The sequence below is a fragment of the Candidatus Solirubrobacter pratensis genome (assembly GCF_000425945.1).
GTDB classification, from domain to species: Bacteria; Actinomycetota; Thermoleophilia; order Solirubrobacterales; family Solirubrobacteraceae; genus Solirubrobacter; species Solirubrobacter pratensis.
Genome location: NZ_AUEK01000006.1, coordinates 1 through 111,316 on the forward strand (window position 1 = coordinate 1; position 111,316 = coordinate 111,316).

Below are 111,316 nucleotides of genomic sequence, written 5' to 3' on the forward strand. Positions count from 1 at the left end.
CGATCGACTGCTGCACGCGCGAGATCACCGGCTGGGCGCTCGACGTTCGCTGCCGCGCGCCCGAAGCGATCGCTGTGATCGAGGCCGCGGCAGCCGAGCGCGGGATCGAACCCGGACGGCTGACGCTCGGCACCGACAACGGCAGCGCGTTCACCTCCCGCGCGTTCCGCGCCCGCCTGCATGCGCTGGGGATCAGGCACCGCCGCGGCGGCTACCGCGACCCCGAGAGCCAGGCCTTCATCGAGACCTGGTTCTCCAAGCTCAAGCAGCGCTGCGTCTGGCGCGAAGAGTTCGAGACGCTCGACCAGGCCCGCGCCACGATCGCCGCCTACGTCGAGCGCTACCACCACCGACCCCACTCCCGGCTGGCCTATCGCACCCCACGCGAGGTCGCCGCCACCTGGCAAGATCACGACGACCAGCTAACCCCAGCGGCCTGACCTGACAACGCCAACGGGGTCCACGCCAGTCGCCGAGTGCATCGACGAGCGCCGCGGCGGCCGCGCGCATGCTCGACGAGACGAGGTCGCGGATGAGATGCGCCGGACCGATGAACGCGAACGGCTGCAGCGTGTGCCCAGGCGGCAGCTGGTCTTGCAGCAGTCCCACGAGACGCAACTCGTACGTGGTCTTGTCTGACGGCACCTCTTGCTCGAGCGAGCGGCAGAGCGCCTCGACCGCCTCGATCAGGTGCGAGAGCTGTCCCGGGAACAGCACAAGCCGCAGTGCGTCGCAGACCCCGAGTCCGCGCACGTTGCCCGACAACGCCGACGCTTCGGCGATACGTTCCGACTGCATAGGAGCTAATCCCTCCTCTGCCGGCCCCGGGGCGTTGGCGCGCCGCCGGGGCACTTCTTCGATTGACGTTGCGACGGTAGCGCTCGAACCGGCGAACCGCCGCAGAATGCGCAGACTCGTTACAAAGCGCGGCGGCCGTGATCTACGGTGCCGGCATGCCGATGCCGGCGGCCGTCCGAGACGACGCGGTCCGTCACGTCTCGCTGTTCTGCGAGAATCGCGTCCCCGAGCACGCTCGCGACGAGATCCGCCTGGAGCACTCGACCCGCGCAACAGCATCACGATCATCGAGCGGCGACCGCCCTGGAGTGAACTGGTCGGGCCCGGCTGGTCGAGCATGAAGATCGCCCAGCTGCGGTACGACGAGCGGTCGCGGACGTGGTCGCTCTATGCCGCCGATCGCAACGAGCGCTGGTTCCTCTACGACAACGTCCGCCCGGCGCCCGACGTCGGACCGCTGCTGGCCGAGATCGGCGAGGACCCCACCGGCATCTTCTGGGGCTGAGCCGACGCCCACCGAGTTTCCGCTTCCAGCACTTTCCCGTCGATCACGGAAATAGCGCCATCCTGGAGAACACCGCGTGGCGCACAACCCGGCATCTACTGGAGCGCAGATCGCATCGAGGTCGACCTCATGGTCCGCGAGACGCTCGGCGGCGCCGGCCGGCGCGGCGCCCGTCTCGGGCCGCATGGCAGTCGCGCCGCCCGCAAGGCCCGTGGCCTCGAGGCCGCGCTCGTCGATCATCGGAACTTCACGCTCGGAGCGCTCGCGCCCGACGACGATCGAACCGTCGAGGTACGCGTGGCCGCGTTGCTCGTGGCCAAGGCGCACAAGCTGGGCGAGCGAATGGAGCTCGCCCCGAGGCGAATGAAACCCAAAGACACTCTTGACATGCTCCGGCTGCTTCGAGCAAGTGAGACCGATGTGCTCGCCGAGACGTTTCCGGGAGTTGCTGGCCGACGCTCGCGCCGGCGGTGTGACGCGCGAGGCCCTGGACTACTTCCGCGCGCTCTACACGGGGGCCGACGCGCTCGGGGTGGCACTCGTGCGCGAGGCGTTCGTCGGGCTCGAGAATCCGGGGATCATCGGCGCATCGACGCGGACGCTGGCCGAGGAGTTGCTGACAGCGGTGGGGAGCCGTTGACGCTCAGGAGCCCGTGTGCCGGCAACGCTTGAGGCGGTGTCACTTCGGCGCGCCCTCGCGCGCATGGACCGCGACGCGGCGATCGATGCCGAAGGCGCGCTCGGCTGGTTCGGCTGGGATGGCGAGGGACCGCTGCGGCTGCGCCGGTATGACCTCCAGCTCTATCTCTGGTACCAGCTGCCGACCAAGTACCTGGCGCCGCTTGACGCCAAGCGCGCGGCCGCCGCGGCGCTCGGACGGCTGCTCGCCCTGCTCGGCGTGCCCTACGCCGCGCTGTGCGACGCGCCCGAGACCGGCCGCATGCTCGAGCTGTGGGAGCGCGACGATCCGGCCGCACCGCGCGAGCTTCACAAGCTGCTCGAAGCCTCAGGACTTGAGCCGCCGGACACCGCGCAGCTCACGTGGGGCTCGGTGATGGGGCTCGAGGAGGCGCAGGTACGCGACGACGTCGCATCGGCGCTCGAGGTCGCGCTCGAGGACGGCGCCCTTCGCCCTGGGACGCCGGGCTTCCGCCGGCGCCAGGAGGCGGTGGTCGCCGCCGCGCTCGCGGCCGACGGGCGGCTGGACTCGATCCACGCCGAGCGGCTCCAGCGCTGGCGCTCGCGCCGACCGATCCTCGAGCGCGTGGCCGACGAAATCGCGGCCCCAGCACCGCCGGTCGACGACGATGCGGCCGCCTCGGCGCTCGCGCCCGCGATCTGGCTGCTGGAGCGCGCGGGAGACGGGTTGGCGCTCACGCAGACGGGCGCGCTCAGCCGCGCGCTCGTGCGCGAGGCGGTCGAGCGCTGGCCCGACTGGTGGGACGCGGAGCTGTTCGGTCCGCCCAACCAGGAAGCCGAGATCCTGCCGCTGCTCCACCTGCACCACCTGCTGCGGCGCATGCGCCTGCTGCGCCGCACCGGCCGCCGGGTCGTCGCCACGTCGCGCGCGGGCAAGCTCACGCCGGCGGCGCTGCTCGAAGCATGCGCGACGGCGCTGCTCGCCGGCGACACGTTCGACGCGAGCGTCGGCGAGCTCACGGCCGCGCTCTTGCTCGCCGGCGAACCGGTCGAGATCGAGCGGCTCGCGGAGCAGATCCACCCGGTCATCCTCGCCGAGGGCTGGCATGCCGGAGCGGCGCGACCGAGCATCCACCAGACCGGCGCGGCGATCGGCCAGGCGCTCGCTCGCGCCGAGCCGCTCGGGATCGTGACCGGCCAGCGCTGGAAGGATCGCCGGCTTACGGAGGTCGGGCGGAGCGCGCTGCACACCGGCCTGCGCGCGAGAGCGCTCGGACCGGCGACGACGATCTAACGGCGACGGTTGGCGCGCCGCGCGACGAGGTGCGCCTCGCGGTCGTAATCGCGCTGCTCATGCAGCGCGTGCCAGATCTCGCCGGTCATCGCCGCGCCGAGCATGTGCAGGATCTCGTGCCGGCGGTAGCCGAGCCGGCGTAGCCGCTGCTCCGTCTCCCACACCTCCGGTGGGTCCAGGTCCACGAGCTGCTTGGCGACGATCTCGTGCAACACGAGATGGAGCCGCGGGTTCATCTGCTCCCCGCCGACGATCGCCGTCTCCACGCCGCTGTCGAGCTCGGGATGAGCCGCCGTGAGCAACAGCGAGCGATCGTCCTCGTCGGCGGGGTCGAGGCCGGCGGGCGCCTGCTCGATCGGCGGGATCGCGAACGCGAGCCGGCGAGCGCGATCGCCGTCCGGCGCCTCGTCGTCGCTGACCGGCTGACCGAACTCCGGGCACGCCTCGTTACGGCATTCCCACTCGTGCTTGGGACCCTCAAGTGCCTTGCTGGCGTACTGGCCGCAGGCCGGGCAGCGGTGGTTCCATCGACCCGATGCTACGCGGCCACGCTAAACTCATCTCCATCGTGCCGGACTGTCAGTTCGGCGAAGCAGTGCCAGCGTCCGTAGTTGTTGCTCTAGCACCTCCCGCGTTTCGCAGCACACAACCTCCCCGGGAGGAACTCATATGGCAACCGGAACCGTGAAGTGGTTCAACGACGACAAGGGCTTCGGGTTCATCACGCCCGACGACCAGAGCAAGGACCTGTTCGTGCACCACACGGGCATCGCCGGCAACGGCTTCAAGTCGCTCGCCGAGGGCGCGAAGGTCAGCTACGACGCCGAGAACGGGCCCAAGGGCCCGAACGCGACGAACGTGCAGACGCTCTAGCACCCTCCTTCGTCGCAGGTCCCGCCGGTCGGGCACATCGTGCCGCCGGCGGGAGCGCGCTGCTCGACACGCCCGCGCCCAGCCGCGAGGGCCGAGTCCGCCGCTCTCGTTGCGGCGAGCTCGGCACTCAGGCACAGTTGCGCGGTGGCCGCTGTAGACCCCGATCTCTCGCTCAGGCAAGCCGCGGTGACGCGAGCGCGAGAGCTGACACAGGCCTACGACGACCTGGTGCCCCGCGACCGTCTCCGCGAGGGCTTCATCTTCGGCGGCGAGCGCGTGAGCTTCGGCTCCTTTCAGCGCGGTATCCACCGCGCACGGATCCAGCGTGGGCCAGCCGCCCTGACGCTCTACACCTCCTTCAACGACCCATACGCCGACAGGTTCGACGAGGCGGGCACGCTGTTCACGTACGCGTATCGCGCCGGCCCGATCGACCAGCCCGACAACCGCGCGCTCCGCGCCGCCTACGAGTTGCAAACCCCGCTCGTCTACTTCCGCGGACTCGCGCCGAGCCAGTACCTCGTCATCGCCCCGATGTTCGTCACGGCCGACGACCCGGCCGCCCGAACCGTGGTCTTGGAGCCCGGATTGCCGACCCAAGACATGCAGCCTGGCGGCCTCGTATCCGGACCGGACATGCGCGCGTACACGACCGCGGAGACGCGCATCCGGCTCCACCAGCAGCGCTTCAAACTCGAGGTGATGCGCGCCTATCGCCACCGCTGCGCGATCTGCGCGCTGCGCGAGCGCTCGCTCGTCCAGGCCGCGCACATCGTTCCCGACATCGAGCCGGAGGGCATCGCCGCCGTCGTCAACGGCCTCGCGCTGTGCGCGATCCACCACCTCGCGTTCGACCGCAACGTCCTCGGCATCGACCCCAACGGCGTCGTGCACATCGCCCGCCGGCTGCTCGACGAGACCGACGGGCCGATGCTCCGCACCGGCCTGCAGGGATTCCACGGCGCGCCCATCGCCGTGCCGCGCCGACCGGAGGACAGACCCGACCCCACGCGGCTGGAGGCACGATTCGAGCGGTTCGCGCGCGCGGCGGCTTGACGGGCGTACCGCTGTATCGCGTTTCGATTACAGATTCGAACCCGAAATTGGTCTTTCGCGTCGTCGAACGATCGGCATGCTTGCTCGTCCGTGACGACGATTGTCTGCATCTCCGACCTCCACGAGCACCTGGTCGAAGTCCCCGCGTGCGACCTGCTCCTGATCGCCGGCGACGTGTCGTTCGCCTTCAAGGGCGACCTCGTCGCCAAGCAGGCCTTCCTCGCCGGCGAGTTCAAGGACTGGCTCGAGCGCGCGCCGGCGAGCGAGATCGTGCTCGTCGCCGGCAACCACGACCAGTCGATCGAGGCATGGGGCGTCCCGGAAGGGCTGCGGTGCCGCTATCTCCAGGACGCGGGCGTCGAGCTGTTCGGACTGCGAATCTGGGGCACGCCCTGGCAGCCGTGGTTCTTCGACTGGGCGTTCAACGCCCCGCGCCGCGACGGCGAGGCGTTCCTCGCGTCGAAGTTCGACGCGATCCCGGCCGGCACCGACATCGTCGTCGCGCACGGTCCGCCGCACGGCTACGGGGACCGCACCGGCCGGGAGGAACACGTCGGCTCGACCGCGATGACCGCGGCGCTCGATCGCGTTCAACCGTGCCTGATGGTCTGCGGTCACATCCACCCCGCCTACGGCCGCTATCGCCTCGGCGCGACGGAGATCATCAATGCCTCGCTCGTCGATGAGGAGTACATGCCGGTCAATCCGGTGTTCGAGATCGAGCTCTGATCCGAGAGGCCGATCACAGTCCGTCGGCCCATGGATAGCTCGCGACGACAAGATTGTCGTACGTCCCTCACGGGCCGAGGAGCGCCAAGGGGATGACCGCGATCCCCTCCTCCCTGCGGTAGGCCTGCGGGCCGGTCGTGATGATGATCTGGTCGAGCACACGGTCGCCGAGCTTGTCCTTGAGCCACCTCAGATGCCTCACATCGCCATCGGACACGGTCCGGGTCAGCTTCACCTCGACCGCCACGACGTCGCCGTCGGCGCGCTCGACGATGAGGTCCACCTCCTGCCTCCCGCGCGCCGTGCGGAGATGCTTCACGTTGGCCTCGTTGTGAGCGGCGTAGATACGTAGCGATTGCGTGGCGAGACTCTCGAACAGGGCGCCGAGCAGCGTGCCATCTCGAGCCACGGTCGGACCGGAGCTCGCGCCGGATAGGAGCGTGGAAGCCTGGACGCCCAGCAGTTGTGCCGCAAGCGCCGGGTCGGCGAGCTGGTGCTTGGGCGCCTGGCCGAGCTCGCTGAGGCGGTTGTTGCTCGGGATCCACGCCGGCACTTCATCGAGCACCCACACGCGCGCGAGTGCATCGCGATAGGCCTGCGTGGCGTTCCTGGACGGCTTGCTGTCGTGGCCCGCGCTTGCGGCGTCGCGGATCGTCTCGAACGAGGCGGTCGTTGACGAGGCTGCGGCGTACGCGGTCATCCAGCGCCGCAAGGCGGCGGGGTTGCGAATGGAGACGCCCGCGTCGTCGGGGATGTCTCGATCGACGATCCGTTGCAGATAGCCCTCGAGCTGAAGGCGCCGCGCGCGACCGGAAAGCGAGCGTAGACCGGGCAGGCCCGAGGCGAGCACCTCCTCGGTGTAATCGCTCAATCCGACGTGGGTAGTCCCCGTCACGGGCGCCCGCGTACCTGCAAGCAACTCGATGAGGCTGACACTCGATCCCCCAAGGCGCTCGCTCAGCGCAAGCGGACGCATGCGGACGCTGACGATCCGGCCGGCACCCGAATGCGTCGGCGGCGGGTCGGGAATGCCCGATCCCGTCAGAAGGAAGCTCCCCGGCGTCGCTCCGTCGTCCGCGGCGCGGCGCACCAGATCCCACACCTCTGGGAGCCGCGGCCATTCGTCGATCAGCACCGGCGGCGCACCTTCGAGCAGGCGACGTGGATCCGCCTGCGCCACCGCCAGTTCGGCCGGATCATCCAGGCGATGGACTGTGCGGGCACGCTCTAGGGCGGTGCGCGTCTTCCCCACGCCCTTTGGTCCTTCCAGCGCGATCGCGGGAAGGCTGCCGAGAAGTTGGTCGAGTTCGTCGTCGACCACACGCCGCCGGTACGGAACGACCGCGCTCATCGCGACCTACGGTACCAGAACGTCATTCTCAAAAGGCCATTTGCGGCAGCTGCCAAGGGGTAACTTCGTCAGTTTTGAAAGGGCATCTGCGGCAAGCCGGAAGCTGACTCAGCGGACGCGACGGACGCCTTCGATTCGCCGGATTCCCGGCTCGACGTTCGCGTATCGACGCGGTTCGACGTAGACGAGCTCCAGCCGGCGATGACCCACGTGTGAAGGACCCAGCGCAAAGCGATCGATATACGAGGCTTTGCCCGGAGCGAGAAGCCGCTCGGCGAGCAGGAGCCGGCCGACGGCCTCCTCGACGGCGGCCGTGAGCACGAGTCCGTCCAGCGGAGCGAGGGGGTCCGTCGTGTCGATCATGGACTCGAACCCGTGGCTGATCTGCCGCGGAAGCGACTCGCCGAGCAGCCCGACACGGAGACCGACCCCGACCTGGTCGTCAGGAGACAGTCCGTTGAAGCTCGCCTCCAGGGATCCACCCCGGCCCTCGCCCCAAGCCACGCCGGCGGTGAGCTCGACCTCGCGAACGGATGCGCTACGAATCTCGTTGACGACGCTCTCGACCGTCGCCTCGCCCGCTCGCTCCGAGGTGGCGATCGGGACGGTACTCAGACGACCCCAGGTATCGGTTCGCATTGCCTCGAGCGCGCGCGACACACCGACGTCTCGGACTTCGGCGTTGATGATCACCGAGCCCCCCTCGTCACGGAACCGCGACGCGCGCAGGCATACGTCGCCGATCTTGATCCACGGCGCTTCGTCGTCTGCGCCGATCTCGGCAAGCCGCTCGAGCAGCCGATCCGCAAGATCGTCCGCGTCTCGGTACGACCCCGTGGTATGGAACGTTTGGACCTCCTGCGCGAAGTCGGCCGCGTGCCCTTGCCGGTTCGCCGCTTCGCGATGGAGCCAGAACGAGATCCGCTTCCCGCGCTGCCGCGCCTCGAGGTACTCGGCATGCGTCGGCGATCGCCCGTTCGCGAGCATCGTGCCGTAGCGGTCGGCGAGCACCCCGACGTAGATGTCGGAGCGAGCGACGCCCTCGAGGTAGGCGCGTTCCGCGTCCTCGTCGCGGCCGCCGAGATCCTCGAACATCACACTTAAGAAGCCCGCTTGGCGGAGTCGCGCCGTGACCGTTTCGCGGAGCGCGCCGAGCTCGCGCATCTCGCTCGAGAGGAACACCGTCCGCGTCGCCGCCCAGCGTGCGAACTCCGCCGGTTCGAGACGGCGACTGGCGGACGCTGTATCGACGATCAGTGCCACCAGGCCATGATCGCTCGACGACCGGTCGGCACCGCCTGAAGGCACTTACTTCCGGTATGCGGCCCAAACGCGGCCCAGATAGCGCCAACGCGCCACCGCCTCCGGAGCCGCCCAAAGAAAAAGGTCCCGTTTCCGGGACCTTCGCAAGAGCCCTCTGCCGGACTCGAACCGGCGACCCCTTCCTTACCATGGAAGTGCTCTACCAACTGAGCTAAGAGGGCGAAAGACCTGCGAGTTCGCATCCTAGTCGCGTTGGCCGGAGAGGCGCGCGGGACTCCCGTACTGCCGTGGTGCTGCGGGCGGCAACCGAGAGGGATGCGAACAGCGGGTTCATGCGGGATGCAGTGTAGACGCGGCGGCGCTTGCGCAGGTGGCAGGTCTCCGACCGTTTCGCCGAGCGTGGCGACGCGACTCGAGACGCGGGCGGAATGTGGCACGAGGGACTCGTTAGGCTGCCATCGCGGACGCATCGGCGACAACGCCCGGACCAGCGGAGGAGCGCATGTCCACGATCACGACCACCGACGGGACGGAGATCTTCTACAAGGATTGGGGCTCGGGCCAGCCGATCGTCTTCAGCCATGGCTGGCCGCTTTCGGCTGACGATTGGGACACCCAGCTGCTGTTCTTCCTCCATCACGGCTATCGCGTCATCGCCCACGACCGGCGGGGGCACGGGCGGTCCACCCAGACCGGCGACGGGCACGACATGGACCACTATGCCGATGATCTGGCCGCGCTGACCGCCCATCTCGATCTCGAGAACGCCGTTCACGTCGGACACTCCACCGGTGGCGGCGAGGTCGTGCGTTACATCGCACGGCACGGTGAGAGCCGGGTGGCCAAAGCGGTGCTGATCAGCGCGGTTCCCCCGCTGATGGTGCAGACCGACGCCAATCCCGGCGGGCTGCCGAAGAGCGTGTTCGACGATCTCCAGGCCCAGCTGGCCGCCAATCGGTCCGAGTTCTATCGCAGCCTGGCGGCCGGTCCCTTCTACGGCTTCAACCGGTCCGGCGCGGAGCCATCGGAAGCGATCGTCGAGAACTGGTGGCGCCAGGGGATGATGGGCGGTGCGAAGGCGCACTTCGACGGCATCGTCGCCTTCTCCCAGACCGATTTCACCGAGGACCTCAAGCAGATCACGGTGCCGGTCCTAGTCATGCACGGTGATGACGACCAGATCGTCCCCTATGCCGACTCCGGGCCGCTGTCCGCCGAGCTCGTGCAGAACGGGACGCTGAAGACCTACGCGGGATTCCCGCACGGCATGCCGACGACGCAGGCCGAGACGATCAACGCCGACGTGCTGACCTTCCTGCAGTCCTGAGCGACTCGCGCCGTCGCCGGCCTCTCGGCCGAACGACGGGCCTGTCGCGCGCACTCGGCCACGTGGCGCTGGGTGTCCGGCGCGATCGCGCGATCCTCGGCGCCGACCACGGCCCAGCTCGGCGGGACCTTCACCTTCCATGCCGCGGGCCCGGACGGCATCCCGCGGGGACGCAGGTAGCGGGTTCAGGTGGCCTCTAGGCGGTCGGCGATGACTCTTGCGATCGCGAGCGAGGAGGTGGCCGCCGGCGAGGGCGCGTTGCGGACGTGCAGCACGCCCCCGCCGTCCGCGAAGGCGAAGTCGTCGAGCAGCTTGCCGTCCCGCGCCACCGCCTGGGCCCGGATGCCCGCGGGCCCGTCGGTGACGTCTGCCAGAGACAGCGACGGGACGTAGCGGGCGCAGGCCGCGACGAAGGCGCGGCGGTTGGCGGCGAGGTGGAGCTCGGTGAGCCCGGTTCGCCACCATTTGCGGGCCATTCGCCAGGTTCCCGGGTAGCGGAGCGTGTCTCCCAGATCGCGGCGGGAGATGGACGAAAGCCGATATGCGGTGCGGGACGGGGCGAGGAGCGCCGAGGGGCCGAGCCAGATCTCGCCATCCCACCGCTTGGTCAGGTGGACCCCGAGGAACGGCAGGGACGGGTCCGGGACCGGGTAGATCAGCGACCGGACGAGGTGGCGGGCGGGCTCGCGCAGCCGCAGGTAGCCGCCGCGGAACGGGATGATCCGCGGGTCCGGTGCCTCGCCTGAGGCTTCGGCCAGCCTGTCCGACCATGCGCCCGCGCAGGCGACGACGCGCGCCGCCGGGATCGCGCCGGCCGACGTCTGCACCACGGTGGTCCCGCCGGAGCGCGACAACGACCGCACCGCGACGCCCGTCTGCACGACGGCGCCCGCAGCGGTGATCTCGGACGCCATGGCCCGCGCCACCGCCCCGAAGTCCACGATCCCCGTGGCGGGAGAGTGCAGCGCGGCGATCCCCGTCGCGTACGGCTCGATCTCCCGCAGCTCCGCGGCCCCCAGGCGCCGAAGCCCCGGAACCCTGTTGGCCACGCCCCGGCGGTGCAACTCCTCCAGCCCCGGCAGCTCGGACTCGTCCAGCGCGATGATCAGCTTCCCGCAGCGCTCGTACGCGATCCCGTGCCGGTCGCAGAAGTCGTACAGCTCCCGGGCCCCGCTCACGCACAGCTGCGCCTTCAACGACCCGGGCGTGTAGTAGATCCCCGCGTGGATCACGCCGGAGTTGTGGCCGGTCTGGTGGGCGGCGATCGAGGACTCGCGTTCCAGCACGAGCAGCCGCGCCTCGGGGTTGCGCCGCAGCAGCTCGCGCGCGGTGGCGAGCCCGAGGATGCCGGCTCCGACGATGACGACGTCCCAGGGCCCGTCCATGCCGCCGCTCAATGGATCGCGGGCTCGGGGACGCCGCCGGCGCCGTGCAGGAAGTCGAAGTCGCAGCCCTCGTTGGCCTGCGTGACGTGATCGAAGAAGAGCCGCTCGTATCCGCGCATGGCGGGGCGAGGACGGCGCGTCCAGGAGGAGCGGCGAGCGTCCAGCTCGGCGTCATCCACCAGCAGGTCCAGCCGCCGACCGGAGACGTCCAGGGCGATCATGTCGCCCGAGCGGACCAGGGCCAGCGGGCCGCCGACGAAGGATTCGGGGGCGACGTGCAGGACGCACGTGCCGTAGGAGGTCCCGCTCATGCGGGCATCGGAGATACGCACCATGTCACTAACGCCGGCACGGAGCAGTTTCTTCGGGATCGGCAGCATCCCCCACTCCGGCATGCCCGGTCCCCCGAGCGGTCCGGCGTGGCGCAGCACCAGCACGGAGTCGGGCGTGACGTCCAGGTCGGGATCGTCGATGCGGGCGTTCATGTCGTCGTAGTCCTCGAAGACGACCGCCGGCCCGACGTGCGAGAGCAGCGACGCCGACGCGGCCGAGTGCTTGATCACGGCGCCGTCGGGAGCCAGCGACCCGCGCAGGATCGCGAGCCCGCCCTCGGCCAGCAGGGGATTCTCCACCCGCCGGATCACGTCGTCGTCGTACACCGAGGCGCCGCGCAGGTTCTCGGCCAGCGAGGACCCCGACACCGTCGGGACGTCGTGCAGCGGCAGCCGCGACATGAGCCCCCGCAGCCCGCCGGCCTCGAAGAAGTCCTGCATCAGGTAGGCACCGGACGGCCGCAGGTTCGCGAGCACGGGCACCGACCGCGACAGCTCGTCGAAGCGCGCGAGCGACAGCGGCACCCCCGCCCGCCCGGCCATGGCGATCAGATGGATGACCGCGTTCGTCGAGCCGCCCAGCGCGAGCACGACCGTGATCGCGTTCTCGAAGTGCTCGGCGCTCAGCTCGACGCCGTCTGAGCGGATCAGCTCGACGATCCGGCGCCCGGACTCGACCGCCATCCGCGGATGGGCCGAGTCGGCGGCCGGAATCGACGAAGCGCCCGGCAGCGAGACGCCCAGGGCCTCCGCCGCCGCCGTCATCGTCGAGGCCGTCCCCATCGTCATGCAGTGCCCCGGCGAGGAGGCGATGCGGGACTCCATCTCGTCCCACTCCTCCTGCGTGAGCCGGCCCGCCCGCAGCTCGGCCCAGTACTTCCACACGTCCGAGCCGGAACCGAGCACGCCGCCGCGGTAGGAGGCCCGCAACATCGGCCCGGCCGGCACGTACACGAACGGCAGGCCGCACGAGACCGCGCCCATGATCAGCGCCGGCGTCGTCTTGTCGCAGCCACCGAGCAGAACCGCGCCGTCGAACGGATACGACCGCAGCAGCTCCTCGGTCTCCATCGCCAGCAGGTTGCGGTAGAGCATCGTCGAGGGCTTCATGAACGGCTCGCTGAGCGAGATCGCCGGGATCTCCAGCGGGAACCCGCCCGCCTGCCAGACGCCGCGCTTGACCGACTCCGCCCGGTCGCGCAGATGCGTGTGGCACGGATTGATGTCGCTCCAGGTGTTGACGACCGCGACCACCGGCTTGCCGGCGAAGTCCTCCCGGTCGAAGCCCATCTGAAGCGTCCGCGAGCGGTGGCCGAACGACCGGAGGTCGTCGACGCCGTACCAGCGATGACTGCGCAGGTCTCCCACACCCACAATCTACGCATGCACCCCCGCACGCGAGAGCTGCTCTCCCAGGCCAGCACCGCCACGATCACGACGCAGCTGCTCGCGCGCGGCCTGCGCAACACGTTCCTGCACGGGATCAAGCCGCTCAACCCCGCCAACGCGAGACTCGTCGGCCCTGCCTTCACCCTCCGCTACATCCCCGCCCGCGAGGACATCGACGTGCTCGAGGTCTTCAAGGACTACGACCACCCGCAGCGCAAGGCGATCGAGTCGGTCCCGCCGGGACACGTGCTGGTCATGGACTGCCGCAACCAAGGGCGCGCCGCCTCCGCCGGCAACATCCTCGCGACGCGCCTGCAGGTCAAAGGCGCGGCAGGCCTGGTGACCGACGGCACGCTCCGCGACACGCCGGAGATCAGGCAACTGCAGCTCCCCACGTTCGCCCAGGGAGCGAGTCCCCTGACCAACCTCGCCCAGCACCACGCCGTCGACATGCAGGTGCCGATCGGCTGCGCGGAGGTCGCGATCTACCCGGGTGACGTGATCGTCGGCGACGAGGAGGGCGTCGTCTGCATCCCCGCGCACCTCGCGGACGAGATCGCCGAGCCCGCGGCGCGCCAGGAGGACCTGGAGCGCTTCATCCTCGGCGAGATACAGGCCGGGAGGCCGCTGCGCAATACGTATCCGCCGGACGAGGCCACGCTCGAGCGCTACCGCGCAACTACGGGACACCCCCCAAGCACGTAGAGATATCCGCACTGCAAGACGCCTGCCAGCCCTCGCGAGCGACCGGCCACGGTGCGAGAAGCTTCCCAACGTGCTCCAGCGACTCTCCTCCCCGCAAAGGCACACCGCCTCGGCCGCCAATGCGCTTATACCGGCGGCCGACGCTCGCATCCTCGGCAGCGCAGCCACCGATGCCATCCGCGCCGGCTCTGACCAGGCTGGCGCACTCATCTTGAACTAGACCCCCACGACGGAGCCGAGCCCGGGTCACCCGGGCTCGGCTCCGCCGCGTGGTGGCCATTACTCTCCCGCCGAATGGACGACGCGACCCTGCGCCGGCGTCTCTGGGAGGGGTTCGCCTCACTCCAGACGCTGCTCGGCGGCAGCTCACGCCACGGGTCGGTCATCGAGCGCCCCGGGCTGGTGGCCTCGATCGTCCCCAGCGCCCCCGATTCGCCCGCGCTCAACGCCGCCGTGGCGATCGAGCCCGACGCCGCGCCCGCCGCGCTGCGGGACCTCGCCGACGGCTACGCGCGCGCCGGCGTGCGCCGCTGGGCGATCTGGGTCGACGGCGGCGCCCGCCACGTCACCGCCGAGCTGCGCCGCAGCGGCCTGATCGTCGCCTCCGCCTCGCCCGGCATGGGCGCGGAGATCGGAGCGCTGCGCCTCGATCTGTCGCTCGCCGACCCCGAGCCGAAGGGGGATCTGCGCACCGTCGGGCGCGTCAACGACCTCGCCTACGGCAACGTCGACGCCCGGCTCGAGCGCACGTTGACCACGCTCGACGAGGGCGTCCTGCGCGCCTACCGCGCCGACCTCAACGGCGCGCCGGCGGCTGTCGCGCTCGCGCTGCACCACGGCCCGGACTGCGGCGTGAGCTTCGTCGCGACCCTCCCCCAGGCGCGCCGGCGCGGCCTCGCGACGCAGGTGATGCGCGCCGTCGTCGCCGACGCCCAGCGCCACCGCCTCACGACCATCACGCTGCAGGCGACCGAGCAGGGCGAGCGCCTGTATGCGCAGCTCGGCCTGCACCGGCTGGGCAACATGGAGCTCTGGGAGCACCGCCGATGAGCCTGAATCCCGCGCTGGAGGACATCCACCACTGCCCGCGCTGCGGCCGGGTGCCGGAGATCGACTTCCCCCGCAGCATCAACTGCCCGCACTGCGGCTACGGCGCCTACTACAACCCGAAGCCGGTCGCGTGCGCGATACCCACCGACCGGAAAGGCCATCTCTGGCTGCTGCGCCGCGGCTTTGCGCCGAACGTCGGGAAATGGTCCATGCCCGGCGGATTCGTTGACCTCGGCGAGTCCGTGGAGGACGCCGCGAGGCGCGAGGTGATGGAGGAGATGGCGATCGAGATCGAGCTGACCGGCCTGATCGGCGTCTATTCGCGGCCGCAGGATCGTACGGTGGTAGTGGTCTACGCGGCAGCGACCCGGGGCACACCGTCCCGGACGGAGGAGGCGCTGGAGGTCTGCGCCTTCGCGCCGAATGACATCCCATGGCTTCAACTGGCGTTCTGGAGCGACGAGCGGGCACTCCGCGACCACCTGAGTCGCCGTCCGCCCGCGGGCGCCGCGCCCGCGCCATCCTGATCGCCCGCCGCGCGCTCGCGCTCCTGCTCGTGATCGCCGCCACGATCGCCGGCGGCTACTTGGCGCTCGTCTCCTACACCGACACGCGCGACCTCTCGGTCGGCGAGATCCGCCTCTCGGTCTCCCCCGGGCACCGCGGCGCGATCGACGTCTACGTCCCGCTCGTGGACTGGGGCGCGCGCTTCGAGCTCATCCGGCTGCCGGTCCGCCTGCGCGTGGACCTCCAGACCGTCGACCGCACCGTGGCGGGCGCCGTCGCGCAGGGCGAGCCGCTGAACCTCGACGCGGTCCGCACGCAGGCGACCGACGCGATCGCGAGCTACCTCAAACGACTGATCGCGTTGATGGTCGCCTGCGGTGCGCTGCTCGGGCTGCTCGTCGCGTTCGCGATCCGCTCGCGCGCAGGCCCGAAGCTGCGCTACACGGGCGGCGTGGCGGCGCTGACGGCGATCGCGATGGGCGTCGCGATCGTGGCGCTGATCCCGCCCCGCGGCTCGATCAAGAGCCCGCAGTACTACGCGCACGGGCCCGACATCCCGCGGGCGCTGGAGGCGGTCGAGGCGGTCCGCCGGACGCCGGGCGCGCTCGACCAGGAGCTCGACGCCCAGCTCGTCGGCCTCGCGCGGCTGGTGGTCGACCCCGGCCGCCGGCGCTCGCTCGCCGGCCAGCCGGTGGTCACGATCGCGTCCGACCTCCACAACAACCCGTTCGGGCTGAGCGTGCTGGCGAGCGCCGCGCACGGCGGTCCCGTGTTCTTCGTCGGCGACCTGACCGACCGCGGCACGCCGCTGGAGACGCGCGTGGTGCGCCAAGCCGTCGGCCTCGGGCATCCGTTCGTGTTCGTCAGCGGCAACCACGACTCCGACTTCCTCGTGCACGAGCTCGCGACCGAGGGCGCGATCGTGCTCACGCGCAAGGGGCGGCTGATGCCCAAGGGCGGATTCGGGCCGAAGATCGTACACGTGGCGGGCCTGCGCGTGGCGGGCTACGACGACCCGTTCGAGCGCCTGAGCGTCGAGGACTTCAAGGATCGCTACGACAACACGCCGGACCCGGCTCAGCAGGACGAGTTCACGAACTGGCTGCGGCCGCTGATCGGCAAGGTGGACGTCGTGATGGTGCACGAGCCGGCCCTGATCGCCCCCGCGCTGGCGGTCCTGCGCGACCACCCGCCCCCGCGGCCGCTCGTGTTCATGGTCGGCCACACGCACATCGCGTCGCTCGGCCAGCAGCCGGGCGTGACCGTGATCAACGGCGGCAGCGTCGGCGCCGGCGGGACCGGGAACCTGACCGAGAAGACCAACATCGGCATCGCGCGCTTCACGTTCACCCTCAAGCCCGCGTTCCAGCCGCTCGCCGCCGATCTCGTCACGATCGATCCCGGCACCGGCTCGTCCTCGGCGCGACGGACGCGCCTGGATCCGAGCACCGGGTAGTCTCGGGCGGCGATGGTCGCCGCGCCGGAGGAGCTGCTCGAACTCGATCGCCGGCTCGTCTGGCACCCGTACGGGCCGATGCCCGCGACCTCGGCTCCGCTCGCGGTCGCGTCCGCCGAGGGCGTGCGGCTCAAGCTCGAGGACGGGCGCGAGCTGATCGACGGGATGGCGTCGTGGTGGTGTGCCATCCACGGCTACCGCCACCCGGTCCTGGACGCCGCGGTGCGCGACCAGCTCGAGCGCATGGCGCACGTGATGTTCGGCGGGCTGACGCACGAGGGCGCGGTGCGGCTGGCGGAGCGGCTCGCGCGCTGGACGGGGATGGACCACGTCTTCTTCGCCGACTCCGGCTCGGTCTCGGTCGAGGTCGCGATCAAGCTCGCGCTGCAGTACTGGCACGGCGAGCGGACGCGGCTGATGACCGTCCGCGGCGGCTATCACGGCGACACGTTCGGCGCGATGGCGATCTGCGATCCCGACGGCGGGATGCACTCGATGTGGAAGGGCGTACTCCCCACCCACGTCTTCGCGCCGCTGCCGGAATGGTCCGAGACGTGGGCCGCCGAGACGCGCGAGCTGGCGGCGCGCCACGCCCACGAGCTCGCGGCGATCGTGGTCGAGCCGATCGTGCAGGGCGCCGGCGGGATGCGCTTCTACGCGCCCGAGTGCCTGGCGCTGCTGCGCGAGCTGTGCGACGAGCACGGGATGCTGCTGGTCTTCGACGAGATCGCGACCGGCTTCGGGCGCACCGGCGAGCTGTTCGCCGGGACCGGCTTCGGGCCGGACATCATGTGCGTCGGCAAGGCGCTGACCGGCGGCTACATGACGCTCGCGGCGACGCTCTGCCGCGCCCACGTCGCCGAGCGCGTGGACGGGCCGCTGATGCACGGGCCCACGTTCATGGCGAACCCGCTCGCCGTCGCCTGCGCGCTCGCGTCCACGCAGCTGCTCGAGGACGGCGGCTGGCGGGACGACGTGGCGCGGATCGATCGCGGCCTGCGTGCGCGGCTCCCCCCCGATGCGCGGGTTCTGGGGGCGATCGGCGTGATCGAGCTCGACGAGCCCGTGAAGATGGAGCGCGCCACGCGCATCGCGGTCGAGCACGGCGTCTGGCTGCGCCCGTTCCGCAACCTCATCTACTGCATGCCGCCCTACATCACCAGCGACGAGGACCTGGCCCGGATCACGGAGGCGATGGTCGCATGCGCGTGATCGTCGTCACCGGCACCGACACCGGCGTGGGCAAGACGATCGTGAGCGCGGCGCTGGCGGCGCTCGCGCAGGAGGAGCGCGTCGCGTACGTCAAGCCCGCGCAGACCGGGGATGACGACGACGCCGCGGTCGTCGCGCGGCTCGCGGGCGTGCAGACGCACGTGCTGGCGCGCTACCCGGACCCGCTGGCGCCGGCGACGGCGGCGCGCCGCGCGGGGCTCGCGCCCGTCCGGCCGGCCGACGTCGCCGAGTACGTCCGGCAGCTCGACGCCGACCTCGTGCTGATCGAAGGCGCCGGCGGGCTGCTGGTGCACTTCGACGAGGAGGGCGGGACGCTCGCCGACGTGGCGCAGCTGCTCGACGCGCCGGTGATCGTCGTCGCGCGCGCCGGCCTCGGCACGCTCAATCACACGGCGCTGACGCTCGAAGCGCTGGACGCGCGGGAGCTGGAGTGCGCCGGCGTGGTGATCGGCTCGTGGCCGCGCGAGCCCGATCTGGCCGCGCGCTGCAACGTCGAGGACCTCGGGCCCGTGCTGGGGCGCATCCCCGAGGCAGCGGGAGACCTGAGCCGCGAGGCGTTCCTCGCGGCCGTACGAGAGAACATGGAGGCGTATGAGCATTCTCGAGATCGCGCGTGAGCAGGTGCTGGAGCGCGGCGAGGGCCTGACCGAGGCGCAGGTCCTCGAGGTCCTGCGCCTCCCCGACGAGGCGGTCGACGACGCCCTCGCGCTCGCCCACGAGGTGCGGATGCGCTGGTGCGGCCCCGAGGTCGAGGTCGAGGGCATCATCTCGCTCAAGACCGGCGGCTGCCCCGAGGACTGCCACTTCTGCTCGCAGTCCGGGCGCTTCGAGACGCCGGTGCGCTCGGTCCGGCTCGACGTCCCGGCGCTCGTCGAGGCCGCGCGCGAGACGGCGGCGACCGGCGCGACCGAGTTCTGCATCGTCGCCGCCGTGCGCGGCCCGGACGAGCGCCTGATGGCGCAGGTCCGCGAGGGCGTGAAGGCGATCACCGACGCGGTCGAGATCAACGTCGCCTGCTCGCTCGGCATCCTCACCCGCGAGCAGGGCGAGGAGCTCGCCGAGCTCGGCGTCCACCGCTACAACCACAACCTCGAGACCGCGCGCTCGCACTTCGGCAACGTCGTGACGACACACACGTGGGAGGAGCGCTTCCAGACGCTGCAGCTCGTGCGCGAGCTGGGCATGGAGGTCTGCTGCGGCGGCATCATCGGCATGGGCGAGACGCTCGAGCAGCGCGCCGAGCTGGCCGTGCAGTTCGCCGCGCTCGATCCCGACGAGGTGCCGCTGAACTTCCTCGACCCGCGCCCGGGCACCCCGTTCGCGGACCTCGAGCCGGTCCCCGCGACCGACGCGCTGCGCACGATCGCCGCCTTCCGCCTCGCGCTCCCGCGCACGATCCTGCGCTTCGCCGGCGGGCGCGAGCTCACGCTCGGCGACCTCGGCGCGCGCCAGGGGATGACCGGCGGGATCAACGCGATGATCGTCGGCAACTACCTCACCACGCTCGGCCGCGACCCGCAGGAGGACCTCGACCTGCTGGCGGAGCTGTCGATGCCGGTCAAGGAGCTCTCGAAGTCGCTGTGATCACGGAGGCGGAGCGGACGGCGCTGGCGCCGTACTGCAGCGGCTGCGGCAAGCCCGGCGGCGATCACGCCGGCTGCCGCAGGATCACCGACCCACCGCGCTTCTGCGTGAGCTGCGGGCGCAAGCTCGCCGTGCAGGTCCTGCCGACGGGCTACACGGCGACGTGCGTTCGCTGCGGCTAGCGCTCGACGAGCTGCGCGACGCGGGGCTGTACCGCGAGTTGCGCACCGTCGAGAGCGCGCAGGGGCCGCGCGTGCGGCTCGACGGCCGCGACGTGCTGCTGCTGTGCTCGAACGACTACCTGGGACTGGCGGGCGATCCGCGGCTCCGGGCCGCCGCGGCGGAGGCCGCCGAGCGCTGGGGCGCGGGCGCCAGCGCGTCGCGGCTGATCAGCGGCACCATGACGCCCCATCTCGAGCTGGAGCGGCGGCTCGCCGAGGTGAAGGGCACCGAGGCCGCCGTCCTGTTCGGCTCCGGCTACCTGGCCAACACGGGCGTGATCTCGGCGCTCGCCGGCCCCGGCGAGATCGTGGTCTCCCACGCGCGCAACCACGCGTCGATCATCGACGGCTGCCGGCTCGCGCGGGCCGAGACGAAGGTCTACGCCGACCTGGACGAGCTCGCCCATGCCCTCGAGGACCGGCGTCCCGCGACCGTGGTCACCGACGCCGTCTTCAGCATGGACGGCGACGTCGCGCCGTTGACGGAGATCGTCGAGCTCGCGCGCCGCCACGGCGCCCGGGTGGTCGTCGACGAGGCCCATGCGACGGGCGTGATCGGCCCCGAGGGCCGCGGGCTCGTGCACGCGCTCGGCCTTCAGCGCGAGGTGATCGCGATCGGCACGCTCGGCAAGGCGCTGGGCAGCTACGGGGCGTTCGCGGCCTGCGACGGCGACACCGCCGACTTCCTCGTGAACCGCGCGCGCACGTTCATCTACTCGACCGCGCTGCCGCCGCCGTCGGTCGGCGCCGCGCTGAAGGCGCTCGAGCTGATGGATCGCGAGCTGGTCGGCCGCCTGCACGCGAACGCGCGCGTGCTCCGCGAGGCGCTGGGCGCCGAGGCCAGCGACATGCCGATCGTGCCGTTGCTCGCCGGCGATCCCGAGATGGCGCTGGCCCGCTGCGCCGAGGCGCTCGACCGCGGCGTCTTCGTGCAGGCGATCCGGCCGCCGACCGTCGCGCCCGGCACGTCACGGCTCAGAGCCGTGGCGACCGCCGCTCACACCGAGACCGAGCTGCGCGAAGCGGCGAGGTCGATCTCCACGTGCGGCGCCGTGCACGGCTGACCCGCGGCGACGTGCAGCCGCCGCGCGGCGAGGTCCATGATCACGGAGGCGAGCGTCGCGGTCCGCTCCGCCCACGGCTCGGACTCGTCGACGTGGCGGCAGACGCCGTTCGGATGTCCTTCGTGCGAGCGCAGCGCGTCGAGCAGCGGCAGCCGCCGGATCGCGTCCAGCCGCGCCTCGGTGCTCGAGGACTCCTCCAGCCCGACGTCGCGGCCCGCCGGCGGCGGCTCGAGGAAGTGGTTGGTGTGCGCGCCGGTGCTCCCGCGCAGCACGTTCGGGCCGCCGGGCGAGAGCTCGACGGTCGCGACGTCGCCCGGCGTCGCCACGGTCACCGCCGATGACGCGCTGACGCGCGCGGAGGTGAGCAGCGCGACCGCCTCGTCCACCGACCGGCAGGCCAGCACGCGCCGCAGCAGGAGGTGGATCGGGACGCCGTCCAGGCCGCCGTCCTCGCTGGAGATGAGCAGGTTCAGGCACACGCCCAGGCCGGCGTCGTTGAGCCCGATCTTGGCGAGCATGCCGGCTTCAGTCACCGTCGCGAACCAGCGGCCGCGCTCGTGCACGACCCACACCAGCGTCGAGTCCTGCAGGTCCGGATGCCAATCCCAGTTCTGCGCCAGCAGCCCGCCGGCGCCGACCACGGAGCACTCGTCGGCGGAGGCGATCAGCTCGGTGCGCGCGTTGACCGCCAGCAGCTCGCGGCAGTCGACGCCGGCGCCCGCCGCGATCCCCGCGATCTCCTCGTGCTCGTCGTCGGACGCCCGCACGCGCCCGCCGGCCGAGAGATCGCACAGCCGCCGGTAGACCTCGATGGTGCGGCGCACGTGCTCCGCCTGCGCGCGGCCGAGCCCCTCGCCGCGGGCTCGCGGCGTGGACTCATGCGACACATGGACGTCGAGCGTCATCCCGTCACCCAGCGTTGCACGTCGGCATGCGGAGCGAACCACACGACCCCGCGCTCGCGCATCTCGGCGATCAGCCGATCCAGCAGCGCCGCGCGATGCCCGCGCCCGATCACCTCCGGATGCATCGTGAACGTGATGTGGCGGCGCTCCTCCAGCGCGCTCTCGAACTCGGCCAGCCATGTGGCGAGGAAGTCCTCCGGCGCCGTGAACGCGTCGCCGCGCCCCGGGCGCCAGTGCAGATGCGGCCAGTCGTCCAGGCTCCAGTGCACGGGCAGCTCGAGGATGCGCAGGTCCTCGTAGGCCTCCACGTACGGGCGGTCGTCGCCCATGCACGAGCTGTCATAGGCGAAGCCGTGCTCGACCAGCAGCGCGAACGTCTCCGGCGTCAGCTCCCACGAGGGTGAGCGGTAGCCCGCCGGCGTGACGCCGAGGTTGGCGTCGAGGGCCTCCAGCCCGCGCTCGATCTCCTCGCGCTGCGCCGCCGCGTCGATCTGGTCGCTCTGCAGGTGCAGGTGGCCGTGGTGGCCGATCTCGTGGCCGGCGTCGGCCACCGCGCGCAGGGCGTCGCGGTGTCGCTCGGCGGTGTCGCCCGGCACGTAGAACGTGCCCTTCACGTCCGCGCGCTCGAGGATCGCCAGGATGCGCGGTAGCCCGCGCACGACGCCGTAGCGGCCCTCGCTGAGCGTGCTCAGCTGCCGGGCGCCCTCCGGCAGCCAGCCGGACTCGGCGTCGACGTCGAACGTGAGCGAGACGGCGACGTCGGCGCCGCCCGGCCAGCCGGCCCTCATCCGAGCTGCTTCTTCGTGACCTTGCCGAGCGCGTTGCGCGGCAGCTCGTCGAGGTAGCGCACCTCGCGCGGGCGCTTGTGCGGAGCCAGCAGGCGCGCGACGTGGTCGGCGAGCTCCTGCTCGCTCGGGCGCTCGCCCTCGACCACGACCCAGGCGACGATGCGCTCGCCGAGGTCGGGGTCGGGCTCGCCCATCACCGCCGACTCGACCACCGCGGGATGCTCGTTGAGCGCGTTCTCGATCTCCCCCGCGCCGATCTTGTAGCCGCCGCTCTTGATCAGGTCGGTCGCACGGCGCCCGACGATCCGGATGTAGCCGTCCTCGGCGCGGGTGGCGACGTCGCCCGTCTTGAACCAGCCGTCCACGAACGCCTCCTCGGTCACGTCGGGGCGGTTGAGGTACTCGAGGAAGAGGTTCGGGCCGCGCACGTGGATCTCGCCGACCGTCTCGTCGTCGGAGACGTCCAGCACCGCGCCGTCGTCGTCGACGAGGCGCAGCTCGACGCCCGCCAGCGGCGGCCCGACGGTGCCGGGGCGGCGCTCGCCGTCGGCGCGGATCGCCGTGTTCATCAGCGTCTCGCTCATGCCGTAGCGCTCGGCGATCCGCAGCCCCGTGCACGCCTCGATGCGCGCGTGGTCGGCGGCCGGCAGCGCCGCCGATCCCGAGACGAGCAGCCGTGCCGAGCCGACCGCGCGCGCCAGCGCCTCGTCGCGCTCGAGGTCGGCCGCGAGCCGGTGGTACATCGTCGGCACGCCGAACAGCATCGTGGCGCGGGCGGAGAGCGCCTCTGCGGCGGCCTCGGAGGAGAAGCGCCCGAGGTGCCATGCGGCGCCGCCACGGCGCAGCGGCCCGAGCGTGCCGAGGACGAGCCCGTGAACGTGGTAGAGCGGCAGGCCGTGGGCGACGACGTCCTCGCCCGTCCACGCCCACGCGTCGGCGAGCCCGTCGAGCGTCGCGGCGAGCGCGCGCCGCGGCAGCACGACGCCCTTGGGCGGCCCCGTCGTCCCCGACGTGTAGACGATCAGCGCCGGCGTCTCGCCTCCCGGCTCGGCCGGCCAGTCGCCGCTCGCGCCGAGGTCGACGTCGTCGAGCACGAGATCCGGCGCGCTGTCGCCCATGACGTGCTCGAGCTCGCGCTCGCCGGCCTTGGGGTTGATCGGCACGATCGGCACGCCCGCGGCGAGCGCGCCGACCACGGCGACGCAGGTCTCCAGCGAGGGCGTGGCCGTGACGGCGACGCGCCGCATGCCGGCGATCCGCTCGGCGACCGCTCCGGCGGCGGCGTGCAGCCGCTCGTAGGAGAGCGCCCGGTCGCCGACGCGGACGGCTTCGCGGTCGTCGGGCCGGTCCAATCCCTCGAGCAGGTTCACGGGTCCAGTTCTACACCCCACGGCCGGGGACCATCAGCTCGCCGGGAGGCCGGCAGGGCTTAGCCCGGCGCATGGCCCGCGAGGCCGGCTTCGCCCGGCGCGTGGCGAGCGCGGGGCCGGCGAGCGCGAGCGCCCCGCCGGCGACCGACGCGGCCGAGGGCAGCTCGCCGAGCCAGACGAGCGCGACCGCGAGCAGCGGCTCGGCGCCGGCGTGGGCGACCGCGCGCGGCAGCGTGCCGCCGAGCGGCAGGATCAGCAGCGTTCCCGCCCACATCGCGTAGGTCACGCGAACATCTTCGACGTCGCGTCCGCGGCAGAATGGCGCGCGGTGCAACAACCAACGACGCCGGAGGATTTCCCGCGCTGACATCGCTCGGCCAGTTCCTGCTCAAGGATCTCGTCCTGCTGGGGGCGTCCGTGTGGACGCTGAGCGACTCATCACGCGCCGCCGAGCGCCGTCGGTGACCTCGCCGCGCCCGACGTTGCAACGAGCCGGGAGGCTGCGCGAGGCAATCCGTCGCGGAGCTGAGCTGCCGGTTGCCGCGGATGGCGTTGGGTTCGTTCGAAGGCGGCGAGGCTCGGCGCCGAGCCGGTAGTGCGGCCGAGCTTGGCGTCGGGGGCAAAGAAGGCTCACGTCGGCGCCTCGCCGAGCAGCTTGGCGGCGGTGAGAACGCCGCTATCCGCTAGTTCGCTCGCTGGCCTCGATCGCAAGCAATTCGACGTGGTCGATCGCCGCACCAAGCGCGGCTTCAAGAGCGCGCGCGTCTCGATGCGCCTGCGTGAGTAGATACCCGCCCTGCGCAGCAGCGAGCAGCGAGTAGGCGAGTGCGTCAGGGTCCGCGTCAGGACCGAGGTCGCCGCGTCGTTGCATTGCCAGCAAGCCTCGACGCAACAAGGCCTCCCAGCGCTCAAAGCCGGCTGCGAAGTCCGCTCGTAGCTCGGCGTCTGACTCCACCAGCTCGGCGGCGAGCGAGCCGAGCCGGCAGCCCCCCTGGAAATTCTGCGCGCGTTGCTGCTCGACGATCCGCTGCGCCCACGCGCGCAGCGCCGCGATGCTGTCCAGATTCCCGATGGCCGGGTCGTGGTGGTCAGCCATGACAGCGTCGGCCTGGTGAGCGATGACGGCACGGATGAGGCTCCGCTTGTCGGCGAAATAGTGCGACATCTGCGAGCCACTGGCTTTGGCCGCCTTGCGGACGTCCTCGAAGCTCGTGTTCGCGGCGCCGTTCTCGTACATCAGCCGAGCCGCCGCGTCGATAATCCGAGCGCGCGTCGCACGACCCTTCACGGTCAACCGCGAGTTCGATGACGCGGCGCGGGCCATGTGACGCAGCGTATCGACGTTCGCGGCACAGTCTGGCCCCCAAACGCCTCTGCGAGACGTCGGCCTCAGGCGGACATTTGCGCGGCCCCGCCCACCGGGGCCGCGTCTGCCTCACGCACGCTCTGGGCTCATATGGAGGGGCGTCTGTCAAGCGGCAGGGTTGACCGGCGGTCGGGCCGCTTGATCTAGCGTGAGGTGTGGAGCGCAGGGGCGGTTCCCGGAGCGGCACGAGCTGAAGGTCCGGCGTGTTCGACCGATCTGGTCAGGCTCATATGCGAGGGCTGGTTACCTCAAGGCCCTTGTTCGTCGCTGGGCTCGCATCCTAAGATCGGGCGCCGCCCGTGCCAGAGCCGGGTTGCCCATAGCCCTTGTGCGCGGGCCCGCGGATGGCGACGTGGCGGCCTTCGTTGTGTTCGTGCGCGCTCCGGCATCCGCCGGCGCGTCGGGGTTGTCGTTGGTGGTGTCAGTCCAGGGTGGCGGCCTCCCAGCAGAACGCGGCGAGCTCGCGCGCGCAGGCGATCGCGACGGTCCCGGGTCGGCTTGCCGCGGCTTGTTGCCGTGTCGTGACTTGCTCTTGGGTGTGGGCCCCTAGCCCAGGGGCGGGTTCCTCGCGACCAGCAGCCTCGCGGGGGCGGTTAGGCGCCCGGAGCGATCGCACAGGCTGCGACACAGACCCAGGTGCCCTCACGCTTCTGGTACGTGTCCGTGTACAGAGCTTCTTGCTCCACTCCATCGGCGAGCGTGGTGTATGTGCTGCGGCCGTGGATCAGAGCAACGTCACTGAGGATGCGGATGTTGACGTCGTGCACAGCGAGATCCTTGAAGGGGCGCGGCTTAGCGATGTAGTCGAGGAACTCGGCACGGTTGCGGGTGACGCCCGGAAGCTGCACGATGAAGTCTTCGGCGAGGAACTCGCTGAAGCGCTTGACATCGTTGAACTGGTCGGAGTGGATGTAGTCATTGTTGAGCCGCTCGAGGATCGCCAGATCTTCGGTGGACTGCTTGCTGTCATTCATCTTCTTGTTCCTTCTCTGTGGGGTTCGGCGCGTGATCGTACAAGAATGGGCTGCTGCTACCCACATGCTATCGCCGTTGTCCCTGCTTGGATCGCCCGAAGACATGGGCTAAGATCGGCACAGCTCGGGCAACCTTGTACGACGCCGCCGATCATTTGCTTGGGTATCGTTGGCCCAGTTGGCCGAAGGGCGAGAACTCGACACCGGGAGGTCCCGGATGAAGGCGATTGTGGTGACGGACGAGGCTGCGGGAAGGGCCGGGATGACGCTGGTGGAGCGGCCCGAGCCGCCCGCAGCGATAAACGACGTCGTCGTTCAGGTTCATGCGTCGGGATTCGTCCCGACTGAGATGGCGTGGCCCTCGACCTGGACCGATCGCCGCGACCGTGACCGGACACCGTCGATCCCTGGGCACGAGCTGGCCGGAGTGGTCACCGCCCTCGGGTACGGCACGACGGGGGTGTCGGTGGGCCAGCGGGTGCTCGGCCTCGCGGACTGGCATCGCGACGGCACCTTGGCGGAGTATGTCGCGATCGAGGCACGCAACCTCGCGCCGCTGCCGGGCGACGTCGACTTCACCGTGGGCGCGAGCCTGCCGATCTCGGGCCTGACCGCGTGGCAGGGACTGTTCGACCACGGCCGCGTCCAGGCGGGGCAGAGCGTCCTCGCGCACGGCGCGGCCGGCGCCGTCGGGACGATGGTGACGCAACTCGCACGTGAGGCCGGCGCCTACGTCATCGGCACCGGGCGCGCCGCCGACCGCCAGAAGGCGCTCGACTTCGGCGCGCAGGAGTTCGTCGACCTCGACAACGACGTCCTGGAAGACGTCGGCGGCGTCGACCTGGTGTTCGACGTCATCGGCGGAGACATCCAGAAGCGGTCCGCAAGCCTGATCCGGGCCGGAGGAACCCTGGTGACCGTCGTAGGGCCGCCCGAGGCGCGGCCCGCCGACGGCCTGGCAATCGACTTCGTCGTCGAGTCCGATCGTGGCCAACTGAATGAGATCGTCCAGCGAGTGCGGGACGGACGGCTGCGGACCAACATCGGCAACGTCGCGACCCTCGACGACGCCGTCGCGGCCCTCAACCCGACCGAGCGGATCACGGGGAAGACGATCATCCGCGTTCGCCCGTAACGACTCGGGACGGCGAGCGGTCCTGAGCTCCTCGTGGAGCGCTCCTGCCCGGGTCGACCGCCGAGCGATACCGTCCGCGCGGCGTCCGCTTCCGGCCGCTCGAACCGCCGCATCCCACGACGGAGATCGCCGTCGGCCGACGCGCCGACGCCGACAGCACGCGACGATCGCCGCGTTTCTGAGGTTTCTGCGGCCCGCTGGCCCCGCCGCCCACGCGGCCCGGCCCATCTGATCGTCGTCACCGACGCCGACGGGATGCTGCTCTGGATCAACGGCAACGCCCGCGCCGACGTCGCGGTCGGCCGGCTGCCGCCCACGATCGAGGGCCACGCCTACTTCATCATCGCCGAGTCACTCACGAACGTGTTCAAGCACGCCAACGCGAATACCGCACAGGTCCGTGCGGCGGTGGTCGGCGGCGCCCTCCGGCTCGAAATGCGCGACGACGGCATCGGCGGCGCGCGCATCGAGGGCAGCTCCGGCCTGGTCGGCCTGGACGACCGCGCTGCTTCGCTGCGCGGGCGGCTGTCCGTGAGCCGTCCGCCGGGCGGTGGCACGCAGATCTCAGCAACCCTGCCGCTGCCGACCGACAATTAGCGCCCGGCGACCCGGGCGGCGAACGCGGCGACGTCGTCCGTGTCGAGGCCGGCGACGATGCCGGCCGGCATGACGCGCTGGTCAGGCCCGGTCGCGACGCCGGCCACGCGCCGCACCCTCACGCCGCACGCGGCGGCCACCTGCGAGGTCGGCGCCACCGCCTCATCTCCCACCTGCCGGCAAACGAACCCCCACATGCAGATCCCGCAGCAGCCTGGAGCGCGACTGGATCGCGCCGCCGCCGTCGACCCCCTGCGGCGAGCTCGTGCGGCGCGGGTGCCGGGCGGCGGGCTTCGAGGCGCGGAGCGTCGCGAGACCGGCGACTTCTCCGTCGTGTGCGCGCCCGCGGCGGCCGGCGCTAGCGAACGAACTCGCGCACGAGCGCGTGGTATTCGGGGACGTCCATCAGGAACGAGTCGTGGCCCCACGGCGAGCGGACCTCGCGGCGCGTCACGTCCGCGCCGCGCTCGCGCAGCTGCTCCTGGATGTACTCGGAGTGCTCGGTGCCGAAACGCCAGTCGCTGTCGAAGGAGACGACGAGGTACTTCGTGGACGGGGTGCCGCTGTGCTCGGCGAACGGCTCGAAGTAGTCCATCGTGCGCGACAGGTACACGTACGTGTGCTTGTCGAAGCGCGCGAGGAAGATCCGCGCCTGGTAGTCGAGGTAGTGCTCGACCTCGAAGTCGGACTCCATCGTCATCGGGCCGGGCGGGGATCCCCTCCGCGCGCGGTCGAACTTCATCGCCATCGCCTCGTTCGAGAGGTACGTGATGTGGGCCATCATGCGCGCGACGTCCATCCCGTCGTGGCGCATGATCGCCTCGCGCGCGACCTTGGTGAACGCGATGTTCTGCGCCGTCAGCCGTGCGGTGGCGCAGATCAGCACAGCGCGCTCGACCTCCTCAGGGTGGTCGAGCGACCACTGCAGCGCCTGCATCCCGCCGAGCGATCCGCCCACCGCGGCGTGGACCTTGGCGATGCCGAGCTCGCGCAGCAGCGCGCGGTGCACCGCCACGAGGTCGCGGATCGTGAACAACGGGAACGTCAGCCCGTAGGGCTCGCCGGTGGCCGGATCGATCGACGACGGACCCGTCGTCCCCTTGCACCCGCCGAGCAGGTTCGCGCAGATGACGCGGAAGCGGCCGGTGTCGATCGGCCGCCCGGGGCCGACGAGCGTGTCCCACCATTCGACGGCCTCCGCGTCGCCGGTCAGCGCGTGGTGGATGAAGACGACCGGCGCGTCGCGCGGGCCGTAGTCGGCGTAGGCGACCTCGACCGGCGCGAGCGTCGCGCCGGACTCGAGTGTCACCGACTCCAGCGTCAGCGACTCAGCCACGGGTGCGCCGCGACGAGATGACGCCCGTGTCGAAGCCGGCGAGGTGGAGCCCGCCGTGGAAGCGCGCGTGCTCGATCTTCAGGCAGCGGTTGCTGACGACGTCCAGGCCGGCCGCGTGCGCGATCTCGACCGCCTCGTCGCTGTGGAGGCCGAGCTGCATCCAGAATGCCTTGGCGCCCGCCGCGACCGCCTCGCGGGCGACGCCCGGCAGCGCGTCCGGGCGGCGGAAGACGTCGACGATGTCGGGCTCGCCCGGCAGCTCCGCGAGCGACGGGTAGGCCTTGACGCCGAGGATCTCGTCCTCGCGCGGGGACACCGGCCAGACCTCGTAGTCGGCGCTCGACGACAGCAGGTACGTCAGTACGAAGTTGCTCGCGCGCGCCGGGTTCGACGACGCGCCGACGACGGCGACGGTACGCGAGCGGCGCAGGATGGCACGGCGCTCCCCCGCGCTCGGCGGCTCCCAACTCATCCCAGCGCCCGATCGAGGTCGTAGATCACGTCGTCGGGATCCTCGATGCCGACGCTGATGCGTACCAGCTCCGGCAGCACGCCGGCGTTCGCGAGCGCCTCCTCGGAGAGCTGGCGGTGGGTCGTGCTGCCAGGGTGGATGACGAGCGTCTTCGTGTCGCCGACGTTCGCGAGGTGCGAGCACAGCTCGACCGCGCCGATGAAGCGCTCGCCGGCCTCGCGGCCGCCTTCGACGCCGAACGAGAAGACCGATCCGGGCCCCTTCGGCAGGTACTTCTTCGCCAGCTCGTGGTTGGGATCTCCCGGCAGGCCGCCGTACCGGACCCAGCTGACGCGTGGATCGGCGTCGAGCCATTCGGCGATCTTCTGCGCGTTGGCGACGTGCGCCTCCATCCGCAGCGGCAGCGTCTCCATCCCCTGCAGCAGCAGGAACGCGTTGAACGGCGACAGCACGCCGCCGAGGTTGCGCAGGCCCTCGACGCGCAGCTTGGTCGCGAAGCCGTACTCGCCGAAGTTGTCCACGAAGCGCAGGTTGCCGTACGTGGCGACCGGCTCGGTCATGACGGGGAAGTTGCCGTTGTCCCACGGGAACTCGCCGGAGTCGACCACCACGCCGCCGATCGACGTGCCGTGGCCGCCGAGGAACTTCGTCGCGGAGTGGATCACGACGTCGGCGCCGAAGTCGAGCGGGCGGCACAGGTACGGGGAGGCGAGCGTGGAGTCGACCACGAGCGGGATGCCGGCGTCATGGGCCGCGGCGGCCAGCCTCTCGAGATCCGCGACGGTGCCCGCCGGGTTCGCCACGATCTCCGTGTAGAGCAGCTTCGTGCGGCCGGGGACGATCGCGTCGGCGAACGCCTGCGGGTCGTCGGGCGCGACGAACGTGGTCTCGATCCCGAGCCGCCGCAGCGTGACGTTCATGAGCGTGTAGGTGCCGCCGTAGAGCGCGCTGCTGGCGACGATGTGGTCGCCCGCGTCGCACAGCTGCGTCAGCAGGAGCGTCTCCGCCGCCTGCCCGCTGCTCGTCGCGACGGCGCCGATGCCCCCCTCGAGGCTGGCGACGCGCTCCTCGAACGCGGCCACCGTCGGATTGCCGAGCCGCGTATAGATGTTCCCGTACTTCTGCAGGGCGAACAGGTCCGCGGCGTCCTCGACGTCCTCGAACACGAACGAGGTCGTCTGATAGATCGGCACGGCTCTGGCACCGGTCGTCGGGTCGGGTCGCGCGCCGGCGTGGATCGCCCGCGTGCGCATCCCCCACCGGCGGTCCTCGGGGTCGCTCATGTCGCGTGACGATAGCCTGCGAAGGGTGGCAACCACCCAAATGTCGATCGGCGATCCGGTGCCGGCCTTCTCGCTCCCGGACACCGACGGCGCGGAGCATTCCGCGCCGCTCGACGACGCACCGGTTGCGACGGTGCTCGTCGTCACCTGCAACCACTGCCCGTACGTGATCGCGTGGAATCCGCGGCTGAAGGCCGTCGCGGAGGACTACCAGCCGCGCGGCGTGCGCTTCCTCGGCATCAACGCGAACGACGCGAGCCGCTACCCGGCGGACGGGCTGGAGCGAATGAAGCAGTTCGTGCGCGACCAGGCGTGGCCGTATCCGTACCTGCGCGACGAGACGCAGGAGGTGGCCGCCGCGCTCGGCGCCGAGGTGACGCCGCACGTGTTCGTCTTCGACGGCGAGCAGCGGCTCGCGTACCGCGGGGCGCCGGATGGCGACCACCAGGATCCGTCGCGCGACGCGGCCTGGCTGCGCGGCGCGCTGGACGCGGTGCTCGCCGGCGAGGCGGTCGCCGAGCCCGACACGCGGGCGCGCGGCTGCAGCGTCAAGTGGCGGGCATGAAGCAGCTCGCCGATGCCGCCTGGCTGGAGTCGCAGCTCGTCCGGGTCAGACGGCGCTGATGAACCGCTTCCCCGGGTCGGCCTCGCGCTTGATCCGGCGCAGGCGTTCGAGGTTGTCGCCGTAGTAGGCGCGCAGCGGGCCGGGCTGGTCGAGGTCCGGGTAGTTCTGGTACGCCTGCCCGTTTCCGTGCCCCGCGATCAGGCGGCGGGCGCGGTCGACGCGCGAGCGCGCGGTGGCGGCGCCGGTGTAGGAGAGGATCTGGACGCTGAAGCGGGCGTGCCGGTGGACGAACGCGGTGGCGTGGGCGGAGACCTCGTTGATCGCGCCGCCGTAGGCGTCGCAGATCAGCGAGGCGCCGGTGTCGGCGGCGTCGACGAACGCGCGGCGGCCGGCGGACGTGAGGCGCTTTGAGACGTAGACCGAGGCGGCGGCGAACGTGGTCGGGCTGTACCGCAGGCATGCCGGGAGGCCGCCGTCGGCGCAGCCGGCCCAGCGGCGCTGGAGGTTCAGGTACGTGTCGGTGCCGGTGGTGAGGGTCGCGTTGGCCAGCGGCGCTACGAGCCGGCGCAGCGCGGCCTCGGAGCCGAGGTACTGGCCGAACACGCTCGCCCCGCCGGTGTCGAGCGTGAGGATCGAGGTGAGCTCGCGCGGGGCGTGGAGCGACTCCCAGGCCTCGAGCGCCTCCGCGCGGCCCGCGCGCGGGTAGCTGACGCGGAACCCGCAGGCGCGCGGGACCGCGACGGTGCGCAGGCGGATCGCGGTGACGATCCCGAAGCCCGCGCCGCCGCCGCGCAGCGCCCAGAACAGGTCGTCGTCGCCCTCGACCCGCCGGCGCCGCCCGTCGGCGGTGACGACGTCGAAGCTGCGCACGCGATCGAGCGTGAGCCCGTAGGCGCGGCCCGCGAGACCCATCCCGCCGCCGAGCACGAGCCCGCCGGCCGCGACGGTCGGGCATGAGCCGCTCGGGATCGTCCGCTTGCGCGCCGCGAGCGCGGCGTACACCGCGAGGTTGCGCGCGCCGGGGCCGAGCGTCGCGGTGGTACCGGAGAGCGAGATGCGATCGAGGCCGCCGACGTCGATCACCACCGCGGTCCGGCTGGTCGAGTCGCCGGTGTACCCGTGGCCGCCGGAGCGGGCGACGAGCGGCACGCCGAAGCGCTCGGCCCAGCGGACGGCGGCCTGGACGTCCGTGGTGTCGCGGGCGCGCACGACGGCCGGCGGGCGGACGCCGTCGAAGCGGCGGTTGAAGACGCGGCGCGCGGCGTCGTAGCCGGAGGCGCCGGGGAAGAAGACCGGGCCGCGGACGGCGGCGCGCAGCGCGCGCCGCTGGGCGGCCGTGAGGCGGGTGGCGGCGAACGCGTCATCGGCCCACGCCAGCCCTGCGAGCGCGGCCGCGCCCAGCAGCTCGCGGCGGTTCACCGCCGGTCCACGACGCGCACGGCCTTGCCCTCGCTGCGCGGAACCCCGCCCGGCTCGAGCAGCTCGACGGCCATCCCCACGCCGATCCGCTCGCGCAGCGCGACGCGGACGCGCTCGCTCAAGGCCGCGCGGTCGGCGCCGCCCTCGGCCGGCTCGCAGCGCACCGTCACCTCGTCGAGCTGCTCCGGCCGCTCGACGACGAGCTGCCAGTGCGGCGCGATCCCCGCGACGGTCAGCAGCGCGTGCTCGACCTGCGACGGGTACAGGTTCACGCCGCGGACGATCAGCATGTCGTCGCGGCGCCCCTGGACGGGGCCCATCCGCGCCGTCGTCCGCCCGCACGCGCAGGGCTCGAGCGTCACCGTGCCGATATCGCCGGTCCGGTAGCGGATGAGCGGCAGCGCCTCCTTGGTGAGCGTCGTGAAGACGAGCTCGCCGGGCTCGCCGGGCGCGACCGGCCCACCGGTCTCCGGGTCGATCACCTCGATCAGGAAGTGGTCCTCCTGCACGTGCGAGCCGTCGCGGCCCTCCAGGCACTCCGCCGCGACGCCGGGCCCGACGATCTCCGACAGCCCGTAGACGTTGAGCGCCACGAGCCCGAGCTCGGCCTGCAGCCGCGCGCGCATCCCCTCGGTCCACGGCTCGGCGCCGAACAGCCCGACCTCGAGTGCGAGGTCCTCGATCCCCGCCTCGCGCACCGCCTGCGCGATGTGCAGCGCGTAGGACGGAGTGCAGCAAAGCGCCTGCGCCCGCAGGTCGCGCAGCAGGGTCGCCTGGCGCGCCGTCAGCCCGCCGGACACCGGCACGACGGTCGCGCCGAGGCGCTCCGCGCCCTGGTGGAACCCGAGGCCGCCCGTGAAGAGCCCGTACCCGTACGCGTTGTGGACCCGCGTGCCCGCGCGCACGCCGGCGCCCGCGAGCGCGCGCGCCATCACCTGCGTCCACACGTCGAGGTCGGCGCGCGTGTAGCCGACCACGGTCGCCTTGCCGCCGGTGCCGGAGGAGGCATGGATGCGCACGAGCTGCTCATGCGGCACCGTGATCAGCCCGAGCGGGTACGCCGCGCGCAGGTCGTCCTTGACGGTGAAGGGCAGGTCGCGCAGCTCGGCGCCGGGGTCGAGCCCGCGGCGGGCGGCGGTCTCCCGCAGCCGCGTGCGCTGGAGCGTCTCGAGCTCGTCGCGCGAGGCGCGCTCGATCGCGTCGAGGATCACGCCGCCCTCTCGTGCGCGCGCCAGTTCTCCTCGAGGTTGCGGATCAGCGCGGGCGAGAAGTGGCAGGCGGCCTGCTCGCGCGAGTACACCGCCATGTATTCGCGGAACACGTCGAGCGGCTCCTGCGCGACCCGGAACGCCGCGCGGTTGGCGCTGCCCGAGACGGCGCCGGCCGTGCTCAGCGCCGCCGCACGCGCTTCGATCGCCGCGTCCATCTCCTCGTGCGAGACGATCTCGTCGGCCATCGCGTGCACGTCGAGCTCCTCGCCCGAGAGGATCGCGCGGCGCGCCGCCCGGTCGCCCACGAAGCGCGGCAGGCGCAGGTTCGCCGCGCCGGGGATGATCCCCTCGTTGCGTGCCGGCAGCGTGAACCGGCAGCCCTCCTCGGCGATGATGTGATCGACGCACAGCAGCAGCTGGCAGGCGCCGCCGATGGCGTAGGTCTCGGCGGCCGCGATCCAGAGCTTGGTGCCGCGGTAGATCTTGTGCACGAAGCCGAGGTCGCGCACCGGGAAGAACAGGTAGGAGATCCTGCCGTGGTAGAGGTGCGTGAGGTTCAGGCCCGCGCCGAGGATCCGGCGGCCCGCGTAGCGCGGGTGCTGGACCACGCCGCCGCGCAGCACGCAGATCTCGATCTCGGGGTCGAGCCCCATCAGGTCCACCGCGGCTTCGGAGGCGGGCAGCGTCGTGTCGTCCTCGGCGTTGAGGTGGCGCGGGTTGCGCATCTCGAGATAGCCGACGTTCCCCCGCCGCTCGACGACCGCGGCGCCGAGGTCGACGCGGCCGGTGGAGCGCAGGTCGGCGAGCTGCTCGGCGGTGGAGATCGGGCGCAGCATCGTCTCGACGAGCTGCATGCCGGTGTCGGGCCGTGCCAGCACGTGGCCGAGGAAGACGCCCTGCGCGATCTCGAGCCCCGCCTTGTCCTTCTGCAGGTGCTCGCGCTCGGCGGCGACCTGCTCGCGAGTCGGGAGCCCCGGCACGCGATCCGCGGCCGCGTAGACCAGCTCCTCGGCGCGCAGCGGGCCGAGGTCGGCGCAGATCCCGGCGACGTGCTCGCTGAGATATGCGTCCAGATCCTCCCCGAACGGCATGGGCGGAGCCTACGGCATCGCCGCTAGCGTTTCCGCATGAGCTATCGCCGCTACGTCGCACTCGGTGACAGCACGACGGAGGGACTCGAGGATCGCTACCCGAATGGGGAGTATCGCGGCTGGGCGGACCGGCTCGCCGAGCGCCTCGCGCAGCTGGAGCCCGGCTTCCGCTACGCGAACCTCGCCGTGCGCGGCAAGCGGGCGCGCCACGTTCGCGAGGAGCAACTGGAGGCGGCGATCGCGCTGCGGCCCGATCTCGCGAGCGTGCTGGCTGGGCTCAACGACATGCTGCGCCGGACCGTCGACGTCGACGCGGTCGCGCACGAGCTGGAGACGATGGCCGTCCGGTTGCGGGGCCCCGGCGCCGACCTGCTGCTCGTGGCGCTGCCCGACCCCGTGCCGGTCAACCCGCTCGCGCGGCTCGCCGGCCCCCACGTGGTCCGCCTGAACGCCGCGATCCGCGACATCGCCGCACGCCACGGCGCATTCCTGATCGACCTCGAGTCGCATCGCGTCGCGTCCGACCCGCGCCTCTGGCACGTCGACCGCCTGCACGGCAACCCCGAGGGCCATCGCCGGATCGCCGCCGCCGCCGCCGAGCTGCTCGGCCTTCCGGGCGCCGACCACTCGTGGGCCGAGGACTTCCCGGCCGCCGTCGCGCGGCGCCGGCACGAGCGGCTGGCGGCTCACGCGGTGTGGGCGCACGTCTACTTCCGCCCGCGGCTGCTGCGCCGGCTGCGCGGGCGGTCGTCCGGCGACGGACGGGCGGCGAAGCGGCCGCAGCTGGACCCGCTGGGATAGGGCCCCGCGTCGGAAGTTCGCAGGCACCTTGCCGGCGCCTCGCCGCGCCTGGCGCCCGCCGGCGACCTCGCAAGTACGCCCGGTACGAGCCAGGTCGCCGGCGAACGCCAGCCACGACGATGCATCCCGCAATGCGCGTGCGAACTTGCGACTCGCGACCCTAGGAATGCGGCCGCCAGGAGGATCAGGAACGGGTCCAGCGGCGCGCGGAAGCGCGGCGTCTCGGCGTTGACGAGCAGCGTCACGAGCAGCAGGGCGGCGGGCGCGAGCCAGAACGCGGGGCGCCGGCGGACCACGCCCAGGCCGGCGAGCGCGAGGCCGGCGAGCGCCCAGGCGAACGGCAAGGCGGCGACCGCCCAGCCGGGGCGAATGTCCGCGGTCTGGGCCTCGAAGCGGGCGCGGCGCACGCCGGCGAGGTCGAGCCAGCGGCGCAGGTTCTCTCCGGCGACCACGAGCGGGTAGGTGGGATGCGCCGCGATGAAGCGCAGCGCCGCGCGGCGCAGGGCGCGATCCTGCGGCACCGGCGAGAGGTTGTGCTCGACCACCCGCAGATCGGGCGTATGGCGCAGCAGCACCCACGAGCCCTTCGCGAAGCGGTCGTGCATCGACGCGGCGTTGTACGTGCCGGCGAGCGTCGCGCCGGACTCGGTGCTGATCAGGACGAAGGCGTGCAGGCGCACGGCGTTGCGGGCGGTCCACGGCGCGATCACGAGCGCGCAGGCGGCGAGGACCAGCGCGCTCCGGCGGACGCCGGCGAGCGGCAGCACGCCCGCCAGCAGCACGAGGCCGTCGACGCGCGCCAGCGCCGCGAGCCCGACGGCGGCGCCGGCGCCGGCCGCCCACGAGCGCGCGCTGCGCGCGCGCAGCGCACAGCCGAGGGCGACGAGCTCGCACAGGACGAACAGCGTCTCGGACTCGAGCACGCTCGCCATGAGCGCGAGCGGCAGGTACACCGCGCCGATCGCGCCCGCCCACCACGCGGCGCGCGGGCCCAGCAGCCGCAGCGCGGCCCAGGTGAGCGCGAGCACGCCGAGCGCGCCGAGGAGCGCGTTCTCGATCCGCCCGGCGGCCAGGCGGTGCCCCGTCAGCGCATAGCCCGCGCCGAGCGTGACGGGCCACAGCGGCGGGCGGTACGCGACCCCGTAGCGGTGCCCGCGGATGCGAACCGGCGGATAGCCGTCGCCGCTCGCCATCGCCCAGGCGAGCCGGTCATAGTCACGGTCGTCGTGCCGCGGGACGTAGCCCGGAGTCGCGGCGATGACGCCCAACCTCACGACGAGCGCGACGGCGAACAGCGCGGCCAGGCTCCGGCGGCTCACGCCGCGGAACGTCTCACCCGGTCCTGAGTGGCGGCTGAAGGCGCTCTCCGGGCGCACCAGCGCGCGGTCAAGCCGCCGCAACGTTACGTTACGGCCGTGACCTACGACGAAGCTCAGGCGCTCGCGCGCTCGCGCGGCGTCTCGCGTCCCGTCTACGGGACGATCCGGTTCCTGATCCTGCCGCTCGTGAAGCTCCTGTGGCGCTTCCGCATCACCGGCTCCGAGCACATCCCGAAGGACGGGCCGTGCGTGATCGCGCCGAACCACAAGAGCTTCTACGACTCGTTCTTCGTGGGTCTCGCGACGCCGCGCCACGTGCGCTTCATGGCCAAGAAGGAGCTGTTCGAGGGCCGGTCGGCGCGGCTGCTGTCGGCGCTCGGCGCCTTCCCGGTCCGGCGCGGCGAGGCGGACCCCGACGCGCTGGAGACGGCAAGGATGGTCCTGCGCGAGGGCGGCGTGCTGGCGCTGTTCCCCGAAGGCACCCGCCACCGGGAGCCCGACGAGCTGCGCGCGCCGCGCCGCGGCGCCGGGCGGCTCGCGATCGAGGCCGGCGCGCCGATCGTCCCGTGCGCCATCTCCGGCACCGAGAAGCTCTTCGCCGGCTGGCTCCCGCGTCCGGTGCGGGTCCAGCTCGCGTTCGCGGCGCCGATCCCGGCCGGCGACCTCGAGGCCACGCCCGAGGCGGCCGCCGACCTGATCGAGAACCAGGTCTGGCCCGAGGTCGAGCGCGAGTTCCGCTCGCTGCGCGCCAAGCAGGGCCTGATCGCGGCACTGCTCGCCGCGCTCGCGGCCGGCGGCGGCGTGGCCATCCGCCAGCAGCGCAAGCCCAAGACGCGCGCGCAGAAGGTCAAGGCGAAGCTGCCGAAGCGCAAGAAGCGAATCGGCCGGCGATGACCTCGCCGCCGCGGGCCTTCAGCGCCCACGGCAACTGCGCGCGGGCGCGCTCAGCCGCCTTCGAGCTGGGCGACGAGCTTCTTCGAGGCACGGATCCGCCACGCGTCCTCGACGAGCTCCGCGAGCTGCTCGTTCCCGACCGCATCCATGTTCACGAGCACGTACGGCCAGCCGTCGTAGTGCGGGGTGGTGAAGAAGACGTCCGGCTGCCCGCGCACCAGGGCCTGCTGGTCGGGCACGTCGAGCACGCGGAAGACGAACGCGTCCGGGTCCTGCCGGACCGAGCACATGAACTTGCCCACGACCTTCAGCGCCGGCCGCCCGTAGGACGTCGTCACCTCCACGCCCGGGAAGCGCCCGCCGATCGCGATCACGTCGTCCCAGCTCGCCATGACCGGGAGCTTACGGCCCGGCGCACCGCGCGAGGGAGGTCTCGCTTGGCGTTCGTCATGACCCGATGACGCCTCGGCGGACGCGAATGTGACAGGGCGGACCGAGCGGTATGGTCGCCGGGTCATGGATCTCAAGACGGCCCGCGACCTCCTGCTCGAGCGTCGCGACGACTACGAGGGCGCGCGTGCCGCCTTCGAGTGGCCGGCGCCCGCCGAGTTCAACTGGGCGCTGGAGTGGTTCGACGCGTTCGCCCGTGGCAACGACGCTCCGGGCCTGTGGATCGTCGGCGCAGACGGCAGCGAGGACAAGCTCAGCTTCGACGACCTGCACCGCCGCTCGAATCAGGTCGCCAACTGGCTGCGCGCGCAGGGCGTCGAGCGCGGCGACCGCATCGTCCTGATGCTCGCCAACCAGGTCGAGCTGTGGGAGTGCATGCTCGCCGCGATCAAGCTCGGCGCCGTCGTCATCCCCGCGACGACGCTGCTGGCCGAGTCCGACATCCGCGACCGCGTCGAGCGCGGCGCCGCGCGCCACCTGATCGCGCGCTCCGCCGACGCGGACAAGGTCCCGGACGGCGCCTTCACGAAGATCGCCGTCGGCGAGCCGGTCGACGGCTGGCGCGAGTACGCCGGCGCCTACACGGCGGAGGCGCACTTCTCGCCCGACGGTCCCACGAGGTCGAGCGACACGCTGCTGCTCTACTTCACCTCCGGCACGACCGCGCGGCCCAAGCTCGTCGAGCACACGCACGCGTCGTACCCGATCGGCCACCTGAGCACGATGTTCTGGATCGGGCTGGAGCCGGGCGACATCCACCTCAACCTCTCCAGCCCTGGGTGGGCGAAGCACGCGTGGAGCAACCTGTTCGCGCCGTGGCTCGCCGAGGCATGCGTGGCGATCTACAACTTCGAGCGCTTCGACGCGGCGGGACTGCTCGGCGTCCTCGAGCGCATCGGCGTCACCACCTTCTGCGCGCCGCCGACGGTCTGGCGCATGCTCATCCAGGCCGACCTGAGCAGCGCGCGCACGCGGCTGCGCGAGGTCGTCGGCGCCGGCGAGCCGCTCAACCCCGAGGTGATCGAGCGCGTCAAGGAGGCGTGGGGCCTGACGCTGCGCGACGGCTACGGGCAGACCGAGACGACGCTGCAGATCGGCAACCCGCCCGGCCAGCCCGTCAAGCCGGGCTCGATGGGCCGGCCCCTGCCGGGCTACGAGGTCGCCCTGATCGACCCGCTGACCGGGCAGCCCGCCGACGAGGGCGAGATCTGCCTCGACCTGTCCAAGCGCCCGCTCGGCCTGATGGTCGGCTACCGCGACGACGACGAGCGCACCGGCGACGCGATGCGCAACGGCTACTACCACACCGGCGACGTCGCGGCGCGCGACGAGGACGGCTACATCACCTACGTCGGGCGCACCGACGACGTCTTCAAGGCCTCCGACTACCGCATCTCGCCGTTCGAGCTCGAGAGCGTGCTGATCGAGCACGAGGCCGTCGCCGAGGCCGCCGTCGTGCCGAGCCCCGACCCGCTGCGGCTCGCCGTCCCGAAGGCGTACGTCGTGCTCGCGCAGGGCTGGGAGCCCGACCGCGACACCGCGCTCGCGATCCTCCGGCACGCGCGCGAGAACCTCGCGCCGTACAAGCGGGTCCGCCGGCTCGAGTTCGCCGAGCTGCCGAAGACGATCTCCGGCAAGATCCGCCGCGTCGAGCTGCGGGCGGGGGAGGCCGACAAGCACGGTGACCCGGGGGCCGCCGTGCCGGGCGAGTTCAGCGACCGCGACTTCCCGGAGCTGAGCGGCTGAGCGGCTCGTCCGGCCAGTGGCCGTGCTCGGCGAGGTACTCGCGCGCGGCGACCTCGTCGTCGCGCTCGCGATCGCCCTTGGCGCCCATGCGGAAGAGCCAGTTGAGCAGCAGGACGGCGAGCCCCGAGCCGACGCACATCGCCCAACCGTCCCAGCGCGCCGAGCTGTCGACCGTGAAGAGGATCACGAAGCCGGCGAGCACGAGCAGTGCGGGAAGGCCGTAGCGAAGGAATCCGACCATGTTCTAAGCCTAGGCTCATCGTGCCCGGGAAGGCGTCGGGTTTACCCACGTATCGTGGCGCCTATGGCGCCGTTGCTGGACACCCTGCTCGAGAGCATCGCCGACGCGGTCTACCTCGTCGGCTCCGGCGGCGAGGTGCGCTACGTCAACCCTGCCGGGCTCGCGCTGCTCGGTTACTCCGAGGACGAGCTGCTCGGGCGCGACAGCCACGCGACGATCCACTTCAAGCACCCTGACGGCACGCCGTACCCGTCGCGAGAGTGTCCGCTGCTCGCGCCGCTGAGGACCGGGGCCGCGGTCCGCGTGGAGCGCGACTGGTTCATCCGCCGCGACGGCGCGATGGTGCCGGTCGCGTACGTGTCGGCGCCGGTCCAGACCCACGAAGGCCGCGGCGCGGTGGTCGTGTTCCGCGACATCTCCGAACGGCTGGAGACCGAGGCGGCGCTGGCCCGCGCGGCGGCGGCCCAGGCCCGCGCGGAGGAGATCGCCGAGTCGCGCGCGCGGATCGTCGCCGCCGCCGCCGACGAGCGCCGGCGCCTGGTGCGCGACCTGCACGACGGCGCGCAGCAGCGGCTCGTCTCGCTGCTGCTGCGGCTCGAGCGCGGAGAGACGGAGGAGGCGGCGGCCGACGCGCGCCGCGCGATCGCCGAGCTGCGGTCGCTCGCGGCCGGCATCCATCCCGCGGTGCTGACCGATCGCGGCCTCGCCGCGGCGCTCGAGGACCTGACCGCCGACGCGCCGCTGCCGGTGCTGCTGGACATCGAGGAGCGGCGCTACCCGCCCGACGTGGAGGCCGCCGCCTACTTCGTCGTCGCCGAGGCGCTCGCCAACGCGGCCAAGCACGCCGGCGCCACCGAGGTCCGGGTGGTCGCGCGCACCGGCGACGGCGCCCTGCGCGTGAGCGTCGCCGACGACGGCCGCGGCGGCGCCGACCCCTCCCGCGGCAGCGGTCTGCGCGGCCTGGCGGACCGCGTCGCCGCGCTCGGGGGCACGTGCGAGATCGACAAGTCCGGGCCGGGCACCACCCTGCGCGCCTCCTTGCCCTTATGACGCGCGCAGCAGCGCGAGCACGGCGAGGACGCGGCGGTGCTCGGAGCTGTCGCACCCGAGCCCGAGCTTGCTGAAGATCTTCGTCACGTGCTTCTCGATCGCCGGCTGGCCGACCTGCAGGCGCTCAGCGATGCCGCGATTGGAGATCCCCTCCCCCATCAGCGCCATGACCTCGCGCTCGCGCGGCGTGAGGGACGCCAGCGGATCGTCGGGCCGGCGCCGCCCGAGCATGCGGGCGATCACCTCAGGGTCCACCGCGGTCCCGCCGGAGGCGACGGTCCGCACCGCGAGGAGGAAGCCCTCGAGATCGGCCACGCGGTGCTTGAGCAGGTACCCGACGCCGCGCTCGTCGCCGCCGATCAGGTCCAGCGCGTAGCGCTCGGCCAGGTGTTGGGAGAGCACCAGCACGCCGACGTCCGGCAGCTCGCGCCGGATCTCCAGCGCCGCGCGCAACCCGTCGTCGGTCTGGTCCGGCGGCATCGCCACGTCGATGATCGCCACGTCGGGCCGGTGCGCGCGCACGCGCCGCACCAGATCCCGCGCATCGGCCGCGCGCGCCACGACCTCGATGTCGTGCTCCTCGAGCAACCGCGCGACGCCCTCCCGCACCAGCAACTCGTCATCGGCCACCACCGCGCGCACGGTTCGAGCATAGGCACGGCGGGCCTCGTAGTCTCTGAGCCGGGACGCCGAGAAAGGAGCTGGGACGTGTCGGTCATCGACGATCTGCTGGCGAACAACGAGGTCTACGCCGCGTCGTTCGCGCAGCAGCGGCTGCCGGTCGCGCCCGCCAAGAAGGTCGCCGTGCTGGCGTGCATGGACTCGCGCCTGGACGTCTTCGGCGCGCTCGGCCTGGGCAACGGCGAGGCGCACGTGATCCGCAACGCCGGCGGCGTCGTGACCGAGGACGCGGTCCGCTCGCTCGCGATCTCGCAGCGCATGATGGGGACCGAGGCGATCGTCCTCATCCACCACACCGAGTGCGGCATGCACGGTCTCGACGACGACGCCTTCAAGCGCTCGCTCGAGAGCGAGACCGGCGTCCGCCCGCGGTGGCCCGACGACTCGTTCTCGGATCTCGACGAGGACGTCCGCCGGTCGATCGAGCGCATCAAGGCGTCGCCGTTCATCCCACGCACGGACGACGTGCGCGGCTTCGTCTACGACATCGGCACGGGCAGGCTGCGCGAGGTCGCCTGATCAGGCGAGCTGCAGCGCGGCGTCGGTCGTCCAGTCGAGCGCGTCGCGGTAGGCGCGCGCGATGTCCAACAGGCTCACACCGCGAGTCGTGCAGCGCCCGAAGTCGCCCGACTCATAGGCGAGCACGCCCGCGAGGATGCGGCCCTCGGGGCCGTGGTGGTCGGTCAGCGCGCCTTTGGTGCGCTCGTCGAACGGGAGCTCCTCGAGCAGCTGCGGCATCGGCATCCGCAGCAGCGCGTCCACGACCGAGAAGAGCCCCACCGTGAACGCGCGCTCAGACTCCGCCTCCTCGTCGCGCAGCGCGAGCAGCTCGCACAGCCGCGCCCGCGAGAGGCCGAGCTCGAGCAGGTGGTTGGGGCGATCGGTGACGCCGGCGAGCACGAGTAGCGTGGCCCAGCGCCGGACGGCGACCGAGCCGAGCATCATCAGCGCCTGGCGGATCGAGCCGACCGGGTTGCGGCCGCCGAAGAACGCGGAGTTGGCCAGCCGGACGAGCTTGTGCGAGAGGCCCGGGTCCTCGACGATCACGCGCTCGAGCGACTCGAAGGAGCTGAGGTCGCCGCGCGCGGCGAGCATCGAGAGCGCGCGCAGGCGGTAGGTCGGGGCCGAGCTGCCCGTCAGGCGCGCCGGCTCGGAGAAGAAGCGGCCCTGGAAGCCGTCGAAGCCCAGCGCGAGGCAGTCCTCGAACTCCGCTCGCGTCTCGACGTTGGAGGCGAACAGCGCGATGCCGTGGCCGCGCAGCGCGGCGACCGTGCCGGTCAGCGTCTCGCCGTCCATGCGCGCGACGTCGATCTTGACGATGCTCGCGAGCCGCAGCAGGGCCTCCGAGTCCGGCGTGTGGCGGAAGTCGTCGAGCGCGATCCGGAAGCCGTCGGCGACGGCGTCGCGGAGGATCGCCGCGAGGATGTCGTCGCCGGCGCTCGCGTCGACCTCGAGCACGACCGCCTCGGGCGAGAGCGGGAGCGGCCGGACGGCGAGCAGGAACTCGCGCGAGACCCGCACGTACGCGGGATAGGTGCCGACGAGGCGGTCGAGCCCGACGTCGGCGAAGGACTGCACCAGGACGCTCGCGCTGGCGGCGCGCGGATCGGCGATCCGGTTGAGTGGAGACAGCAGCTCGAAGCCGATCACGTTCTCGGCCCGATCGAAGATCGGCTGGCGCGCGACGACGACCGGCTCAGCTGCCGTGCTGCTCGGGGCCCTGCCAAATCGTGCGGTCGAGGACATGGTCATCCCTATCGGTCGATCCGGCCGCGAAGATGAGGGCGGCGGCTCCTCGCGATCTCGTGAACGGCTACATCCAGCGCCACCAGGAGTGGGCGGACGTCATTCCGCCCGCGTATCGGAAGGGCTTCGCAGCCGCCGGGTCGTGACGAGCGTGAGCGCGCCGAGCGCCAGCAGGACGGCGAGCGCGGCCCACAGCAGCGGATCCGACGCCGACAGGTCCCCGAGCGCGTGCCCGAGGTACGTCGCCGCGGCGGTGATCGGCATGATCCCGATCACCCCGGTCCACACGAAGCGCCAGAGCGGCACGCCGGCCGCGCCGGCGACGTAGCCGACGAGGCTGTAGGGCACGAACGGGACGAGCCGGGCGAGCAGCAGCGCCAGCACGCCGCCGCGCTCGATCGCGCCCTCGGCCCGCGCGACCCGCTCCTCGCCCATCAGCCGCAGCGCCAACGGGCGCCCCGCGGCCGAGCCCAGCCAGTAGGCCAGCAGGCCCGAGGCCGCCCACGAGACGATCACGAGCGGGAACGCGACGGCGAAGCCGTAGACCAGCCCCGCCGTGGCGTTGACGATCTCGGCGGGGAAGAACAGCACGGCGTGGGCGAGGATCAGCGCGACCACCACGACGGCGCCGGCCGTCCCGAGGCCGCGCAGCTGCGCGCGCAGCCCGTGCACGTCGCCGTGCAGGACGTGCGTCACGGCCTCGCGCAGCGGGGGCACCGCGAGCACGAGGCCGGTGCACGCCGCCAGCACGACGAGGACGAGCAGGATGCGGCGCACCCCGCCTACGGTACTCAGGCGCTCCGCGCCCTTCGCCCCTGCCACTGGTCGAAGGCCACCGCGACGAGGATCAGCGCGCCGATGATGATCTGCAGATAGAACGAGTTGACGGCCAGCAGGTTGCCGCCGTTGTTGAGCGTGCCGACGATCAGCGCGCCGGCCGCCGCGCCGAACGCGCCGCCCTTGGCGCCGAACAGGCTGGCGCCGCCGATCACGCACGCGGCGATCGCGTTGAGCTCGTAGCCGGTGCCCGCGGTCGGGATGCCGGCGTTCAGCCGCGAGCTGAACAGCACGCCGCCGACGGCGGCGAGCAGCCCGCCGATGGCATACACGGCGATCAGCACGCGCGTCACGGGCACACCCGCCAGGCGCGCGGACTCCGGGTTGGAGCCGACCGCGTAGACGTAGCGGCCGAACACCGTCCTGCGCAGCACGAACGCGGCGACCGCGACCACCACGGCGAACATCCACAGCAGGTTCGGCAGCCCGAGGAACGAGCCGTTGCGGGCAGAACCTGGTCACGGTCGCCGCGCTGCGGGCCCTGCACGACGCCGGGCTGCAGGACGAGGTCGCGCTCGTGGGCTTCGACGGCGTGCTGCCGGCGGACGTCGTGCGGCCGGGCGTGACGGTCGTCGCGCAGGACCCGGCCGGGCTGGGTCGCCGCGCCGCCGAGCTGCTGTTCGAGCGTCTCGACGGCTACGGCGGGCCGCCGCGGCGCGCCGTGCTCGGCACGACGCTGGTCGCGCGCGGCAGCGGTGAGCTCAGCGCGCCCGGACCTTGACCGCGAACTGGCGGCGGACGGCCTCGCGCGCGAGGACGGTGGCGATCGGGAGGGACATGGGTGTCATGCCCCACAGGGTCGCGCTGAGGCGCCGCGCCGGCATCCGGCGAACGGCGCCTCGTCGGACAACCGATCCCTTAGGAGCCGCGGGCCCCGGCCTCAGCCGGCGCGCCGGCCTCCTCACGCGCGAAGCGGCCGGTCCGCGCCTCGACGCGGCCGAACTCGACGCCGCGCGCCTCGCGCCCGAGCAGCGTCAGCGCGATCACCGCGACGAGCACCGGCACGATCACGGCGAACAGCGCGAAGTGGCCGTCGTGGCTGTCGGCGAGCGAGGTCTGCAGCGGCAGGTTGACCGCGGCCAGCAGGTTGCCGAGCTGGTACGTGACGCCGGGGTAGAAGCCGCGGATCTCGTCCGGCGACTGCTCGGTCAGGTGCGCCGGGATCACGCCCCACGCGCCCTGGACGAAGAACTGCATCACGAACGCGGCGATGGCGAACATGGCAAGCGTCGACGAGAACGCGAACAGCGGCGAGACGAGCAGCGCGAAGACGGCGCACACGACGATCGTGCGCCGGCGGCCGAAGCCCTGCGAGAGCGCGCCGAAGTACGCGCCGCCCAGGATCGCGCCGATGTTGTAGACGATCGCGACCAGCACCGTCGTCGTGTGGCCCGCGCCGAACGTGTCCTCGAGGAACGTCGGGATGTAGTCCTGGGTGCCGTGGCTCATGAAGTTGAACGCGGTCATCAGCAGCACGAGGTACAGGAAGCGGCGCGCCACGACCGGGTTCAGCAGCACCTGGCGGAAGCCGACGCGCGTCTGGCGCTCGCGCTGCTTGGTCTGCTCCCACACCTCGGACTCCTCGACGCGCATGCGGATGAACAGCGCCAGCAGCGCCGGGATCGCCGCGCACACGAACAGCCCGCGCCAGCCGGCGATCGGCTCGACGACGAAGAAGGCGATCGCCGCGATCAGGTAGCCGACCGGGTAGCCCTGCTGGAGCACGCCGGAGTAGAAGCCGCGCTTGGCGGCCGGGATCTTCTCCATCGCCAGGGAGGCGCCGAGACCCCACTCGCCGCCCATGCCGATGCCGTACAGCGCGCGCAGCACGAGCAGCATGGTCAGCGAGGTGCTGAACGCGGTCAGAAGGCCGACGGTGCTGTAGAACAGCACGCACGCCAGCAGCGCGGGGCGGCGCCCGGCCTTGTCAGCCCAATAGCCGAACAGCGCCGCGCCTACCGGTCGCGCGGCGAGCGTGAGCGTGGTCGCCACCGCCACGTGCGTCTTGCTCGTGTGGAACGTGTCCGCGACGTCGGTGATGACGAAGACGAGCAGGAAGTAGTCGAACGCGTCCATCGCCCAGCCCAGCCAGGCCGCGAAGAACGCGTTGCGCTGGTCGCGGGTCAGGCCGCGCGCCTGCTCCCGCAGCATCCGCAATCCCATGAGGCGGACCCTCCCTCGTGTAGGTGACGAGGGGCGTACCCGTGGGCGCTGGGCGACAGTCCTACGGCGTCGCCGGGACGACCACCAACGGGCGACCCTCCGGGAGCCCGGCGAGGTCGAAGCTCGGCGCCTCCAGCCGTGCGGCGTGGCCGAAGCGGGCGATGAAGTCATCGGCCGGCTCGAGGAAGTTGATCCGCTCGGTGCGGTAGTGCATCGGGACGACCCAGCGCGCGTTGACCTGCCCGGCGATCTCGTGCGCGAGCGCGGGGCCGATCGTCGGGCCGTCGCCGACCGGGATGAACAGGAGGTCGACCTCGCCGAGCGCGGCGGCCTGCTCGGGCCGCAGCGCGCCCTGGCCGAAGTCGCCGAAGTGCGCGACCTTCACGCCGCCGAGCGTGAAGGCGAAGATCGTGTTCGGGCCGCGCTGGGTGCCGGCGGCGTCGTCGTGCTCGGACGCGATGCCGACGACCTCCCCGGCCGGGGACTGATGCGTGCCGGCGGTCGAGCGCACCAGCACTGGATCGCCGCCGATCACCTCGACGGCGTTGTGGTCGCCGTGCTCGTGCGTGACGAGCAGCAGGTCGGCCGTCACGCCCTCGATCGGCGGGTAGTCCCACGCGATGCCGCGCGCCGCGGCCGCGCTCATGTCGCCGAACGGATCGATGACGACGGTCGTGCCGTCCGCCTGAAGCCGGAAGGTGGACTGGCCGTACCACTCAACGTGCATGCTGCTCCTCGGGTCGTGGGATGGCGCCGCGCAGCGCGAGCTCGCCGTGCCGGTAGCGGCCGCCCCGCAGGGAGGAGGCGGCCGCGGCGATCAGGCACGCGAGGATCGCGAACGTGAACGCGGCGTGCAGGCCGTGGCGGAACGGCTCCGCGATCAGCTGCGGGAAGAACGAGTGGCCGACCAGCGCGGCGTGGTCGGCCGGAGAGAGCCCGTTCAGCGTGTGCGCGCCGACGAGGCTCTGGATCGGGTTGTAGCCCAGGAAGGCCGCGAACAGGATCGAGACCGGCGGGAGCGCCGCGACGTGCTGCGCGACGCCCGCCGGCACGCCGTGCGCCTGCAGACCGCTGCTCATCGTGTCCGACAGCGTCGACGCGAGGCCGACGACCATCAGCGTGAAGAAGATCCCGATCGACACGACCTGCGCGGAGTTCTGGAAGGTCTGGTTCATGCCGCCGCCCGCGCCGCGATCCTCGGGCGGGAGGCTGTTCATCACGGCCGCGCGATTGGGCGAGGCGAACATGCCCATGGAGAGGCCGTTGAGCGCGATGATCAGCGCGAACAGCGGATACGGGAAGTCGATCGGCAGCAGCATCAGCAGCCCGAAGCTGAGCGCCGCACCGATCATCCCGGTGGTCGCGAAGCCGCGCGCGCCGAAGCGGTCGGACAGGTAGCCGGAGGTCGGCCCGGCGATCAGCATCCCGAGCGTCAGCGGCAGCATGTAGATGCCCGCCCACAGCGGCGTCTCGGTGAACGTGTAGCCGTGCTGGGGCAGCCAGATGCCCTGTAGCCAGATGATCAGCATGAACATCAGGCCGCCGCGCGCGACCGCCGAGAGGAAGGTCGAGAGCGTGCCGAAGGTGAACGCGCGGATGCGGAACAGGCGCAGGCGGAACATCGGGTGCGGCACGCGCTTCTCGATCAGCGCGAAGGCGGCGAGGCTCAGCACGGACGCGCTCAGCAGCGCGATCACCTTGCCGCTCCCCCAGCCGGTCGCGTGGCCGCCGGCCGGGCGGATGCCGTAGGTCACGGCGACCATCGCGAGCACGAGGCCGAGCGCGAACGTGATGTTGCCCGACCAGTCGATCGGTGCCTTGCGCGGCGTGCTGCGCTCCTCGAGGCGCAGGTAGGCCCAGACGGTGCCCAGCAGGCCGATCGGCACGGAGATGAGGAACACCATGCGCCAGTCGATCGGGGCGAGCAGGCCGCCGAGCACCAGGCCGACGAACATGCCGCTGACGCCGACGATGTTGTTGATGCCGAGCGCCATCCCGCGCTGGTGCGACGGGAAGGCGTCGGTGATGATCGGCGCCGCGTTGGCGAGCAGGCAGGCGCCGCCGATGCCCTGGACGATCCGGAACACGATCAGGAACGTCGCGCCGGCGCGGCCCGTCATCCAGTCGACGGCCAGCAGCAGCGAAGCGGCCGTGTAGATCACGAAGCCGAGGTTGTAGATCCGGACGCGGCCGAGCATGTCGCCGAGCCGGCCGAGGCTGACGATCAGCACGCTCGAGACGACGAGGTAGCCGAGGATCATCCACAGCAGATAGAAGCTGTTCGCCGGCTGCAGCGGATCGAGGTGGATGCCGCGGAAGATGTCCGGCATCGCGATCAGCGTGATCGACGCGTCCAGCGTGGCGAGCAGTACGCCGAGCGTCGTGTTGGAGAGGGCGATCCACTTGTAGCGGTCTTCGGTCACTGCCCTGGATAATATACAGGCAACCTGTTCAGTTTGCCTGCTGAGTAGACTTCCGAGCACCCGAATGAGCCCCGAGAGCTACAGCGCCGCACTCGCCGCCGAGCTGCGCATCGCCGTGGGGCAGATCATCCGGCGCCTGCGCGCGGAGCACGCGTTCTCGCTCCCCCAGGGCGCGGTCCTCGGCGCGCTCGATCGTCACGGCCCGCAGAGCATCAGCGACCTCGCGTCGGGCGCGCACATGCGGCCGCAGTCGATGGCGCAGACCGTGCACGAGCTGGAGCAGCGCGGGCTGGTCGAGCGCCGGCCGGACCCCGACGACCGGCGTCGCGCCTTCGTCGAGCTCACGACCGCGGGACGCGAAGCCCTCGCGGCGGATCGCGCGCGCCGCGAGGGCTGGCTCACGCGCGCGCTGGAGACCGAGTTGTCGGAGTCCGAGCGCGCGCTGCTGGAGCAGGCGGTGCCGCTGCTGCGGCGCGTCGCCGACGCTTGAGCCTGGATCCAGCTAAGGTCGCGCGGTGAAGGCCAAGGAGCCGGTCGTGCCGACGGTCACGCCGTCGCCCGGCGCCGAGGCGTCGTCGTCGTTGCCGATCAGCGCGGTCGCGAACCCGTTCGCCGTGTCGATCCAGCTCGCGCTGTAGAGCTTGTCCGTGCCGGTCGCGTACGCGAGCTTGCCGGAGGACAGCGTGAGGCGGACGTAGCGGTTGCCGGACCCGGAGCCGATGTTGCGCCGCGCCCAGAGCAGGTGCTTGCCGCTCGTGTCGAAGCCGGGCCCGACGATGTCGGCGTCGTTGGCGCCGCCGCTGCGCGCCTGATAGACGGTCCGGGAGGTTCCCGTGAGCGTCTGCACGCGCAGCGACTCGACGCGGCGGATCGTCCCGGCGCCGGTCGCGGTCACGAACGCGAGGCGCGTGCCGGACAGCTCGGGATCGCTGATCGCCGGCGAGACATAGACGACCTTGCCCGCGCCGCGCGCGGCCGTGCGCAGGCGGAGCGAGTCGTGGCGCTTGGAGCGGGCGACGAACGCGATCCGGCCGGCCATGACGGTCGGCTGCGAGAGCGCGGCGCCGTGCACGGAGATCGCGAGCCTGCGCTCCTTGCCGGACGCGGCGTCGTACTGGTAGAGCGTGCCGGCGCGCGAGTAGACGGCGACCAGCGCGCCGCTGCGCGAGGTGCCGAGGTCGACGTCGAACGCGGACTTCGAGGGCGGCACGGCGGGCCGGGTGATCTGGCCGGCGCGGTCGAGCGTCAGCCGGTAGGCGCCCGTCGCGGCGTCATAGCTCGACCACGCGATGGCGTCCGCGTACGTCGAGACGGTGGTGGCGTGCTTCTCCACGGCGAGCGGCTGCGCCGCGGCCTTGGCGGCCGGGGCGCCCGCGAGCGCCGCGGCGGTGATCAAGAGGGCGGGGAGGCGAGACATTGCCGCAAAGGTGCCCCACCGCGGGGCGCGCGCGAAGTCCACCTAGGGCTGGAGGCGCCGCCACCTCGGCTACGGCGCGTACTCCTCGTACTGCGGCAGGTCGCCGGTGATCTCGTGCCACGGCGCCTTGGAGCCGACGTGCGGAGGGTCACCTCGCTCCCGCGGCCGCGGTGACCCAGCCCCAGGTGAACCGCTCGCTCGCCGGCCCGGCGGCGTCGCGCTCGAGCAGCCGCCACGGGCGGCGGGCGCAATCGGCGGCGAAGAGGCGGCCCAGGGTCCACGCGAGCGGGCCCGCCCCGCGCCGCCCGGTGCCCTCGGGGAAGCCGGCGTCCATGATCGCCAGACGGCGGCCGGGCCGGACGGCGGTCGCCATCGCCTCCCAGGCCCGCTCCCACTCCGTGATCACCGAGAGTCCGAGCGTGCAGACCGCGGCGTCGAACGGCTCGCCGAGGGCGAGCTCGCACACGTCGCCCTCGCGCAGGGTGACGTTGCTCCAGCCCGCGCGGGCGACCCGGGCGCGGGCCCGGCCGAGCATCTGGGGCGTGAGGTCGATGCCGACCAGGGTCCCGGAGGGCCCGATGCGCCGCTCGATCAGCGCGAAGTTCGCGCCGGTGCCGCAGGCGACGTCGAGCACGCGGGCGCCGGGACGAAGGTCGAGCAGCTCGATGGCGCGCGCCCGCGCGCGGGCGTACAGCAGGCCCTCGAGGTTCGCCCAGTCGTAGATCGAGGCGACCCAGCCGTAGCGCCGGCGGACGGCGGCGGTGTTCATCCTGGCCCCACGACGCCGGTGAGGTGCAGGGCGACCACGACGATCACGACCCCCACGATCACGGCGACGAGCCGGGCGGACGATCTCTGGCGGTTCTGCATGGCGTGCTCCCTTTTTCAGCCGACGTCGCGGCGGGTGATGAGGTACGCGCCGGCGAGCGCGGCGAGCGCGGCATAGGCGGCGAGCAGGACGGCGCCGGCGCCCGGCGCGACGAGGGTGCCGGCGAGCTGGCCCTGGATCGCCCCGGCGACGGCGCCGGCGCTCGCCTCGGGCGCGTACTTGGCGACCGACGGGACATCGCCCAGCAGCAGCGGCTCCACCAGCAGCAGCCAGACGCACAGTCCGGTGACGGCCGCGACCTGGCCGCGCACGACCGCGCCCGCGCCGGCGCCGATCGCCCCGAAGAAGGCCGCGGAGAGGGCGCCGCCGGCGAGCAGCTGCGCGTAGTCGCCGGCGCCGAGCTCGACGTGGATGCCTCGCACGGCGAGGCCGATGGCCTCGGCGGCCGCGGTGAGCGCCTCGGCGAGCAGCCCGACGGCCGCGCCGGCGAGCATGCTCGTGACGACCTTCGCCGCGACGACGCGGGTGCGCCGCGGCGTGATCAGCAACGTGGGCCGGATCGTGCCGGTGCGCAGCTCGCCGGTTATCGACAGCGCGCCGAGCAGGGCGGCGAACAGCGCGGCGAGGCTCGTTCCGAGCCCGAGGATCTTCAACTGATTGCCCTCACGCGCCAGCGCGGATGCGCTGAAGCTCAAGAGGTGCAACGCCACGATCAGCACCACGAGCCCGAGCATCCAGCCGAGCAGCGCGAGGGTGGTGCGGGTGGTGCGGAGCTTGAGCAGCTCGGAACGCAGCTGGGCGGTCATGCGGTCAGCTCCAGGTAGAGCGCCTCCAGGGCGCGAGCCGGGTCGGGCAGCTCGTCGATCCGGCGCTCGGCGATCAGGCGCCCGCGACTCAGGATCAGGACGGAGTCGACGGTCTGGGCCACCTCGGCGAGGACGTGGCTGGAGAGCAGCACGGTCCGCCCGGTCCCCGCGAACCGCTGCAGGAAGCCGCGCAGCCAGTGCACGCCGGCGGGGTCGAGGCCGTTGGCGGGCTCGTCGAGGACCAGGAGGTCGGGATCGCCGAGCAGCGCGCCGGCCAGCCCCAGGCGCCGGCGCATCCCGAGCGAGTAGGTCCGGACGGGCCGGGCGGCCGCGTCGCTCAGCTCCACGAGCGCGAGCAGCTCCTCCACGCGGTCGAAGCCGACCTTCGCGGCCAGCGCGAGTGCGCGCAGGTGATTGCGCCCGGAGCGCCCGGGATCGAAGTCGCCGGACTCGAGCACGGCGCCGACGCGACGGCACGGGTCCTCGAGCATGCGGTACGGCCGGCCGAACACGAGCGCCGTTCCGGAGGTGGGCTCGGCGAGGCCGAGCAGCAGCCGCAGCGTCGTCGTCTTGCCCGCGCCGTTGGGCCCGAGGAATCCGATGATGCTGCCCGGCTCGAGCGCGAACGTCAGACCGTCGACGGCGACGACCTCGCGGTAGCGCTTGGTGAGGTTGGTGGCGGTCAGCGTCGGCACGCCGGAGATCTTCAGCGGCCGCGACCCGGATCGCATGCGCCGGGCGAAGCGATCGATCTACTCCCGCAGGAGTATCCGGGCGGCTCGCGGCGCCGATACATTCGCGTCACGGTGCGCTCCCGCGTCCCATCACTCGCCGACGCCGTCGTGCCGCTGCTGGTCGCCGCGGTGATCGTCGCCGCCGGCGTCGTCCACAGCGGCGACGCGCGGGCGCTGCCGCTCGTGCTGAGCTGCGCGGCCGGCCTCTCGCTGTTCGGCCGCCGTCGCCGGCCCGCGGCGACGCTCGCCGTCTCGGGCGCGCTCACGCTCGTCCTGCTGCACGTCGAGCCCGGCGCGGGCGCGACCGCGGTCATCGCGCCGGCCGTCGCGCTGTACTCGCTCGCGCTGCGCGGAGGCGTCCGCGCGCGAGTCGTCGCCGCCGTCGCGGCGGTCGCCGCCGTCGTCGTGGCCGACGCCCTCCACGGCGGCGGGCCGACGATCCTGCAGACGCTCGGGCACGTCCTCCTGGTCGCGATCCCGCTGCTGATCGCCGACGTCCACCGCATCCGCCACGCGAACCTCGCGCTGCTGCAGGAGCGCCTCGCGCTGGCGGAGCGCACGCGCGAGCACGAGGCGGTGCGGCGGGCCGAGCAGGAGCGGCTGGCCATCGCCCGCGACCTGCACGACGTGATCGCCCACACGCTCACGGTCATCAACGTCCAGGCGTCCACGGCGGGGCAGCTGCTCGAGCGCGATCCCGCGCACGTGCGGGGCGCGCTCGACACGATCGAGGAAGCCAGCCGAGACGCGATCGACGAGCTGCGCGCGATCCTCGGGGTGTTGCGCGGGAGCGAGGGCGGTGCGGCACCGCTGCGGCCCGCGCCGGGCCTCGACGACGTCCCGGAGCTGGTCCGGCGCACGCGCGAGGACGGCGTCGAGGTGCGCATGGCGACGGTCGGTGGGCAGGCGCAGCGCGTGCCCGAGGCGGTGTCGCTCGCGGCCTACCGGATCCTGCAGGAGTCGCTGACCAACGCCCGCCGCCACGCCGCGGGTGCGGCGGTCGAGGTCACGCTGTCGTTCGAACCGGACCGGGTGCGGGTGGCGATCGAGAACGGCGAGGGCACGCCCGACGCGGCGAACGGGCACGGGCCCGGCGTCGGGATCATGGGCATGACCGAACGAGCCGTCGCCACCGGCGGGACGCTGACCGCGCGCCGGCTCGCGCGCGGGTTCCGGGTCGACGCCGAGCTCCCATACGCCCGCTCGTGATCCGCGTCCTCGTCGCCGACGACCAGGCCGCAGTCCGGGGCGGCTTCGCGGCGCTGATCGACGCCCAGGACGAGATGCAGGTCGTCGGGGAGGCGGCCAACGGCCGCGAGGCCATCGACCTCTCGCGGCGCGCCTTCCCGCACGTCGTGCTGATGGACGTCCGCATGCCCGTGCTCGACGGCCTGGAGGCCACCCGGCGCATCTGCGCGGATCCGCACCTCGAGGCGACGCGCGTCCTGGTCCTCACGACGTTCGACCTCGACGAGTACGTCTACGGCGCGCTGCGCGCCGGCGCCAGCGGCTTCCTGCTCAAGGACACCCGCCCCGCCGACCTGTTGCGCGCGATCGAGATCGTCGCCGCAGGCGACGCCCTCATCGCCCCGAGCATCACCCGCCGGCTGATCGCCGAGTTCGCCGCGCGGCGCGATCCTGCCGAGCCGCCGGCCGCCCTCGCCGCGCTGACCGAGCGCGAGCGCGAGATCACGCGGCTCGTGGCGGACGGGCTCACGAACGCCGAGATCGCCGGCCGGCTCGTCATCAGCCCGCTGACCGCCAAGACGCACGTCAGCAACGTGCTGCGCAAGCTCGGCTGCCGCGACCGCGCCGCGCTCGTCGCGCTCGCCTACGAGTCGGGCCTCGTCGCCGCGGGCTGATCTCCCAGGGGAATCTCAGGCTTCTCCGAGCATCGGCGCCGATCCTCGACGCATGCCGACGACCTCTGAGCCGCGCACGATCCATGTCGAGTCCGTCATGGGGACCGTGGTCTCGCTCGATCTGCGAGACGACGGCGCGCACGACGCGGCCGTGGCTGCCGCGATGCGCGAGCTGCACCGGGCCGACGCGCGCTTCAGCACCTATCGCGAGGACAGCGAGATCCGCCGCCTCGACCGCGGCGAGCTGCGCATCCCGGACGCGTCGCCGGACGTCCGCGAGGTCCTCGATCGCTGCCTCCGGCTGCGCGCCGAGACGAACGGCTACTTCGACGTGCGCCCGGCGGGGCGGCTGGACCCGTCGGCGCTCGTGAAGGGGTGGGCGGCCCAGCGCGCGGCCGAGATCCTCGTCGCGGGCGGTGCGACGCGCTTCTGCTTGAACCTCGGCGGCGACGTGATCACGCGCGGGCGCGGCTGGCGCATCGGGATCCAGCATCCGCTCGACCGCACCGCCATCGCCGCTCGGGTGCAGGCCGACGACCTGGCGGTGGCGACCTCCGGTGCCTACGAGCGCGGCGCGCACATCGTCGACCCGCACATGCGCGCGGCACCTGGCGACGTCCTCTCGGTCACGGTGACCGGACCCGACCTCGGCACCGCGGATGCGTACAGCACCGCGGCGTTCGCGATGGGCGCCGCCGGCCCGGCGTGGACGCTGGGGCTCGACGACTATGAGGCGATGACGATCCTGGCGGACGCCACGGTGCTGTGCACGCCGGGATTCCCGCTGCTGGAGGACGCCGGATGAGCTCGCAGGCGCTCTGGGCCGGCTGGGAGCAGGAGGAGCCGGCGGCGGTCCCCGAGCCCGAGCCCGTCGCGGCGCCCCGGCCGCGGCGCCGCCGGCTCGCGCGGCAGCGGCCCCGCGTCGTGGACGCGCTCGCAGCGCTCGCCGGGCTCGGGCTCGGCGTCACGCTCGCGCTGGGCATCTCGGCCGAGAGCGCCGGCTCACTGCGCGCTCCCGGCGGCGTCGCGACCGCGCTCGGGCGCCTCAGCGGGCTGGCCGCGGCGTACGCGATGATCGTCGTCGTCGTGCTCGTCGCGCGCTTCGGGCCGCTGGAGCGCGCGATCGGCCAGGACCGGCTGGTGCGCTGGCATCGCCGGCTCGGCCCGTGGCCGCTGTACCTGCTGGGCGCGCACGCGGTGCTGATCACAGCCGGCTACGCCGGCGCCGCGCGCGACGGCCTGCTGCACCAGCTGGGGCAGCTGCTGTGGACCTATCCCGGGATCCTCGCGGCGACCGTCGCGTTCGTGCTCCTGATCGCGGCCGGCGTGAGCTCCTACCGGCTCGCGCGGCGGCGAATGGCGTACGAGACGTGGTGGTCGGTACATCTGTACACGTACCTGGCGCTGTTCCTGTCGTTCTCGCATCAGGTCCACACGGGCGCGTCGTTCGTCGGGCACCCGGTCGCCACGTTCTGGTGGACGGCGCTGTGGATCGGCACGCTCGCGCTCGTGCTCGCCTGCCGCGTCGCGCTGCCGCTGTACCGCTCGCTGCGCCATCGCGTGACGGTCCACGCCGTCGAGCCGGTGGGCCCGCGCACGTACTCCGTCGTCCTGCGCGGACGCCGGCTGAACCGGATCCCGATCGCCGGCGGCCAGTTCCTGCAGTGGCGCATCCTGCGCCCGGGCCTGTGGTGGCAGGCGCATCCGTACTCGCTGTCGGCCGCGCCGAAGCCGAATCGGCTGCGGGTGACGGTCAAGGACCTCGGCGACCACAGCGCCGCGCTCGCGGGGCTCAAGCCCGGCACGCGCGTCGCCTTCGAGGGACCCTACGGCGCGTTCACGGCCGATGCGCGTCGCGGCGATCGCGTGCTGCTGATCGGCGCCGGGGTCGGGATCACACCGATTCGCGCCCTGCTCGAGGAGCTGCCCAAGCGCGTCGACGTCGTCGTCGTGCTGCGCGCGTCGCGTCGCGAGGAGCTCCTCCTGCGCGACGAGATCGCCGCGCTCGTCAGCGCCAGACGCGGGACCCTGCACGAGCTCGTCGGCCCGCGCGAGCAGGTCGACCTCGACGCCGTCCTCGCCCGCGAGCTGACCGACCGCGACGTCTACGTCTGCGGGCCCGGCGGCTTCACCACCGCCGTCACCGCCGCCGCCCGCGCGGCCGGCGTCCCCGGCGACCGCATCCACCACGAGTCCTTCGCCTTCTGAGCATGCGCCGAGCCCCCATCGTCCTCACCGCCACCGCCGCCGGCCTCGCGGCCGTCCTGAGCTTCAAGCCCCACGAGCCGGCGCTGCCCAGCGCCGCCGCGAGCGCGGCGACGCCCGCCGCCACGGCCACGACGCCCGCCGGCGCTGGAGCGTCGCCCTCGGGCAGCAGCGGCTCGAGCGGCACGCGCACCGCCACCGGGGACGTGGTCCCCACGCAATACGGCAATGCCCAGGTCCGCGTGACCGTCACGGACGGCAAGATCACGAAGATCGAGCCGCTCCAGCTGCAGGGCAACGACCCCAAGTCCGTCGCCATCTCCAGCTACGCCGAGCCGCTCCTGCGCCAGAGCGCGCTCGCCAAGCAGAGCGCCGCGATCGACACCGTCAGCGGCGCCACCTTCACGAGCGCGAGCTATGAGGCCTCGCTGCAGTCCGCGCTCGACAAGCTCGGCTTCAAGGCCGCCGACGGATCCCGCGCAAGCACCTCCATGCCCGACATCCAAGACCACCACGGCGGCCCCTTCGGGCGCTGACCGCATCCGCGGGCCGCTCGTCCGGTGCCCAGTCCCAGACCAGCTCGTGGACGACGCGGTCAACCGCCTGATATGCGCCCGGGCGCGCGCTCGCTCGGCGGCGACTCGGCTTCGACGGGCTTGAGCGCCGATCGCCCGCAGGATCGGCAGCGCGCGATCCGCTCGACCGCGCTCGGCGGCAGGTCGGTCTCGTACCTGGTGATGACGGTGACCGCGAGGGCGAGCGCGAGCGTCGGGATCCCGAGCGTCGCCGCCGAGCGGCGTTCGTCGCGGCGCCGGTCAGTCGTGGCCATGCCGATCGGCCACCCAGGCGGCGCGCGCCCTCGCCGCGCCGGTCACTCGGCTTACGAGAACGCGCGCTCGCGGCGGGTGGCGGGTACCTCGCTCCCATGCGTGAGCAGGCGCCCCTCCAGGGGCTCGACGTCAGCGTGTTCGAGATCCCCACCGACCAGCCGGAGTCCGATGGCACGCTGGAGTGGGACTCGACGACCGTGGTGGTCGTCGAGGCTCGCGCCGGCGGCGAGACTGGACTCGGCTACACCTACGCCCAGCGCGGCGCCGCCGACGTGATCGCCGGAAAGCTCGCCGGCGCCGTCGAGGGCCTCGACGCGCTGGCGCCGCAGGCCGCCTGGGCCGCGATGACGCGGGCGGTGCGCAACTCGCTCTCGAGTGGGCTGTGCGGCTACGCGATCTCAGCCGTCGACGTCGCGCTGCACGACCTCAAGGCGCGCCTGCTCGGCGTATCGCTCGCCGACCTGCTCGGGCGCTGGCACGACGGCGTCGACCTCTACGGCTCGGGCGGCTTCACGTCGTACTCGCTCGACCAGCTGCGCCGCCAGGCCGAGGGATGGATGGAGGCGGGCTTCGACAAGGTCAAGATCAAGGTGGGCCGCGATCCCGGCGCCGACGCCGAGCGCCTCGCCGCCGTGCGGGACGCGATCGGGCCCGGCGTGCAGCTGATGGTCGACGCCAACGGCGCGTTCACGCCCGCGCGCGCGCTGGCGGCGGCCCACGGGCCGTATGCCGGCGTCACCTGGTTCGAGGAGCCCGTCTCCTCCGACGACCACGACGGGCTGCGCCGCGTCCGCGACGGCGCCCCCGCCGGCATGCAGATCGCGGCGGGCGAGTACGGCACCGACGTGTTCCACTTCCAGCGCCTGCTCGCCGCGGGCGCGGTCGACGTGCTCCAGGCCGACGTGACCCGCTGCGGCGGCGTGACCGGCGTGCTGCGCGCCGACGCGCTCGCCAAGGCCCACTGCCTGCCGCTCTCGGCGCACTGCGCGCCGGCGGTGAGCGCGCACGTCTTCGCCGCCTGCGAGACGGCGGTTCACCTCGAGTACTTCCACGACCACGTGCGGATCGAGTCGCTGCTCTTCGACGGGACGCGGTCACCCGACGGCGGCCGGCTCGTGCCCGACCGCGACCGGGCGGGCCTCGGCATCGAGCTCAAGCGCGCCGACGCCGACCGCTTCCGCGCCTGACGCCGGCCGCGACCGCGGCGGCGCCCGTGACGACGCGCCGCACATCCGCATCGAGCAGGCCCGGCAGCTGGCGCAGGGCTCATGGCGGGCGATCCGCACCGCGGCCGCATCATCAAGGAGGCGGTCAAGGGCAAGGTGGAGGAGTTGCTCCAGCGCTGAGCGTCGCTGTAAGCGCACTTACAGCGGCGGTTCGAAGCCGCCCCGCGGGGGATAGGCATGCGCCCGTGAATCGGCGCCTGCCTGCACTGCTGCGACAGTTCGGCCGCGACCCGCTCGGCCTCGGGCCGGCTGCGCAGTCGAGGCATTCGCGCGAACTGAAGGCCCGGACCGCCTCGGCCGACCGCGTGGTGCAGTCGGTCTGTCCGTTCTGCGCGGTGGGATGCGGCCAGAAGGTCTACGTCAAGGACGAGAAGGTCGTCCAGATCGAGGGCGATCCGGACTCGCCGATCAGCCGCGGGCGGCTGTGCCCGAAGGGGGCGGCCTCGGAGAACCTGGTCAACAGCCCGCTGCGCGAGAAAAAGGTCAAGTACCGGCCGCCGCACGCGACTGCGTGGCAGGAGCTCGACCTCGAGCGCGCCATGGACATGATCGCCGACCGCGTCGTGCAGACGCGCGCGCAGACGTGGGAGGCGGCCAACGCGCAGGGCCAGCCCTTGAACCGCACGCTCGGTATGGCCTTTCTCGGCGGCGCGACGCTCGACACCGAGGAGAACTACCTGATCAAGAAGTTCTTCACGGCGGCCGGCGCGGTGTCGATCGAGAACCAGGCGCGCATATGACACTCCTCCACGGTCCCCGGTCTGGGGACCTCGTTCGGGCGCGGCGGTGCCACCACGTTCCAGCAGGACCTGCAGAACTCCGACTGCATCGTGATCATGGGCTCCAACATGGCCGAGCAGCACCCGGTGGGCTTCCAGTGGGTGGTCGAGGCCAAGGAACGCGGGGCGCAGGTCTTCCACATCGACCCTCGGTACACGCGCACGAGCGCGATCGCCGACGTGCACATACCGCTGCGCACGGGCTCCGACATCGCATTCCTCGGCGGCGTCATCAACCACATCCTCAGCACGGGCTCGGAGTTCCGCGAGTACGTCCAGCACTTCACGAACGCGCCGGTGATCCTCAAGGAGGAGTTCCGTGACACCGAGCAGCTGAACGGGTTCTTCTCCGGCTGGAACGAGGACGACGGCGCATACGAGGTCGACAGCTGGGGCTACCGCGGCACCTCCGGCGAGTTGGCGGCAGGCAAGCACGAGCAGGTCGCCGACGTCTCCGGCGATCAGGCCCACGGCGCCCACGGCATGGAGCTCGAGCGCGGCGAGCCGCCGGAGCTCGACATGGAGCTCGAGCACCCGATGTGCGTCTTCCAGGTGCTCCAGCGCCACTACGCGCGCTACACGCCCGAGTACGTCGAGCGCGTCTGCGGCGTCCCGCGCGAGCGCTTCCTGCAGGTCGCGGAGGCGCTCTGCCGCAACTCGGGCCCCGAGCGCACGGCGGCCTTCTGCTACGCGGTCGGCTGGACGCAGCACACGACCGGCGTGCAGATCATCCGCGCCGCCTCGATCATCCAGCTGCTGCTCGGCAACATCGGGCGCCCCGGCGGCGGCATCCTCGCGCTGCGCGGGCACGCGAACATCCAGGGCTCGACCGACATCCCGACGCTGTACGACATCCTCCCGAGCTACATCCCGATGCCGCATCCGATGTCAGGCGGCGACCTCGACCAGTTCGTCGACAAGAACGGTCCCAAGACGGGTGTGTGGGGCGATCTGAAGGCCTACACCGTCTCGCTCCTGAAGGCCTGGTTCGGTGACGCCGCGACCGCCGCGAACGGCTTCGGCTTCCCATGGCTGCCGCGGATCAACGGCGACCACTCGCACTACGCGATGCTGCTGCGGATGGTCGACGGCGCCTGCCGCGGCTTCATCTGCGCGGGTCAGAACCCGGTCGTCGGGTCCGCCAACTCGACGCTGGTGCGCAAGGCGCTGCGCAGCCTCGATTGGCTCGTCGTCCGCGACCTCAACGAGGTCGAGACGGCCGCCTTCTGGTACGACAGCCCCGAGATCGAAGCGGGCGCGCTGCGCCCCGAGGACATCGGCACCGAGGTGTTCTTCATGCCCGCCGCCGCCCACACCGAGAAGGACGGCACCTTCACGAACACGCAGCGGCTGCTTCAGTGGCACCACAAGGCGGTCGAGCCGCCCGGGGACTGCCGCTCGGAGCTGTGGTTCACGTACCACCTCGGCCGCCGCATCCGCGACCGGCTCGCCGACTCCACGCTCGAGCGCGACCGGCCCCTGCGGGCCCTGACGTGGGACTACCCGACGCAGGGGCCGCAGGACGAGCCCGACGCCGAGGCCGTGCTCCAGGAGGTCAACGGCCGCCACAGCGACGGATCGTTCGTGAGCAAGTACCAGGAGCTCGAGGAGGACGGCTCGACCACCTGCGGCTCGTGGCTGCATGCCGGCATCTACGCCGACGGCGTCAACCAGACCGCACGGCGGCGGCCGCACGGCGAGCAGAACTGGATCGCACCCGAGTGGGGCTGGGCGTGGCCGTCGAACCGCCGGATCCTCTACAACCGCGCGTCGGCGCGGCCCGATGGGACGCCGTGGTCCGAACGCAAGCGCTACGTCTGGTGGGACGCGGCCGAAGGCAAGTGGACCTCACTCGGCGACGACCCGGACTTCACGCCCGACAAGGCGCCCGACTACGTCCCCGAGGAAGGGGCGACGGGGGCGCAGGCGCTGCGCGGCACCACCCCGTTCATCGCCCATCCCGACGGCCTCGGCTGGCTGTACGCGCCGAGCGGCCTCGTCGACGGGCCGCTGCCGACGCACTACGAGCCGCACGAGTCGCCCGTCGCCAACGCGTTCTATCCGGTCAACGCGAACCCGACCCGGCAACGGCTGCGCGACGACGACAACCCGTACCACCCGCCCGAGTCCGGCGTCTTCCCGTTCGTGCTGACGACCTACCGCCTCACCGAGCACCACACCGCGGGCGGCATGTCGCGCTCGGTGCCGTATCTGGCCGAGCTGCAGCCGGAGCTGTTCGTCGAGGTCAGCCCGGAGCTCGCCGCCGCGCGTGGTCTCGACCACGCCGGCTGGGCCACGATCGTCACGGCGCGCTCGGCGATCGAGGCGCGCGTGATGGTGACCGACCGGCTGCGGCCGCTGGCCGTCGACGGCCGTGAGATCCACCAGGTCGGGCTGCCCTATCACTGGGGACGCAAGGGCCTGGTCACCGGCGACGCGGCCAACGAGCTGCTGTCGCAGGTGCTCGACCTCAACACCCACATCTCCGAGTACAAGTCGGCGACGTGCGACATCCGGCCCGGCCGGCGGCCGCGCGGCGCGCAGCTGCGCGCACTCGTGGAGGACTATCGGCGGCGCGGACAGGTCCGCTACGAGAGCCGCCACGACAGCCGCGGAGGGGACGTGAGCTGATGGGCTTCGATCTCGGCACGCGCGTGTGGCCGGCCGCCTACGGCGACGAGGCGCGCCCGCGCATGGGCTTCTTCACCGACACCAGCGTCTGCATCGGCTGCAAGGCCTGCGAGGTGGCGTGCAAGGAGTGGAACCAGATCCCCGCCTCGCCCCAGGGCTTCACCGGCGAGTCGCTCGACAACACGATCGACCTGGGCGCCGACACGTGGCGCCATGTTGCGTTCATCGAACAGCGCAAGCCCCTGTCGCCCGGCGAGGACGGCGCGACGCTGGCGCAGACCGCCGCGCTGGGGTCGCTGGCGCAGGAGACCGGGCTGCATACCTACCAGGACGGCGACGGCATGCGCTGGCTGATGGCCTCCGACGTGTGCAAGCACTGCACGCACGCCGCGTGCCTGGAGGTGTGCCCGACCGGCGCCCTGTTCCGGACGGAGTTCGGCACCGTGGTGGTCCAGGAGGACGTGTGCAACGGCTGCGGCTACTGCGTCCCCGCCTGCCCGTTCGGGGTGCTCGACCAGCGCGAGGACGACGGCCGCGTGTGGAAGTGCACGCTGTGCTACGACCGCCTCAAGGACGACAAGGAGCCGGCCTGCGCACAGGCCTGTCCGACGAACTCGATCCAGTTCGGCGAGCTCGGCGACCTGCGCCGGCGCGCCGAGGCGCGCCTGGCCACGCTCCAGGACGCCGGTCTGCACGAGGCGCGGCTCTACGGCGCGGACGAGGACGATGGAGTGGGCGGCTTCGGCGCGTTCTTCCTGCTGCTCGACGAGCCCGAGACCTACCACCTCCCGCCCGACCCCGTCGACACCGTGCGCGACCTCGGCGGCATCTGGGCTGCGGCGGGAGCGGCGGCCGCCGCGCTCGGCGGCGCGCTCGCCGCCGCGGTGCTGTGGAGGCGTGGATGAGGCCGGAGCTCGGCGCCACGCGGCCCGCGCGCGAGCACGGCAGCTCGCCCTACGGGCGTCCGGTCATCAAGCCGCCGGTCTGGACGCCCGAGATCCCCGCCTACTTCTACGCAGGTGGACTGGCGGGGGCCTCGGCCGGACTGGGGCTGCTCTCGGACCTGCGGGGCGAGCACGCGCTCGCGCGACGCGCGTGGGCGCTGGCGCTGGCCGGCAGCATCGTCAGCCCGGCGCTGCTGATCTCCGACCTCGGCGTGCCGGCGCGGTTCCTGCATATGCTGCGCATGTTCAAGGTCACGTCGCCGATGAGCGTCGGGTCGTGGATCCTCGCCGGCTTCGGGACCGCCACGGCGCCCGCCGCGGCGCACGCCTTCGTCGGCCTCGGAGCGCCGGGGCGCGCCGCCCAGGTCGCCGCGGCGCTGCTCGGCCTCCCGCTCAGCTCGTACACCGGGGCGCTGGTGGCGAACACGGCGGTGCCGGTGTGGCACGAGGCGCGCCTGGAGCTGCCGTTCCTGTTCACCGCCGGCGCGGCGGCCAGCGCCGGCGCCGCCGCGACCGTCCTCTCGCCCGTGCGCGAGGCCCAGGCGGCACGGCGGCTCGCCGTCGGCGGGGCGGTCGCGGAGGTCGCCATCGATCGGCTCATGCGGCGCCGGCTCCGCTCGCGCGGCGTCGCCGGCGCCTACGAGGAGGGCATGCCCAAGCAGCTCGACCGCGCGGCGACGGCGCTGACCGCCGGAGGTGCCGCGGTGGTGGCGCTGCGCGGCGGCCGTTCGCGGGGTGCGGCGATCGCCGGGGGACTGCTGCTGTCCGCCGGCGCCGTGGCGGAGCGCTGGGCGATCTTCCGCGGCGGGGCCTCCTCCGCCGCGCGTCCGCAGGACACGACGGGCCCGCAGCGCTCGCGCATCGAGCGCGGCGAGAGCCGCGGCGCCGCGCGCTCGCACGCGCTCCAGCCCGCTCCGGCGGCGCACGACGGCGCGCGTCCCGGGATGCGGCCGGCGCCGCCGGGATCGCCCGCGATCGACGCCGGCCCAGGCGCATGAGCGCCACCGACGTCGAGGTCTCGCGCGCGCTCAACGCGCTCGTCACGACGCTCAACGATCAGCGTCCGGTCGAGCCCGACGAGGCGCGCTGGCAGGCGATCGTGACCGGAGCGCTCGGCGGCGGGCGCACGATCGTCGTCCGGCGCGAGCGCGACGGCGGCGCGCTTCACGACGCGCAGGACGGTCGCGTGCTCGGCCGCTTCCGGCGCGAGGGCGACCGTTGGCTCTCCGAACGCGCCGGCGCGCCGCTCAGCGGTGGTTACATCCCACGCTGAGATCGAGTGCCCGCCGCTGCAGGGCTCGCCGCTGCTCGCGCCGGCAGCGGCGCGGCTGTTGGCAAGCGGTGTCTATGAGCTGTCGGCCACGGGCGCGTGGAAGACGATCTCGGGCATCTTCGGGCTCGGCGTGGTGATCCTCGCGGCGTACCTCGTGTGGGCGCTCCAGCTCGAGGACAGCCGGCACGCGAGCGTCCTCCCGACACGCGCGGCCCCGCGGCGCTCGCCTCCCCGGAGGGCGACAGCGTCACGCGGGAGGCGGGTGTCCGACCCGAGCTCTAGCCCAGGCGCGCCGCGGCGCTGCCGAGACCGTCGATCTCGGCGCGAAGCTCGTCACCTGCCGCCACGGGCACGTGCACGACCGAGCCGGCCAGGATCCGGTCACCCGCGATGAGGCACTCGCCGCAGGCACTGAGAACTCGCGCGACCTCGCGGACGACGGTCACAGGGTCGCGGGGCTCTTCGTCGGCCTCGTGCACGCGTCCGTTGACGCTGAGCGTTGCGGAACCGATGGTCGAGCCTCGCCCGGGATGGGGTTCGCCGATCACCACCGCCCGGTGGAACAGGTTCCCTCTGATGATGGCCTGGCCGTCCGCGGGTGGCCGCGCGACGTCGACGATCTCCAAGGCGACGCGAAAGCCCGCGATGGCGCTGCGGATCGCGTCGTCCGCCGCCTCGGCGCCGATGGACCGTCCGAGCACGATCACGACCTCCGTCTCGGCGCGCAAGGCCCGCGCGGCGCCGACGCGATAGGTGTCGCCGTCGCGAAGCACGCTTCGGGGCGAGATCCATCCGACGGCGGGCAGCGCCGGGCTCAGCGCGTCGACCTCGGCGATGGCATGTCCGACCTTCCACCCGACCCGGACCTCAGCGTCGCCGGCCTCCTCGCGAAGCCGCCGGAACAGGGCCAGCTGCGCGTCGAGGATCGCTGGATTCAGGCGAGCGCCGCGCATGCTCGCATGATGCCCGCCGTGTACGCGACAGAGGCGCTTCCCGCGACGCGACACTCCGTCACGCCCTCCTGATAGGTTGCCCGCGCCGAGTCTCCGTCGCACCTGCGACGGGGAGCGGGGGACCCATTGGCCGCTTCGGCGGCCGGGGGCGAATGGCCGCCGGAGCGCGGCCTAGCGCGGTGTTGCCGCGCGAGCCCGACAGCTAACCCCGTAGGCACCGACATCGCTCAGCCGAGCGGGTCCGCGACGGGCCCGTGGTCGGCCCCAACTGAAGGAGGCTCGATTGGCCCCCCAGGCCTTCGTCCGCCGCTGTCGCCCCCTGCTCGCGGTCGCGTTGCTGCTCGCCGCGGTGGGCGTTGCCCGCGTCTCCCCCGCCGATGCCGCCGGGGATCACGAGAAGAGCAAGCGCAGGCACGGCACGACGCACCACCACAAGCACCACCACAAGCACAAGCGCAAGCACCGCTCCAAGAAGCGCAGCCACAACCACGGGTCCAAGCATCATCGTCGCCCGAGGCCGCACGCGAGCCCGCCGGCTGCGGCGCCGGGCGCTGCGCCGGCGCCGGCGCCGGCGCCGGGGGCGAGCCCGAGCGCGCCGTCGGGGCAGGCGATGCCCAACGGTGACGTGCCCGGCTGGCACCAGGTGTTCGCGGACGACTTCCAGACCAACGTGCCGCTGGGCAGCTTCCCCGGCGCCGTCGGCGGCCGCTGGGACGACTACCCCGACGGATCGTCCGACACCTCCAAGCGCGGCACGTACATGCCGTCGAAGGTCGTCAGCATCGGCAACGGCATCATGAACCTGCATCTGCACACCGAGAACGGCGTGCACATGGTCGCCGTCCCGTATCCGAAGATCCCGGGCGCCAGCTCCCACAACGGGATGCTGTACGGACGCTACGCGGTCCGCTTCCGCTCGGATCCCGTCCCGGGATACAAGACGGCATGGCTGCTGTGGCCGGACAGCGGAAGCTGGCCGGGTGACGGCGAGATCGACTTCCCCGAGGGCCAGCTCGACGGCACGATCTCGGCGTTCATGCACCGCCAGGGCGGCAGCGGCGGCGGCGACCAGGACGCCTTCGACACCCCGGCGACGTACACGTCATGGCACACCGCGGTGCTCGAGTGGAGCCCCGCGGCCACGCGGTTCATCCTCGACGGGAACGTCATCGGGACCTCGACCAGCCGCATCCCGAACACCCCGATGCACTGGGTGCTCCAGACCGAGACGTCGCTCGAGTCGGCTCCGAGCGACAGCGCGGAGGGCAACGTGCAGGTCGACTGGGTCGCGGTCTACCGACCGGCCTAGGCGATCGCGGCGCGCGACCGGGCGAGCCGTCCCGGTCGCGCGCGGCGGTCCCGCCGCGACGTCGCGCGCGGAACCGACCCGGAACGGCGTGAACGGCACGTGACGCGGTGTTCCTTTCTGACACCAACGGCCCGAGATGTTGATCAATGCCTCCAGGAAGGGCAGGATCGCCGGGAACATGGACCGTGGTTGGCGAGCGGCGCGCCGGATTGGCGCTGCGGGCGGGGCAGTCGTGCTGAGCGGGCTGGCGCTGGTGCTGCCCGGTGGCGCTCGGGCCGCGAGCGCGCCGCTGGTCACCTCCGGACCCGTGGTCAGCGGAACCGCCGAGGTGGGGGCCGTCCTGACCGCAAGCGGGACCTGGACCGGCGACCCGTCGCCCGCCGCCGCGTGGACGTGGCTGCGCTGCCCGGCGCCCACCGGCCCCTGCACGGCGATCGCCGGTGCCACGGACTCCGCCTATGGCGTGACGTCTTCCGACGTGGGGTCGGTGCTGCGGGTCCGGGTCAAGCTGAGCAACAGCGCCGGATCGGACCAGAAGCGCTCGAAGCCGACGGCCGTGGTCACGGCCGCGCCCGCGCCGGTCCCGACGCCCACGCCGACTCCCGCACCCACGCCCAAGCCCACGCCCACGCCGACGGGCACGCCGGCGCCGACGGCCACGGCGAGCCCGGCGCCGAGCTTCGACGATTCGGCGGCGCCGGTCGCGACCTCGCCCGCGGCGGGCGCGCCGAAGCGGCCTTCCCCGCGTGCGCGGATGCTGGAGCCGTTCCCGGTCGTCCGCATCCGGGGCGTGCTGACGGCGACGGGCGCCCGCGTCTCGCTGTTGAGCGTGAAGTCGCCGCGCGGCGCGCGCGTCACCGTGCTGTGCCGCGGCCGCGATTGTCCGGTGCGCCGCTTCACCGCCGCGGCAGGGATGCAGCGGCTGCGTCCGTTCGAGCGCCCGCTCCGCGCCGGGACGCGGCTGGAAGTCTCGGTCAGCAAGCCCGGCTACGTCGGCAAGCTCACCGTGATCGTGATCCGCCGCGACGCGGCGCCGCGGCGATCGGATCGGTGTCTGGCGCCCGGGTCGAAGCGGGCGGTGCGATGCACGGCGGCGTGACGTGGCCTCGCCGCGACGGGCCGGGCATCGCGATTCGCCCGGCGCTCGTGCTGGCTCCGGCGATCGGGTTCGCCGCGGCGTTCGCGATCACGATCGCGTTGTCCGGCGCCGGCGGCGCGCCGCAGCCGCACCGCTCGAGCGGCCCGGAACAGCGGCCATCGGGTGCGCGCCCCGCCGTTGCGCGACCGCTGAGGAGCGTCGCCGCCCTACCGGCCCTGCCCGGCCCGCTCGGAGCCTCGAGCGTGCAAGCGGGCGCGACGAGCCCCGCGCCGCAGGCGCCGAGCGTTGCGTCGTCGCCGTCGCCCGCTCCGAGGTCGTCCTCGAGCGACGGCCGGGCGAAGACCGGGCCCGCATCGACGCCGGCCGCCTCCCCGCCCGCCGACGTGCAGCGGCCGCCGGCTGCCACGCCGACGCCGGCGCCGGGGTTCGACTCCTCGGGTGGGTTCGACTCCTCAGGGTGACGGCGTGACGGGAACGGCGGCCGGGCGGCACGCTCGCCGGTGGAGGCCGGCGGTGCTCGGGGCGATGTGGGCGGTCGCGCTGGCGATCACGGTCGCAGCAGGCGTGCTGGCGGGCCGCGCCGCGGTCTCCCGGGAGCGCGCGGCGCCGGCCGGCGATCGCGTGGTGCGCGCCGGCGTGGCGACGCTCGTCGTGCCCCGCGAATGGCGGAGCGTCGCGCCGGACGGCACGGGGCTGGCCGGCGTGCCGGCTGCACGGACGGCCGCGATGGCTCCGTGGCCGGCCCTGCCCGACCGCGTGATCGTGACCGTCGCGCCGGCCGGCGATGCCTCGCTCATCCCCCGCGCGCTGCGAAGGCTCGTACGCGACGTCCGTCAGGGGCCGCGCCCGACGCGGCTGGCCGGCTACCGCGCCTGGCGCTACGCCGGCTTGCTGGCTCCCGACCGGGACGTGCTGGACGTGACGGTCCTGCCGACCGGCGCGGGCGTGCTCGCCGTCGCCTGCACCTCGCCGCCGTGGGAGGCGGGCGCGATGGCGGATTGCGCGTCCTCGATCCGGTCGGTGTCGCTGCGCGGCACCGCGGCGTTGCTCCCGGCGCGTGACCTCGCGCTCCGGCTCAGGCTTCCACGCGTGCTCGCGGCGCTGGACCGTGCGCGGGTCCGCGACCGTGCCGCACTCGCGCGGGCCGCGACCGGCGCGGACCAGGCTCGGCTGGCACGCCGGCTGGCGAGCGCGCACCTCGCCGCGGCGGAATCGCTGCGCCCGGTCGCGGGGCGCGCGGGCGAGCCGCTGCTCGGCGAGCTCTCTGACGTGGCGGGCGCCTATTCGGCGCTTGCGAGCGCGGCGAGCGCCGGGTCGGCGCTGGACTTCGAGACGGCGCGAGAGACGGTCGCGAGCGCGGAGGCGGGACTGGCCGGAGGGATCGCCCGCGTCGCTCCGCCCCGTGGGAGACAAGCGGCGGTCGTCCAGCCGTCGCCGCCGCCGTTCCGGCGGCCCGCGGAGGAAGGCGCCGACGCGCGGTGGATCGCGCTCGCGCTCGTGGCGTTCCTCGGCCTGCTCGCCGCCGGACTGGCGACGCTCCGCGCTCGCGGCCGCCGCGGTCGCACCGATCCCGCCCCGCGAGCGAGGGCGCTCGCCGGTGCGGCGTTCGTACCCGAGCCCGCAGCGTTCTGGGGCGTCCCCGGCTACCCGGGCCCGCCCGACGCCGCATCGGGCGCCGTACACGCCGCGCGGCCCGCACCGGCCGAGACCGCGGCGAGCGCCACGCCGTCCGCCGGCGCGCACGCCCCGGCCGAGACCGCGGCGAGCGCCACGCCGTCCGCCGGCGCGCACGCCCCGGCCGAAGCCGCGTCGAGCGCGGTGCCGTCGCCACCGGCCGCGGCTCCGCCGGAACGGCCCCTGGCCGGCGCCGCCGGCGGCTGGGACGCGCCCCCGGCTGAGCTTGCCAGGGCCGCGGCCGGCGCAGCCGGCACGAAGACGGCTGCGCGTCCCGATGACCGGCTCGACGAGCCGCGCTGAACGACCACCGGCACGGAGACCGCGCGAGCCGAGAATCCGCGGACTCGCGGCCAGAGCTGCGGGGTCTGACTGGCCATCAGGAGCGGGAGGACCTCATCGACGATCTCCGCATCCGAACGAGGCGCTCGGCGCGCGGCAGGCAGCTCAAGACGTCCGTGGCACCGTCGGCGGGCTCGCCGCGAGCGCGCCGGGCATGCAGCTCCTCGCCGAGGACGGCCCGGACGAAGACATCGTCCGCGAGTGTCTTCAGCCGCGGCAGCAACCGGAACGGACGTCGCCGCGGGCAGCGCGCGACGTGCGGCGCGGGATGCATGCGTTCCTACTCGCGTCCAGACGCGCCAAAGGCCCATCCCGGTTTCCGCCGGCTTGCGTCGTGGGACGAAAGGTCGTGGTCGCCCGAGAGCTCGGACGCTGGGCCGGCCGGGCGCGATCGGATGCTCGGGGGCGTTTCGGGCCGCTCGACCACGCACCGGCTCGAATCGGTGCGCGCGATGCCCACCGTCCGATCTCGGTCGCCGTTGCGCGGGCTCGCGGTCAGAGCGCCGATGAGACCTCGGTGGGGAGTCGCCGCCGGAGCGGAACAGGAGGGTGGCGGCGGGCCGGATTGCTCCGTAGCCCCTGCTTTCCCCGGCGTCGAGGGATAGACTGCGTTTGCGGCGGGTATCTCACGAGGGTCCCCGTTGCGTGATGTGAGCCAGTCTGGCGATCCGGTTCTCGTGAGGGCCGGTCGCAGGGCGGTCGTGACCACTCCACCGATCTCCCATGCGTGAGCAGCCCGACAAAGAAGACTCCCGTTTCGCCGTTCAGACACGGCCTGACCGGGAGCGCGCGTTCGTGGTCGCCCAGGGCGAGCTGGACGTGGCCACCGTGGCGCACGTGCGCGGCGCGGTGGGCGAGCTGCGGTCGGCGGGCTGGGACCGGATCGTGCTCGATCTGCGCGGGTTGACGTTCATGGACTCCACGGGCCTCTGCCTGCTCGTGGAGCTCGACCGCGACGCTCGCCGGGAGAGCTGGCAGCTCACCATCCAGGACGGGTCCGGGCCGGTCCGCCGTCTGCTCGAGCTGTCGGGCCTCGCCACGCACTTCGTCGTCATCCGCGACTGATCCAGAGAACGCGTGACGGCGCGCCGGCCGGCTCCGCGGGCCTCTTCACGGGCGACGGCCTCGCGCGCGATCTCCGTTCATGAGGTTTGGGACGCGCGAAGTGGGGCGACGTCAGATGTGTGATGTCCACCGCACACATCAACACGAGGAGATCAGTCCCACCATCACATCGCGCGATCGAGGAGGCGAGGCTGTTCCGTCGCTATCGGCGTGACGGCGACGTCGCGGCCCGCAACGCGCTCGTCGCGCGCTACATGCCGCTCGCCCGGCACCTCGCGCGCGCGTATCCTGCGCACGGCGAACGCGACGACCTCAGTCAGGTCGCCGCACTCGCGCTCATCAAGGCCGTCGACCGCTACGACCCCGACCGCGGCACCGCCTTCACCTCCTTCGCCACGCCCACCATCCTCGGCGAGCTCAAGCGCTACTTCCGCGACCACGGCTGGGCGCTCCGCGTCCCACGCGAGCTCCAAGAGCGCACCGTCCGCGTCGAACGCGCCACCGCCCAGCTCACGAACGAGCTCGGCCGCGCCCCCACGCCCGCGGAGATCGCCACCGCGATCGACTCCACCGTCGAAGACGTCTGCGACGCGCTCGCCTGCGCCGGCGCCCATCATCCCGAGCGAATCGACGCACCCCGCCGCCGCGATGACGACCCACTGCCGCGCCTCCCCGCCGCCACCGACACCGGCTACGCCCGCGTCGACGACGCGCTCTGGCTTCAATGCCTCCTCGAGCGCCTCTCCGACACCGAACGGACCGTCGTCCGCCTTCGCTTCCACGACGACCTGCTCCAACGCGAGATCGCCGCGGCGCTCGGCGTCTCCCAGATGCAGGTCTCGCGCATCCTCAGACGCGCGCTCGAGAAGCTCCACGACCAGACAGGCACCGCACACCCGGCTCACCTGGCGGCATGAGCGCCGCGGCGGTCAGCGCGCGCGCCGGCGCCGAACGGGTACCGTGCCCATTCGGGCTCGAAGTCCGCACGGTGGGGCAGGCGCTCCGCCCGCTGCCGAGTACGGTTGCCGCATGGTCCTCTGGGTATCTGAGCCGGCACGGGACGTGGCGAGCCCAGTCGAGGTGGAGACGCTCACGGCTGCGGAGTGGCTGGTCGTCGCCGCGGCGGGCGAGATCGACATCGCGACCGCGACGGAGGTCCGAGGTGCGATCGACCGCGCCTTCGCGGCCGGCGCGGTCGCGATCTGCGTCGACCTCAGTCGCGTCGAGTTCATGGATTCCACAGGCCTCCGGGTGTTACTCGACGGCCGGAGCGCCGCCACGGCCCGCGGTGCCCGCTTCGCGGTGGTTTGTCCGCCGGGGCCTGTCATGCGCGTGTTCGAGGTCGCCGGAGTCGCGCCGTCGTTCGTCTTGCACCGCGACCGCGCGTCTGCGGTCGCGGGCTGAGCCTGCCCGTACTCGCCGCAGCGAGTCAGAACGCGGGCTCGCTCATGCCTGCGCTCCACGGTGCCGGGTAGTGCCATCGCGATGGAGATGGAGCGCGGCGGATGAGCGCCCGCCCGCACGACGGCATGCACCCACGGCACTGGGCGCTCGTGTATGACGACGCGGATCGCTTCGCGGCGGGCGTCGGCGCGTTCGTTCGCGAGGGCGTGGATCGCGGCGAGCGGGTCCTGGCCGCGTTGACGCGAGAGAAGGCGGCGTGGCTGCGCGAGGAGCTGGGCGAGGACCGGGAGATGGTCGAGTTCGCCGACGCGGGGGAGCTCTACGCTCGCCCCGGGCCGATGCTGACGGCCGTGGTCGAGTACCTCCGGCGGCACGCGGCCCCGGGCCGAGGCCGGGTGCGGGTGGTGGCCGAGCAGGCGCTGGCGACGCGCGCGCCGGCCGACACGCGTGCGTATTTGCGCTACGAGGCTGCGTCGAACGTCGTCTACCAGCGCTTCGCCGCCTCGGTGCTGTGTCCGTATGACGCCCACCTGCTTCCCGACGCCGTCGTCGAGGATGCGCTGCGCACGCATCCCGAGGTGCTCGACGCGACGGGTCCGCGGCGCAGCGACGCGTTCCTGGACCCGCGCGACTTCATCCGCGGGCGAGAGCGCGTCGAAGCCGCACCGCCGGGCGCGCCCGTGCAGGAGCTCGAGCGGCTCGAGGACATCCCGGTCGCGCGGCGGCTCGCGGGCGAGTACGCCGGTGCCGCCGGGCTGTCTCGCGCGACGATCGAGGACATGCTGGTCGCCGTCAGTGAGGTGGCGACCAACGCGCTCGTCCACGGACAGGCGCCGCGCTGCATGTGGATCTACCTTCGCCATGATGCGCTGGTCTGCCACGTCCACGACGGCGGACCCGGGTTGCCCGATCCGCTGCTCGGCTACCTCCCGCCCGACTCCGGCGTGCACGAAGGCCGCGGGCTGTGGCTCGCCCACCACTTCTGCGACATCGTCGAGGTCGCCGCCGACCGGTCCGGTACGCACGTCTACCTGCGGATGCGCCTCTAGCGTCGGCCGCGACGGCTCAGCTCAAGAGCTCCGCGAGATCGGCGTCGGCGAGCTTCGCCTTGGGGACGAACGCCATGCCCCCTCCCGGCCGGACCACGGTGTCGGCCGACGTGAGGAGCACCCGCAGCTCGGGCATGGTGCCGAGCAGCTCCGCCGCCAGCGCGGGGCCGTAGCCGTCCGGCAGGTTGATGTCGATCAGCGCGGCGTCCGGGCGAAGGCGCGCGCACGCGCGCTGCCCCTCGGCGACGTCGCCCGCCTCGCCGGCGACATCCAGGCCGCAGCGGCGCAGCAGCAGCCGCGCGAGCCGCCGGAACTCAGCGTCGTCGTCCACGATGACCACAGTCGCCGCCACTGGTGAAGAAGATACTCCCGCACAGGGGCAAATGGAGCAAACGGACGACCGCAACAAGCGGGTTCGTCGCGTTCGAACCGACGCGTCGCGGGCGCAGTTCTGATCGCGGTTGGTCACGTCCGCGGGTTGCACTCGCCCGCAGGGGCGGCGCGAAACATCGCCAGCACACGACCGCCGAGCAGGTTCACCCGGCGAATCGCCGCGGTCAGCGCTCGGTCGTCGAACGTGCCGGCGAGCACGTTGGTATCCCCGGCCGCGACACTTGCCGCGTCGGGAAACGCGGGGGCCGACGTCGCCGCGTCCAATCCTGTGACGTGCAACTCGTAACGCCCGGACTCCAGTGGCCGCGACGGTGGCGGTGCAAGGCCGCCGCGCAGCGCCCGGTCTGCCGCGTCGAGGGCGAGCGCCGTGCTCAAGAGGGCCACGGCGTCGGCGCGCGCGTTCCAGGTGTCCGGGTCTGAGACGGCGTCCTGGGCGAGGGCGTCGATCCCCGAGTCGACGTCCAGCCGCCGGGCCGGGCGTCTCGGGCGCTCCAGGTACCAGCCCACCGCGGTACGCGGCTGCGTGCGCCACTGCAAGCGCGCGACCACGCGACCACCGCGCTGGAGGTCGAGACTCCCGAGCAGGGACAATCGGTCGTCGGCTGATTGGACTCGCATCTCGGCCGGCTCACCCGCGTCGATGTGCCGTGCCGCGGGCGGCCGGCGCAGACAGTAGATTCGGGCTCCGGGCATCCGAGGTCGGCATGTCAGAGAGCGGTCGATGAACATCCGTCGTCCGCGGCGGCGCGCAGGCTGACGCCGCAGCGAGCGAGAATTCCCGGACCCCGGGGGGCTAACGCGTGCGTCAGCAGGATGACCGTGAGGCAGGTGCCGGCACGCGGCTCAACTGGTGGCGGCGAGGGCGTACGGCCGCGAGGCGTGCAGCGCGAAGGTGTGCGCAACGCCTGCTCGCCGGAGCGCCGCGTTCGCCGCGCTGCCGCGCGGCGCGATGACGCGCAGCCGGCCGCCGAGGCGCGAGCGGGCGGCGACGAGTGACTCGACGGCGCGGGCGCGCATCGTCTCAACGGCCGTGAGATCGACCACGACGGCGCGGCTGCTGCGCGCCGCCTGGACCAGGCACTCGTCGAACTTTCGGCAGTGCGGCGCGTCGAGGGCGCCGCTGAGCACGATGAGCAGGGTACCGCCGATCGCATCGACCGTCATGGCGGGCGGTACCGGCGTCGCATCCTCCACGTGACCGGCACCTTCCCCCCGGCCAGGGCGGATAAACCACGTCTCGATCGAAGCGCGCGCCGACCGCGTCCCCGGTCGGCCCGTTGGTGGCGGCCGCCTGCCGCGTAGCGATCGTGTTGGTGCGCGTTGCGGTTCCGAGCAGCGTGTGGGCGGGCACAAGATCGTCGAAGGCTTCAAACCGCGAGGGAGGTTCCCGTGGTGATTTCGCATCAGACGGTTCGGCTGGAGCGGGGAGGACACTCCTCGCCGGATCGCGGCATGTGTGTGATGGAGCTCGCGTCGGTGCTCGCCGGCGAGCCATTCAGCGATCACCCGCGCGCCGTGTGCCCGGTGATCGCGAGCGCCCTGCGAACGTACAACGACCGCGTGGACGCCGAGCGCCGTCAGCAGCTGATCCCGTACGCCGCGGAGGTCGTAGGCAGCTGTGCGGACCGCGAGGTACGGCGTCTGCGTGCGGCTCGCTGCGCGGCGTGGGCGGTCGAGCGCGGCGTCCGTGTGCGGCCCTGGCAGTGGCGTCGGCGCCGCCTCGTCGCCGGCCGCGGCGCGCACATGCTGGGAGAGCGTCTGCTGTGCTGGGCGGGCGCTGCCGCCGGATCGCGGGGGGACGACGCGCTGCTGGGGCTGGTGAGCGAGCTGGTCGCGATCGGCCGGGACCGCGCCCCGACCGCGCCGCCGAAGGTCCCGTTCCCAGCGGATAGCGAAGAGTCGCAGCGCCTCAGCGCGACGGGAGCGTGAACGGCCCGCGGGTCGGCTGCGACGTCAGCGCGTGGCGCTCGGCGGCCAGGCCCGCGGATCCCCGATGGTCAGATGCGATCGGCACGGCGAACAACTGCGTCGTGTCGAACGCGTCTGGGTGGTCAGTCGCCGCGGGCGGTCGCCGGGCGGCGACGACCTGGCTCTCCTCGCGGCGGAGGTTGACGCGCGAGCGCCCGAGGAGTACGACGAGCCTGTGTCCGCAAAGGCGAACGAGCCGCGGCACATCCTGATCGTTGCCAACCGCACCGCGGCGACCCCGGCGCTGATCGCGGAGGTTCGCCGGCGGGCGTCGGCGAGCGCGTGCCGGTTCACGCTGCTCGTTCCGCGGTCGTTCTGGGATGCCGACACCGAGGAATCGGCGATCACGCTCGAGCTCGCCATCCCGCTGCTCGAGGACGCGGCCGGTGCTCGCGTGGAAGGGCTTGTCGGCGATGAGGATCCGTTCCTGGCGGTCTCCGCAGCGCTGGAGGACGGTTCCTACGACGAGATCATCGTCTCAACGCTTCCAGCACGCGTGTCGCACTGGCTCCACATCGACCTGCCGACGCGCCTACAGCGGCTAGGACTCCCCGTCACCGTCCTCACCGCCAAGAAGGCAGACCGCCCGCTGGCACGCGGCCGTGCCGGCGAGCATCCCTGACCCCATGACGCCGGAAGAGGTCGACGGCCGTAACCCATGAGGTTAAGCAGCATCAACATTTGGGGGTCTTGCCGGCTGGCTGGGGAGCCGAAAGTACGCCCATGAACAAGCCCCTTCGGTCCAACCTTACGGTCCGTCGCCTCGCCGCCGTGGCTCTCGCCGTCGCCGCCGTTCCGCTCGCCGCCAGCCCCGCCTCCGCAGCTCCTGGCCGCCGCTTCCACCACAGCAGGCACGCGACTTCGGCCGCCACGCCGGTGGCCGCCGCCCCCGCCGCCGCACCCGCAGCGACCCCTGCCCCGTCCGTGACGTCGGTGATCAGCATCGGCGGCTACGTCTTCTACGACCTCACCTACGCCGAGGCCGTCGACGCCTGGATCGCCGCGGTCGCCGCCGCACCTGCGGGCTACGTGCCTCCGACCGTCTACTCGGTGTCCGCGAGCACGACCGTCGCTGGCACGGTCGAGGACGGCAACGGCTGACCGCCACTCGCGCTGCGGCATCCCGCCGCAGCGCGACTCGCGGGTCGCGCGCCGAGATGCGAGCCCGGAACCCCGGGCTCATCAGCCGGCGCTTGACCCCTACCAGCACCCGTCGTTCCGATCAGGCTCACCCGTTCAGGGCGTCCCCGCGAGGGTCAGGGCGGTGATCTGCTCGTCGCGGAACGTGGCGGCACCGTCGGCCCGATCCGCGGACGCAGCCCCGCTTCGCGCTGCGGATCTGGACAGTCGGACCCTCCGTGCTCTCTCAGCCGGCGTGAAGGATCCGAAAGCGATCGGGTTCCGCCGGATCTCGATCAACGACTTGGATGGGCGTCCAAGCCCATTGCCAAACGCTGATGCCTGGTGTGCGGGAGAACCGGATCTGCCCGCGGGTACCTTCGACTGCAACGCGCGGCCAGGATTCGGCAGTGCGCGCACGGTCCGTGCCGTGAGAACGCAGCACGTCGGCGAGGACGGCGACCGTGTCGTAGCCCTCGAAGGCGACGAAGGAGGGCGCTTCGGCCAGTCGCTCGTGGAGGGCCGTCTCGACTCGTGCACCGCGTGGGCTGAGGCGCTCGGGCAGGTAGCGCAAGAACGGGATCGCGGCGCCGTCGTCGCCCAGCAACGTCGCCCATTCGGCGAACTCCGGCTGCCCGGCCGGAGCGCCGATCATGATCTCGGCGAGGCGCTGGTCGCGGCGGACAGACTTGACGATCGACACTGCCGGCTGCGGGTGGCCGACCAGAAGAAGGAGGGCTGTCGCGCGATTGTCGACGAGTGCGTCGCACACGGCCGTGGGGGCGAGCGCGCGCATGTCGAGTTCGATGACGGTGCCGCCGCGTGGAGCGAGGTGGTTCCGCAAGATGCGGGCCCCAGATGCCCAGTAGACACTCGGCTCGGCTGCCACGGCGATTCGACTATGGCCCGCGCTGAGGAGGAAGTCTGCGTAGATCTGCCAGCCGTGGGACTGCGCCGGGGCGAGGCGCGCGACCCATTCCGTCGGCTGTTCGGTGAGCGCGTCGAGAACCGCTGACGAGCAGAGGAACGGCAGGCCGAGGGCGTCGGCCCTGGCGGCAGCGGCGCGAGCGACGACGCTGTGATACTCCCCCGCCAGGGCAGCCACGCCCAGGCGGGCCAATTCATCCACGGCCGCCGCGGCCCTGTGTGGATCAGCCGCGGTGTCTCGGACCACCAGCTCGAGTGGTCTTCCGGCGATCCCGCCGGCGTCATTGACTTCGCGAACGGCGAGCTCGAGTCCAGCAAGCAAGTGCTGGCCTGCCTGGACCCAGCCGGGCCGGGTCAGCGGGACGAGAGCGCCGATCTGGACGGACGATCTGTCAGTCCACTCCACTCCCGTTGGCGTGGTCATCGTTGCCGGCTCCCGTGAGCGGCGCCGCCGCGCGCCGGCGTCGCGGCTTCGTGCCGCCTCGCTCCGGCGGCGGCCAGATCGTGCGTTACACGATCGCGGGCAGTAGCGTTACTCGCATCCGTCATGACCGACGATAACGCAGCAGCAGCTGAGATCGTCGAAGAACGGCGCTTCGATCCCGAGCCGTGCGGGCGATTGCCTGGGATCCGCTCGCGCAAGCGCCCGCCGCAGACGCGAACCCGCCAAGCATCGTCTTCCGCCGCTGACGCGGGCGAGTTGCGCGACGAGCCGGGCGGACAGAGGGTTAGGGCACGATGTCTCGCTCATTGCCCGTGTTCGCCGTCGCCGTGGCCGCCCTGATGCCCACTGCCACGCCCGCATTCGCCCAGGACGGCACCGCCGGTGCGCTTGCCCGCCAGGTGCAACAGCTGCAGTCCCAGGTCGCCGTGCTCGACGCGCAGGTTCGCGCGCTGACCGCTCCGTCTGAGCTGCGTGCGTCGACCACCGCCCCGGCGCCGGACTACGCACTGCTGGACAGATCCAATCCCTGGCACGTCGGGCAGACGTTTCCGTTACTCGGAGTCGCTCCTCAGGGATCCGTCTCGTCGAGCACCAGCGCGGGCGGCGCGCTGCTGGTCGACACCAGCGCGACCACCGGAGCCGGGGCGATCCTCTACACGAGCGCAGGCGCCGACGCGACCGGACGGCTGATGAACCTGCGTGTCGACAACGCCGCATTCGCGCCCGCCGCTTTGCATGTGGATTACGCCGGCGTCGGAAACCCCGTCGAGGTCGTCTCGACGAGCGCGAATCCGGCCAGCGTGGCGCTGAACGTCACGTCCGCTGCGACCGGCGCGACGGCGCTCGGCGCCAAAGCGCCGACGACGGGCAAGGGCGTCGTCAAGATCACCCACACGGGCGTCACGGGCGACGCGAACGGCTCGGCGCTCTCCTTGCTGCTCACCGGCGCGGGCTCCGCCGCGCAGGGCATCTTCCTCGACGCACCCGACACGACCACCGGCCCGTTGCTCAACCTGCGCAACGGCGGCGTGCCACAGGTGACGGTTTCAGCGACCGGCGTGCTCTACGCCAGCGGCGGCCTCGCGACGGGCGACAGCGAACCGGCAACGACGATCGCCGGTCAGATCTCGCGGCGCCTCGCCCTCCGTGACCGGACCGGAAAGGTGCTCGGCTGGCTCCCGGTGTACACCGACATCAAATAGATATCGCTATCGGGCCGGCGAGGGAGCGAGCAGGTCTTCCTCGCGGGGCTCGTAACGCCGGTCTGAGCCTCACGCGCGTCAGTAGACCTTGTTCACCGCGTAAAGCGCCTGCTCGTACGTGAACCCCTCACCCGCTGACGACGACAACTGCTCGATCAGCTCGTTCCTGGACATCGGCGACATTTCCAGGTAGCTCCGCGCCGATTCGACAGCCTCCTTATTCCAGTCGGCATCTACGTGATCCACCGCATACTGCGCCTCAGCCTGCGAGAAGCCTTCGCCTGCCGAGGACGACAGTTGCTCATAGAGGCCCTGCTTGGAGAACCCCGACATTGCGAGGTAGCTCTCCGCTGACTCCAAGGCCCTCCTGTTTGCGCGGCGCGCGGCCTTCTCTTGACGGATCACGGCCCGCTCGGCGGCGCTGAGTTCGCGCATGATGGTGGCCGTGGTGGAGGACTTCACGTAGCCCTTGCGGGTCGCCACGACGCGGAACTTGTTGTCGCCGTGCTTGGTCAGCGTGACCGGCAGCTTCCAGTGGCCGTGGCGGACCTTGACGGACTGACCCTTCACGCGGACGTGCGCGTTGGCGTGATCAACAGTGCCCTTGAGGACCACGTTGTTGCTGTCGACACCGAGGATGTGATGCACAGCGGGTGTGATCACGTCGGCGGCACACGTTGTCGGACTGCGCTTTCTGCTCCCCGGAGTCGACCCCGCATCAGCCCGACGAGCTCTGATGGTTGTATGCCGACATGGACCTCCCGCCCTGCCCCCTGTGCGGCAACTCCGAGTACGACCGCGAAGAAGAGCGCACCGACACCCGCTGGGGCTTCTCGACGCACATCAAGGTGCTGCTGATCTGCACCCAGTGTCGCTACGTCCTGACGTTCTATGACAAGAACAGCATCTTCGACTTCGACTGAGCCTCGCGACCGGCTTCGTGGACTCGCACGGTCGTGGTGGCGCCAAGCCCGATGACGGCCGTCGCCGATGCGGATCTCGGGACCCGGATCACGCTGCTGCGGGCTGCGCATCCACGCTCCTAGCCGCGAGTATCGGCACCGCGTTCGTGACGGCACACCGGGTGGAGATGGCCCGTCGCCCGAAGCTGAACCGGTCGTCGGGAAGTGTCTCTGGAACGTCGAGATTCGAGACGTCGGGGCGCAGCGCCTGAGAGCGAACGGTCGACGCCTCTGCGATATCACGAAAGCGCTGGAAATCCGGCACTGAGGCGTCGTGGGCCGGCGCGACGCGACGGCGCCGGCCCACGCGGTGTGGCTACGGCCGCGGGAACACGACCGGGCTCCGGTTTCCTTCTTTGTCCACCGCCCGCACGCCGAAGAAGAAGTCGTCCTTCGAGAGCGGTGCCGTGTACCGCACGACGCCGTTCGCATCAGGCTCGGGCAGGCCGATCGGGATCACGTGCGTCCAGTCGGTCTCGTCCGTCTTGCGCCAGACGACCTCGTAGCCCGCGAGGTCGGGTTCTGTGTTGGCGTTCCAGCGCAGGGCCGTGTCGTAGCTCAGGTTGGACGTGATGCGGACGTTCTTTGGCGCGCTCGGCGCGTTCGCGAGCGCCGCGAGCGAGACCGCGTTGACCTTCGCGACGCGGGCGATGTAGTCAAAGTCGACGAACTCGGGCAGGTCGCCGATCTGCTCGCTGGTGTCCGGGTCGACGCGGACGTCCTGGTGCTGGTGGTTGAAGTTCTCGTTCGGCTCGGTGAAGCGGATCGCCGAGCGGAAGCCACGTTCGAGGAAGGAGATGTGGTCGCCGCCGCGGTTGAACCGATCGCGGCGGTCCACGGTCTGGATGTGCATCCCCGTCTCGGGGATCTCCGCGACCGAACGGACGAACCGGGCCATCTGCCGGGCCGGCGAGTCGTTCTCGCCGCCGATCGAGCGCCGGGTGTTCGCCTCGCTCGTCGTCTCGTTCGTCGGGACGCCCTCGGCGAAAAGCCGGACGGTGTACGGGTCGGAGATGCCGTTTCCGCCGAGCGAGCTGCCGATGATGTCGTTCGTGAACATCCCCTGAACGTCCTGGCCGGCCTGCTGGGCGAGCGTCGCGGCGCGCGCCGAACCGTAGAGGTTCTGCTCTTCACCGGCCACGGCCATGAAGACGATGTTCGCGTCGAACTCGTGCGTGGCCATGACGTGGGCCATTTCGAGCACCGCGGTGACGCCTGACGCGTCGTCGTTGGCGCCGGGCGCGTCGCACGTCGCGTTGGTCGTGCTACCGCAGCGCGTGTCGTAGTGGCCGCTTACGTAGTAGTAGCGGTTGGCCGAGGCTGGGTCGGTCCCATGCAGTGTGGCCACCACGTTCGTGATCACCGTCGGCGTCGGGATCCCGGTCGAGACGCCCTGCGTGTAGCTCTGCAGCTCGACCGTCATACGCCCGCCCGACGTTGCGGCGATCTGCTGGAACTGATCGTAAATCCAGTCGCGCGCGGCGCCGATGCCGCGCGCGGGGTCGGTCTGGGACGAGAGCGTGTTCCGCGTCCCGAACCCGACGAGCGCGAGATCCGCGGCCCGTATCCGAGCAGGATCGATCTGGCCGATCATCTTCGTCGTCTCCGCGTCGAGTCGCTTTGGACCGACGATCGGATGGTTGGGCGGCGCCGGCGGCTGGTCGTCGAGCCTCAGCGCGCCGGACGCGTACGCGCCGCCCCCAAGCAGCGCGACCATAGCCACGGCCGAAGCCACAGTGGTCCGTCCCCTCATAGTCCCCCCCACATCGTGCATGGCCGAGCGCGGCCGTAGGCCCGCCGGCCGGTGAACTGAGCACCGGGAAGCTCGCTCAGAAGAGAACAAAAGTCAAGGAACCCAGAACGCCACGCGATCGAGTGACCTCCGCTGGTCGCCGGCAGTGGGTTCAAGGAAGCCGAGCGCGTGGCACCAGGGCGCCACACGCCCCTAGGCCGCGCTCGTGCCCAGCCACACCGAGGACTGCTGCTCAGTTGCTCGGCGGCGCAAGGACGACTGTGAGTCCGAGCCGTACCCGTAGACACAAGTCGGCGCAGCCGGACATAAGCCCACGTGCACCACGTCCTCGCGCGCCGGTTGGCGGCGCTCGTCCTGACCACGCTGCTCGCCCTCTCGTTCGGCCACGTGCTGTTCAACGCGGGCCTGGACCGGATGAGCTGGGGCGCGGCGATCGCGGACACGCCGGCGCATCTCGCGGACATCGTCCAGGGCGAGCTGGGTGAGACCGACGGCGCGGGCTGCAACCCCACGCGACGGCGGCGACCAGACTTCATCCCGCTGTGCGCGAGCTGGGGGCGGCAGACGGTCGGGGCGATGATGCGCGACCGCGTCCCGGTCGATCTGCAACTGATCATCGGCGGGATGCTGCTCGGAACGTTCCTCGGCATCCTCGCCGGCCGCTGGTGTGCGGCCTACCCACGCACGTGGATCACGCGCACACTGCACGTCGCGATCGCGTTCCTGCTCTCCTGCCCGCCCTACTTCCTCGCGCTCGCGGTCCTGGTCTTGTTCTCGTGGAACACCGGCGACCACAAGCTCGGGTTCGTCTCAGGCCAGGGCGACTACCGGCCGTTCGGCGAGGACCCGCTGGCGTTCATGAAGGCGATGTGGGTCCCGTGGGTGTGCTGCGCGCTGCCGCTCGCCGCGCTCGTCGCCCGGATCGCGGAGGCGAGTATGAGCGAGGCGCTCGGCGAGGATTTCATCCGCACCGCCCGCGCCAAGGGTCTCGCCGAGCGGCAGGTGCTGAACCGCCACGCGCTGCCGATCTCCACGCCGACGGTCGCCGCGATGACCGGCGTGAACGTCTCGACGATGCTGATGCAGGCCGCGGCGATCGAGTTCGGCTTCGCGCTCCCCGGGATGTTCCTGACGATCCGCGGCGCGATCTTCAGCCGGGACGTCCCCGTGCTGGAGGCGCTGGTCCTGGAGGGCGTGATCCTCGTTGTGGTCGCGAACTTCCTGGTCGACGCCTTCCAGGCCCGCCTGGACCCGCGCGTCAGAGGACGAGGCGACGGATGACTCCGCACCGCCACGGCAGCGGCACGGGGCGCCGCGGCACGATCCTGGTTCACGAGTCCCGGATCTCTTCGCGCGGCGGCGCGAGATCGTCGCAGGATCGAACCTGTGACCGCCCGGCCCTAGCCACACCTACCCAGGCTCACCCAGCTAGTGGCCCTCCGTCTTGTAGCTGATGCGCCGGCACCCCTCGAGCGTGTAGAGCTTGCGGGACTTGTGCGACAGGAACACGATGGTCTGCGGTGAATGGCAGGTGACCGACCCGTAGCCGAAGTGGGCATGTACGACGTCGTTGCCGCCGCCGGTGTCGATGACGTTGTGGCCGTGGCTCGCGTAGATGAAGTCCCGCCCGTTCCCGCCCTGCAGCACGTCGCTCTGGGTGGTCGGCTGGCCCGAAGGCTTGTAGTCGCCCCAGATCACATCCCCGGCGTTGCCGGCGTGGATCGTGTCGTTGCCGTGGCCGCCCAGCAGCTCGTTGTGGAGAAACGGGAACGGGGCGTAGATCGGGCCGCTCTGATCGAGCTTGTGCATGATCAGAGCGCCGTTGATGGGCGGCCATCCATCATGGCTGGCCTTGGCCATCGCAGCCGGCGCGGAGCACATGGACAGGCAGAGCAAGACGGGCAACAGGACACGACGCAAGGAGATCACCACCACACCACGGCAGGGGACGGGACGCGAGCCGGCCGGTCATGGAGCCGCGCGGCCCTCGAGTGTCCGGCCTGCCAACCGTAAGTCCGGCGATAGACCGCGCCCGCCGTCCCCCCGTCGGGTTGGGACTCGGCCGAGGGACGGGGTCGCCTGAATGCTGCGCGGGGGCTCGTCAAGCGCAACGACGCAGGTCGTCTTCGCTCGCGGAGGAGGCGTCGGCCTGTCGCCGCCCGGTGGCCGCCCGAGGCTCGCCGTGCACGTCGCCGAGCTGCCCGTCGGCCAGTCCCGGAAGCCGGTCGGCGAACCGCTCCGCCAGGACGGGAGCGCCACGCCGCGGACCGGTGCGCGACGAAAGCGTCGTTCAAAGACGTAGCACTCGACGAGCCCGATGAGCGCGCACCCGACGGCGAAACACGTCGCGATCACCACCGTCCGCCGCTGGCTTTCCGGTTCGATGCCTGCAAGGATTCCGCGCCGGAATGCCAAATCGGTTTGCTGTCTGCTGCGCAGTGTGCCTCGCGATCGCCGCGCCGGCGTTCGCCGCGCCCGCGCGCGCGTCGGTGTTTCCCTTCTTCGAGCCTGCGGAGCCGCTCGGCGCCACCGCGGACACCATCGCCGCACTGGACTTCAACGGCGACGGTCGGCCTGATGTCGCCGGCATCTCCGGTGCGCAGGGTCAGGCGACGCTCGTACTCGACGGCGAAGACGGGTTCGCGCCGTCACAGACGGCCGGGCTGGGCGGGCCCCCGTCGGCGACCGCGGACGTGGCGGGCGCCGATCTCGACGGCGACGGGCGCGACGAGCTGATCGCGACGCTCGGCGAGAGCGGATCGCTCGTGGTGTTCAAGGGGCGCGCGAGCGGCGGGCTGGGCTCACCGGACGTGTACTCGGTGCGCCCGCCGCAGGCCGTGCGCGGCACGGCGGTGGCCGTCGCGGACGTGGACGGCGACGGCGATCGCGACGTCGTGGCGGCGTTTGGAGACAGTGCGAGCGTGCTGCTCAACGACGGCCACGGGGCATTGGCGCCGAGCCCCGACGCACTCACCATCATGGCCCCGTACGCGATGAAACTCGTCACGCTCGGGGGCGACGACGATCCCGACCTCGTCGTCCTGAGCGGATACACGCTGACCGTGCTGCCGGGTGCGGCGGGCGCCGGGTTCGGCGCGCCGGTCACCTACCAGCTCGGCGCCGAGGGCTCCGCGCTCGCCACCGCCGACGTCAACGGCGACGGCCGCCTCGATGTCGGCGTGACCTATCAGTGGCTGAACAGCCAGCCGTCGAGCCCGGGCGTCCTCTTCGGAACGGCCGACGGCGGACTGACGCCTGCCACCGGAACGGCGGAGGTCGGCGACGAGCTGCTGCTCGCCGACTTCGACGGCGACGGCCTGATCGACTGGTACACGGCCGGCTACCAGCCGTCGTTCCTCGACGGCGGGCAGGTGCCGTGGGCCAGGAGCGAGGAGCCTGGCTCGGAGTCGGCGCTCGCGGCCGCGGACTTCGATCACGACGGCAAGCTGGATGTCGCCAGCGTCCGATACCCCTCGCAGACCGTCGTCGTCCGCTACTCGACCGGGCCGCAGCTCGTTCCCGGGGACGCGAACACCGACTTCGCCGAGGGGACCGTCGGCTCCGGTTGGGGCATGATCGCCGTTCCGATCGTGAACGAGGGCGGCGGCGCCGCCCGCGACCTCGAGCCGGTCGTCGACGGCGACGAGGACGACTTCGACGTGGACATGTACGAGTGCCGGGGCGCGGTCCTCGCGGTCGGCGCGCAGTGCTGGATCCACGTCTTCTTCCATCCCACGACGACCGGCAACCGGTCGGCGGACATCGGCGTGGTCGCGGGGGACTCGGCGGTGCTGTGGATCGTGACCATGACCGGCACGGGCAAGGTGGCCCCGGCGGACGATCAGCAGCAGCCGCCGGCCACGACTATCAACATCGGGACGCCCACCTCGACGATCATCAGGACGCCGCCCCGAACCGTCACCGGCGGCCCCCGGCCGACGGCGCCGCCCACGCGGGCGCCGGTCACCGGCGCCCGCCCCGGAGCGCCGGCCCTGACCCGTCCCACGCTCACCGCCCTGCTGCGGTCCGGCCTGCATTTCACGCAGCAGTTCACCGTGACCGGGCGCGTGACCTGGACGCTCGAATACCACCGCACCGTTCTCGCCCGCAGCTCCCGCACGGTCGCCGCCGGGCGCACCACCGTCACGCTCAAGCTCACCGGCGCCGGAAAGCGCGTGCTCCGCAGCCACAGGCCGGCGACGCTCACGCTGCGCACCCGGGCCGCGCTCGAGCGCGTGTCGACGGTCAGGCTCCGCCGCCGCTGACAGGTCGTTTTTTGAAGGTGCCGTCTGACCTCAGGCGCAACCGAGTTCACGTTCGCGCCTCGAGACGGGGCGACCCTGATGACGATGGTCCAGTGGGGCTTCCCGTCCGACGAGCTGCGCGACGAGCACGGCCGCGGTGTGCCGCACGCGTTCGACCGGCTGGAACGGGCGCTGTAGGCCTGAGGAAGGAGACCGCATGGCGAAGTCCGTCCTGTACATGTCGATGTCGCTCGACGGGTTCATCACCGGGCCCGAGGACGGCCCGGGCAACGGGCTCGGGAACGGCGGCGACCGGCTGCACGAGTGGCTCGGCGAGCCCGTCTCCGAGCGGCCGCACTTCGACCCGCCGGGGCTGAGCGGGCAGGTGTTCGCCGAGCTGATGGCGACCGGTGCGGTCGTCGTCGGCCGCAAGACATTCGACTACGCCGCTCACTGGGGCGGCGACCACCACGGCGTGCCGATCTTCGTGCCCACGCGCGGCACCCCATGTCCGGCGTCAGCGGGCGGTTTTCCCTGCTGCGGCCGGACATGGCCTCCGCTGTCCTGCGGCGGAGGGGGATGGTGGGAGCAGGATTCGAACCTGCGAAGGCTGAGCCAACGGGTTTACAGCCCGTCCCCTTTGACCGCTCGGGAATCCCACCGGGCGGCGCCGATGATAGCGCCAGATCGCTCGCGGTTCTGGGCCGTCGGCGGAGGTGTTTCGGGCGACCCCGGCGGCGTCCGCGCGCGAGGAGCCGGCCGCCTGGGGGTCGATCTCACCGGCTCGTGCGGGCGGCACCTTCGGGCGCTCCGTCGCATGATCTCCTCCAGGCGCCACAATCCCATCCGGCATGCCCGCGATCGCCGCCGCCCTCGCCCTCGCCGCGCTGACCCCGAGCGCCACGACGCTGTCCGACGAATGGGCGACGACCGCGTGGGCGCACCCGGTGGCGGCGGCCCCGGTGCGGACGGCGCCGGAAGGCTCGGCGCGCACGATCGCGCGGCTGCACGCGAGGACCGAGATGGGCAGTCCGGAGGTCTATGTGATGCTCAGCCAGCAGCCCGACTCGCGCGGGCGGATGTGGGTGCGCATCCGCCTCCCGGGCCGGCCGAACGGGCGCACCGGCTGGGTCCGCCGCGCGACGCTCGACGACACGCAGGTCACGCACACGACGCTGGTGGTCGACAAGCACGCGCTGACGGCGACGGTGCTCGAGGACGGCCGGGCGACGTGGCGGGTGCCGGTCGGTGTGGGCACGGCTCGAAGCCCCACGCCCGCGGGCCGGTTCTACGTGCGCGAGCTGATCAAGCTCAAGCCCGCGACGACCGCCTATGGCCCGTACATCTACGGCACCAGCGGCTACGCGAAGCTGAGCGAGTACCCGGGCGGTGGGATCATCGGCATCCACGGCACGTCGCAGCCGGGACTGATCCCCGGGCGGCCGTCGCACGGGTGCGTGCGGATGCGCAACGCGGACGTGCGCGAGCTCACGAAGCGACTGCCGATCGGGGCGGCCGTGCGGATCCGCAACTGAGACCGCGCGCGGGCGCTCCCGAACCCCGAACGGCTCAGCGCAGAATCACCCGCCCGGACCCCGCCTCGAACAGGTGAACCCGCGACATGTCCACCCGCAGCCGTACGACCGAGCCCGGGGCCGGCCGCACGTCGGGCGGCACGCGCGCGATGAACCGGTCCTCGCCCGAGACATCCAGCTCTCCGGCCAGATCGAGCATGTCACCCGTCAGCACCGACGGCGCCTCGGAGTGCAGGTGCAGCAGCACGTCGCTCCCGAGCATCTCGGCGAGCACGACCCGCAGCTCGAGCACGTCGTCGCCCAGCTCGCCCACGGGTGACACGGCTTCGGGCCGGATGCCCACGACCACGTCGCCGACGTGGGTCGTCCGCCGCGCCGGCCGCAGCCGCTGCGTCCCGAGCTCGAGCCGGCCGTCCTCGGCCACGCGGCCGCGCAGCAGGTTCATCGCCGGCGACCCGATGAAGCCTGCGACGAACACGTTCGCCGGGTGCTCGTACAGGCGCTGCGGCGAGTCGACCTGCTCGAGCCGCCCGTCGCGCATGACCGCGACGCGGTCGCCCATCGTCATCGCCTCGGTCTGGTCGTGCGTGACGTAGAGCGTCGTCGTCCCGAGCTCGTGATGCAGGCGCGCGATGTACGCGCGCATCTCCACGCGCAGCTTGGCGTCGAGGTTGCTCAACGGCTCGTCCATCAGGAACGCCTCGGGCGAGCGAACGATCGCGCGGCCGAGCGCGACGCGCTGCCGCTGGCCGCCGGAGAGCGCCCGCGGCCGCCGCGCCAGCAGCTCGCGGATCCCCAGCCGCGCCGCCGTGCGCCCCACGCGCGACCGGATCGACTCCCGCTCGACCTTCTGCATCCGGAGCGCGAAGCCCATGTTGTCGTCGACCGACATGTGCGGATACAGCGCATACGACTGGAACACCATCGCGATGTCGCGATCTTTCGGCGCGACGTCGTTGACCACGCGCGAGCCGATCGAGATCGCGCCGTGCGTCGCGTCCTCGAGCCCCGCGACCATCCGCAGCGCCGTCGACTTGCCGGAGCCCGACGGGCCCACGAGGACCGTGAACTCGCCGTCGGCGATCTCGAGGTCCAGCCCGTCGACGGCGCGCGTGCCGTCGGGGAAGACCTTCGAGACGTCCTCGAACGCGATCTGCGCCATCAGGCCGCACCTCCCCGCACGCCGGCGATGTAGTCGCGATACCAGAGCCCGCTGCGCTTGACCGTGCGGACCTGGGTGCCGAAGTCCACGCCCACGATCCCGAAGCGCTTCTCGTAGCCGTGCTCCCACTCGAAGTTGTCGAGCAGCGACCACGCGTAATAGCGGCGGATGTCGACCCCGTCGGCGATCGCGCGCCGCACCGCCTCGATGTGATCGGCCAGGTACGCCACGCGCGAGGGATCCTCGATCGTGCCGTCCGTCGCGCGCTCGTCGTCGAACGCCGCGCCGTTCTCGGTGATGTAGATCGTCAGGTCGCCGTAGTCGCGCCGCAGGCGCGTGAGCACCTCGTGCAGCCCCTCGGCGTCGACCGTCCAGCCCATGGCGGTGGTCGGCGGCCGCGCCGTGACCAGCTCGGCCTCCAGCGGCGCGACCCGGCGGGCCGCCCGCACGGCAGCCGGGTTGTAGTAGTTGACGCCGAGGAAGTCGATCGGGCGCGCGATCACCTCGAGCTCGCCGAAGCCCAGCGTCCCGAACCTCCGCTCGTAGTGCTCGACCATGTCCTCGGGATAGGTCCCGCGCAGCACGGGGTCGAGGAACCAGCGGTTCTGGTGGCCGTCCAGCCGCACCGCGGCCGCGACGTCCTTCGGCGCCACCGGCCGCATCGGCGTGAGGTTCAGCGTGATGCCGACCGGCGCATCGGACCCGGCGCGCAGCGCGTCGACGGCCAGGCCGTGCGAGACGAGCAGGTTGTGGGAGACCGTCAGCGCCGTCCGCCAGTCGCGCACGCCCGGCGCCTTGACGCCGTGCGCGTGCCCGAGGAACGCGACGACCCACGGCTCGTTGTGCGTGACCCAGCCCTCGACGACGTCGCCGAGCGCGCCGGCCATCGCCGCGGCGTACTCGGCGAAGTACGACGCCGTCTCTCGCACCGCCCAGCCGCCGGCGAGCTGCCGCGCCTGCGGCAGGTCCCAGTGGTAGAGCGTCGCGACCGGCTCGATCCCGCGCTCCAGCAGCGCCTCCACCAGCCGCCGGTAGAACGCGACGCCCTTCGCGTTGAGCGCCCCGCGCCCGTCGGGCTGCACGCGCGGCCAGGCGATCGAGAAGCGGTAGCTCTCCAGCCCCAGCGCCGAGAGCAGGTCGAGGTCCTCCTCCCAGCGGTGGTAGTGATCGCACGCGACATCGCCGGTGTCGCCGTTGGCGACCGCGCCCGGGAGCGTGCAGAAGCGGTCCCAGATCGACTCGCCGCGCCCGTCCTCGCGCGCGGCGCCCTCGATCTGATACGCCGCGGTCGCGGCGCCGAAGCGGAAGCCCGTCGGGAACGAGCCTTCCGGCGCCCGCGAGGGGGCGGTCGCCGTCATCCCTTCACCGCCCCGGCGGTGATGCCCTTCACGAGCCAGCGCTGCGTGACGAAGAAGGCGATCAGTACGGGGAGGGTCGAAACCACGCCTGCGGCCATCAGCTGTGCCGTCTTCTCCTGGTAGTTGCCGATGAAGTTGCGGATCCCGATCGGGATCGTCTCCGCGTGCGTCTGCGTCAGCGACGCGACAAACAGCAGCTCGTCCCACGCGAACAGGAACGCGTAGACGAACGTGGCGATGAGGCCGGGCGCGGCGGCGGGGAGCACGATCCGCACGAAGGCGCCGAACGGGGAGCACCCGTCGACCATCGCCGCCTCCTCGAGATCCTTCGGGATCGCCGCGAAGAAGTAGCGCATGAAGTAGATCGCCACCGGCGTGAAGAACGCCGTGTAGACGAGGATCATCCCGAGCCGAGTGTCGTAGAGGTGGATCGGCGTGTTCTGCTTGAGCCAGATGAAGCCGATGAACGTCGGCAGCAGGAACATCGAGCCGGGGATCAGCTGCGTCCCGATCACGCCGAGCGCCAGCGGGCGCGAGCCCTTGAAGCGAAAGCGCGCGAGCGCGTAGCCGGCGAAGCTCGCCAGCGCGGTCGCACCCAGCGCCGCGACGGTGCAGATGATCAGGCTGTTGATCAAGTAGCGCCCGAAGTCGACGGTCTGCCACATACGGCTGAACGCCGTGAACGTCGGCTCGAGCAGGTTCATCGCGCCGGTCGAGAGCTGGCCGTCGGTCTGCAGCGAGGACGCCACGAGCCACAGCACGGGCGAGAGGATCACCAGGAGGACCAACCACGTCAGGACGTCGAGTCCCCGGTTGACGAGGCGAGCGCTCATACGACCTCCAGATCGCGCTTGAAGGTGCGGTACCAGACCGCCACCCACACCGCCATGATCAGCATCAAGAGCGTCGACGCGGCGGCGCCGAAGCCGAACAGGTTGTTGGAGAACGACTGCCGGTAGATGAGGGTCATCATCAGATCGGCGTGCTCACCCGGATTGGTCCCGAGCATGATCACCGGGATCGCGAACTGGTAGGCCGAGTAGATGACCGTGAACAGCAGCTGCACGGCGATCAGCGGCCGCAGCAGCGGCAGCGTGATGTGGCGGAAGCGGCGGAAGGGTCCGGCGCCGTCGATCGCCGCCGCCTCGTGCAGCTCCTGCGGCATCGCCTGCAGCCCGGCGAGGAAGATCAGCATCGCGAACGGCAGCCCGCGCCACACGCTCGGGATCACGATCGCCCACATCGTGTTCGGGCCCAGCAGCCAGATCGGCCGGTGGCCGAGGATGCCGGTGTAGTCGACGAGGACCTTGTTGACGATCCCGACGTCGCTCTGCCACATGAACTGCCACAGCACGGCGACGACGAAGCTGGGGACGATCCACGGCGTCAGCATCAGCGTCCGCACGATGCGCATGCCCTTCATCGGGCGGTTCAGCAGCAGGGCCACGGCGAGGCCGCCGGCCAGGGTCAGCCCGACCGTCCAGAACGTGTAGACGGCGGTGTTCTGCACGGCGCCGAAGAAGCCGTCGCGCAGCGGGTTGCCGGCGTCGAAGAGGATCGAGCGGTAGTTGTCGAGCCCCGCCCATGGCGCGTCGAACAGGCGCGCGAAGGTGAACGTGTTCAGCCGCTTGAAGCTGAGCACGAAGCCGCCGGCCGCCGGCAGCAGGTGCACCAGCACCATGAACGCGACCGCCGGCGCGATCAGCCAGTAGGCCAGCCGCGTCCGCGCGCGCGAGGCGGAGCGCCGCGGCGCCCGGCCGCGGGCCTCGACGGCCCGCGGCTGGGTCTTCTCTTCCAGGGCCTGGCTCACCCGGCCGCCTGCGCCAGCAGGCCGTCCGCTTCCTTGGCGGCCGCGTCGAGCTGGGTCTTCACCGCCGCCGGGCTGTACCCGCCGCCCACGCCGGCGGCGCTGTCGAGGATGTTCCCGAAGCGCGTCTTGTAGGCGTTCTCGATCTGCCCCCACTGCGGGATCGGCGCGTACGTGCGCCCGTTCTGGATCGCCTCGAAGAACGCCTTGTGATTGGCGTCGGAGTCACCGACCTGCTGCTGCGGCTCCAGCCGCGCCGGGAACATCCCGAGCAGCGCCGCGTAGTCCTTCTGCGTCTGGTCCTCAGAGAGGAACTTCATCAGCGCCCAGGCCTCGTCGGGGTGCTTGGTGGCCTTGAACATCATCAGGTCCGAGCCGCCCACGAACGTGTACGCCTTCCCGCCGGGACCGGTCGGCATGGGCGCCACGCCGACGTTCTTGCGCGCCGTCGAGTCCCACGTGTCGTCGTCGGCGCGGTCGATCGAGCCGAGCACCCACGGGCCGCCGATCCAGACCGCGAGCTTGCCGCCCTTGAACTGGTTCTCGACCTGCGTGCCGTCGCGCTCGAGCTGGCTCTTGTCGAACAGCCCGGCGGTGATCAGGCCCGCCATCCACTCGACGCCGGTCTGCGCCTGCTGCGAGTTGATCGTCGAGGTCTTGGCGTCGCTGGAGAGCTCGGCGCCGCCGTTGTCCCACACGAACGGCATCACGTTGTGGACGAGGTCGAACGCCTTCTTGCCGGGCGCGCCGAAGGGCTTGATGCCCGGCACCTTTTGCTTGATCGTCTCGAGCGTCGCCTTGAACGAGTCCAGGTCCTTGAAGGCGGTCGCCGGGTCGATGCCGGCCTTCTCGAGCACGTCCTTGCGGTAGTAGATCGAGCGCGCCTCCGTGAACCACGGGACCGCCCAGGTGCCGTCCTGGCCCTCGAGGAGGGTCGTGCTCCAGATCCCCGTCGCGTAGGCGTCCTTGCCGCCGATGTCGCCGACGCGCTCGCTCAGGTCCGCGAAGCCGCCGAGGGCGGCGAAGAACGGCACCTGCGTGGTGCCCGCCTGCGTGATGTCAGGCCCTTCGCCCGAGACCGCCGCGTTGCGGATGCGGTCGAACTGGACGTCCCAGCCGACCTCCTGCACGTCGACCTTCACGCCCGTCTTGGCCGTGAACGGCTCGACCATCTTCTGCAGGTCCTCCTTGGGCTTGGGCGAGTTCGGCATCGTCCAGAGCGTCAGGGTCACGCCCTTCTGGAGCTGATCGCCCGTCGCCGCCTGGCCTGCCGGCTTGGAGCCTGAGTTGTCGTCGCCACCACAGGCCACGAGGGCCGCGGGGGCGAGCACGAACGCGATCGCCGACGCGGCGACCACGAGCCTATTGCGCACGAGAGTGTTCCTCCTCCGAGTGGACAAAAACGGTTTTGGTACTGCGGCTGGGACGACCTCGTAGGGCAACGCGCTGTCGATGGACCTCCTACTCCGCCGGCGGGGCGGTGGAGCCGCGGACGACGAGCTCGACGGGAAGCCGGCGCAGCGACGGGCGATCGGGATCGCCGGCGATGCGCGCTACGAGCGCATCGCCCGCCGCCGCGCCGAGGCCGAGCTTGTCCTGGCGCAGGGTGGTGAGCGGGGGATTGACGTGGGGGGCGAGCTGGATGTCGTCGAAGCCGACGATCGAGAGGTCCTCGGGCACCCGCAGGCCGGCCTCGGCGGCGGCGCGCACGGCGCCGATCGCCATCATGTCGGCCGCCGCGAAGATCGCGGTCGGGCGCTCGGGAAGCTCGAGCAGCCGGGCGGTCTGCTCGCGCCCGGACTCGGCGTAGAAGTCCCCATAGGCGACGTACTCGTCGCGGTAGGCGAGATTGAGCGCCTGCGCGGCCGCGCGATAGCCGCGCAGGCGGTCGATGCCCGGCCGCGACTCGAGCATCCCGGTGATCGTCGCGATCCTCCGGTGCCCGAGCGCGTGCAGGTGGCGGACCGCCGTCTCGGCGCCCGAGACGTTGTCGGACATGACGACCTCGGCGGCGGGGCCCTCGATGTCCATGTCGATGCCGACGCAGGGCAGGCCGGCGCGCACGAGCCGGCGCACCTCCGCGTGCTCCTGGTCGAGGCCGATCAGCGCGACGCCGTCGACCGAGTGGTGGCGGGCGCGCTTGAGGTAGGAGTGCGGGCCGTAGCCGTTGCCGGGCCGCTCGGACGCGAACAGCAGCAGGTCGAAGCCCTGGGCGCCGACGCGCTGCTTGAGGCCGCCGAGGACCTCGTGGAAGAACGGGTGCTGGAGGTCGGGGTGACCCTCGCCGGTCTCCATGAACACGCCGATCACGTGCGAGCGCTGGGTGACCAGGCTGCGCGCGGCCGCGGCCGGCGTGTAGTCGAGCTCCTGGGCCAGGCGCATGATCCGCTCACGGGTCTCAGAACGCACGTCGGCATAGCCGTTGAGCGCGCGCGATACCGTGCCGACCGACACGCCGCTGAGCCGGGCGAGCTCGCGGATGGTGACTCTCTCCTCCATGGTCTCCGAAAACGGTTTTGGAACCGTTGCGCGGCAGTATGCACACGCTGCGCGGTCGCGTCAAGTCCGGAGCGTGGAGAAAACTCTCCGGTTCGTGACCGGCATCGGGATCTTGCGCGAGGGGCCGCTGCATGCGGCCTTGAAGGAGTGGCTGGCCCGTCCGGGCGACCGGCTCGAGGTCCCGGTCGGGGGATTCGTGATCGACGTCGTGCGCGCCGACGGCGAGCTGGTGGAGATCCAGACCGGGTCCTTCTCACCGCTCCGGCCGAAAATGGACGCGTTGCTGGACGCGTTCCGCGTGCGCCTCGTCCATCCGATCCCCGCGCGCCGCCGGATCGTGCGCGTGGACGAGCACGGCATGGTCCTCTCGACGCGGCCCTCGCCCAAGCGCCCCGGCTTCACCGCGATCTTCGAGGGCCTGGTCTCCTTCCCCACGCTGCTCGACCACCCGAACCTGACGATCGAGCTGCTGCTGTGCTCGGAGGACCATGTGCGCGCGCCGTCGCCCGTGCGCGGGCGGCGGTACACGCGCGACCCCGGCGAGCGGCGGCTGATCGAGGTGCTCGACGGCGTCGAGCTGCGCGGCGCGGCCGACCTCGCGCGGCTGCTGCCGCCGCTGGAGGGCGAGTTCAGCACGCGCGAGCTCGCCGCCGCGATGGGCACGCCGCTCGCGCTCGCGCAGAAGGCCGCGGCGTGCCTGCGCGCGCTGGAGGTCTTCGAGCCCGCCGGCAAGCGCGGGCGCGCGCCACTTCACCGGATGGCTTGACCCGCGTGGCAGGATGCCCGGGCTGGGAGGACCGCCCCGCGCCGGCCGGCGCCGCGGGGCAGCACGCGCTGACGATCGTCCCGGCGCGCGACCTGCTGCCGGGGGCGGCGTGGGCCTGGGAGTCGCTCGACCCGCGGGTCCGCGCGGGCGCCACCGACGACGAGGACCCGTTCTCGTTCGGCCACCTCTTCTCCCAGCAGCTGCTCGTCGAGCTGCGCGCGCTCGACGGCGGGATCCCCGTCGCGGGGTCGCAGGCGCCGTGAGCGGGCTGTTCGCCGATCAGGACGGCCTGTACGCGTCCGCCTGCGCGCAGTACCGCGACTCGATGAACCACGTCGCCGCGTGGGCCAAGCACCACGAGCTCATGGACCTACACCGGCAGCGAGTGCGTCCCGCGCCAGGTGAGCCTGCTCGAGGCGCACGTCAACCAGCCCGCGCGCGTGGCGCTGCTCCAGCGCCACGACGGATACGGGCCCGAGCTGCAGGTCGGCGCGGAGCTGCCCGCGACCTACCGGCGCCGGCCGGACGAGATCCACGCGCTGCTCGCCGAGGTCCCGATCCTCGCGCTGCTGGCGCCGGACGAGCTCGGCGCGCTCGCCCGCACCGCCCGCCCGCTGACGCTGGGCCCGACCGAGCGGCTGGTCGTCCAAGGCGAGGACGGGGACTCGCTGTTCGTCCTCGCGGAGGGCGAGCTGGAGATCCTGCTGCGCGGCGGCGGCGGCGGCGAGGACACGGTCGTCGACGTGGTGACCGCGGGCGCCGTGCTCGGCGAGATGTCGCTGCTCACGGGCGCACCGCGCACGGCCACGGTGCGCGCGCTGGACGGCGCCGTCGTCTACGAGATCGGCGCGCGGCAGTACGCCCCGCTGCTCGCCGATCATCCCGAGCTGATCGACGTGCTGACCGATCTGATGGTCGCGCGCATGCGCGAGCGGCAGGAGCGGATGGACGCTCGCGCCACCCGCATCACGCTTGCCGCGCGCATCCGCGCGACGCTGTTCGCCGGCTGATCTCCGGAACTTCACATGCCGTCCGGGGAGATGGGCAAGGTGTGGGGGAATGCTCGAGGTCGTCATCGGCGATGTGCATGCGCGCGCGGACGCGCTGCGCGCGGTGCTCGCCGCGGCGGGGGTCGAGCAGGCGAGGCGGCGCGAGGGCGCCTGGGTCGTGCAGGTCGGCGACCTGCTGGACCGCCACGCGTCGCCCGAGGACAACCTCGCGACCGCCGAGCTCGCGGCCGGCGCGCTGGACGTGGTGCTGGCCGGCAACCACGAGGCACAGCTGCTGCGCGCGGGCGATCACGGCGCCGCGCTCGCCCTGCTGGCGACACGCGGCTGGCCGCACGCGGCGGCCGCGGCCGGCGACTGGCTGGTGACGCATGCCGGGCTGCACCCCAGGCTGGCCCGCGGCCTGCCCGGCACGGCGGCCGAGTGCGCCGCGGAGCTCAACGACCGCTGGCACCGGGGCGGCGGCGAGCCGCTGTTCGACTGGGTCGGGCCGGCCCGCGGCGGCGCCGCCCCCCACGGCGGGATCCTGTGGCTGCACGCGGGCGAGTGGCCGCGCGAGGAGCCGTCGCCGTGGCCGCAGATCTCCGGGCATGTCCCGCAGCGGGAGCCGCGCCTGCTCGCACCAGGCCGGTGGTCGATCGACATGGGCGGCCGCGGCGGCCGCCTCGCCGCGCTCGTGCGCGAGCACGGCGGGCCGTGGCGACCGGTCGTCGCCGCGGCCCGCCGCGCCGCGCTGGCGGCCTAAGCCTGGATCACCACCGCGCGCGCCCACGCCGCGCGGGCCATTCGGCTCCCTCGCTCAGCAGGCCGACCACCACGCGGATGCCGGGCGGCGGACGGTCCGGCCACGGCGTGAAGCCGTCGGTCAAGACGATCGCGACCGAGGGTCGCGGGCGCAGCGCGGCCGCGGCGGCCAGCCCGGCGCCCATGTCGGTCCCGCCGCCACCGGCGAGCTCGACCTGCGCGGCACGCGTGACGCGGCGGACGGCGTGGACCGCCGTGTCGACCGCCAGCACGCGCGCGCCGCGGATGCCGCCGCGGGCGAGGACCGCCTCGACCTCGGCGAGCGCGCGGGCGAGCAGGCGCTCGTGCATCGAGCCCGACGCGTCGCACACGATCGCGACGTCGGGCATCGGGCGGTGCAGCGTCGGCAGCACGACGCCGCGCGTCGCCTGCGCGCGGCGCGACGGCCGGCGGTAGCTGTATTCCACCTGTCCCGCGACGGCCGCGAGCGCGCTGCGGACCTCGGCCGCGAGCACGCGCCGCCAGTCGACGCGGGAGGGCAGGACCGTCTCCGCCCAGCGCCGCCAGCCGCCCGCCACGTCGCCGGGGAAGCGCTGGATCTCCGCCGCGACGCCGAGCCGCAGCAGCTCTGCCTGGCGGCCGTCGAGCCCGCCCGGGGTATCGCCGGGGCGCTCGCAGCCATCCGCGCCCGAGCCGCAGTCCCACAGCCGCGGCCCGGGCGCCGCGAGCTCGTAGTAGCGCTCGGCGAGCTGGAACGGCTCGCACCCCAGCGTGGCGGGCAGCTCGCTCGCCACGCCCGGCACGTGCTCGCCGAGGTCGTCGTTGATCTCGGCGTCGCCGCAGCGGTTCCAGCGGACGGCGTCCGCGCCGAGCGCCTCGGCGCGACCCGCGTGATCGCGCAGCACGTGCCCGCACAGGTGCAGCAGCAGCCGGCCGAGCTCGTCGACGGGCAGCTCGGCGACCACGGCGGGATCGGCGCGCACCTGCCAGGAGCGGTCGACGCCGATCGTTCGCGAGCCGGGATCCGCGCGCATCGTGCACGCGAACAGCGCGCTGGCGAGATACGGCATGCGGCTCGCCGCCCACAGCCGCGCGGCGGCGACCTTGCGGGCATCCATCACACGAGCAGCCCGGCGTCGCGCAGCAGCGGCGCGAACGCCTTCACCTCGTCCGCGATCGGCGCGCCGGGCGGACGGCAGCGGGCGAGCGGGCGGGCGGCCGCCGCCGCGACGTCGGGCGCCGGCGCGCCCCCGCGCCCGAACGCGCGCCAGCCGCGCGCCCAGCGCTCGTGCGAGGGCTCCGCCGCCACCGCCGCGGCGATCGAGGAGAGCGCGGCGTATGCCCGGTCGCCGCGCTCGGGCACGACGAAGGACTCGGGGTCGGCGAGCACCGCCTCGGGGTCGGGCAGATCGGCCTCGGCCAGCCACGTGATGAACTCAACGCCAGGCCCGGCGCCGACGCAGCCGCGCACGAGCAGCGACCGGACCAGCTCGCCGGCGCCGGCGGCCTCGGCCGCCGCGAGCAGCCTCGCGGCGGTGTCCCACGTGCGCGGGCTCGGCCACGCGCGGCCCGCGCCCGCGGCCTCCTCCGGCACGGCGATCGCGAGCGGCGGGCGGACCGTGACGAAGCCCGCGACCCAGCTGCGCACGACCGCGACGCGCCGCTCCCAGCCGTCGCGCAGCACCGGTGGCCGCGGGGTGGGCCAGCCGGCGGAGAAGCCGTCGGCGACGATGCGCGCGTCGACCGGCCAGTCGAGGTGGCAGAAGCGGTTGGCCAGCGGCGGGGAGAGATCCCAGCCGTCGGCCGCCTGCTCGGGCGGGTTGGCGGCCGCGACGACCGAGACGCCGGCGGGCAGCTCGAGGTCGCCGACGGTGCGCTCGAGCACGACGCGCAGCAGCGCCGCCTGCACCGCGGGCGGCGCCGTCGAGATCTCGTCGAAGAAGGCCAGGCCGTGGCCGGCCTCGGCGAGCCGGAGCGCCCAGCGCGGCGGCGCGAGGTCGACGCCGCCGCCGTTGACGACCGGCAGCCCGGCGAAGTCCGACGGCTCGCGGATCGAGGCGATGGTGCGGCTCGCCGGGGAGCGGCTGCTGCTGGCGCGCGGCGACCGGCACGGGCCGTCCTTGATCTCGCCGCTCGGCGCGGCGGCGGCCGCGCTGGTCGCGGCCGGTGCCGTCGATGCCGCGTCCGCGCAGCCCCTGCTGGACGAGTACGGCGAGGCGATCGCGCTGCGCCACGAGGACGGGTTGCGCCACCACCTTGCATTCGGCCGCACGCGCACGGCCGTCCCCGCGGCACCCGCCGCCGCGCCGCGGCTCGTCTCCTGCGACCGGGTGATCGAGCGGCCCGAGAGGCGCATGCACGTGCGGTACGTGAGCCTGGGCGAGGATGAGGCGAGCGTCAGCGTGAGGTTGCGCGCGCAGACGCCGCGGCGGAGCAGGATCTCGCCGATGCACGGCCCGCCGCCCATCGTGCGGCTCGCCGACGACCGGCCTCGCCGCCGTGCGGGCCGCCCATCGCGCGCACCGCCACGCGCGCGCCGCAGGCCACGTGCAGCTGCCGGAGCCGTGGCGCTCGATGTACGCGCGTCAGGGCGCTCAGGGGCGGGAGGGAAGCGCGGTGCTCGGGGTGCGGACTCCGCCGTTCGACGGCATCGTGGTCACCGTCGCGTCGCTGGAGGCGACGCCGGCGGGCTTCCGGATCGAGGTCGACGTCCGGCCGGGCCTGCTCGGCTGGTCGGCCGACCTCGCGCTCGGCGTGCCGACGATCGCGTGGTGGGCGCGCGACGACCGCGGCAACTTCCACCTCGGTGAGATGGGCGGCTGGTCCGGCGACGGCGACCGCGACACCGGCGAGATCGAGTTCTCGCCCGGCATCGATCCGAAGGCCACGCGACTGGACCTGCTGCCGACGGCGGACACCGAGCGCGCGGTCATCCGCGTTGCGCTCGAGCTCCTGCGGGTTCCCGGATGAGCGCGTGGTGGCGCGGCATCGCGCCCGCGCAGGCGACGCTCGAGTGCGGCGGCGAGACGCATCGCGTGCGCTGGGAGGAAGGCCGGCTGAGACTGCCCGACCACGCGGACGTCGAGGGCGAGCGCGCCCTCGCGGCGCTCGGCGGCGAGCCGTGCGCCTGCCTGGACGTGCTCGAGGCGTGGGAGCGACACGCGGCCGACCCGCGGGTGCTGCTGCTCGGCACGCGCGGCCCGGGCGACCGGTTCGCCCGGCAGGACGGGCATCCGGGCGTACCCGGGGCGCCGCCGCCGGTTCCGGAGCTGTTCATGCTGCTGCGGCTCGGCGGCGGCCTGCAGGAACGGCTCGTGGCGACGGTTGCCGCGAGCCGGGGCGAGCCGATCGCCGAGGGCGAGCGCGCGCGGCTGCACGCCGCGCTCTACGGGCGCGTCGTCACCGCGCTGCGCGCCTGGCTCGGCGAGCCGGAGGCGGACGTCGACCTGCGGATGGACGGGCCGCCCGGCGTGCGCCGGTCCGGCGAGCGGCTGGAGGCGACGCTGCCGTTCTCGTGGCTCGTCGACGTCTGGGCCCGCGGGCTCGCCGTGGTCTGGGGGCGGTTCTGCCTCGCCGCGTCGACCGAGGACGGGCGGCGCTGGACGCTCACGACGCTCGCGCCGGACCTGGGCGCGCCCGAGCGCGTGACGGTCGAGCGTGAGGCGTCACGCTAGGGAACCCAGGCCCAGAGCTTGCGGCGCGTCGCGCGCTCGAGCGCGTCGGCGATGCCGGCGCGGACCTCGGCGGCGAGCGCGCGCTCGGCGCCGGCGAGCAGGCCCGCCTCCCAGGCGGTCTCGCCGCTGCGTTCGGCGAGCGCGCGGAGCGTCTCGACGGAGGCGAGCGCCCGGTGGTGCTCGCGCAGCAGCGCCCGCAGGTCGGCGAGCTCCCCGATCGCGCGCCGCGCCTCGGGCCCGGCGTACGGCGCCGCCGCGCGAGCGGCGACGTCCAGGCGCTCGACGTGGCGCCGCAGCTTCTCGAGGTCGCCGGTCGAATCGCGCCGCACGCGCCGCAGCGGCTCGCGCACCAGCCGCGCGAGGACCTCCTCCGGAGCCCGCGCGCCGCGGCCCGGCGCGAGCGGCGGCGCCTCGACGAGCCGCGCGACGTCACGCAGGAGCGCCGCGTAGCGCTCCTCGCGAAGCCGAGCCCGCGCCTGCGCGAGCGCCGCGGCGCGGTCGGCCGCGAGCTGCGCGCGAAGCCCCGCGCCGGGCGCCTGCTCGTCTCCCGCGAGCGCGTCGCCGGCCCGCGCCATCAGCTGGTCCAGCCGGTGCACCGGCGTGAGCGCCTCGATCAGCCACGCCAGCTGCTCGCGCACGGCGGCTGCCGGCGGGTACGGGCGCAGCTCGCGCCGCAGCGCGCGGGCTGCTGACCGGACCGAGCGAACGCTCTCCTGGCTGCCCGACAGCATCAGCGCGGCGTGGCTCTCGCTCCAGCGCGCGAGGGAGCGGGTGAGCCGGGCGCGCACCGCGTCCGCCGCCGTCGCCGGCTCGCCGGGCTCGAGTACCGGCGCGATCGCGGTCTGTCCCAGCGCGCGGACGAGCTTCGGCACGCTGTCGACCGGCTGCGCGCCGACCTCGCGCAGCGTCGCCTCGAGCCGCTCCAGCCGCCGCGCCGAGCCGGCCCGCAGCTCGAGCTCGCGGAAGCGCGCGGCCACGCGGCGCCCGCGCAGCACCGCGATGTCGTCGTCGCAGATCGTCGCGACCGCGCGGCCGCGCGCGTCGCGCAGGACGAGCGTGCGACGGGCTGTCACAAGCTGCGCGACCGGCTCCACCGGCGCGCCCAGCGCCCACCCGAGCGTGAGCGCGCGCAACTCGTCCTCGGAGCCCTCGAGCGCCGAGGCGCCCGGCGCCCGCAGCCGCCAGGCGCCCTCCGTCTCGCACAGCGTGACGCCCTGTCGCAACAGCCGCAGGTCGGCCGTGTCGTGATAGGCCGCCTCCGTCCGGCGGGCGGGCCCGCGGTCGCGCGCCAGGCCGAGCTCCGGCAGCGTGAAGCCGGCCCAGACGCCGAGCCTCCGTTCGGTGCGCGCCACTGGGCGGGACGGTACCGGCTCTGCGACACTGCGGCCCGCGAATGCCCGCCTACCTCCTGCCTGACGGCCTCGATCTGGGCGACGCGCTCGCGTCACACTTCAACCTGCACGCGGAGCCGGCGCGGACCTCGCGGTGGACGTTCTACGACACGTTCGACGGCCGCCTGCACGCCGCCGGGCTGATCCTCCGCCACGGCGACCGGGAGCTCGTGCTGCTCGACCGGGCGTCCGGCGCGGAGACGGTCCGCGCGAGCGTGCCGGACGCGCCCGAGCGCCTGTTCGCGCGCGACCTTCCCGGCGCGTTGCGCGCCCGCCTCGCCGGGAACGTCGAGATGCGCGCGCTCACCCCGGCGGCGCGGGTATCCGTGCGCAGCCGCCGGCTGGCTGTCCTCAACGAGGACGAGAAGGTCGTCGTGCGGCTCAGCCTCCAGGAGCCGGCGGGGCTGCGCTCGCGCGTGTGCGCCGCGCCCGTGCGCGGCTACGACAAGGACCTCGAACGCGTGGAGCGCGTGCTCGGCCGCTCGCTCGGCCTCGCGCGGGCCGATGAGCCGCTCGCCGACGAGGCGATCGCCGCGGCGGGCGCGCTGCCCTCCGGCACCAGCTCCAAGCTCGACGTCGCGCTGATCCGGCGCCAGCCCGCCGGCGCCGCCGCGGAGGCCGTGCTCGCGCGCACGCACGCGATCGCCGAGGCGAACCTGCCCGGCACGCTCGCCGACGTCGACAGCGAGTTCCTGCACGACCTGCGCGTCGCCGTGCGCCGCGCGCGCTCGCTGCTGCGCCAGCTCAAGGCCGTCTTCCCCGAGGGCGCGCTCGAGCACCTGCGCGAGGAGCTCAAGCGGATCCAGCAGATCACCGGCGAGACGCGCGACCTGGACGTCCAGCTGCTCGACTTCGAGGACTATGCGGACCGCGACGCGCTCGCACCGCTGAACGCCGTGCTCGCCGCCCACCGTGCCCGGGCGCTGGCGGCGATGAAGCGCGCGCTGGGCTCGAAGCGGACCGCCGGCGCGCTCCAGGCCTGGGCTGGACTCGGCGCGCTCGAGGACACGCCGCCGATCGAGCTGCTCGCCGGCGAGCGGATCGTCAAGGTCTACCGCCGCATGGTCCGGATGGGCGAGGCGATCGGCGACGACAGCCCGCACGAGGCGCTGCACGACCTGCGCAAGGTGGGCAAGGAGCTCCGCTACCTGCTCGAGTTCTTCGGCGGCCTCTTCCCCGCCGAGGAGGTCAAGCCGATGATCAAGGCGCTGAAGGGGCTCCAGGACGTGCTGGGCCGCTTTCAGGACTTCGAGGTCCAGGCCGACACGCTGCGCGCCCTCACGGCCGAGGTCGGCGCGCAGCCGGGCGGGCCGGAGGGCCTGCTCGCGATGGGCGCGCTGATCGACCGGCTCGGGCGCGACCAGCACCGCGCGCGCACGGAGTTCGCCGCCCAGTTCGGCGAGTTCGCCGCCGCGCCCCGCCGCGCCGCGGTGAAGCGGACGTTCGGATGAGCACGGTCTTCGCCACCTACAACGTCAAGGGCGGCGTCGGCAAGACGTCCGCCGCCGTCAACCTCGCCCGCCTGGCCGCGAGCGGCGGTGCGCCCACGCTGCTCTGGGACCTCGATCCGCAGGGCGCCAGCACGTACCTGTTCCGCGTCAAGCCGAAGGTCAAGGGCGGAGGGAAGGCACTGGTGCGCGGGCGCAGCGACGTCGACGCGCTGATCAAGGGCACCGACCACGAGGGCCTGGACCTGCTGCCGGCGGACTTCTCCTACCGCCACATGGACCTCGCGCTCGACGGCGCCAAGAAGCCCACCGCCCGGCTGGCGCGCGTGCTCGAGCCGCTCGCCGGCGAGTACGAGTACACGTTCCTGGACTGCCCGCCGAGCGTCTCGCTCGTCTCCGAGAGCGTCTTCGAGGCCGCCGACGTCCTGCTCGTCCCGATCATCCCGGCGACGCTCTCGTCGCGCACCTTCGATCAGATCGAGCAGCTGCTCTCTGACGAGGGCCCGCGCGTGATGGCCTTCTTCAGCATGGTCGACCGGCGCAAGCGCCTGCACCGCGAGGTGATGCGGCAGCTGCGCGACGAGCAGCCGGCCGCGGTGCTGGAGACCGCGATCCCGGCCGCCGCCGACGTCGAGCGCATGGGCGCGCAGCGCCGCCCGATCGCCGACTTCGCCCCGCGCAGCGCCGCCGCTCGCGCCTACGGCGCGCTGTGGCAGGAGATCCGGACGCGGCTCTGACCGGTCTCTCCGCTACGCCGCGGCGCTGACGCACGTCGAGGCGAAGCGGCCGGGCCGCGCCTGGACTCGCGCGCCCGGCCGTATACCGATGACTGCTCAGGTCGCGTCGCGCAGCCGCTGCGCCTCGGGCAGCGACTCGAGCTTCTTGAGCGTGTGGTTCTCGATCTGCCGGATGCGCTCGCGCGTGACGTTGAACGCCCGCCCGACCTCTTCCAGCGTGTAGGGACGCGCGCCGGTCAGGCCGAAGCGCATCTCGATCACTTCCCGTTCGCGCTGCGGCAGCGCATCCAGCGCCCGCCGCACGTTCTCGCGCCGGAGGTTCTCCGAGGCCACCTCGAAGGGCGACTCGGCGGCCTCGTCCTCGACGAAGTCGCCCAGCTCGGATTCCTCCTCCTCGCCGATCGGCTTCTCGAGCGAGACCGGCTGCTGCGCCATCCGCAGGATGTCGCGGACCTCGCGCACCGTGCACTCCAGCTCGGCGGCGATCTCCTCGGGCAGCGGCTCACGGCCGAGCTGCTGCACGAGCTGGCGCTCGACGTGCACGACCTTGTTCAGCTTCTCCACCATGTGGACGGGGATGCGGATCGTGCGGCCCTTGTCCGCGATCGCCCGCGTCACCGCCTGGCGGATCCACCAGGTCGCGTACGTGGAGAACTTGTAGCCGCGCCGGTAGTCGAACTTCTCCACCGCGCGGATCAGCCCCAGCGAGCCCTCCTGGATCAGGTCCAGGAACGACAGGCCGCGGCCGAGGTAGCCCTTGGCGATCGATACGACGAGGCGCAGGTTCGCCTCGACCATCTCCTGCTTGGCCATCAGGTCGCCGCGCTCGATCCGCTGGGCCAGGGTGACCTCGCGGTCGGCCGTCAGCAGCTGCACCCGGCCGATCGAGCGCAGGTAGAGCCGCAGCGAATCGAGGCTGGGCTCGACGGTGAGGTCGATCTCCGGCTTGCGCGGGCCGTCGGCGTCCTTCGTACGGCCGGCGGCGGGCTCGAAGCGTCCTCCTTCGGACACCGCGGGCTTGCCGTCGGCGTTGACGATGTCGATGCCCTCGCCTTCCAGGTAGGTGTGCAGCTCCGCCACCTGCTCCTTCGTGACCTCCACCTCTTCCAGCGAGGTGGCGATCTGCTCGATGGTCAGGAACCCCCTTTCCTGGCCTTCGGCAATCAGTGGCTTGAGCTCATCGATCTCCGTGATCGGCGCCTCGTCCACCAGCAATGCTTCGGTCTTGGTGCCCAACCCCTCAAATCCTTCGGGTCGTGACTGCGAGCGTCGCCTCCCGGAGGCCGCTCCTGTCCGTGCCTATCCGTTTGTGCCGCCCGAGCAGCGGCGTCCGCGAGCAATCGCGAATGTGGCCGAGCCGTGAAACTGCGCTCGTGTCTGAGTGTCGCCGCGGTTTGTAGCACGAGATACGCGGTCTGTCCTTGGTGAAACCTTGGTCCTTTCGTCCAGTCCCTAGCCTTGGTGTCATGACTCTGTCCCTCGAAGACGTCCAGAGCCAGGCTCCCACCCTCACGCTCTCGCTCTCGCGCGTGGGCGTGACGAACGTCGAGAAGGTCATCCGGATCCGCGCCAATGGCTCCGAGCAGCTATTCTCGGCGCGCCTGGATTGCTTCGTCGACCTCGGTCCGCACCAGAAGGGCGCGCACATGAGCCGCTTCGAGGAGGTCGTCAACGACGCGATCGGCGAAGTCGTGCTCGGCGAGAGCGCGTTCCGCGCCGAGACGCTGGCCCAGCACATCGCCGAGAAGGTCCGCGAGCGCCAGGACGCGCGCGCCGCCGAGGTGCACATCGAGGCGCGCTATCCCGAGCACAAGCCGGCGCCCGTCTCCGGCATCCAGACGCAGGAGATCTACTCGCTGCTGGGCGCCGCCGTGGCGTCCGAGATCGGCACGCGGCGGCTGATCGGCGTCCGCGCCCAGGGCATGACCGCGTGCCCGTGCGCGCAGACGGCCGTGCAGGCGCGCTCGCGCGAGCGGCTGCTCGCCGACGGGTTCGGCGAGGCGGAGATCGAGCGCATCTTCGAGGCCGTGCCCGTCGCCACGCACAACCAGCGCGGCCTGGGGACGCTGCACATCGGCTGCCCCGAGGACTGCGACACCGACATCGACGCCGAGCTGCTGGTGAAGATCGTGGAGGAGTCGATGTCCTCGGAGATCTACGAGCTGATGAAGCGCTCCGACGAGGGCGCCGTGGTGGAGAAGGCCCACCGCCGCCCGCGCTTCGTCGAGGACTGCGTGCGCGAGATGGTGCGCGGGGTGCTCGAGCAGCTCGACTTCCTCGGCGACCGCCACTTCCTCTCCGCGCGCCAGGAGAACCTGGAGACGATCCACCAGCACAACGTGCAGGCGGAGCGCTTCGGGCTGATCGGCGAGATCCGTCGCGAGATCGCCTCCGGCGAGCACTCTCCGCGTCACGCCTCGATGCGGGAGTGGCTCGACGGAAACGTCTAGCTCTCGGACCGACCTCGTCGGGACCGACCTGTCGCTGGAGACGGCGACCTGGGACACCGACCGGCCGTGGGCGCCGCCGCGGCCGGGCTTCACCGGACGGCTGCATCTCGGGCACGAGACCGACGTCGTCGATCCGCTGCCGGTCGTCTTCGAGGTCGACGGCCGCCCGGCTGAGGCGCGCGTGCTCGCGCACGCGTGGACGGCGGATGGCACGACGACGCTCTACGACCTCGGGAGCGTGCGCGCGACGGAGCGCAAGGGCGTGCGCGGATCCGTGCTGTGCGCGGACTGGCGCTTCTACGGCGCGGGGCGCGTGACGGCGCGCGTCGTCGCTCCCGAGCGACTGCGCGCCAAGGTGACCACGATCTCCGTCTATTCGGAGCTTTCGGCGCACCTCCCGGTGCGCCTTACGCCGCTCACGCCGGTCGACGCGCCCGGTGAGCTGCGCCTGCGCTGTGCGCTCGGCGGCGCGGAGCCGGAGGGGTCGCTCGACGAGCGGCCGTTCGCCGACTGGCTCGCCACACATGCGCCCCGGCTCACGTGTGAGGACGAGGACCTCGCCCGCGTGTACGAGTACCGCTGGTTCGTCGTCTACCGCAACCTGCGCCGGCCCTCGCGCTGGTTCCCCGGCCACCCGATGCCGGGAGAGCTGTTCTTCGAGGGGCCGGTGTCGAACTGGTTCACGGCCCCGATCGGGCTCTCCTTCCCGCTGCACCTGCGCGAGGCGCGCTGGATGCGCGCGCCGCGCGGCGTCGAGGACACGCTGCGGGCCTGGGTGGAGAACAAGGGCGCGCTGCGCTCGTACGCCGCCGACCCCGTCTCGCCCGCGATCGAGCTGGCGCGCCACCACGCGCTGGACCTGCGCGACGTCCTCGACGCCGCCCGCGCGTTCCTGCGCGGGCGGGGCCGCTCGCCGCGGCTGCCGCTGGAGCGCCGCTTCCCGCTCACCGTCGGCAGCTGGGTCACGGGGACCGAGTACGCGCCCGACTTCTTCGCCGAGGCCGGGTGGGACCAGCGCCGCAGCGAGATGTGGATCGCGCCGCCGGTGCTCCCGCGTGCCGGCGAGCCCGACAGCCCCGACGTCGGCACGCTCACCACGCTGCGCCGGGTCGACACCGACGTCTGGCACTGGGCGATGACGCGCGCCGTCGGCGGGCCTGACCTGCGCGAGGCGTTCACCGACCTGCACCTGCACGACGGCTTCTTCCGCTCGGTCGGCTCGCGCCCGATCGCCGAGGTGCTCAACTTCGAGGCGGCGCTGCCGTTCCTGCTCCACGACTTCGGGGCGCGCGAGCGCGAGGCGCTCGCCCAGGCCGTGGACGCCTGGACGGCGCCGCGCGGGCTGCTCTCCACGGCGCCCGACTGCCCGGCGTTCTCCACCGAGAACCGCTGGGAGGCCGGCCCGGCCGCGCCCTACGACTACCCGTGCTGCTGGAACGGACCGTGCTGGAACTACGCCATCTCGTGGGTCCTGCACGCGCTCGGCGCCGTCGCCTCGCGCACCGGCGAGGCGCCGCTGCGCGAGCGCTTCGCGCGCACCTGGCGCGCCTGGACGGACTCGCACCTCGCGCTCGGCTCTCCGATGGTCGCCGAGCACTACCACCCGTTCACGGGCCGGCCCTACCGGCTGATCCCGGACTACTTCCACTCGGCCTGGCTCGACACGTTCTTCCGCCACGTGGCGGGCGTCGACGGCCCGGCGCTGGTGGACGCCGGGCCGCTGCGCGTCGAGGGCGTCCCGCTGCGCGGCGCGCTAGTTGACGTTGAGCGCTAGCCGCGCCGGATGCGCGCGGCCCAGCAGTGGCCGGGAGGCCGCCGCGATGCCGGCCGCGACGATCGCGGCGAAGCCCAGCAGCGTCGCCTTGGCGCTGAGCTCCTGGAGCGCGACGCCGAGCGCGATGACCGGGATCGACAGTCCGACATAGCCGGCGAGGAAGAACCCCGCCAGCGCCTCGGCGCGGCGCTCGGGCGCGGCGATCGCCGCCACGGTCGCCAGCGCGCCCTTGAACATCGCGCCTCCGCCGGCACCGGTCAGGGCACCGCCGGCGATGAAGAGCCCGAGGTCGGGCCTGGGAAGCCAGACGGCGAGCACGACGACGGCCAGGCCGGCGACCACCGTTGTCATCCCGACGGCGAGGTTGCGGCGCGGCGGCCAGCCCGGCGTGGCGAGCTGGAGCGCGACGCCCGCCCCGAACACGATGAAGATGGTCGTGCCCGCGAGCGCGCGCGAGGAGTACCCGAGGGTGCCCGCGAGCAGCGTCCCGGCGAGGCCGGAGAACATGCCCAGGGCGGCGAAGCCGAGGAACGCGGCGGCGGCGGCGGCGAGGAACGTCGAGCGCGCCGCGGGCGGCACCGACACGCGCTGCGTCCGGTACGGCGGCCGCGGCACGGGCGCCTCGCGGGTCTCCGGCACCAGCAGCACGAGCACCAGCGCGACCAGCGTGAGGCCGAGGAAGATCGCGAACGGCACGTGCAGCGGGTGCGCGACGTACTGCGCGAGGAAGCCCGCCACGAGCGGTCCGGCGCCGATGCCGCCGAGGTTCGCGGCGGCAGCCACGAGCTGCGCGCGCCGCGGTGCTGGGTGCAGCTCGGCGAGCCATACCGTGGCGGTCGAGGTGACGACGCCGACGGCGAGGCCGTTGAGCACCCGCCCGGCGAACAGCCCCGGCAGCTGCGGGAAGAGCAGGAACACGGCGGCGCTGACGGCGGCGAGCCCCAGCGCCGGAGCGAGGACGCGCCGGCGTCCGTGCCGGTCGGACAGGTGGCCGGCGAGGAACAGGCTGGCGGCGACGCCGATCGCGTAGGCGGCGTAGACGAGCGTCACGGTGAACGTCGAGAAGCCGTCCGTGCGCTGGTAGATGGGATACAGCGGGGAGGGCACGGCCGACAGCGCCATCACCGTCGCGTACGCAAAGGCGATCGCCCAGAAGCCGAAGCGGTGATGCCTTGGGGAGGACATCGGCGAGATGGTGGACGGCGCAACCATCTCATTCAACGCATATAGATGCTGACGGCTATCTTCACTGGCGATAACGATGGAGCTGCGCCACCTCGCCACCTTCACCGCCGTCGCCGAGGAGGGCAGCTTCACGCGCGCCGCCGGCCGGCTGCACGTCGTCCAGTCGGCGGTCTCGGCGGGCGTCCGCGCGCTCGAGCGCGAGCTCGGCGCGACGCTGTTCGACCGCACGACGCATCGTGTGCAGCTCAGCGAGGCCGGCCGCGCGCTGCTGCCCGAGGCGCGCCGCACGCTCGCGGCGGCGGCGGCGGCACGCGACGCGGTCGACCAGCTGCGCGGCGGCCTGCGGGGCACGGTGCGGCTTGGCATGATGCTCTCGCAGCGCGCGGTCAGCGTCCCCCGGCTGGTGTCCGCGCTGCGCGCCGAGCACCCGGGGATCGAGGTCGCGTTCTCGTTCGGCGGCAGCACCGTCCACGCCGAGGAGATCCGCCGCGGCCGGCTTGACCTCGCGTTCGTCGGCCTGCCGGCCGGGGCCGCGCCGGGGATCGCGCTGGCCCCGCTGTCGAGCGAGGAGATGCGGCTGGTGGTGTCCGCGGAGCATCCGCTCGCAGGCCGCGACGCGGTCGCGCTCGAGGAGCTGGCCGCCGAGCGGTTCGCCGACGGCCCGCCCGAATGGGGCACGCGGATCGCCAACGACCGCGCGTTCGCGCTCGC

At 72.6% G+C, this 111,316-nt stretch carries 115 protein-coding genes, 2 tRNA genes, 2 pseudogenes and 1 riboswitch (1 of these 120 cut by a window edge); of the genes and pseudogenes, 66 read left to right on the forward strand and 53 right to left on the reverse strand.

Annotated elements, in window-relative coordinates; all coding sequences use genetic code 11:
• The 4 genes from H958_RS34775 to H958_RS0103750 all read left to right on the forward strand — a co-directional run.
• Positions 1–440 (forward strand): DDE-type integrase/transposase/recombinase (locus H958_RS34775; RefSeq protein WP_156027664.1); only part of this gene is annotated, 440 nt, incomplete at its 5' end.
• 464 nt (positions 441–904) lie between these two features.
• On the forward strand, positions 905–1,303 hold the full coding sequence (locus tag H958_RS49320; RefSeq protein WP_456064416.1) for a DUF3024 domain-containing protein: 399 nt from the start codon (positions 905–907) through the stop codon (positions 1,301–1,303).
• A gap of 445 nt (positions 1,304–1,748) precedes the next feature.
• Complete coding sequence (locus H958_RS0103745) at positions 1,749–1,943, forward strand: hypothetical protein (protein WP_028057675.1); 195 nt, start codon at positions 1,749–1,751, stop codon at positions 1,941–1,943.
• Between the two features lie 63 nt (positions 1,944–2,006).
• A complete protein-coding gene (locus H958_RS0103750) occupies positions 2,007–3,236 on the forward strand; it encodes a hypothetical protein (protein ID WP_028057676.1) in 1,230 nt (409 codons plus the stop codon).
• On the opposite strand, the gene H958_RS0103755 is transcribed toward H958_RS0103750, so the two are convergent.
• A complete protein-coding gene (locus H958_RS0103755) occupies positions 3,233–3,538 on the reverse strand; it encodes a DUF1841 family protein (protein ID WP_028057677.1) in 306 nt (101 codons plus the stop codon). The genes H958_RS0103750 and H958_RS0103755 overlap by 4 nt on opposite strands.
• A gap of 367 nt (positions 3,539–3,905) precedes the next feature.
• Between H958_RS0103755 and H958_RS0103760 the strand changes: the two genes are divergently transcribed.
• The 3 genes from H958_RS0103760 to H958_RS0103770 all read left to right on the forward strand — a co-directional run bounded on the left by H958_RS0103760 (position 3,906) and on the right by H958_RS0103770 (position 5,894).
• Positions 3,906–4,109: a cold-shock protein gene (locus H958_RS0103760; RefSeq protein WP_028057678.1), complete on the forward strand. Its 204-nt coding sequence runs from the start codon at positions 3,906–3,908 to the stop codon at positions 4,107–4,109.
• Between the two features lie 186 nt (positions 4,110–4,295).
• The gene (locus H958_RS34785; RefSeq protein WP_051323781.1) at positions 4,296–5,165 is read left to right on the forward strand and encodes an HNH endonuclease; all 870 of its coding nucleotides are present in this window, start codon (positions 4,296–4,298) and stop codon (positions 5,163–5,165) included.
• Between the two features lie 90 nt (positions 5,166–5,255).
• On the forward strand, positions 5,256–5,894 hold the full coding sequence (locus H958_RS0103770; RefSeq protein WP_028057679.1) for a metallophosphoesterase family protein: 639 nt from the start codon (positions 5,256–5,258) through the stop codon (positions 5,892–5,894).
• 67 nt (positions 5,895–5,961) lie between these two features.
• Here the strand turns inward: H958_RS0103770 and H958_RS0103775 are convergent, their stop codons facing one another.
• From H958_RS0103775 to H958_RS0103785, 3 genes are all read right to left on the reverse strand, one after another.
• Positions 5,962–7,245: an ATP-binding protein gene (locus tag H958_RS0103775; RefSeq protein WP_037409231.1), complete on the reverse strand. Its 1,284-nt coding sequence runs from the start codon at positions 7,243–7,245 to the stop codon at positions 5,962–5,964.
• A 108-nt stretch (positions 7,246–7,353) separates the two neighbouring features.
• On the reverse strand, positions 7,354–8,553 hold the full coding sequence (locus H958_RS0103780; protein WP_322090760.1) for a DUF4062 domain-containing protein: 1,200 nt from the start codon (positions 8,551–8,553) through the stop codon (positions 7,354–7,356).
• Positions 8,554–8,656: 103 nt separating this feature from the next.
• A tRNA-Thr gene (locus tag H958_RS0103785) sits at positions 8,657–8,729 on the reverse strand.
• Between the two features lie 281 nt (positions 8,730–9,010).
• On the opposite strand from H958_RS0103785, the gene H958_RS0103790 reads away from it, so the two are divergent.
• Positions 9,011–9,835 carry an alpha/beta fold hydrolase gene (locus tag H958_RS0103790; protein ID WP_028057682.1) on the forward strand — a complete coding sequence of 275 codons (825 nt, stop codon included), beginning with the start codon at positions 9,011–9,013 and terminating at the stop codon, positions 9,833–9,835.
• 185 nt (positions 9,836–10,020) lie between these two features.
• Here the strand turns inward: H958_RS0103790 and lhgO are convergent, their stop codons facing one another.
• Positions 10,021–11,220, reverse strand: a complete 1,200-nt coding sequence (gene lhgO, locus H958_RS0103795; protein WP_037409234.1) for an L-2-hydroxyglutarate oxidase — start codon at positions 11,218–11,220, stop codon at positions 10,021–10,023.
• 8 nt (positions 11,221–11,228) lie between these two features.
• A complete protein-coding gene (araD, locus tag H958_RS0103800; RefSeq protein WP_196807187.1) occupies positions 11,229–12,920 on the reverse strand; it encodes an L-arabinonate dehydratase in 1,692 nt (563 codons plus the stop codon).
• Between the two features lie 15 nt (positions 12,921–12,935).
• Between araD and H958_RS34790 the strand changes: the two genes are divergently transcribed.
• The 9 genes from H958_RS34790 to H958_RS0103845 all read left to right on the forward strand — a co-directional run bounded on the left by H958_RS34790 (position 12,936) and on the right by H958_RS0103845 (position 20,761).
• Positions 12,936–13,646 (forward strand): ribonuclease activity regulator RraA, encoded by a 711-nt coding sequence (locus H958_RS34790; protein WP_037409235.1) that lies wholly within the window; start codon positions 12,936–12,938, stop codon positions 13,644–13,646.
• A 294-nt stretch (positions 13,647–13,940) separates the two neighbouring features.
• Positions 13,941–14,696 carry a GNAT family N-acetyltransferase gene (locus H958_RS42700; RefSeq protein WP_028057685.1) on the forward strand — a complete coding sequence of 252 codons (756 nt, stop codon included), beginning with the start codon at positions 13,941–13,943 and terminating at the stop codon, positions 14,694–14,696.
• Positions 14,693–15,223 (forward strand): NUDIX domain-containing protein, encoded by a 531-nt coding sequence (locus H958_RS0103815; protein WP_037409237.1) that lies wholly within the window; start codon positions 14,693–14,695, stop codon positions 15,221–15,223. The genes H958_RS42700 and H958_RS0103815 overlap by 4 nt, the downstream gene beginning before the upstream one ends.
• Positions 15,224–15,252: 29 nt before the next feature.
• A complete protein-coding gene (locus H958_RS0103820) occupies positions 15,253–16,659 on the forward strand; it encodes a metallophosphoesterase family protein (protein WP_231379165.1) in 1,407 nt (468 codons plus the stop codon).
• 12 nt (positions 16,660–16,671) lie between these two features.
• On the forward strand, positions 16,672–17,871 hold the full coding sequence (locus H958_RS0103825; protein ID WP_028057688.1) for an adenosylmethionine--8-amino-7-oxononanoate transaminase: 1,200 nt from the start codon (positions 16,672–16,674) through the stop codon (positions 17,869–17,871).
• The gene (gene bioD / locus H958_RS34800) at positions 17,862–18,509 is read left to right on the forward strand and encodes a dethiobiotin synthase (protein ID WP_051323782.1); all 648 of its coding nucleotides are present in this window, start codon (positions 17,862–17,864) and stop codon (positions 18,507–18,509) included. The genes H958_RS0103825 and bioD overlap by 10 nt, the downstream gene beginning before the upstream one ends.
• Positions 18,484–19,476: a biotin synthase BioB gene (bioB, locus tag H958_RS0103835; protein WP_028057689.1), complete on the forward strand. Its 993-nt coding sequence runs from the start codon at positions 18,484–18,486 to the stop codon at positions 19,474–19,476. The genes bioD and bioB overlap by 26 nt, the downstream gene beginning before the upstream one ends.
• Positions 19,473–19,658, forward strand: coding sequence for a biotin synthase auxiliary protein BsaP (gene bsaP, locus H958_RS0103840; protein WP_051323783.1), 186 nt, complete (start codon positions 19,473–19,475; stop codon positions 19,656–19,658). Before bioB ends, bsaP begins: the two co-directional genes overlap by 4 nt.
• Positions 19,640–20,761 carry an aminotransferase class I/II-fold pyridoxal phosphate-dependent enzyme gene (locus H958_RS0103845; protein WP_028057691.1) on the forward strand — a complete coding sequence of 374 codons (1,122 nt, stop codon included), beginning with the start codon at positions 19,640–19,642 and terminating at the stop codon, positions 20,759–20,761. Before bsaP ends, H958_RS0103845 begins: the two co-directional genes overlap by 19 nt.
• Here the strand turns inward: H958_RS0103845 and H958_RS34805 are convergent.
• The 6 genes from H958_RS34805 to H958_RS0103880 form a co-directional block, all read right to left on the reverse strand.
• Positions 20,695–21,666 (reverse strand): C45 family autoproteolytic acyltransferase/hydolase, encoded by a 972-nt coding sequence (locus H958_RS34805; protein WP_051323784.1) that lies wholly within the window; start codon positions 21,664–21,666, stop codon positions 20,695–20,697. The two genes, H958_RS0103845 and H958_RS34805, sit on opposite strands and share 67 nt — an antisense overlap.
• The gene (locus H958_RS0103855; protein WP_028057692.1) at positions 21,663–22,454 is read right to left on the reverse strand and encodes a polysaccharide deacetylase family protein; all 792 of its coding nucleotides are present in this window, start codon (positions 22,452–22,454) and stop codon (positions 21,663–21,665) included. The genes H958_RS34805 and H958_RS0103855 overlap by 4 nt, the downstream gene beginning before the upstream one ends.
• Complete coding sequence (locus H958_RS0103860) at positions 22,451–23,818, reverse strand: acyl-CoA synthetase (RefSeq protein WP_028057693.1); 1,368 nt, start codon at positions 23,816–23,818, stop codon at positions 22,451–22,453. The genes H958_RS0103855 and H958_RS0103860 overlap by 4 nt, the downstream gene beginning before the upstream one ends.
• Before the next feature lie 16 nt (positions 23,819–23,834).
• Positions 23,835–24,110, reverse strand: a complete 276-nt coding sequence (locus H958_RS0103865; RefSeq protein WP_028057694.1) for a hypothetical protein — start codon at positions 24,108–24,110, stop codon at positions 23,835–23,837.
• 390 nt (positions 24,111–24,500) lie between these two features.
• Positions 24,501–25,148 carry a TetR/AcrR family transcriptional regulator gene (locus H958_RS34815; RefSeq protein WP_051323785.1) on the reverse strand — a complete coding sequence of 216 codons (648 nt, stop codon included), beginning with the start codon at positions 25,146–25,148 and terminating at the stop codon, positions 24,501–24,503.
• A 635-nt stretch (positions 25,149–25,783) separates the two neighbouring features.
• On the reverse strand, positions 25,784–26,164 hold the full coding sequence (locus tag H958_RS0103880; RefSeq protein ID WP_028057695.1) for a nuclear transport factor 2 family protein: 381 nt from the start codon (positions 26,162–26,164) through the stop codon (positions 25,784–25,786).
• 217 nt (positions 26,165–26,381) lie between these two features.
• Here H958_RS0103880 and H958_RS0103885 point away from each other — a divergent pair, with 217 nt between their 5' ends.
• A complete protein-coding gene (locus H958_RS0103885; protein ID WP_028057696.1) occupies positions 26,382–27,299 on the forward strand; it encodes an NADP-dependent oxidoreductase in 918 nt (305 codons plus the stop codon).
• 33 nt (positions 27,300–27,332) lie between these two features.
• Positions 27,333–27,896, forward strand: a complete 564-nt coding sequence (locus H958_RS45845) for a sensor histidine kinase (protein WP_156027667.1) — start codon at positions 27,333–27,335, stop codon at positions 27,894–27,896.
• A gap of 358 nt (positions 27,897–28,254) precedes the next feature.
• Here H958_RS45845 and metX read toward each other — a convergent pair whose 3' ends face one another.
• From metX to H958_RS0103910, 3 genes are read right to left on the reverse strand one after another with little or no spacing between them, the layout of a single operon-like run.
• Positions 28,255–29,232, reverse strand: a complete 978-nt coding sequence (metX, locus tag H958_RS0103900; RefSeq protein WP_051323786.1) for a homoserine O-acetyltransferase MetX — start codon at positions 29,230–29,232, stop codon at positions 28,255–28,257.
• Entirely contained in the window at positions 29,225–29,704 is a 480-nt protein-coding gene (locus H958_RS0103905; protein ID WP_028057699.1) for a CoA-binding protein, read from the reverse strand. The genes metX and H958_RS0103905 overlap by 8 nt, the downstream gene beginning before the upstream one ends.
• Entirely contained in the window at positions 29,701–30,987 is a 1,287-nt protein-coding gene (locus H958_RS0103910; RefSeq protein WP_028057700.1) for an O-acetylhomoserine aminocarboxypropyltransferase/cysteine synthase family protein, read from the reverse strand. The genes H958_RS0103905 and H958_RS0103910 overlap by 4 nt, the downstream gene beginning before the upstream one ends.
• Positions 30,988–31,012: 25 nt before the next feature.
• Here H958_RS0103910 and H958_RS0103915 point away from each other — a divergent pair, with 25 nt between their 5' ends.
• A complete protein-coding gene (locus H958_RS0103915) occupies positions 31,013–31,552 on the forward strand; it encodes a thioredoxin family protein (protein ID WP_196807191.1) in 540 nt (179 codons plus the stop codon).
• Positions 31,553–31,597: 45 nt separating this feature from the next.
• Here H958_RS0103915 and H958_RS0103920 read toward each other — a convergent pair whose 3' ends face one another.
• From H958_RS0103920 to H958_RS34820, 3 genes are read right to left on the reverse strand one after another with little or no spacing between them, the layout of a single operon-like run.
• Positions 31,598–32,971 (reverse strand): FAD-binding oxidoreductase, encoded by a 1,374-nt coding sequence (locus tag H958_RS0103920; protein ID WP_028057702.1) that lies wholly within the window; start codon positions 32,969–32,971, stop codon positions 31,598–31,600.
• Positions 32,968–34,182, reverse strand: coding sequence for a phenylacetate--CoA ligase family protein (locus H958_RS0103925; RefSeq protein ID WP_028057703.1), 1,215 nt, complete (start codon positions 34,180–34,182; stop codon positions 32,968–32,970). The genes H958_RS0103920 and H958_RS0103925 overlap by 4 nt, the downstream gene beginning before the upstream one ends.
• Positions 34,179–35,273, reverse strand: a complete 1,095-nt coding sequence (locus tag H958_RS34820; RefSeq protein ID WP_051323787.1) for an enoyl-CoA hydratase/isomerase family protein — start codon at positions 35,271–35,273, stop codon at positions 34,179–34,181. Before H958_RS34820 ends, H958_RS0103925 begins: the two co-directional genes overlap by 4 nt.
• A 36-nt stretch (positions 35,274–35,309) precedes the next feature.
• Here H958_RS34820 and H958_RS0103935 point away from each other — a divergent pair, with 36 nt between their 5' ends.
• Complete coding sequence (locus H958_RS0103935) at positions 35,310–36,074, forward strand: SGNH/GDSL hydrolase family protein (RefSeq protein ID WP_028057704.1); 765 nt, start codon at positions 35,310–35,312, stop codon at positions 36,072–36,074.
• Here the strand turns inward: H958_RS0103935 and H958_RS0103940 are convergent.
• Positions 35,981–37,393 (reverse strand): glycosyltransferase family 39 protein, encoded by a 1,413-nt coding sequence (locus tag H958_RS0103940; protein WP_081685579.1) that lies wholly within the window; start codon positions 37,391–37,393, stop codon positions 35,981–35,983. The genes H958_RS0103935 and H958_RS0103940 overlap by 94 nt on opposite strands.
• Positions 37,394–37,489: 96 nt before the next feature.
• On the opposite strand from H958_RS0103940, the gene H958_RS42705 reads away from it, so the two are divergent.
• Positions 37,490–38,287 carry a lysophospholipid acyltransferase family protein gene (locus H958_RS42705; RefSeq protein WP_051323788.1) on the forward strand — a complete coding sequence of 266 codons (798 nt, stop codon included), beginning with the start codon at positions 37,490–37,492 and terminating at the stop codon, positions 38,285–38,287.
• A 50-nt stretch (positions 38,288–38,337) separates the two neighbouring features.
• On the opposite strand, the gene H958_RS0103950 is transcribed toward H958_RS42705, so the two are convergent.
• Positions 38,338–38,679, reverse strand: a complete 342-nt coding sequence (locus H958_RS0103950) for an MmcQ/YjbR family DNA-binding protein (protein WP_028057706.1) — start codon at positions 38,677–38,679, stop codon at positions 38,338–38,340.
• A gap of 124 nt (positions 38,680–38,803) precedes the next feature.
• On the opposite strand from H958_RS0103950, the gene H958_RS0103955 reads away from it, so the two are divergent.
• On the forward strand, positions 38,804–40,483 hold the full coding sequence (locus tag H958_RS0103955) for an AMP-binding protein (protein WP_037409239.1): 1,680 nt from the start codon (positions 38,804–38,806) through the stop codon (positions 40,481–40,483).
• Here the strand turns inward: H958_RS0103955 and H958_RS34830 are convergent.
• The gene (locus H958_RS34830; protein WP_037409241.1) at positions 40,449–40,724 is read right to left on the reverse strand and encodes a hypothetical protein; all 276 of its coding nucleotides are present in this window, start codon (positions 40,722–40,724) and stop codon (positions 40,449–40,451) included. The genes H958_RS0103955 and H958_RS34830 overlap by 35 nt on opposite strands.
• 63 nt (positions 40,725–40,787) lie before the next feature.
• Here H958_RS34830 and H958_RS0103960 point away from each other — a divergent pair, with 63 nt between their 5' ends.
• On the forward strand, positions 40,788–41,774 hold the full coding sequence (locus H958_RS0103960; RefSeq protein WP_037409242.1) for a sensor histidine kinase: 987 nt from the start codon (positions 40,788–40,790) through the stop codon (positions 41,772–41,774).
• Here H958_RS0103960 and H958_RS0103965 read toward each other — a convergent pair.
• The gene (locus H958_RS0103965) at positions 41,769–42,416 is read right to left on the reverse strand and encodes a response regulator transcription factor (RefSeq protein ID WP_028057709.1); all 648 of its coding nucleotides are present in this window, start codon (positions 42,414–42,416) and stop codon (positions 41,769–41,771) included. The genes H958_RS0103960 and H958_RS0103965 overlap by 6 nt on opposite strands.
• A 66-nt stretch (positions 42,417–42,482) precedes the next feature.
• Between H958_RS0103965 and H958_RS0103970 the strand changes: the two genes are divergently transcribed.
• A complete protein-coding gene (locus tag H958_RS0103970) occupies positions 42,483–42,974 on the forward strand; it encodes a beta-class carbonic anhydrase (protein WP_028057710.1) in 492 nt (163 codons plus the stop codon).
• On the opposite strand, the gene H958_RS0103975 is transcribed toward H958_RS0103970, so the two are convergent.
• The 3 genes from H958_RS0103975 to H958_RS34840 all read right to left on the reverse strand — a co-directional run bounded on the left by H958_RS0103975 (position 42,975) and on the right by H958_RS34840 (position 45,445).
• Positions 42,975–44,201 (reverse strand): EAL and HDOD domain-containing protein, encoded by a 1,227-nt coding sequence (locus H958_RS0103975; RefSeq protein WP_028057711.1) that lies wholly within the window; start codon positions 44,199–44,201, stop codon positions 42,975–42,977.
• A 99-nt stretch (positions 44,202–44,300) separates the two neighbouring features.
• Positions 44,301–44,978, reverse strand: a complete 678-nt coding sequence (locus tag H958_RS42710) for a TVP38/TMEM64 family protein (RefSeq protein ID WP_156027669.1) — start codon at positions 44,976–44,978, stop codon at positions 44,301–44,303.
• Positions 44,979–44,992: 14 nt separating this feature from the next.
• On the reverse strand, positions 44,993–45,445 hold the full coding sequence (locus H958_RS34840) for an ABC transporter permease (protein ID WP_156027670.1): 453 nt from the start codon (positions 45,443–45,445) through the stop codon (positions 44,993–44,995).
• Between H958_RS34840 and H958_RS47305 the strand changes: the two are divergent.
• A pseudogene (locus H958_RS47305) lies at positions 45,334–45,759 on the forward strand (substrate-binding domain-containing protein); the annotation flags it as partial. The gene H958_RS34840 and the pseudogene H958_RS47305 overlap by 112 nt on opposite strands.
• A gap of 137 nt (positions 45,760–45,896) precedes the next feature.
• Here H958_RS47305 and H958_RS0104000 read toward each other — a convergent pair.
• The 3 genes from H958_RS0104000 to H958_RS0104010 all read right to left on the reverse strand — a co-directional run bounded on the left by H958_RS0104000 (position 45,897) and on the right by H958_RS0104010 (position 49,624).
• Positions 45,897–47,201, reverse strand: a complete 1,305-nt coding sequence (locus H958_RS0104000; protein WP_081685583.1) for an MFS transporter — start codon at positions 47,199–47,201, stop codon at positions 45,897–45,899.
• A gap of 61 nt (positions 47,202–47,262) precedes the next feature.
• Positions 47,263–47,928 (reverse strand): MBL fold metallo-hydrolase, encoded by a 666-nt coding sequence (locus H958_RS0104005; RefSeq protein ID WP_028057714.1) that lies wholly within the window; start codon positions 47,926–47,928, stop codon positions 47,263–47,265.
• On the reverse strand, positions 47,918–49,624 hold the full coding sequence (locus H958_RS0104010; RefSeq protein ID WP_081685584.1) for an MFS transporter: 1,707 nt from the start codon (positions 49,622–49,624) through the stop codon (positions 47,918–47,920). Before H958_RS0104010 ends, H958_RS0104005 begins: the two co-directional genes overlap by 11 nt.
• A gap of 64 nt (positions 49,625–49,688) precedes the next feature.
• On the opposite strand from H958_RS0104010, the gene H958_RS0104015 reads away from it, so the two are divergent.
• A complete protein-coding gene (locus H958_RS0104015; RefSeq protein ID WP_028057716.1) occupies positions 49,689–50,114 on the forward strand; it encodes a MarR family winged helix-turn-helix transcriptional regulator in 426 nt (141 codons plus the stop codon).
• Positions 50,115–50,126: 12 nt separating this feature from the next.
• Here H958_RS0104015 and H958_RS0104020 read toward each other — a convergent pair whose 3' ends face one another.
• The 4 genes from H958_RS0104020 to H958_RS0104040 all read right to left on the reverse strand — a co-directional run bounded on the left by H958_RS0104020 (position 50,127) and on the right by H958_RS0104040 (position 53,371).
• Positions 50,127–51,041, reverse strand: coding sequence for a hypothetical protein (locus H958_RS0104020; protein ID WP_028057717.1), 915 nt, complete (start codon positions 51,039–51,041; stop codon positions 50,127–50,129).
• 148 nt (positions 51,042–51,189) lie between these two features.
• Positions 51,190–51,810, reverse strand: a complete 621-nt coding sequence (locus H958_RS34845; protein WP_051323790.1) for a class I SAM-dependent methyltransferase — start codon at positions 51,808–51,810, stop codon at positions 51,190–51,192.
• Positions 51,811–51,926: 116 nt separating this feature from the next.
• Positions 51,927–52,676, reverse strand: coding sequence for an ABC transporter permease (locus H958_RS0104035; protein ID WP_028057718.1), 750 nt, complete (start codon positions 52,674–52,676; stop codon positions 51,927–51,929).
• A complete protein-coding gene (locus H958_RS0104040; protein WP_231379166.1) occupies positions 52,673–53,371 on the reverse strand; it encodes an ABC transporter ATP-binding protein in 699 nt (232 codons plus the stop codon). The genes H958_RS0104035 and H958_RS0104040 overlap by 4 nt, the downstream gene beginning before the upstream one ends.
• A gap of 111 nt (positions 53,372–53,482) precedes the next feature.
• Here H958_RS0104040 and H958_RS0104045 point away from each other — a divergent pair, with 111 nt between their 5' ends.
• Genes H958_RS0104045 through H958_RS34850 form a run of 5 tightly spaced genes read left to right on the forward strand, consistent with a single transcriptional unit; the run spans position 53,483 to position 58,013 of the window.
• Positions 53,483–54,619 (forward strand): sensor histidine kinase, encoded by a 1,137-nt coding sequence (locus H958_RS0104045; protein ID WP_051323791.1) that lies wholly within the window; start codon positions 53,483–53,485, stop codon positions 54,617–54,619.
• On the forward strand, positions 54,616–55,272 hold the full coding sequence (locus H958_RS0104050) for a response regulator (RefSeq protein WP_028057720.1): 657 nt from the start codon (positions 54,616–54,618) through the stop codon (positions 55,270–55,272). The genes H958_RS0104045 and H958_RS0104050 overlap by 4 nt, the downstream gene beginning before the upstream one ends.
• Before the next feature lie 52 nt (positions 55,273–55,324).
• Positions 55,325–56,077, forward strand: coding sequence for an FAD:protein FMN transferase (locus H958_RS0104055; protein ID WP_051323792.1), 753 nt, complete (start codon positions 55,325–55,327; stop codon positions 56,075–56,077).
• Entirely contained in the window at positions 56,074–57,480 is a 1,407-nt protein-coding gene (locus H958_RS0104060; protein ID WP_081685586.1) for a ferredoxin reductase family protein, read from the forward strand. Before H958_RS0104055 ends, H958_RS0104060 begins: the two co-directional genes overlap by 4 nt.
• 2 nt (positions 57,481–57,482) lie before the next feature.
• Positions 57,483–58,013, forward strand: a complete 531-nt coding sequence (locus H958_RS34850) for an FMN-binding protein (protein WP_051323793.1) — start codon at positions 57,483–57,485, stop codon at positions 58,011–58,013.
• A gap of 59 nt (positions 58,014–58,072) precedes the next feature.
• Here H958_RS34850 and H958_RS0104070 read toward each other — a convergent pair whose 3' ends face one another.
• Positions 58,073–58,306 carry a hypothetical protein gene (locus H958_RS0104070; RefSeq protein WP_028057723.1) on the reverse strand — a complete coding sequence of 78 codons (234 nt, stop codon included), beginning with the start codon at positions 58,304–58,306 and terminating at the stop codon, positions 58,073–58,075.
• A gap of 96 nt (positions 58,307–58,402) precedes the next feature.
• On the opposite strand from H958_RS0104070, the gene H958_RS0104075 reads away from it, so the two are divergent.
• The 5 genes from H958_RS0104075 (at position 58,403) to H958_RS0104100 (ending at position 65,160) form a co-directional block, all read left to right on the forward strand.
• Entirely contained in the window at positions 58,403–59,494 is a 1,092-nt protein-coding gene (locus H958_RS0104075; protein WP_028057724.1) for an enolase C-terminal domain-like protein, read from the forward strand.
• A 224-nt stretch (positions 59,495–59,718) separates the two neighbouring features.
• Complete coding sequence (fdh, locus tag H958_RS0104085) at positions 59,719–62,943, forward strand: formate dehydrogenase (protein ID WP_255325406.1); 3,225 nt, start codon at positions 59,719–59,721, stop codon at positions 62,941–62,943.
• Entirely contained in the window at positions 62,943–63,848 is a 906-nt protein-coding gene (locus tag H958_RS0104090) for a 4Fe-4S dicluster domain-containing protein (RefSeq protein WP_051323795.1), read from the forward strand. The genes fdh and H958_RS0104090 overlap by 1 nt, the downstream gene beginning before the upstream one ends.
• On the forward strand, positions 63,845–64,885 hold the full coding sequence (locus tag H958_RS34855; protein ID WP_156027671.1) for a polysulfide reductase NrfD family protein: 1,041 nt from the start codon (positions 63,845–63,847) through the stop codon (positions 64,883–64,885). Before H958_RS0104090 ends, H958_RS34855 begins: the two co-directional genes overlap by 4 nt.
• A complete protein-coding gene (locus H958_RS0104100) occupies positions 64,882–65,160 on the forward strand; it encodes a hypothetical protein (RefSeq protein WP_028057728.1) in 279 nt (92 codons plus the stop codon). Before H958_RS34855 ends, H958_RS0104100 begins: the two co-directional genes overlap by 4 nt.
• A 278-nt stretch (positions 65,161–65,438) precedes the next feature.
• Here H958_RS0104100 and H958_RS0104105 read toward each other — a convergent pair whose 3' ends face one another.
• Complete coding sequence (locus H958_RS0104105; RefSeq protein WP_255325410.1) at positions 65,439–66,086, reverse strand: fumarylacetoacetate hydrolase family protein; 648 nt, start codon at positions 66,084–66,086, stop codon at positions 65,439–65,441.
• Here H958_RS0104105 and H958_RS47310 point away from each other — a divergent pair.
• The 8 genes from H958_RS47310 to H958_RS0104155 all read left to right on the forward strand — a co-directional run bounded on the left by H958_RS47310 (position 66,000) and on the right by H958_RS0104155 (position 74,055).
• The gene (locus H958_RS47310) at positions 66,000–66,185 is read left to right on the forward strand and encodes a hypothetical protein (protein WP_196807194.1); all 186 of its coding nucleotides are present in this window, start codon (positions 66,000–66,002) and stop codon (positions 66,183–66,185) included. The genes H958_RS0104105 and H958_RS47310 overlap by 87 nt on opposite strands.
• 12 nt (positions 66,186–66,197) lie before the next feature.
• Positions 66,198–66,329: riboswitch (cyclic di-AMP (ydaO/yuaA leader) on the forward strand.
• 67 nt (positions 66,330–66,396) lie between these two features.
• Positions 66,397–67,422 carry a glycoside hydrolase family 16 protein gene (locus H958_RS34860; protein ID WP_196807195.1) on the forward strand — a complete coding sequence of 342 codons (1,026 nt, stop codon included), beginning with the start codon at positions 66,397–66,399 and terminating at the stop codon, positions 67,420–67,422.
• A 232-nt stretch (positions 67,423–67,654) separates the two neighbouring features.
• Positions 67,655–68,521 carry a hypothetical protein gene (locus H958_RS47315; RefSeq protein WP_196807196.1) on the forward strand — a complete coding sequence of 289 codons (867 nt, stop codon included), beginning with the start codon at positions 67,655–67,657 and terminating at the stop codon, positions 68,519–68,521.
• 513 nt (positions 68,522–69,034) lie between these two features.
• Positions 69,035–70,498, forward strand: coding sequence for a hypothetical protein (locus H958_RS0104130; RefSeq protein ID WP_028057732.1), 1,464 nt, complete (start codon positions 69,035–69,037; stop codon positions 70,496–70,498).
• A gap of 762 nt (positions 70,499–71,260) precedes the next feature.
• A complete protein-coding gene (locus tag H958_RS34870; RefSeq protein ID WP_051323797.1) occupies positions 71,261–71,602 on the forward strand; it encodes an STAS domain-containing protein in 342 nt (113 codons plus the stop codon).
• Positions 71,603–71,724: 122 nt separating this feature from the next.
• Positions 71,725–72,519: a sigma-70 family RNA polymerase sigma factor gene (locus H958_RS34875; protein ID WP_051323798.1), complete on the forward strand. Its 795-nt coding sequence runs from the start codon at positions 71,725–71,727 to the stop codon at positions 72,517–72,519.
• A 145-nt stretch (positions 72,520–72,664) separates the two neighbouring features.
• Positions 72,665–73,006 (forward strand): STAS domain-containing protein, encoded by a 342-nt coding sequence (locus H958_RS34880; protein WP_196807198.1) that lies wholly within the window; start codon positions 72,665–72,667, stop codon positions 73,004–73,006.
• Positions 73,007–73,107: 101 nt separating this feature from the next.
• Positions 73,108–74,055 (forward strand): sensor histidine kinase, encoded by a 948-nt coding sequence (locus H958_RS0104155; RefSeq protein WP_028057734.1) that lies wholly within the window; start codon positions 73,108–73,110, stop codon positions 74,053–74,055.
• A 16-nt stretch (positions 74,056–74,071) separates the two neighbouring features.
• Here H958_RS0104155 and H958_RS47320 read toward each other — a convergent pair whose 3' ends face one another.
• The 3 genes from H958_RS47320 to H958_RS0104170 form a co-directional block, all read right to left on the reverse strand.
• Positions 74,072–74,407, reverse strand: coding sequence for a response regulator (locus H958_RS47320; RefSeq protein WP_028057735.1), 336 nt, complete (start codon positions 74,405–74,407; stop codon positions 74,072–74,074).
• 113 nt (positions 74,408–74,520) lie between these two features.
• Positions 74,521–75,177, reverse strand: a complete 657-nt coding sequence (locus tag H958_RS47325) for a hypothetical protein (RefSeq protein WP_196807199.1) — start codon at positions 75,175–75,177, stop codon at positions 74,521–74,523.
• A 114-nt stretch (positions 75,178–75,291) separates the two neighbouring features.
• Complete coding sequence (locus tag H958_RS0104170) at positions 75,292–75,612, reverse strand: STAS domain-containing protein (protein WP_028057737.1); 321 nt, start codon at positions 75,610–75,612, stop codon at positions 75,292–75,294.
• Positions 75,613–75,909: 297 nt separating this feature from the next.
• On the opposite strand from H958_RS0104170, the gene H958_RS0104175 reads away from it, so the two are divergent.
• The 3 genes from H958_RS0104175 (at position 75,910) to H958_RS45855 (ending at position 77,517) form a co-directional block, all read left to right on the forward strand.
• Positions 75,910–76,377, forward strand: coding sequence for a hypothetical protein (locus tag H958_RS0104175; protein ID WP_028057738.1), 468 nt, complete (start codon positions 75,910–75,912; stop codon positions 76,375–76,377).
• A 31-nt stretch (positions 76,378–76,408) separates the two neighbouring features.
• Complete coding sequence (locus tag H958_RS0104185) at positions 76,409–77,038, forward strand: hypothetical protein (protein ID WP_156027673.1); 630 nt, start codon at positions 76,409–76,411, stop codon at positions 77,036–77,038.
• A gap of 302 nt (positions 77,039–77,340) precedes the next feature.
• Positions 77,341–77,517: a hypothetical protein gene (locus tag H958_RS45855; RefSeq protein ID WP_156027674.1), complete on the forward strand. Its 177-nt coding sequence runs from the start codon at positions 77,341–77,343 to the stop codon at positions 77,515–77,517.
• Between the two features lie 265 nt (positions 77,518–77,782).
• Here the strand turns inward: H958_RS45855 and H958_RS0104195 are convergent, their stop codons facing one another.
• Positions 77,783–78,886 carry an ABC transporter substrate-binding protein gene (locus H958_RS0104195; protein ID WP_028057740.1) on the reverse strand — a complete coding sequence of 368 codons (1,104 nt, stop codon included), beginning with the start codon at positions 78,884–78,886 and terminating at the stop codon, positions 77,783–77,785.
• Positions 78,887–79,218: 332 nt separating this feature from the next.
• Here H958_RS0104195 and H958_RS0104200 point away from each other — a divergent pair, with 332 nt between their 5' ends.
• On the forward strand, positions 79,219–80,109 hold the full coding sequence (locus H958_RS0104200; protein ID WP_028057741.1) for a hypothetical protein: 891 nt from the start codon (positions 79,219–79,221) through the stop codon (positions 80,107–80,109).
• Positions 80,110–80,187: 78 nt separating this feature from the next.
• Here H958_RS0104200 and H958_RS47330 read toward each other — a convergent pair whose 3' ends face one another.
• Complete coding sequence (locus H958_RS47330; RefSeq protein ID WP_196807201.1) at positions 80,188–80,757, reverse strand: Ltp family lipoprotein; 570 nt, start codon at positions 80,755–80,757, stop codon at positions 80,188–80,190.
• A 104-nt stretch (positions 80,758–80,861) separates the two neighbouring features.
• Between H958_RS47330 and H958_RS47335 the strand changes: the two genes are divergently transcribed.
• A complete protein-coding gene (locus H958_RS47335) occupies positions 80,862–81,032 on the forward strand; it encodes a hypothetical protein (protein WP_196807202.1) in 171 nt (56 codons plus the stop codon).
• A gap of 355 nt (positions 81,033–81,387) precedes the next feature.
• Here the strand turns inward: H958_RS47335 and H958_RS0104215 are convergent, their stop codons facing one another.
• Positions 81,388–82,788, reverse strand: a complete 1,401-nt coding sequence (locus H958_RS0104215; protein ID WP_081685590.1) for a M28 family peptidase — start codon at positions 82,786–82,788, stop codon at positions 81,388–81,390.
• 351 nt (positions 82,789–83,139) lie between these two features.
• On the opposite strand from H958_RS0104215, the gene H958_RS0104220 reads away from it, so the two are divergent.
• Positions 83,140–84,105 (forward strand): ABC transporter permease, encoded by a 966-nt coding sequence (locus tag H958_RS0104220; protein ID WP_037409250.1) that lies wholly within the window; start codon positions 83,140–83,142, stop codon positions 84,103–84,105.
• A gap of 147 nt (positions 84,106–84,252) precedes the next feature.
• On the opposite strand, the gene H958_RS0104225 is transcribed toward H958_RS0104220, so the two are convergent.
• Entirely contained in the window at positions 84,253–84,633 is a 381-nt protein-coding gene (locus H958_RS0104225) for a hypothetical protein (protein WP_156027675.1), read from the reverse strand.
• A gap of 629 nt (positions 84,634–85,262) precedes the next feature.
• Here H958_RS0104225 and H958_RS0104230 point away from each other — a divergent pair.
• The 3 genes and pseudogenes from H958_RS0104230 to H958_RS48990 form a co-directional block, all read left to right on the forward strand.
• Positions 85,263–87,089: an FG-GAP repeat domain-containing protein gene (locus H958_RS0104230; protein ID WP_028057745.1), complete on the forward strand. Its 1,827-nt coding sequence runs from the start codon at positions 85,263–85,265 to the stop codon at positions 87,087–87,089.
• A gap of 24 nt (positions 87,090–87,113) precedes the next feature.
• Complete coding sequence (locus H958_RS48655) at positions 87,114–87,266, forward strand: SRPBCC domain-containing protein (protein ID WP_255325411.1); 153 nt, start codon at positions 87,114–87,116, stop codon at positions 87,264–87,266.
• Between the two features lie 19 nt (positions 87,267–87,285).
• Positions 87,286–87,576, forward strand: a pseudogene (locus H958_RS48990) (dihydrofolate reductase family protein); the annotation flags it as partial.
• Positions 87,577–87,648: 72 nt separating this feature from the next.
• On the opposite strand, the gene H958_RS0104240 reads toward H958_RS48990, so the two are convergent.
• Positions 87,649–87,730: transfer RNA gene (locus H958_RS0104240), tRNA-Tyr, on the reverse strand.
• 189 nt (positions 87,731–87,919) lie between these two features.
• Between H958_RS0104240 and H958_RS34895 the strand changes: the two genes are divergently transcribed.
• A complete protein-coding gene (locus H958_RS34895; RefSeq protein ID WP_051323800.1) occupies positions 87,920–88,603 on the forward strand; it encodes a L,D-transpeptidase in 684 nt (227 codons plus the stop codon).
• A gap of 34 nt (positions 88,604–88,637) precedes the next feature.
• Here the strand turns inward: H958_RS34895 and H958_RS0104250 are convergent, their stop codons facing one another.
• The 6 genes from H958_RS0104250 to H958_RS0104275 all read right to left on the reverse strand — a co-directional run bounded on the left by H958_RS0104250 (position 88,638) and on the right by H958_RS0104275 (position 95,429).
• Complete coding sequence (locus H958_RS0104250; RefSeq protein ID WP_028057746.1) at positions 88,638–89,765, reverse strand: ABC transporter ATP-binding protein; 1,128 nt, start codon at positions 89,763–89,765, stop codon at positions 88,638–88,640.
• Positions 89,765–91,123, reverse strand: coding sequence for a GH1 family beta-glucosidase (locus H958_RS34900; protein ID WP_037409252.1), 1,359 nt, complete (start codon positions 91,121–91,123; stop codon positions 89,765–89,767). Before H958_RS34900 ends, H958_RS0104250 begins: the two co-directional genes overlap by 1 nt.
• Positions 91,120–91,956: a carbohydrate ABC transporter permease gene (locus H958_RS0104260; protein WP_028057747.1), complete on the reverse strand. Its 837-nt coding sequence runs from the start codon at positions 91,954–91,956 to the stop codon at positions 91,120–91,122. The genes H958_RS34900 and H958_RS0104260 overlap by 4 nt, the downstream gene beginning before the upstream one ends.
• Entirely contained in the window at positions 91,953–92,933 is a 981-nt protein-coding gene (locus H958_RS0104265; RefSeq protein ID WP_051323801.1) for a carbohydrate ABC transporter permease, read from the reverse strand. Before H958_RS0104265 ends, H958_RS0104260 begins: the two co-directional genes overlap by 4 nt.
• Complete coding sequence (locus H958_RS0104270) at positions 92,930–94,303, reverse strand: sugar ABC transporter substrate-binding protein (RefSeq protein ID WP_028057749.1); 1,374 nt, start codon at positions 94,301–94,303, stop codon at positions 92,930–92,932. Before H958_RS0104270 ends, H958_RS0104265 begins: the two co-directional genes overlap by 4 nt.
• 88 nt (positions 94,304–94,391) lie before the next feature.
• Positions 94,392–95,429: a LacI family DNA-binding transcriptional regulator gene (locus tag H958_RS0104275; protein WP_028057750.1), complete on the reverse strand. Its 1,038-nt coding sequence runs from the start codon at positions 95,427–95,429 to the stop codon at positions 94,392–94,394.
• Positions 95,430–95,502: 73 nt separating this feature from the next.
• Here H958_RS0104275 and H958_RS0104280 point away from each other — a divergent pair, with 73 nt between their 5' ends.
• The 4 genes from H958_RS0104280 (at position 95,503) to H958_RS0104300 (ending at position 97,947) form a co-directional block, all read left to right on the forward strand.
• Positions 95,503–96,195: a hypothetical protein gene (locus H958_RS0104280; RefSeq protein ID WP_156027677.1), complete on the forward strand. Its 693-nt coding sequence runs from the start codon at positions 95,503–95,505 to the stop codon at positions 96,193–96,195.
• 5 nt (positions 96,196–96,200) lie between these two features.
• Positions 96,201–96,458 carry a hypothetical protein gene (locus H958_RS45865; RefSeq protein WP_028057752.1) on the forward strand — a complete coding sequence of 86 codons (258 nt, stop codon included), beginning with the start codon at positions 96,201–96,203 and terminating at the stop codon, positions 96,456–96,458.
• 138 nt (positions 96,459–96,596) lie between these two features.
• Positions 96,597–97,205, forward strand: coding sequence for a cyclic nucleotide-binding domain-containing protein (locus H958_RS42720; protein WP_028057753.1), 609 nt, complete (start codon positions 96,597–96,599; stop codon positions 97,203–97,205).
• Between the two features lie 49 nt (positions 97,206–97,254).
• Positions 97,255–97,947, forward strand: a complete 693-nt coding sequence (locus tag H958_RS0104300) for a metallophosphoesterase (protein ID WP_028057754.1) — start codon at positions 97,255–97,257, stop codon at positions 97,945–97,947.
• Between the two features lie 7 nt (positions 97,948–97,954).
• Here H958_RS0104300 and H958_RS0104305 read toward each other — a convergent pair whose 3' ends face one another.
• Together H958_RS0104305 and H958_RS34910 are read right to left on the reverse strand one after the other, a co-directional pair.
• Positions 97,955–99,064: a vWA domain-containing protein gene (locus H958_RS0104305; RefSeq protein WP_051323802.1), complete on the reverse strand. Its 1,110-nt coding sequence runs from the start codon at positions 99,062–99,064 to the stop codon at positions 97,955–97,957.
• Entirely contained in the window at positions 99,064–100,413 is a 1,350-nt protein-coding gene (locus H958_RS34910; protein WP_051323803.1) for a MoxR family ATPase, read from the reverse strand. The genes H958_RS0104305 and H958_RS34910 overlap by 1 nt, the downstream gene beginning before the upstream one ends.
• A 32-nt stretch (positions 100,414–100,445) precedes the next feature.
• Here H958_RS34910 and H958_RS0104315 point away from each other — a divergent pair, with 32 nt between their 5' ends.
• Both H958_RS0104315 and H958_RS0104320 read left to right on the forward strand, forming a co-directional pair.
• Positions 100,446–100,916: a hypothetical protein gene (locus H958_RS0104315; RefSeq protein ID WP_028057756.1), complete on the forward strand. Its 471-nt coding sequence runs from the start codon at positions 100,446–100,448 to the stop codon at positions 100,914–100,916.
• Complete coding sequence (locus H958_RS0104320) at positions 100,913–101,620, forward strand: hypothetical protein (protein ID WP_028057757.1); 708 nt, start codon at positions 100,913–100,915, stop codon at positions 101,618–101,620. Before H958_RS0104315 ends, H958_RS0104320 begins: the two co-directional genes overlap by 4 nt.
• On the opposite strand, the gene H958_RS0104325 is transcribed toward H958_RS0104320, so the two are convergent.
• Positions 101,617–102,972: a CHAD domain-containing protein gene (locus tag H958_RS0104325; RefSeq protein WP_028057758.1), complete on the reverse strand. Its 1,356-nt coding sequence runs from the start codon at positions 102,970–102,972 to the stop codon at positions 101,617–101,619. The genes H958_RS0104320 and H958_RS0104325 overlap by 4 nt on opposite strands.
• 41 nt (positions 102,973–103,013) lie before the next feature.
• Between H958_RS0104325 and H958_RS34915 the strand changes: the two genes are divergently transcribed.
• Together H958_RS34915 and H958_RS0104335 are read left to right on the forward strand one after the other, a co-directional pair.
• Complete coding sequence (locus tag H958_RS34915) at positions 103,014–104,462, forward strand: CHAD domain-containing protein (RefSeq protein WP_051323804.1); 1,449 nt, start codon at positions 103,014–103,016, stop codon at positions 104,460–104,462.
• A complete protein-coding gene (locus tag H958_RS0104335) occupies positions 104,459–105,196 on the forward strand; it encodes a ParA family protein (protein ID WP_028057759.1) in 738 nt (245 codons plus the stop codon). The genes H958_RS34915 and H958_RS0104335 overlap by 4 nt, the downstream gene beginning before the upstream one ends.
• 96 nt (positions 105,197–105,292) lie before the next feature.
• Here H958_RS0104335 and H958_RS0104340 read toward each other — a convergent pair whose 3' ends face one another.
• A complete protein-coding gene (locus tag H958_RS0104340; protein ID WP_231379167.1) occupies positions 105,293–106,432 on the reverse strand; it encodes a sigma-70 family RNA polymerase sigma factor in 1,140 nt (379 codons plus the stop codon).
• Positions 106,433–106,662: 230 nt separating this feature from the next.
• Here H958_RS0104340 and mptA point away from each other — a divergent pair, with 230 nt between their 5' ends.
• Positions 106,663–107,646 (forward strand): GTP cyclohydrolase MptA, encoded by a 984-nt coding sequence (gene mptA / locus H958_RS0104345; RefSeq protein ID WP_028057761.1) that lies wholly within the window; start codon positions 106,663–106,665, stop codon positions 107,644–107,646.
• Positions 107,647–107,827: 181 nt separating this feature from the next.
• Positions 107,828–109,420 carry an MGH1-like glycoside hydrolase domain-containing protein gene (locus H958_RS0104350; RefSeq protein WP_028057762.1) on the forward strand — a complete coding sequence of 531 codons (1,593 nt, stop codon included), beginning with the start codon at positions 107,828–107,830 and terminating at the stop codon, positions 109,418–109,420.
• On the opposite strand, the gene H958_RS34920 is transcribed toward H958_RS0104350, so the two are convergent.
• Positions 109,400–110,605 carry an MFS transporter gene (locus H958_RS34920; protein WP_196807204.1) on the reverse strand — a complete coding sequence of 402 codons (1,206 nt, stop codon included), beginning with the start codon at positions 110,603–110,605 and terminating at the stop codon, positions 109,400–109,402. The two genes, H958_RS0104350 and H958_RS34920, sit on opposite strands and share 21 nt — an antisense overlap.
• Before the next feature lie 76 nt (positions 110,606–110,681).
• On the opposite strand from H958_RS34920, the gene H958_RS0104360 reads away from it, so the two are divergent.
• A protein-coding gene (locus H958_RS0104360; protein ID WP_028057763.1) for a LysR family transcriptional regulator crosses the window boundary here: on the forward strand, positions 110,682–111,316 show its 5' portion. 235 nt of this gene lie beyond the right edge of the window; the window shows 635 of its 870 coding nt (coding positions 1–635); it begins with the start codon at positions 110,682–110,684; the stop codon falls past the right edge of the window.

Excerpts from the sequence above, each read along its gene's own strand:
- H958_RS34920 (WP_196807204.1), bottom strand. The coding sequence starts at position 110,605 with ATGTCCTCCCCAAGGCATCACCGCTTCGGCTTCTGGGCGATCGCCTTT.
- H958_RS0103825 (WP_028057688.1), top strand. The coding sequence starts at position 16,672 with ATGGTCGCCGCGCCGGAGGAGCTGCTCGAACTCGATCGCCGGCTCGTC.
- H958_RS42700 (WP_028057685.1), top strand. The coding sequence starts at position 13,941 with ATGGACGACGCGACCCTGCGCCGGCGTCTCTGGGAGGGGTTCGCCTCA.
- H958_RS0104060 (WP_081685586.1), top strand. The coding sequence starts at position 56,074 with ATGAGCTCGCAGGCGCTCTGGGCCGGCTGGGAGCAGGAGGAGCCGGCG.
- H958_RS0103815 (WP_037409237.1), top strand. The coding sequence starts at position 14,693 with ATGAGCCTGAATCCCGCGCTGGAGGACATCCACCACTGCCCGCGCTGC.
- H958_RS0104260 (WP_028057747.1), bottom strand. The coding sequence starts at position 91,956 with ATGAGCGCTCGCCTCGTCAACCGGGGACTCGACGTCCTGACGTGGTTG.
- H958_RS34845 (WP_051323790.1), bottom strand. The coding sequence starts at position 51,810 with ATGAACACCGCCGCCGTCCGCCGGCGCTACGGCTGGGTCGCCTCGATC.
- H958_RS49320 (WP_456064416.1), top strand. The coding sequence starts at position 905 with ATGCGCAGACTCGTTACAAAGCGCGGCGGCCGTGATCTACGGTGCCGG.
- H958_RS0104055 (WP_051323792.1), top strand. The coding sequence starts at position 55,325 with ATGCCGACGACCTCTGAGCCGCGCACGATCCATGTCGAGTCCGTCATG.
- H958_RS0104175 (WP_028057738.1), top strand. The coding sequence starts at position 75,910 with ATGGAGCTCGCGTCGGTGCTCGCCGGCGAGCCATTCAGCGATCACCCG.
- H958_RS34820 (WP_051323787.1), bottom strand. The coding sequence starts at position 35,273 with ATGCCGTTCGGGGAGGATCTGGACGCATATCTCAGCGAGCACGTCGCC.
- H958_RS0103750 (WP_028057676.1), top strand. The coding sequence starts at position 2,007 with ATGGACCGCGACGCGGCGATCGATGCCGAAGGCGCGCTCGGCTGGTTC.
- H958_RS0104335 (WP_028057759.1), top strand. The coding sequence starts at position 104,459 with ATGAGCACGGTCTTCGCCACCTACAACGTCAAGGGCGGCGTCGGCAAG.
- H958_RS0104215 (WP_081685590.1), bottom strand. The coding sequence starts at position 82,788 with ATGGTCGCGCTGCTTGGGGGCGGCGCGTACGCGTCCGGCGCGCTGAGG.
- H958_RS0103950 (WP_028057706.1), bottom strand. The coding sequence starts at position 38,679 with ATGGCGAGCTGGGACGACGTGATCGCGATCGGCGGGCGCTTCCCGGGC.
- H958_RS0104155 (WP_028057734.1), top strand. The coding sequence starts at position 73,108 with ATGAGCGCCCGCCCGCACGACGGCATGCACCCACGGCACTGGGCGCTC.
- H958_RS0104320 (WP_028057757.1), top strand. The coding sequence starts at position 100,913 with ATGAGCGCGTGGTGGCGCGGCATCGCGCCCGCGCAGGCGACGCTCGAG.
- H958_RS0104005 (WP_028057714.1), bottom strand. The coding sequence starts at position 47,928 with ATGCACGTTGAGTGGTACGGCCAGTCCACCTTCCGGCTTCAGGCGGAC.
- H958_RS0103760 (WP_028057678.1), top strand. The coding sequence starts at position 3,906 with ATGGCAACCGGAACCGTGAAGTGGTTCAACGACGACAAGGGCTTCGGG.
- H958_RS0103790 (WP_028057682.1), top strand. The coding sequence starts at position 9,011 with ATGTCCACGATCACGACCACCGACGGGACGGAGATCTTCTACAAGGAT.
- bioB (WP_028057689.1), top strand. The coding sequence starts at position 18,484 with ATGAGCATTCTCGAGATCGCGCGTGAGCAGGTGCTGGAGCGCGGCGAG.
- H958_RS0104305 (WP_051323802.1), bottom strand. The coding sequence starts at position 99,064 with ATGGATGCCCGCAAGGTCGCCGCCGCGCGGCTGTGGGCGGCGAGCCGC.
- H958_RS0104090 (WP_051323795.1), top strand. The coding sequence starts at position 62,943 with ATGGGCTTCGATCTCGGCACGCGCGTGTGGCCGGCCGCCTACGGCGAC.
- H958_RS47335 (WP_196807202.1), top strand. The coding sequence starts at position 80,862 with ATGGACCTCCCGCCCTGCCCCCTGTGCGGCAACTCCGAGTACGACCGC.
- H958_RS34915 (WP_051323804.1), top strand. The coding sequence starts at position 103,014 with ATGCCCGCCTACCTCCTGCCTGACGGCCTCGATCTGGGCGACGCGCTC.
- H958_RS0103855 (WP_028057692.1), bottom strand. The coding sequence starts at position 22,454 with ATGAGGGCCGGCTGGCCGGGCGGCGCCGACGTCGCCGTCTCGCTCACG.
- H958_RS0103955 (WP_037409239.1), top strand. The coding sequence starts at position 38,804 with ATGGATCTCAAGACGGCCCGCGACCTCCTGCTCGAGCGTCGCGACGAC.
- H958_RS0104020 (WP_028057717.1), bottom strand. The coding sequence starts at position 51,041 with ATGTCTCGCCTCCCCGCCCTCTTGATCACCGCCGCGGCGCTCGCGGGC.
- mptA (WP_028057761.1), top strand. The coding sequence starts at position 106,663 with ATGACTCTGTCCCTCGAAGACGTCCAGAGCCAGGCTCCCACCCTCACG.
- H958_RS0104015 (WP_028057716.1), top strand. The coding sequence starts at position 49,689 with ATGAGCCCCGAGAGCTACAGCGCCGCACTCGCCGCCGAGCTGCGCATC.
- H958_RS0104275 (WP_028057750.1), bottom strand. The coding sequence starts at position 95,429 with ATGGAGGAGAGAGTCACCATCCGCGAGCTCGCCCGGCTCAGCGGCGTG.
- H958_RS0103975 (WP_028057711.1), bottom strand. The coding sequence starts at position 44,201 with ATGTCCTCGACCGCACGATTTGGCAGGGCCCCGAGCAGCACGGCAGCT.
- H958_RS34805 (WP_051323784.1), bottom strand. The coding sequence starts at position 21,666 with ATGACGCTCGACGTCCATGTGTCGCATGAGTCCACGCCGCGAGCCCGC.
- H958_RS0104075 (WP_028057724.1), top strand. The coding sequence starts at position 58,403 with ATGCGTGAGCAGGCGCCCCTCCAGGGGCTCGACGTCAGCGTGTTCGAG.
- H958_RS0103905 (WP_028057699.1), bottom strand. The coding sequence starts at position 29,704 with ATGAGTTGGGAGCCGCCGAGCGCGGGGGAGCGCCGTGCCATCCTGCGC.
- H958_RS47310 (WP_196807194.1), top strand. The coding sequence starts at position 66,000 with ATGTCCGACCTTCCACCCGACCCGGACCTCAGCGTCGCCGGCCTCCTC.
- bioD (WP_051323782.1), top strand. The coding sequence starts at position 17,862 with ATGCGCGTGATCGTCGTCACCGGCACCGACACCGGCGTGGGCAAGACG.
- H958_RS34830 (WP_037409241.1), bottom strand. The coding sequence starts at position 40,724 with ATGGTCGGATTCCTTCGCTACGGCCTTCCCGCACTGCTCGTGCTCGCC.
- H958_RS0103775 (WP_037409231.1), bottom strand. The coding sequence starts at position 7,245 with ATGAGCGCGGTCGTTCCGTACCGGCGGCGTGTGGTCGACGACGAACTC.
- H958_RS34815 (WP_051323785.1), bottom strand. The coding sequence starts at position 25,148 with ATGGCCCGCGCCGCGTCATCGAACTCGCGGTTGACCGTGAAGGGTCGT.
- H958_RS0104170 (WP_028057737.1), bottom strand. The coding sequence starts at position 75,612 with ATGACGGTCGATGCGATCGGCGGTACCCTGCTCATCGTGCTCAGCGGC.
- H958_RS34895 (WP_051323800.1), top strand. The coding sequence starts at position 87,920 with ATGCCCGCGATCGCCGCCGCCCTCGCCCTCGCCGCGCTGACCCCGAGC.
- H958_RS0103885 (WP_028057696.1), top strand. The coding sequence starts at position 26,382 with ATGAAGGCGATTGTGGTGACGGACGAGGCTGCGGGAAGGGCCGGGATG.
- H958_RS47325 (WP_196807199.1), bottom strand. The coding sequence starts at position 75,177 with ATGTTCATCGACCGCTCTCTGACATGCCGACCTCGGATGCCCGGAGCC.
- lhgO (WP_037409234.1), bottom strand. The coding sequence starts at position 11,220 with ATGGACGGGCCCTGGGACGTCGTCATCGTCGGAGCCGGCATCCTCGGG.
- H958_RS0104195 (WP_028057740.1), bottom strand. The coding sequence starts at position 78,886 with ATGACCACGCCAACGGGAGTGGAGTGGACTGACAGATCGTCCGTCCAG.
- H958_RS0104070 (WP_028057723.1), bottom strand. The coding sequence starts at position 58,306 with ATGGCCACGACTGACCGGCGCCGCGACGAACGCCGCTCGGCGGCGACG.
- H958_RS34870 (WP_051323797.1), top strand. The coding sequence starts at position 71,261 with ATGCGTGAGCAGCCCGACAAAGAAGACTCCCGTTTCGCCGTTCAGACA.
- H958_RS0104000 (WP_081685583.1), bottom strand. The coding sequence starts at position 47,201 with ATGGGATTGCGGATGCTGCGGGAGCAGGCGCGCGGCCTGACCCGCGAC.
- H958_RS0104225 (WP_156027675.1), bottom strand. The coding sequence starts at position 84,633 with ATGCACAAGCTCGATCAGAGCGGCCCGATCTACGCCCCGTTCCCGTTT.
- H958_RS34840 (WP_156027670.1), bottom strand. The coding sequence starts at position 45,445 with ATGTTCGCCGTGGTGGTCGCGGTCGCCGCGTTCGTGCTGCGCAGGACG.
- H958_RS34855 (WP_156027671.1), top strand. The coding sequence starts at position 63,845 with ATGAGGCCGGAGCTCGGCGCCACGCGGCCCGCGCGCGAGCACGGCAGC.
- H958_RS34875 (WP_051323798.1), top strand. The coding sequence starts at position 71,725 with ATGTCCACCGCACACATCAACACGAGGAGATCAGTCCCACCATCACAT.
- H958_RS0103960 (WP_037409242.1), top strand. The coding sequence starts at position 40,788 with ATGGCGCCGTTGCTGGACACCCTGCTCGAGAGCATCGCCGACGCGGTC.
- H958_RS34910 (WP_051323803.1), bottom strand. The coding sequence starts at position 100,413 with ATGGGCGGCGGGCCGTGCATCGGCGAGATCCTGCTCCGCCGCGGCGTC.
- H958_RS0104100 (WP_028057728.1), top strand. The coding sequence starts at position 64,882 with ATGAGCGCCACCGACGTCGAGGTCTCGCGCGCGCTCAACGCGCTCGTC.
- H958_RS0103935 (WP_028057704.1), top strand. The coding sequence starts at position 35,310 with ATGAGCTATCGCCGCTACGTCGCACTCGGTGACAGCACGACGGAGGGA.
- H958_RS34850 (WP_051323793.1), top strand. The coding sequence starts at position 57,483 with ATGCGCCGAGCCCCCATCGTCCTCACCGCCACCGCCGCCGGCCTCGCG.
- H958_RS0103910 (WP_028057700.1), bottom strand. The coding sequence starts at position 30,987 with ATGAGCGACCCCGAGGACCGCCGGTGGGGGATGCGCACGCGGGCGATC.
- H958_RS0104035 (WP_028057718.1), bottom strand. The coding sequence starts at position 52,676 with ATGACCGCCCAGCTGCGTTCCGAGCTGCTCAAGCTCCGCACCACCCGC.
- H958_RS0104250 (WP_028057746.1), bottom strand. The coding sequence starts at position 89,765 with ATGGCGCAGATCGCGTTCGAGGACGTCTCGAAGGTCTTCCCCGACGGC.
- H958_RS34790 (WP_037409235.1), top strand. The coding sequence starts at position 12,936 with ATGCACCCCCGCACGCGAGAGCTGCTCTCCCAGGCCAGCACCGCCACG.
- H958_RS34900 (WP_037409252.1), bottom strand. The coding sequence starts at position 91,123 with ATGACGGCGACCGCCCCCTCGCGGGCGCCGGAAGGCTCGTTCCCGACG.
- H958_RS0103880 (WP_028057695.1), bottom strand. The coding sequence starts at position 26,164 with ATGAATGACAGCAAGCAGTCCACCGAAGATCTGGCGATCCTCGAGCGG.
- H958_RS0104300 (WP_028057754.1), top strand. The coding sequence starts at position 97,255 with ATGCTCGAGGTCGTCATCGGCGATGTGCATGCGCGCGCGGACGCGCTG.